Annotated in this window: 100 protein-coding genes; 47 read left to right on the top strand and 53 right to left on the bottom strand. The window is 41.3% G+C overall.

The genetic code is table 11. From position 1 onward, the window contains the following. Positions 1 to 119: 119 nt before the first annotated feature. The 9 genes from ACK4HU_RS13135 to ACK4HU_RS13095 all read right to left on the bottom strand — a co-directional run bounded on the left by ACK4HU_RS13135 (position 120) and on the right by ACK4HU_RS13095 (position 11,434). The gene (locus ACK4HU_RS13135; RefSeq protein WP_409807443.1) at positions 120 to 1,166 is read right to left on the bottom strand and encodes a DUF4249 domain-containing protein; all 1,047 of its coding nucleotides are present in this window, start codon (positions 1,164 to 1,166) and stop codon (positions 120 to 122) included. 4 nt (positions 1,167 to 1,170) lie between these two features. After that, positions 1,171 to 3,573 carry a TonB-dependent receptor gene (locus ACK4HU_RS13130; protein ID WP_409807441.1) on the bottom strand — a complete coding sequence of 801 codons (2,403 nt, stop codon included), beginning with the start codon at positions 3,571 to 3,573 and terminating at the stop codon, positions 1,171 to 1,173. 10 nt (positions 3,574 to 3,583) lie between these two features. Next, positions 3,584 to 5,047, bottom strand: coding sequence for an IPT/TIG domain-containing protein (locus tag ACK4HU_RS13125; protein WP_409807439.1), 1,464 nt, complete (start codon positions 5,045 to 5,047; stop codon positions 3,584 to 3,586). A 114-nt stretch (positions 5,048 to 5,161) separates the two neighbouring features. Further along, positions 5,162 to 5,869 carry a tRNA1(Val) (adenine(37)-N6)-methyltransferase gene (locus ACK4HU_RS13120; RefSeq protein WP_409807438.1) on the bottom strand — a complete coding sequence of 236 codons (708 nt, stop codon included), beginning with the start codon at positions 5,867 to 5,869 and terminating at the stop codon, positions 5,162 to 5,164. Further along, positions 5,869 to 6,471: a DUF2179 domain-containing protein gene (locus tag ACK4HU_RS13115; RefSeq protein WP_409807436.1), complete on the bottom strand. Its 603-nt coding sequence runs from the start codon at positions 6,469 to 6,471 to the stop codon at positions 5,869 to 5,871. The genes ACK4HU_RS13120 and ACK4HU_RS13115 overlap by 1 nt, the downstream gene beginning before the upstream one ends. A gap of 74 nt (positions 6,472 to 6,545) precedes the next feature. Then, complete coding sequence (locus ACK4HU_RS13110) at positions 6,546 to 7,709, bottom strand: CynX/NimT family MFS transporter (RefSeq protein ID WP_409807434.1); 1,164 nt, start codon at positions 7,707 to 7,709, stop codon at positions 6,546 to 6,548. A 498-nt stretch (positions 7,710 to 8,207) separates the two neighbouring features. Further along, positions 8,208 to 9,239 carry a ferrochelatase gene (gene hemH, locus ACK4HU_RS13105; protein WP_409807432.1) on the bottom strand — a complete coding sequence of 344 codons (1,032 nt, stop codon included), beginning with the start codon at positions 9,237 to 9,239 and terminating at the stop codon, positions 8,208 to 8,210. Between the two features lie 125 nt (positions 9,240 to 9,364). Then, a complete protein-coding gene (locus ACK4HU_RS13100) occupies positions 9,365 to 10,603 on the bottom strand; it encodes a cation:proton antiporter (protein WP_409807430.1) in 1,239 nt (412 codons plus the stop codon). A gap of 3 nt (positions 10,604 to 10,606) precedes the next feature. After that, positions 10,607 to 11,434 (bottom strand): universal stress protein, encoded by an 828-nt coding sequence (locus ACK4HU_RS13095; RefSeq protein ID WP_409807428.1) that lies wholly within the window; start codon positions 11,432 to 11,434, stop codon positions 10,607 to 10,609. Positions 11,435 to 11,742: 308 nt separating this feature from the next. Between ACK4HU_RS13095 and ACK4HU_RS13090 the strand changes: the two genes are divergently transcribed. The 9 genes from ACK4HU_RS13090 to ACK4HU_RS13050 all read left to right on the top strand — a co-directional run bounded on the left by ACK4HU_RS13090 (position 11,743) and on the right by ACK4HU_RS13050 (position 21,530). Further along, positions 11,743 to 13,329 (top strand): M14 family metallopeptidase, encoded by a 1,587-nt coding sequence (locus tag ACK4HU_RS13090; protein WP_409807426.1) that lies wholly within the window; start codon positions 11,743 to 11,745, stop codon positions 13,327 to 13,329. Positions 13,330 to 13,332: 3 nt separating this feature from the next. Beyond that, positions 13,333 to 15,078, top strand: a complete 1,746-nt coding sequence (locus tag ACK4HU_RS13085; protein ID WP_409807424.1) for a M14 family metallopeptidase — start codon at positions 13,333 to 13,335, stop codon at positions 15,076 to 15,078. A gap of 406 nt (positions 15,079 to 15,484) precedes the next feature. Continuing rightward, the gene (locus ACK4HU_RS13080; protein WP_409807423.1) at positions 15,485 to 16,912 is read left to right on the top strand and encodes an AAA family ATPase; all 1,428 of its coding nucleotides are present in this window, start codon (positions 15,485 to 15,487) and stop codon (positions 16,910 to 16,912) included. A gap of 216 nt (positions 16,913 to 17,128) precedes the next feature. Further along, positions 17,129 to 17,920 (top strand): SDR family NAD(P)-dependent oxidoreductase, encoded by a 792-nt coding sequence (locus ACK4HU_RS13075; RefSeq protein WP_409807421.1) that lies wholly within the window; start codon positions 17,129 to 17,131, stop codon positions 17,918 to 17,920. A gap of 81 nt (positions 17,921 to 18,001) precedes the next feature. Beyond that, entirely contained in the window at positions 18,002 to 18,502 is a 501-nt protein-coding gene (locus ACK4HU_RS13070; RefSeq protein WP_409807420.1) for a flavodoxin family protein, read from the top strand. 175 nt (positions 18,503 to 18,677) lie between these two features. After that, complete coding sequence (locus ACK4HU_RS13065) at positions 18,678 to 19,304, top strand: hypothetical protein (protein ID WP_409807418.1); 627 nt, start codon at positions 18,678 to 18,680, stop codon at positions 19,302 to 19,304. Beyond that, on the top strand, positions 19,289 to 19,645 hold the full coding sequence (locus ACK4HU_RS13060; RefSeq protein WP_409807416.1) for a YceI family protein: 357 nt from the start codon (positions 19,289 to 19,291) through the stop codon (positions 19,643 to 19,645). The genes ACK4HU_RS13065 and ACK4HU_RS13060 overlap by 16 nt, the downstream gene beginning before the upstream one ends. A gap of 53 nt (positions 19,646 to 19,698) precedes the next feature. Then, positions 19,699 to 20,412 (top strand): hypothetical protein, encoded by a 714-nt coding sequence (locus ACK4HU_RS13055; protein ID WP_409807414.1) that lies wholly within the window; start codon positions 19,699 to 19,701, stop codon positions 20,410 to 20,412. Positions 20,413 to 20,543: 131 nt separating this feature from the next. Then, a complete protein-coding gene (locus ACK4HU_RS13050) occupies positions 20,544 to 21,530 on the top strand; it encodes an SAM-dependent methyltransferase (RefSeq protein ID WP_409807412.1) in 987 nt (328 codons plus the stop codon). A 114-nt stretch (positions 21,531 to 21,644) separates the two neighbouring features. Here ACK4HU_RS13050 and ACK4HU_RS13045 read toward each other — a convergent pair whose 3' ends face one another. From ACK4HU_RS13045 to gltX, 7 genes are all read right to left on the bottom strand, one after another. Next, complete coding sequence (locus ACK4HU_RS13045; protein WP_409807410.1) at positions 21,645 to 22,700, bottom strand: aminotransferase class V-fold PLP-dependent enzyme; 1,056 nt, start codon at positions 22,698 to 22,700, stop codon at positions 21,645 to 21,647. Further along, the gene (gene aroQ, locus ACK4HU_RS13040; protein WP_409807408.1) at positions 22,697 to 23,125 is read right to left on the bottom strand and encodes a type II 3-dehydroquinate dehydratase; all 429 of its coding nucleotides are present in this window, start codon (positions 23,123 to 23,125) and stop codon (positions 22,697 to 22,699) included. Before aroQ ends, ACK4HU_RS13045 begins: the two co-directional genes overlap by 4 nt. Before the next feature lie 59 nt (positions 23,126 to 23,184). Beyond that, positions 23,185 to 23,835 (bottom strand): outer membrane beta-barrel protein, encoded by a 651-nt coding sequence (locus ACK4HU_RS13035; protein ID WP_409807406.1) that lies wholly within the window; start codon positions 23,833 to 23,835, stop codon positions 23,185 to 23,187. A 32-nt stretch (positions 23,836 to 23,867) separates the two neighbouring features. Further along, entirely contained in the window at positions 23,868 to 26,633 is a 2,766-nt protein-coding gene (locus ACK4HU_RS13030) for a carboxypeptidase-like regulatory domain-containing protein (protein WP_409807404.1), read from the bottom strand. Between the two features lie 45 nt (positions 26,634 to 26,678). Beyond that, positions 26,679 to 29,315 carry a carboxypeptidase-like regulatory domain-containing protein gene (locus ACK4HU_RS13025; RefSeq protein WP_409807402.1) on the bottom strand — a complete coding sequence of 879 codons (2,637 nt, stop codon included), beginning with the start codon at positions 29,313 to 29,315 and terminating at the stop codon, positions 26,679 to 26,681. Between the two features lie 87 nt (positions 29,316 to 29,402). Further along, a complete protein-coding gene (locus tag ACK4HU_RS13020) occupies positions 29,403 to 29,591 on the bottom strand; it encodes a hypothetical protein (protein ID WP_304902226.1) in 189 nt (62 codons plus the stop codon). A 1-nt stretch (position 29,592) separates the two neighbouring features. Continuing rightward, positions 29,593 to 31,131, bottom strand: a complete 1,539-nt coding sequence (gene gltX / locus ACK4HU_RS13015) for a glutamate--tRNA ligase (protein WP_409807400.1) — start codon at positions 31,129 to 31,131, stop codon at positions 29,593 to 29,595. 657 nt (positions 31,132 to 31,788) lie between these two features. Here gltX and ACK4HU_RS13010 point away from each other — a divergent pair. Continuing rightward, complete coding sequence (locus ACK4HU_RS13010) at positions 31,789 to 32,154, top strand: type II toxin-antitoxin system VapC family toxin (RefSeq protein WP_409807398.1); 366 nt, start codon at positions 31,789 to 31,791, stop codon at positions 32,152 to 32,154. Positions 32,155 to 32,174: 20 nt separating this feature from the next. Here the strand turns inward: ACK4HU_RS13010 and ACK4HU_RS13005 are convergent, their stop codons facing one another. After that, on the bottom strand, positions 32,175 to 33,302 hold the full coding sequence (locus ACK4HU_RS13005) for an App1 family protein (RefSeq protein ID WP_409807396.1): 1,128 nt from the start codon (positions 33,300 to 33,302) through the stop codon (positions 32,175 to 32,177). 69 nt (positions 33,303 to 33,371) lie between these two features. Then, positions 33,372 to 34,316, bottom strand: a complete 945-nt coding sequence (locus tag ACK4HU_RS13000) for a pyridoxal-phosphate dependent enzyme (RefSeq protein WP_409807394.1) — start codon at positions 34,314 to 34,316, stop codon at positions 33,372 to 33,374. A 503-nt stretch (positions 34,317 to 34,819) separates the two neighbouring features. Between ACK4HU_RS13000 and ACK4HU_RS12995 the strand changes: the two genes are divergently transcribed. Continuing rightward, the gene (locus ACK4HU_RS12995) at positions 34,820 to 35,854 is read left to right on the top strand and encodes a Fic family protein (RefSeq protein WP_409807392.1); all 1,035 of its coding nucleotides are present in this window, start codon (positions 34,820 to 34,822) and stop codon (positions 35,852 to 35,854) included. A gap of 334 nt (positions 35,855 to 36,188) precedes the next feature. Here ACK4HU_RS12995 and ACK4HU_RS12990 read toward each other — a convergent pair whose 3' ends face one another. Further along, entirely contained in the window at positions 36,189 to 36,674 is a 486-nt protein-coding gene (locus ACK4HU_RS12990) for a peptide deformylase (RefSeq protein WP_409807391.1), read from the bottom strand. Positions 36,675 to 37,110: 436 nt separating this feature from the next. Here ACK4HU_RS12990 and ACK4HU_RS12985 point away from each other — a divergent pair, with 436 nt between their 5' ends. From ACK4HU_RS12985 to ACK4HU_RS12975, 3 genes are read left to right on the top strand one after another with little or no spacing between them, the layout of a single operon-like run. After that, positions 37,111 to 38,277: a DUF4221 family protein gene (locus ACK4HU_RS12985; RefSeq protein ID WP_409807389.1), complete on the top strand. Its 1,167-nt coding sequence runs from the start codon at positions 37,111 to 37,113 to the stop codon at positions 38,275 to 38,277. After that, complete coding sequence (locus ACK4HU_RS12980; protein WP_409807388.1) at positions 38,270 to 38,668, top strand: hypothetical protein; 399 nt, start codon at positions 38,270 to 38,272, stop codon at positions 38,666 to 38,668. Before ACK4HU_RS12985 ends, ACK4HU_RS12980 begins: the two co-directional genes overlap by 8 nt. Next, a complete protein-coding gene (locus tag ACK4HU_RS12975; protein ID WP_409807386.1) occupies positions 38,646 to 39,683 on the top strand; it encodes a hypothetical protein in 1,038 nt (345 codons plus the stop codon). Before ACK4HU_RS12980 ends, ACK4HU_RS12975 begins: the two co-directional genes overlap by 23 nt. Before the next feature lie 227 nt (positions 39,684 to 39,910). Here ACK4HU_RS12975 and ACK4HU_RS12970 read toward each other — a convergent pair whose 3' ends face one another. Beyond that, positions 39,911 to 40,396 (bottom strand): peptide deformylase, encoded by a 486-nt coding sequence (locus ACK4HU_RS12970; protein ID WP_409807384.1) that lies wholly within the window; start codon positions 40,394 to 40,396, stop codon positions 39,911 to 39,913. Between the two features lie 268 nt (positions 40,397 to 40,664). Here ACK4HU_RS12970 and ACK4HU_RS12965 point away from each other — a divergent pair, with 268 nt between their 5' ends. Continuing rightward, entirely contained in the window at positions 40,665 to 40,853 is a 189-nt protein-coding gene (locus ACK4HU_RS12965) for a hypothetical protein (RefSeq protein ID WP_409807383.1), read from the top strand. A gap of 81 nt (positions 40,854 to 40,934) precedes the next feature. Further along, positions 40,935 to 42,107, top strand: coding sequence for a 6-bladed beta-propeller (locus ACK4HU_RS12960; protein WP_409807381.1), 1,173 nt, complete (start codon positions 40,935 to 40,937; stop codon positions 42,105 to 42,107). A 76-nt stretch (positions 42,108 to 42,183) separates the two neighbouring features. Here ACK4HU_RS12960 and ACK4HU_RS12955 read toward each other — a convergent pair whose 3' ends face one another. Further along, entirely contained in the window at positions 42,184 to 42,669 is a 486-nt protein-coding gene (locus ACK4HU_RS12955) for a peptide deformylase (RefSeq protein WP_409807451.1), read from the bottom strand. 172 nt (positions 42,670 to 42,841) lie between these two features. On the opposite strand from ACK4HU_RS12955, the gene ACK4HU_RS12950 reads away from it, so the two are divergent. Together ACK4HU_RS12950 and ACK4HU_RS12945 are read left to right on the top strand one after the other, a co-directional pair. Continuing rightward, a complete protein-coding gene (locus tag ACK4HU_RS12950) occupies positions 42,842 to 43,051 on the top strand; it encodes a hypothetical protein (protein WP_409807380.1) in 210 nt (69 codons plus the stop codon). Between the two features lie 44 nt (positions 43,052 to 43,095). Continuing rightward, positions 43,096 to 44,277 carry a 6-bladed beta-propeller gene (locus ACK4HU_RS12945; RefSeq protein ID WP_409807379.1) on the top strand — a complete coding sequence of 394 codons (1,182 nt, stop codon included), beginning with the start codon at positions 43,096 to 43,098 and terminating at the stop codon, positions 44,275 to 44,277. Between the two features lie 77 nt (positions 44,278 to 44,354). Here ACK4HU_RS12945 and ACK4HU_RS12940 read toward each other — a convergent pair whose 3' ends face one another. Next, on the bottom strand, positions 44,355 to 44,840 hold the full coding sequence (locus tag ACK4HU_RS12940; RefSeq protein ID WP_409807377.1) for a peptide deformylase: 486 nt from the start codon (positions 44,838 to 44,840) through the stop codon (positions 44,355 to 44,357). Between the two features lie 610 nt (positions 44,841 to 45,450). Here ACK4HU_RS12940 and ACK4HU_RS12935 point away from each other — a divergent pair. Together ACK4HU_RS12935 and ACK4HU_RS12930 are read left to right on the top strand one after the other, a co-directional pair. Continuing rightward, positions 45,451 to 46,584 carry a DUF4221 family protein gene (locus ACK4HU_RS12935; RefSeq protein WP_304902234.1) on the top strand — a complete coding sequence of 378 codons (1,134 nt, stop codon included), beginning with the start codon at positions 45,451 to 45,453 and terminating at the stop codon, positions 46,582 to 46,584. Positions 46,585 to 46,729: 145 nt separating this feature from the next. Beyond that, on the top strand, positions 46,730 to 48,649 hold the full coding sequence (locus ACK4HU_RS12930; protein ID WP_409807374.1) for an ABC-F family ATP-binding cassette domain-containing protein: 1,920 nt from the start codon (positions 46,730 to 46,732) through the stop codon (positions 48,647 to 48,649). A gap of 297 nt (positions 48,650 to 48,946) precedes the next feature. Here ACK4HU_RS12930 and ACK4HU_RS12925 read toward each other — a convergent pair whose 3' ends face one another. Beyond that, positions 48,947 to 49,321 carry a GxxExxY protein gene (locus ACK4HU_RS12925; protein WP_409807373.1) on the bottom strand — a complete coding sequence of 125 codons (375 nt, stop codon included), beginning with the start codon at positions 49,319 to 49,321 and terminating at the stop codon, positions 48,947 to 48,949. Between the two features lie 89 nt (positions 49,322 to 49,410). After that, positions 49,411 to 50,127, bottom strand: coding sequence for a DNA alkylation repair protein (locus ACK4HU_RS12920; protein ID WP_409807371.1), 717 nt, complete (start codon positions 50,125 to 50,127; stop codon positions 49,411 to 49,413). Between the two features lie 97 nt (positions 50,128 to 50,224). Here ACK4HU_RS12920 and ACK4HU_RS12915 point away from each other — a divergent pair, with 97 nt between their 5' ends. After that, a complete protein-coding gene (locus ACK4HU_RS12915; RefSeq protein WP_409807370.1) occupies positions 50,225 to 52,243 on the top strand; it encodes an ATP-binding protein in 2,019 nt (672 codons plus the stop codon). Further along, complete coding sequence (locus tag ACK4HU_RS12910; protein ID WP_409807368.1) at positions 52,236 to 52,868, top strand: response regulator; 633 nt, start codon at positions 52,236 to 52,238, stop codon at positions 52,866 to 52,868. Before ACK4HU_RS12915 ends, ACK4HU_RS12910 begins: the two co-directional genes overlap by 8 nt. Positions 52,869 to 53,594: 726 nt before the next feature. Here ACK4HU_RS12910 and ACK4HU_RS12905 read toward each other — a convergent pair. The 4 genes from ACK4HU_RS12905 to ACK4HU_RS12890 all read right to left on the bottom strand — a co-directional run bounded on the left by ACK4HU_RS12905 (position 53,595) and on the right by ACK4HU_RS12890 (position 57,790). Next, positions 53,595 to 54,458 (bottom strand): nucleoside phosphorylase, encoded by an 864-nt coding sequence (locus ACK4HU_RS12905; protein ID WP_409807367.1) that lies wholly within the window; start codon positions 54,456 to 54,458, stop codon positions 53,595 to 53,597. Next, positions 54,436 to 55,440: a rhodanese-related sulfurtransferase gene (locus ACK4HU_RS12900; protein ID WP_409807365.1), complete on the bottom strand. Its 1,005-nt coding sequence runs from the start codon at positions 55,438 to 55,440 to the stop codon at positions 54,436 to 54,438. Before ACK4HU_RS12900 ends, ACK4HU_RS12905 begins: the two co-directional genes overlap by 23 nt. A gap of 361 nt (positions 55,441 to 55,801) precedes the next feature. Further along, positions 55,802 to 56,437: a NeuD/PglB/VioB family sugar acetyltransferase gene (locus ACK4HU_RS12895; RefSeq protein ID WP_409807363.1), complete on the bottom strand. Its 636-nt coding sequence runs from the start codon at positions 56,435 to 56,437 to the stop codon at positions 55,802 to 55,804. A gap of 57 nt (positions 56,438 to 56,494) precedes the next feature. Further along, on the bottom strand, positions 56,495 to 57,790 hold the full coding sequence (locus tag ACK4HU_RS12890) for a DUF2851 family protein (protein WP_409807361.1): 1,296 nt from the start codon (positions 57,788 to 57,790) through the stop codon (positions 56,495 to 56,497). A gap of 65 nt (positions 57,791 to 57,855) precedes the next feature. Between ACK4HU_RS12890 and ACK4HU_RS12885 the strand changes: the two genes are divergently transcribed. Beyond that, positions 57,856 to 58,074 (top strand): hypothetical protein, encoded by a 219-nt coding sequence (locus ACK4HU_RS12885; RefSeq protein ID WP_409807359.1) that lies wholly within the window; start codon positions 57,856 to 57,858, stop codon positions 58,072 to 58,074. Positions 58,075 to 58,135: 61 nt separating this feature from the next. On the opposite strand, the gene pyrF is transcribed toward ACK4HU_RS12885, so the two are convergent. The 4 genes from pyrF to ACK4HU_RS12865 all read right to left on the bottom strand — a co-directional run bounded on the left by pyrF (position 58,136) and on the right by ACK4HU_RS12865 (position 62,396). Beyond that, positions 58,136 to 58,951, bottom strand: a complete 816-nt coding sequence (pyrF, locus tag ACK4HU_RS12880) for an orotidine-5'-phosphate decarboxylase (RefSeq protein WP_409807357.1) — start codon at positions 58,949 to 58,951, stop codon at positions 58,136 to 58,138. A 39-nt stretch (positions 58,952 to 58,990) separates the two neighbouring features. Then, the gene (locus ACK4HU_RS12875; RefSeq protein ID WP_409807355.1) at positions 58,991 to 60,175 is read right to left on the bottom strand and encodes an ATP-binding protein; all 1,185 of its coding nucleotides are present in this window, start codon (positions 60,173 to 60,175) and stop codon (positions 58,991 to 58,993) included. A 71-nt stretch (positions 60,176 to 60,246) separates the two neighbouring features. Beyond that, a complete protein-coding gene (locus ACK4HU_RS12870) occupies positions 60,247 to 61,119 on the bottom strand; it encodes a YbhN family protein (protein ID WP_409807354.1) in 873 nt (290 codons plus the stop codon). A gap of 302 nt (positions 61,120 to 61,421) precedes the next feature. After that, entirely contained in the window at positions 61,422 to 62,396 is a 975-nt protein-coding gene (locus ACK4HU_RS12865) for a glycosyltransferase family 2 protein (RefSeq protein WP_409807352.1), read from the bottom strand. Positions 62,397 to 62,554: 158 nt separating this feature from the next. Between ACK4HU_RS12865 and ACK4HU_RS12860 the strand changes: the two genes are divergently transcribed. Beyond that, a complete protein-coding gene (locus ACK4HU_RS12860) occupies positions 62,555 to 64,177 on the top strand; it encodes an ArnT family glycosyltransferase (protein ID WP_409807350.1) in 1,623 nt (540 codons plus the stop codon). A 57-nt stretch (positions 64,178 to 64,234) separates the two neighbouring features. Here the strand turns inward: ACK4HU_RS12860 and hpf are convergent, their stop codons facing one another. The 3 genes from hpf to rpsU form a co-directional block, all read right to left on the bottom strand. Next, positions 64,235 to 64,540, bottom strand: coding sequence for a ribosome hibernation-promoting factor, HPF/YfiA family (gene hpf, locus ACK4HU_RS12855; protein WP_409807449.1), 306 nt, complete (start codon positions 64,538 to 64,540; stop codon positions 64,235 to 64,237). 37 nt (positions 64,541 to 64,577) lie between these two features. Next, on the bottom strand, positions 64,578 to 65,462 hold the full coding sequence (locus tag ACK4HU_RS12850) for a tyrosine-type recombinase/integrase (protein ID WP_409807348.1): 885 nt from the start codon (positions 65,460 to 65,462) through the stop codon (positions 64,578 to 64,580). 113 nt (positions 65,463 to 65,575) lie between these two features. Further along, positions 65,576 to 65,770, bottom strand: coding sequence for a 30S ribosomal protein S21 (gene rpsU, locus ACK4HU_RS12845; RefSeq protein WP_409807447.1), 195 nt, complete (start codon positions 65,768 to 65,770; stop codon positions 65,576 to 65,578). A gap of 527 nt (positions 65,771 to 66,297) precedes the next feature. On the opposite strand from rpsU, the gene ACK4HU_RS12840 reads away from it, so the two are divergent. Next, on the top strand, positions 66,298 to 67,413 hold the full coding sequence (locus ACK4HU_RS12840; RefSeq protein ID WP_409807346.1) for a hypothetical protein: 1,116 nt from the start codon (positions 66,298 to 66,300) through the stop codon (positions 67,411 to 67,413). Between the two features lie 109 nt (positions 67,414 to 67,522). On the opposite strand, the gene atpC is transcribed toward ACK4HU_RS12840, so the two are convergent. From atpC to ACK4HU_RS12825, 3 genes are all read right to left on the bottom strand, one after another. After that, a complete protein-coding gene (gene atpC / locus ACK4HU_RS12835; RefSeq protein WP_409807345.1) occupies positions 67,523 to 67,768 on the bottom strand; it encodes an ATP synthase F1 subunit epsilon in 246 nt (81 codons plus the stop codon). An 85-nt stretch (positions 67,769 to 67,853) separates the two neighbouring features. Beyond that, complete coding sequence (gene atpD / locus ACK4HU_RS12830) at positions 67,854 to 69,356, bottom strand: F0F1 ATP synthase subunit beta (protein ID WP_409807343.1); 1,503 nt, start codon at positions 69,354 to 69,356, stop codon at positions 67,854 to 67,856. A gap of 155 nt (positions 69,357 to 69,511) precedes the next feature. Then, positions 69,512 to 70,021, bottom strand: coding sequence for a C40 family peptidase (locus ACK4HU_RS12825; RefSeq protein ID WP_409807341.1), 510 nt, complete (start codon positions 70,019 to 70,021; stop codon positions 69,512 to 69,514). A 169-nt stretch (positions 70,022 to 70,190) separates the two neighbouring features. On the opposite strand from ACK4HU_RS12825, the gene ACK4HU_RS12820 reads away from it, so the two are divergent. The 4 genes from ACK4HU_RS12820 to ACK4HU_RS12805 all read left to right on the top strand — a co-directional run bounded on the left by ACK4HU_RS12820 (position 70,191) and on the right by ACK4HU_RS12805 (position 72,736). Beyond that, a complete protein-coding gene (locus ACK4HU_RS12820) occupies positions 70,191 to 71,537 on the top strand; it encodes an MBL fold metallo-hydrolase (protein WP_409807339.1) in 1,347 nt (448 codons plus the stop codon). Positions 71,538 to 71,751: 214 nt separating this feature from the next. Continuing rightward, positions 71,752 to 71,988, top strand: a complete 237-nt coding sequence (locus ACK4HU_RS12815; protein WP_409807338.1) for a hypothetical protein — start codon at positions 71,752 to 71,754, stop codon at positions 71,986 to 71,988. A 167-nt stretch (positions 71,989 to 72,155) separates the two neighbouring features. Next, positions 72,156 to 72,356, top strand: a complete 201-nt coding sequence (locus ACK4HU_RS12810) for a hypothetical protein (protein WP_409807336.1) — start codon at positions 72,156 to 72,158, stop codon at positions 72,354 to 72,356. After that, positions 72,353 to 72,736 (top strand): type II toxin-antitoxin system VapC family toxin, encoded by a 384-nt coding sequence (locus ACK4HU_RS12805; RefSeq protein WP_409807334.1) that lies wholly within the window; start codon positions 72,353 to 72,355, stop codon positions 72,734 to 72,736. The genes ACK4HU_RS12810 and ACK4HU_RS12805 overlap by 4 nt, the downstream gene beginning before the upstream one ends. Positions 72,737 to 72,782: 46 nt before the next feature. Here the strand turns inward: ACK4HU_RS12805 and ACK4HU_RS12800 are convergent, their stop codons facing one another. Continuing rightward, positions 72,783 to 73,490 (bottom strand): hypothetical protein, encoded by a 708-nt coding sequence (locus tag ACK4HU_RS12800; RefSeq protein ID WP_409807333.1) that lies wholly within the window; start codon positions 73,488 to 73,490, stop codon positions 72,783 to 72,785. Between the two features lie 115 nt (positions 73,491 to 73,605). Next, entirely contained in the window at positions 73,606 to 75,792 is a 2,187-nt protein-coding gene (locus ACK4HU_RS12795) for a S9 family peptidase (RefSeq protein ID WP_409807331.1), read from the bottom strand. Positions 75,793 to 75,918: 126 nt separating this feature from the next. Here ACK4HU_RS12795 and ACK4HU_RS12790 point away from each other — a divergent pair, with 126 nt between their 5' ends. Beyond that, positions 75,919 to 76,905: a D-alanine--D-alanine ligase gene (locus ACK4HU_RS12790; RefSeq protein ID WP_409807329.1), complete on the top strand. Its 987-nt coding sequence runs from the start codon at positions 75,919 to 75,921 to the stop codon at positions 76,903 to 76,905. Positions 76,906 to 76,975: 70 nt separating this feature from the next. Here ACK4HU_RS12790 and ACK4HU_RS12785 read toward each other — a convergent pair whose 3' ends face one another. From ACK4HU_RS12785 to ACK4HU_RS12765, 5 genes are all read right to left on the bottom strand, one after another. Then, entirely contained in the window at positions 76,976 to 78,118 is a 1,143-nt protein-coding gene (locus ACK4HU_RS12785; protein ID WP_409807328.1) for an ATP-binding protein, read from the bottom strand. A gap of 459 nt (positions 78,119 to 78,577) precedes the next feature. Then, positions 78,578 to 78,790, bottom strand: a complete 213-nt coding sequence (locus ACK4HU_RS12780; protein WP_409807327.1) for a hypothetical protein — start codon at positions 78,788 to 78,790, stop codon at positions 78,578 to 78,580. Positions 78,791 to 78,816: 26 nt separating this feature from the next. Next, complete coding sequence (locus ACK4HU_RS12775) at positions 78,817 to 79,551, bottom strand: MIP/aquaporin family protein (RefSeq protein WP_409807325.1); 735 nt, start codon at positions 79,549 to 79,551, stop codon at positions 78,817 to 78,819. A gap of 1 nt (position 79,552) precedes the next feature. Continuing rightward, positions 79,553 to 81,052: a glycerol kinase GlpK gene (glpK, locus tag ACK4HU_RS12770; protein ID WP_409807323.1), complete on the bottom strand. Its 1,500-nt coding sequence runs from the start codon at positions 81,050 to 81,052 to the stop codon at positions 79,553 to 79,555. Between the two features lie 42 nt (positions 81,053 to 81,094). Further along, the gene (locus ACK4HU_RS12765) at positions 81,095 to 82,660 is read right to left on the bottom strand and encodes a glycerol-3-phosphate dehydrogenase/oxidase (protein WP_409807321.1); all 1,566 of its coding nucleotides are present in this window, start codon (positions 82,658 to 82,660) and stop codon (positions 81,095 to 81,097) included. Between the two features lie 540 nt (positions 82,661 to 83,200). Here ACK4HU_RS12765 and ACK4HU_RS12760 point away from each other — a divergent pair. After that, positions 83,201 to 84,238: a BF3164 family lipoprotein gene (locus ACK4HU_RS12760; RefSeq protein WP_409807320.1), complete on the top strand. Its 1,038-nt coding sequence runs from the start codon at positions 83,201 to 83,203 to the stop codon at positions 84,236 to 84,238. A 108-nt stretch (positions 84,239 to 84,346) separates the two neighbouring features. Here ACK4HU_RS12760 and ACK4HU_RS12755 read toward each other — a convergent pair whose 3' ends face one another. Both ACK4HU_RS12755 and ACK4HU_RS12750 read right to left on the bottom strand, forming a co-directional pair. Beyond that, the gene (locus tag ACK4HU_RS12755; RefSeq protein ID WP_409807318.1) at positions 84,347 to 84,844 is read right to left on the bottom strand and encodes a SixA phosphatase family protein; all 498 of its coding nucleotides are present in this window, start codon (positions 84,842 to 84,844) and stop codon (positions 84,347 to 84,349) included. A gap of 170 nt (positions 84,845 to 85,014) precedes the next feature. Beyond that, positions 85,015 to 85,749: an RluA family pseudouridine synthase gene (locus ACK4HU_RS12750; RefSeq protein WP_409807316.1), complete on the bottom strand. Its 735-nt coding sequence runs from the start codon at positions 85,747 to 85,749 to the stop codon at positions 85,015 to 85,017. Between the two features lie 109 nt (positions 85,750 to 85,858). Between ACK4HU_RS12750 and ACK4HU_RS12745 the strand changes: the two genes are divergently transcribed. Beyond that, a complete protein-coding gene (locus ACK4HU_RS12745; protein ID WP_409807314.1) occupies positions 85,859 to 87,046 on the top strand; it encodes a hypothetical protein in 1,188 nt (395 codons plus the stop codon). A gap of 62 nt (positions 87,047 to 87,108) precedes the next feature. Here ACK4HU_RS12745 and ACK4HU_RS12740 read toward each other — a convergent pair whose 3' ends face one another. Further along, positions 87,109 to 87,588, bottom strand: a complete 480-nt coding sequence (locus ACK4HU_RS12740) for an N-acetyltransferase family protein (RefSeq protein WP_409807312.1) — start codon at positions 87,586 to 87,588, stop codon at positions 87,109 to 87,111. 71 nt (positions 87,589 to 87,659) lie between these two features. On the opposite strand from ACK4HU_RS12740, the gene ACK4HU_RS12735 reads away from it, so the two are divergent. The 4 genes from ACK4HU_RS12735 (at position 87,660) to ACK4HU_RS12720 (ending at position 92,798) form a co-directional block, all read left to right on the top strand. Beyond that, positions 87,660 to 88,430: a type III pantothenate kinase gene (locus ACK4HU_RS12735; protein ID WP_409807310.1), complete on the top strand. Its 771-nt coding sequence runs from the start codon at positions 87,660 to 87,662 to the stop codon at positions 88,428 to 88,430. 82 nt (positions 88,431 to 88,512) lie between these two features. Then, positions 88,513 to 89,553 carry a quinone-dependent dihydroorotate dehydrogenase gene (locus ACK4HU_RS12730; RefSeq protein ID WP_409807445.1) on the top strand — a complete coding sequence of 347 codons (1,041 nt, stop codon included), beginning with the start codon at positions 88,513 to 88,515 and terminating at the stop codon, positions 89,551 to 89,553. A 53-nt stretch (positions 89,554 to 89,606) separates the two neighbouring features. Then, entirely contained in the window at positions 89,607 to 92,111 is a 2,505-nt protein-coding gene (locus ACK4HU_RS12725; RefSeq protein ID WP_409807308.1) for a DNA translocase FtsK 4TM domain-containing protein, read from the top strand. 33 nt (positions 92,112 to 92,144) lie between these two features. Further along, positions 92,145 to 92,798 (top strand): LolA family protein, encoded by a 654-nt coding sequence (locus ACK4HU_RS12720; RefSeq protein ID WP_409807306.1) that lies wholly within the window; start codon positions 92,145 to 92,147, stop codon positions 92,796 to 92,798. A 197-nt stretch (positions 92,799 to 92,995) separates the two neighbouring features. On the opposite strand, the gene ACK4HU_RS12715 is transcribed toward ACK4HU_RS12720, so the two are convergent. From ACK4HU_RS12715 to ACK4HU_RS12705, 3 genes are read right to left on the bottom strand one after another with little or no spacing between them, the layout of a single operon-like run. After that, complete coding sequence (locus ACK4HU_RS12715; RefSeq protein ID WP_409807304.1) at positions 92,996 to 93,571, bottom strand: anthranilate synthase component II; 576 nt, start codon at positions 93,569 to 93,571, stop codon at positions 92,996 to 92,998. After that, a complete protein-coding gene (locus ACK4HU_RS12710) occupies positions 93,555 to 94,100 on the bottom strand; it encodes a CvpA family protein (protein WP_409807303.1) in 546 nt (181 codons plus the stop codon). Before ACK4HU_RS12710 ends, ACK4HU_RS12715 begins: the two co-directional genes overlap by 17 nt. A 1-nt stretch (position 94,101) precedes the next feature. Beyond that, positions 94,102 to 94,554, bottom strand: coding sequence for a GatB/YqeY domain-containing protein (locus tag ACK4HU_RS12705; protein ID WP_409807301.1), 453 nt, complete (start codon positions 94,552 to 94,554; stop codon positions 94,102 to 94,104). Positions 94,555 to 94,614: 60 nt separating this feature from the next. Between ACK4HU_RS12705 and ACK4HU_RS12700 the strand changes: the two genes are divergently transcribed. Both ACK4HU_RS12700 and ACK4HU_RS12695 read left to right on the top strand, forming a co-directional pair. Further along, positions 94,615 to 95,331 (top strand): pyridoxine 5'-phosphate synthase, encoded by a 717-nt coding sequence (locus tag ACK4HU_RS12700; RefSeq protein WP_409807299.1) that lies wholly within the window; start codon positions 94,615 to 94,617, stop codon positions 95,329 to 95,331. A gap of 418 nt (positions 95,332 to 95,749) precedes the next feature. Next, complete coding sequence (locus tag ACK4HU_RS12695) at positions 95,750 to 96,508, top strand: alpha/beta fold hydrolase (protein ID WP_409807297.1); 759 nt, start codon at positions 95,750 to 95,752, stop codon at positions 96,506 to 96,508. A 75-nt stretch (positions 96,509 to 96,583) separates the two neighbouring features. Here the strand turns inward: ACK4HU_RS12695 and ACK4HU_RS12690 are convergent, their stop codons facing one another. After that, on the bottom strand, positions 96,584 to 97,921 hold the full coding sequence (locus tag ACK4HU_RS12690; protein ID WP_409807296.1) for an amidohydrolase family protein: 1,338 nt from the start codon (positions 97,919 to 97,921) through the stop codon (positions 96,584 to 96,586). Between the two features lie 86 nt (positions 97,922 to 98,007). Here ACK4HU_RS12690 and ACK4HU_RS12685 point away from each other — a divergent pair, with 86 nt between their 5' ends. The 4 genes from ACK4HU_RS12685 to ACK4HU_RS12670 all read left to right on the top strand — a co-directional run bounded on the left by ACK4HU_RS12685 (position 98,008) and on the right by ACK4HU_RS12670 (position 103,626). Then, on the top strand, positions 98,008 to 98,718 hold the full coding sequence (locus ACK4HU_RS12685; RefSeq protein WP_409807295.1) for an SAM-dependent methyltransferase: 711 nt from the start codon (positions 98,008 to 98,010) through the stop codon (positions 98,716 to 98,718). Positions 98,719 to 98,721: 3 nt separating this feature from the next. Then, the gene (locus ACK4HU_RS12680; RefSeq protein ID WP_409807293.1) at positions 98,722 to 99,792 is read left to right on the top strand and encodes a dipeptidase; all 1,071 of its coding nucleotides are present in this window, start codon (positions 98,722 to 98,724) and stop codon (positions 99,790 to 99,792) included. A gap of 302 nt (positions 99,793 to 100,094) precedes the next feature. Next, complete coding sequence (locus tag ACK4HU_RS12675; protein WP_409807291.1) at positions 100,095 to 101,573, top strand: MFS transporter; 1,479 nt, start codon at positions 100,095 to 100,097, stop codon at positions 101,571 to 101,573. A 97-nt stretch (positions 101,574 to 101,670) separates the two neighbouring features. Continuing rightward, complete coding sequence (locus ACK4HU_RS12670) at positions 101,671 to 103,626, top strand: alpha-amylase family glycosyl hydrolase (RefSeq protein ID WP_409807289.1); 1,956 nt, start codon at positions 101,671 to 101,673, stop codon at positions 103,624 to 103,626. A gap of 23 nt (positions 103,627 to 103,649) precedes the next feature. Here ACK4HU_RS12670 and ACK4HU_RS12665 read toward each other — a convergent pair whose 3' ends face one another. Beyond that, positions 103,650 to 104,672, bottom strand: a complete 1,023-nt coding sequence (locus tag ACK4HU_RS12665) for a LacI family DNA-binding transcriptional regulator (protein WP_409807287.1) — start codon at positions 104,670 to 104,672, stop codon at positions 103,650 to 103,652. 182 nt (positions 104,673 to 104,854) lie between these two features. On the opposite strand from ACK4HU_RS12665, the gene ACK4HU_RS12660 reads away from it, so the two are divergent. The 5 genes from ACK4HU_RS12660 (at position 104,855) to ACK4HU_RS12640 (ending at position 109,487) form a co-directional block, all read left to right on the top strand. After that, the gene (locus tag ACK4HU_RS12660; RefSeq protein WP_409807286.1) at positions 104,855 to 105,562 is read left to right on the top strand and encodes an orotidine 5'-phosphate decarboxylase / HUMPS family protein; all 708 of its coding nucleotides are present in this window, start codon (positions 104,855 to 104,857) and stop codon (positions 105,560 to 105,562) included. Positions 105,563 to 105,565: 3 nt separating this feature from the next. Further along, positions 105,566 to 106,609, top strand: coding sequence for a zinc-binding dehydrogenase (locus tag ACK4HU_RS12655; protein ID WP_409807285.1), 1,044 nt, complete (start codon positions 105,566 to 105,568; stop codon positions 106,607 to 106,609). 1 nt (position 106,610) lies between these two features. Next, positions 106,611 to 107,402, top strand: a complete 792-nt coding sequence (locus tag ACK4HU_RS12650; RefSeq protein ID WP_409807283.1) for an SDR family NAD(P)-dependent oxidoreductase — start codon at positions 106,611 to 106,613, stop codon at positions 107,400 to 107,402. 180 nt (positions 107,403 to 107,582) lie between these two features. After that, positions 107,583 to 108,470: a sugar phosphate isomerase/epimerase family protein gene (locus ACK4HU_RS12645; protein WP_409807281.1), complete on the top strand. Its 888-nt coding sequence runs from the start codon at positions 107,583 to 107,585 to the stop codon at positions 108,468 to 108,470. 138 nt (positions 108,471 to 108,608) lie between these two features. Then, on the top strand, positions 108,609 to 109,487 hold the full coding sequence (locus ACK4HU_RS12640; protein WP_409807279.1) for an SMP-30/gluconolactonase/LRE family protein: 879 nt from the start codon (positions 108,609 to 108,611) through the stop codon (positions 109,485 to 109,487). Positions 109,488 to 109,598: the final 111 nt, after the last annotated feature.

Here is a 109,598-nt window from a genome sequence, read left to right as displayed (position 1 = left end):
AAACTAACGGACACCGAGCGAAGCCGAGGTGAAACTAAATAGAATTTGGCTACTGGCAGAATTGCGTATATCCATATTAACTTTTACCCAGAATGACAATGATGGGAATTTAAATCAAATCAAAAATTCCAATCGAATGGCGGATCAATTCTAGCACCAAAGACAGTTCGGCAATCATCGGGTATTACTCCCGGCACTTGCCTGAAATTCAGGTCGGATTTATTGATATAGATCCTCCTTGAAGATTCACCTGCTGCCATGAAATACCCCAAAACGACTTCGTCCGGATCATCCAAACTGATCATATTTCCCCGGATAGTAGCAGGAGGTGGGTCAAAGATAGATCCGCTGATATCTGCCTGCTGCTTGACAAGACGAAGAAACCGATAGGCATCTTGAGAAATTGCATATTGCTTTAGGTCAGTTCTGAACCTATTTACAAATCGAAGCCCATTGTCTTCTATAAATGCAGCAGGAATACGTGTTGTAAGGCCATTGAAATTATCATCCTGAGCAATAAATAGACTTTGATTTCCTGTTACCTCTGTCTTGTAGCAAATGGCACAGCAATCTTTTGGTGCCAGAGTTCTGGTCTCTCTGATGAAAAAGAGTTCAGGACTTGTCTCCAGGACATGGACACTTGTTCCGAGCCTCCAGAAGTAAAAGTTATTTTGATCGGCTGGATCTTTGATTTCACTTATTAACTGTACTCCAGACCTTGGGTTAGTTTCACCTTCAACAGGGATGGTGACTGTTTTTACCTCGATATTTTCAATCCTCGGAACAGATTCTACACGTTCGGGCAAGGAAGTATAAACTTTTCCCTCTACAGTCTGAATTTGTAAAGTATACGACTTCCCAATTTCGGCCCTAAAACCAGCCGGCGTGAAATAACTTCCCCTTGAGTCTACTCCTTCTGTCAAAAAAGTAATCCGTCCTTCGTTGTCACGAACCACTACAGTGGCACCGGTGATCGGCCGGATTAACCCTTCAAACATACTTCCATAAGTAGCACTTCTGCTGAGGGTAATTGCATGTGGTCCAGGACCGGAATGAATAAGTCCTTCCACTGTCAACAATTGCTGACCCTCCGGCACCTCCACTTTGTATGGATCAATACATGCCGTCATCAAAAGAAGGATGATATAAAACAGTCTCTTTAGCATCCTATTAAAATTTAATTGCATAACTCAAGCTTGGAAGTGGCACACCTAAGATTGCCAAACGAAGTGCTTGAGGTGGAGCACCTTCGGCATCATCAAAGAAGATGGAGAAAGGATTCTTTCTTCCATAGACATTCAAGACAGAAAAGGTCCAATCCCCATCGAAGAATCGACCTTTCCCTTTTAATTTAAAATTTACTGCAAGATCCAAGCGATGAAAATCCGGGATTCTTTGCTGATTTCTCGAATCAAAGTAGGCCAGATTTATTCCTGAATAATCAAATTTCGCCTCTGGGAAAGTCACCGGACGCCCTGTGCTATAAGCGAAAGTGGCAGAAAAAGAGGTGTTGGTACTTACCTTATAATTTCCTATCAGTGTTAGATCATGTGGCTTGTCAAAGTTAGATGCATACCACTCGCCGTTATTGATGTTTTCCTCTTCGAAGGCAGTAATTACTCTTCGAAGTGATCGGGAGTAAGTGTAAGAAATCCAGCCAGTCAATCTTCCCAGATTCTTTTTCACATACAACTCCACACCGTATGCCTTTCCTTCTGCTGGAATGAGCTCAGTTTCCAAGTGGTTTTGCATGATCAAAGTCGCCCCATCCTTATATTCTACCACATTTTGGAGGTCTTTGTAGTAAACTTCAATAGATGTTTCGAAGATATTTCCTTTGAAATTATTGTAAAATCCGAGCGAATACTGATCTGCAATCTGTGGTTTCAGGAAGTTATCACTCAACTTCCAGACATCCGTCGGAGCAATTGTCGCCGTGTTGGATATTAAATGGATAAACTGGTACATTTTATTGTAACCGACTTTGATCGAGCTCGCTTTATTTAATGAGTAGCGAAAAGATGCCCTTGGTCCGAGTCCGTCATAAGTTTGGATGGTTTCCCCATCCCCGTAATTGGTCTCACTGATTGCACTTCCATCGGAGATGGGTTTATTTTCCCTGTATTGTCGGACTACACGAGGGCCGAGGTATCGGTAGGTGTCATAGCGGAGACCATAGGAAAAACCGAATTTTTCTCCCAACTCAAACTCGTGTTGAAAGTGAATGGCGGCCTCTTGGCCAAGTTCATCCTGAACTTTCTGAGGCAGAATCTCTTGCTGCACTCCTGTGGGTGTGAGCTCACCGGGTTGGATTTTAACTTGCTTAAATTCTCCCCCGAAAATGACTTTGTTGTTCTCGCTGAAATTATAACCAAGAAATAATTTTCCGCCTAAATCCTGTATACCGGAATTGATTTCAAAATCATTGAGCCCGCTTTGGTTGAAAATTCCATAATCGTAAATAGAATAATACCCCAGCGCTTCAAGGCTTAATTTGGAGCTTAGCCTACTTTTCCACTGAAGAGAATGTGCGGTATTGTTCCAGGAAATTGTCGTATCCGAAGCAAAAGCAAAATCATCATAGCTGGTATAATAGCTATAGGTAAACTCATTGTTTTCGGAAATTGGAGCACTGATGATCAAATTACCATCATAAAAATTGGCCTGGGAACTATTCACCGTTGGATTACTCAGTGAATTGAGAAACCAATTGATATAGGAGATTCTGAATCCACCTAAAATGGACACTTTATCCTTTATCAGAGGCCCATTTAGGGAGAGTTTCCCTGAATAATTACTTAGCATCAAGTCCCCGCCCCATTTATTCACACTGCCAACTTTAGGCAGAATATCTAATATCGCTGAACTTCTTCCCCCATATCTTGCAGGCACTACCGCTTTGTATAGGGTGACGTCATTGACCACATCGGCATTGAAGGCTGTGAACAAACCAAACATGTGAGAAGGATTGTAAATCGGTGCTCCTGCAAATTGGATGAGGTTTTGGTCCACCCCTCCACCTCGGACATTGAGTCCTGAGGATGCTTCACCCACTTGACTTACACCCGGAAGTGTGGCTAAAGATCGTACTATGTCTATTTCTCCCAGAAATGGAGGCAGCTCCCGAATCGTATTCATATTCAAGGTAATCGCTCCCATATCGGTGGATCGGATGTTTTTTTCAGGGTCTCTCCCGAAAATCACCACATCATCCAACTGAAAATCTTCCTGAATCATCCGAATGGACATTCTGCCGTCACCTACCGCTGTGATAGGATAATCGATGGTTTCGTAACCCACATACCTGAATTGAATCGTGTATTCAGCTCTGTCTAGCGTAAGTTCAAAACTACCGTTGTTATCCGTGATTTTCGTGATGTCCAGTTCGGGCACTGTCACTGTGGCACCAACTAAAGCATCACCGGTGATCGCATCTATAATCCGTCCCGAAACTTTGATCCCTTTCAGTTGGCCAATATCTCTGCCAACGACTTCTCGCTTGGAGGGAGCCGTAGTCTGTGACCAAGCTGCCTGACCTATCAAAAAAAGAGACAAGAGTAAAAATTTTTTCATAGGCTTAGAATTAAATTCCATTGGGATCAAATCTGTAAAATTCCATAGGTAGTGTTCCAGCTATGGGTTCTTCTGGTGCACGGAGAATGTAGATCTGGCCATTGAAGGTAAAATGGGCAGAATTGATACTTTGTGGAAAGCCCGGAATAAAATTCTTTGCCTTCCAGGTGCGGGTAGTCATGTCAAGTTCCCATAGTTGCTCAACACGTCTGTATAAACCGACGTAAACTTTATTATTTATTACTTGAGCCATTCCATAGCCTTCTCCTAATGATCCGGGATAAGGGATAAAAATTTTCCATTCGTCTTTGTTAGGATCGAATTCCCAGATTCTATTGTCGGCTGCCACAAAGTAAGCCTTGTTTTGAAAAACAAACCAAGCAAGATTATTGGTGAGATTGATTGGTGCAGAGCCTCTGGAAGCCCAAGATTGAGTGGATGGATTGTATGCGCTGACCTCTCGTGCACCTATTCCAGTACCTCCGGCAAGAAATAGCAAACCATTTACTTCAAATGCCAATGAATTAAAGCTGATTGTCGGCAAGTCGGGCAGCCTACTGAAGGTGCTCCCCTCAATTTGCCAAAAGTCCCTCTTATACTCAAAAACATCGCGTGTTACCTCAACAGCCCCACCTCCTAGGAAATTAGAAGTTGCAAATGCTCCTTCCCTACCTTCTCCCGGAAAATCTACTTGTGCCCAAGTGTTGGTATTTGGATCATACCGCTGAAATCCTTGGTAATATCCTGCCCCGAGTCTTAATGCGCCCAAACCTACATGAAAACCTGATTGGTTTTGAAAAAATACATTATCGTAGATTCTTAGCCCTCCTGGAAACTGTCCAAGTAGGGTGTATTTTCCTGATTGGTATTCAAAGGACTGGGGGAATTCAAATACCGTATCTTGAATTTGCACCCTAATTTTCACAATTGGCTCCCCCTTGGGTTCCGGTATTCGGACTCTCAAGCGGGATTCAAATGAATTTTGTAAAACCGTTGCTTCCTGAGTTCCAAAAAACACTCGAGTCCCTACAGGGAAGTTCCTGCCTGTAATTAAAATTTCCTGGCCAACATTAGCAAAGGTTGGGCTATAAGTTTCGAAAATTGGGTTGAGCGTTTTGATTGTGATGGCATCGCCAACCAAATCTGTACCTCCCACCGTAGCAAATGCCCTAAGGAAATAGGGTTGATTTATTTTGAGACCTTCAGTTTCCCCTATGAACCTTCCCGGCCCTTCTTTCCCTCCCAAAGAAATAATGATAGGGGCGCTGAAATTTTCGCTTGTGGAAATTTGAAATCCGTGATCTGAGGCCGAAATAGGCTGGTTGGTGATCAGTCTTCCTAAAACACGAACCTTATCCCCGCTTAAAAAAATAACTTCTTCGGTGGCGACCACTGTAGTACCTTCTTCTTCCTGGGTACAGGACCATAAGGCCATTAGTAATAAAAATACGCCCAGTGACAATAAACTTCGCATGAAAATAGAATAACAGTTTCGGTCAAAAATATAAAAAAGCAAGTGGAATTCAATTGGGTAAAAAAAATGAACTGATTTTTTATTAAAAATCTCTGTGACAGATCAGGCAATTGGTCAATATCCTATCAAAAACCCTGAAAGAAGGTTCTTATATGAACCCGAATAATCGAAATTTTCATCTTTCAATGCTATTTGGATTTCATTTTTAGCCCCCTTTCCAAAAGTAAACTCACAAACTTCTCTATGGATGGGCTTTTTTTCAGAATCTCTAATTCCAATAGTCTGACGGAGGCATAATCCCGATTTTTCGGCAATGACTTCTACAAATTTCATTTGTCGGGGTGGAAGAATAACCCAAAAAGCCCCTGATTCTGCTAATAACTCTCTGCATTTTTTGATTAGCTCTTCGAAAGACAATTCATCTGTATGAAGCGCTTTATTTCTTTTCGGGTCTTGAGACTTTAGATGGTCGGGGAAAAACGGGGGGTTACTGACTATCAGATCATATTTTTCAGATTCAGGGAAATCTTGAAGCTTCCCATGAATCAGTAGAAGTCTTGAAGCAAATTGACTCTCCCTGAAGTTTTCATCAGCTTGGCTGGCAGCATCTTCATCAATTTCGATGGCTGTGACTTTAGCCTTAGGAAACCGTTGTGCCAGCATTAAGGCAATCACTCCGGTACCTGTCCCGATGTCTAGAATATGTGTCGGATTTTCAGCATTTATTAAAGCCCCAAGCATTACTGCGTCAGTGCTTATCTTCATTGCACAGCGATCTTGGTATACCCGGAATTGCTGAAATTGAAACCAGGAATTCCCCATCAATTTCGGGCTTTACTAAAGAATTTACTACGAAATCTCCCTCGGTCTTCCATTGGATTGAGTTCATCTTCAGAGACTCGCTTGACACTCTCTATCGTATAGAATGCTTTTTCATCCACTTCTTTTACCTTAGAAATGAATTCTTGAAGTATATCTCGCTTCATGACAGTGAAAAGGAGATTTACTTTTCCAAAACGGCCCTCTCCACCAACATTCGTAAATCTGTAATTTCTATTTTTCATGAATTCCAGCAATTCCGGAAGTGGTTCGGGTGTAATCACACGAACCAGAACTCTCCCAATTGCCAACTTTTCTTCGAGCGTCATTCCCACATAGGTACCTGTGGCAAACCCACCCGCATAGGCAATGTAAGAGAGGGGATTATCGACATTTTGAAAAATCTGCCCAATAGCAAGCAACCAAATCATTGCTTCAAAAAAGCCCAGAATTGGCACGATATTCTTCTTCCCATTCATCATAAACATGATTCGAAGGGTATTGATCGACACATCTCCAATTCGCGCTACAAAGATCAAAAGAGGCATCAGAACGTAATTGAGCAGGTTTTCGGAGATACCGAAGGAATGAAGCAGGTCTTGCATAATAGGGTAAATTCTTGCGCAAAAGTACCGCTTTTCTTTGGCTTGGAATGTGAAAAAAACTGAAATGGGCTTGATCAGATCTTTCGATTCCTCCCCGCAGGCAATCCAAAAACGATAAACTGGACTGTCATCAGCAAAAGAAACCAGATCAGAAAATTCCAGTTGTCAAACAAATCCAGTGAGATACCAAAAATCAATGGCCCCAAAGCCGCCAAAATATATCCAGCGGATTGGACCATTCCGGAAAGTTTTGCGGTGGTCAAATCCTCCGCAGTTCTAAGAGAGATCAGCGTATAGGCAATACTCAAACTTGCCCCACTGCCTATTCCTATGACGGTCAAAGCAGCAAAAGCAATCCCTTCATTATGGATAAATAGTGCGCTATAGCCGACGAGATATGCGATGCCAACGATCAGAATGACATTGGATTGCTCCTTCAGCTTGATCAAGATATTCGGCACAAAGAACGTCCCGATCAGCGAAATCAGCTGCATATAAGACAAGGCAATTCCAGCTTTGACAGGACTCATTCCTCTAGCTATCAGCATATCAGGAAGCCAAGTCACCATGGTAAAATACATCACCGACTGGGCACCCATAAAGAGCGTGATTTGCCAGGCTAATTTAGATTTCCAGACGGTTTTTGCCGCGAGCAAATCGCCCTGATGACCGACATTCCGACTGCTCATCTGAGGAATCCACACGACCAGAGCTAAGGCCATCAAAACCACCCAAGAAGCCAGCGAACCTCTCCATCCCAGTCCCAAATCGACCGCAAGTGGCACACTGATACCCGATGCCACTGCTGCGAAAAGTGACATTCCTGTGGATAGAATAGCAGTCATCAATCCGATTTTGGTTGGTAATCTTGCTTTGAAGAAAGGGATCATCAAAACATTCGCAATCACGATTCCAATACCAGTCAGGGCAGTTCCCAAATAAAGGAGTTCGATCCCTCCCAAAACCCTCACCACTACACCGATGGCCAAGAGCAGAATTCCCAGAAAGATCGCTTTTCCATGCCCAAGTCTTTTTCCGATGCTTGGTGCAAAAAGAGAAAACACCGCAAAAGTCAAGAGTGAAAGTGTGGTGAGGAATCCTGCAAGCCCATTTGAAATCTCCAGATCTTCCCGAATAAAAGGAATGAGCGGACCAACGGAAGCGATGGAAGTCCTCAGGTTGATCGAAATCAGGATGATTCCAAGAATTAAAAATCCTTGGCTATTGGATTTGGACATTAAAGAATTACGATTTTTGGTTTACGATTTACGTCGCCAAAGTTATGCTGCTTCTCCAGAAGCTTCATAGTTGGAAATTAATTTTTTAGCAGCCGCCGATAAGTGCCCAGATAATCTTTGTAAAACCAAAACCGCATGATCCTGCTTTCGGAAAAGCAGACATTAAAGAATTACGATTTTTGATTTACGATTTACGGCATTTTTTCGAACCGCAATCGCATTTACGAATTACGATTTTTGATTTACGCCATTTTTTCTAACATCATTCTCTTATTTTAAAAAGTTAAAGCTTAGGATTTGGCCTCAAAAGTTCAATAATCCCTCGTAAATCGTAATTCGTAGATCGCAATTAACCTTAGGCCTGGAAACCATTCCAAATCTTCTAGGATTCCAGCTAAAATTGATGTTTGAATTAGACGCAATGTCGTATATCGTATATCTTAAATCAAAATTATCATGCCGACAACTTTTATAAATAGGAGCTAACCTCATTTCAAGTTAACTTCTACTCTCCACCAAATCCTTCACACATTCCACCCAGGTATCGTTTGAATTTAAGCTGGGAACCAAATCCCAATGCTCTCCACCCAATTCTTCGAATTGTTCTTTGTATTCTTCGCCCACTTCCACTGTCGTCTCTAGGCAATCAGCTACGAATGCCGGCGAGAAAACGAGTACTTTTTTTACTCCTTCCTGTGCCAATTCTTTGATCGTATCTTCAGTGTAGGGCTTAATCCAAGGATCTTTGCCAAGCCTGGATTGGAAGCAGGTCATTACCTTATCTTCCGGTAAACCAAGCTTCGCAGCAACTAATCGAGTGGTCTGAAAACACTGCGCTCGATAGCAGAATTGATTTTTTAGACCATATTTATTACAGCAGGCGCCAAGCTGACAGTAGCTTTCGACACTTCCCTTTCGAATTTGCCGTTCAGGAAGTCCATGATAGGAGAATAGAAATTTATCATAGTCATGCTTCTTCATCGCTTCTTTGCCGAGCTCCGTCCAAGCCTCTAGAAAAAGTGGGTGATCGATGTAATTACTCACAAAGGTGATCTCCGGAATAATCTGCCAAGTTCGGGCGATTTCCATGACTCGATCGATGACAGAGCCATTTGTAGCAGAAGCGTATTGAGGGAAGAGTGGAAGCACAATGATTTTTTTGACTTTTGCTTTCATCAGTTCTGCCAGGCCCTTTTCAATACTGGGATTCTGATAGCGCATGGCCATAGCAACGAGGTATTTCTCAGGGTCCAGCTTCTTGATCAGCTTTTCTTTGAGATCTTGGGTGTGAAAAAGCAAAGGTGAACCGCGGTCAGTCCATAGTTTACGGTATTCACCTGCCGACTTTGGTGCTCGAAAAGGTGCAATGATCAGATTGACAAGCATCCAGCGAGGAATAAAAGGGAAATCTATCACCCGTCCGTCCATCAAAAATTCCCGAAGGTACTTCCTCACATCTCCCGTTTTGGTGCTATCCGGAGTTCCTAAGTTGACTAGAAGGACGCCAACTTTAGCTGCATTTTTCAACATTAATCAGGTGTTTTTTGCATTGAGAAGCGTAAAATTAGCCCCTTTGTTTGATTATTGATGATTGAAGTTTTCTAAGTCCAATAATCAAATCAAGAAAAAACCGCCTATTCTGGCGGTTTAGATCTTTAAGTTGCGCCCTTTTTTCGAAGAGCCCATTTCATCAATGGACCGGAAGTCATCGAGGTGACGAGTGCCATCACGACTAAAGCAACAAAAAGCTTTTCATCGATCAGCCCATTTTCCAAAGCTATCAAGCCCAGAATAATTTCCATTGCACCTCGGGCATTCATCCCAAAACCAACAGCCATAGCTTCTCTCATTGGATAGCCTGATCTTAAAGCACCATATCCGCTTCCCACGATTTTACCGGCAAAGGAAATGATGATGATTACCAGAACCAGCCAGATATCGAAGTTGGTGAAGAAGTTGATTTTCAAACCAATGGAGACAAAGAAAAGCGGGGCAAAAATATTGTTGATAAACTGATGGATGATTTCTTTGGCTTTCTCCGAAAGGTGATCCGAATCGCCAAGAGCAACACCAAAAAGGAATGCTCCAAAAATCGCATGAATACCGAGCCATTCAGTGAATGCAGCCAAAAGAAAGCAAAAAGAAATGGAAAGGGATAACAAACCACCTGGCCAGGCTAATTTTTTATTGATCCAAGGAAGAACTCGATTCAATAGTCCTTTGCCTAAAGTCAGCATGAATATGGTGAAAAGCAGGGTGATTCCAATTGTGCTCATTAGGGAGAGGTTTCCGCTTTTTCCCATAAAAGATAAAATCACGGAGAAAATCAACCAACCAATAATATCATTGACCATCGCTCCTGCCACGATGACCATCCCCATTTTTGTCTTGAACAGGTCCATGTCCATCAATATCCGTACGACCACGGGCAAAGCTGTAATTGACATTGCCGTACCCATAAAGAGGGAGAACAATAGCTTGGTCCCCTCTGCCAGTCCAAAAAAGGAAGGGAAGAAATAAGGAATGACAAAACCCAAAACAAACGGAACAAAAAGCCCGAGTAAACTGATGTTAAGTGCTGATTTTCCCTGAGAAAACACCAAGTGAAGTTCCACTTCCAGACCAGCAATGAATAGCAAAAGGATCACTGCCATTTGCACGATCCCATCAAGCGCCAAATTTGCCGAGGGATTACTTTGGAATAAATATTCGAAAAAATCGGGGGTGATCATTCCCAAGATCGTAGGACCAAGGACGATCCCTGCTATAATTTCCCCTACTACGGCAGGTTGTTTAAATTTCTGGGCTATTTCCGCAAAAATTCGTGCAGAAAGCAGCATGGCGGCTAGTTGCAGAAGTAGGTTGATAACTTCTTTATGTGCTAAGCTTTCCATTTCCTACTTTACAATTAAAAGATTGCAGGGAAGCTCAGAAAGGATTTCTTCCAAATCATGTGGGAATATGCGATCAATAAAACTATGACCATTTTCATTTCCCATGATCAACAGATCAGCATTGATTGATTCGCAGTATCGAGCAAGTTCAACCGCCCATTTTCCAGCAGTTACTTTGATGTTAATCTTGAGCCCACTTTGATCTAATCCATCCAAAATATCCTGTACATATTTAATTTCTTCCTGGACTAATTTTTTCCGGGTAGTAGAGACTTCATCTTCAGAGCCTTCCCCTGCTGTTGCCATTTGAAGCCCATAGAGCTTAATTTCATTCAAAATATGAATTTGGGATGCCTCTTCCACTTGACAGAATTTCAATCCTTTTTCTATTACTGTAGGAGTGACTTCTAGTTGGGTTCCATTAATGACAACTTTGGAAAAACGGGTGGTTTCAATTTTAGGATCTATCAAAGTCAACACAGAACAGGGCGATTTTCGGATCACTTTTCTTGCTATGGAACCGAGATAGTAGGTAAATAGTCCTTCTTTTTTAAGTGCCCCTAATACCAACAAGTTTACGTTCTCTTCCTCGCAGGTTTTTAAAATTATTTTTGCAGGCTTCCCCTCTTTCCAGATAGTTTTAATTCTTTCTAGATCTGAACAATGCCGCTCGAGGATTTCAGCGAGTTTGGATTCCAATTCAGGTGTCTTTACCCCCACATGAATGAGCACTAGCTCTCCCTGAAATATTCCAATAAGTCTACGTGCTTCAGCAATAAGAGCCTCCATCCTTGGGGAAAATGCAATGGCGAGCGCAACTTTAGAGTACATAGTAGTTTGATTAGTTTTTCTGAAATCGAGCTTGCTTTAGGCAGATAGGCATGCACCAAAGGAATGGTTGGAAGCCATGCATGATTCCAATTGACAATTAAAGAACAATTATATTCTGATGAAATAAGACAATTTTAATCACAACACAAACCATTATTTGAACATGCGCCACTTATCCTTGGCCATATCCGCTTGAGGCTGATTTCTTTTTTCTGAAAAATCCCTGCCTGATTTGTTGCCATTTTTGCCTAAACTTCCATTGAATTATTGATTCTTGTATTCAGAAATAACCCGAAACTAATTTCCCTATGAGAAAATTATTACTCACCGGTCTGTTGCTGGGGAGCTTGATATGCGGCGACACCTTCGCTCAGTCAGACTACCCCACACTCAGTCAGGTCACCCAAAGACTCCAAAAACTCGGAAGCAATGCTTCTGTGGAGTTAAAATCACTCACAAAAACCGACGGAGGCAAAGATATCTATGTCCTCAAAGTCGGAACAGGCAAAAAAGATGAAAAACCGGCAATTGCAGTGGTCGGAGGAGTCGAAGGCTTTCACGTACTCAGCGTGGAGCTCGCGCTTCAGTTTGCTGAAAAGTTAGTATCTGAAAACAGTGAAGTGCTGGAAAAAACGACCTTTTACATTTTTCCAAACATGTCTCCGGATGCTTATGAGCAGTATCATGCAGCGCTAAAGTATGAGCGAAGAGGAAATGCCGTTCCCATGGATCACGATCGGGATGGTAAGATGGGCGAAAGTGGATACTCAGATCTCAATGGGGATGGAATGATCACGTGGATGCGAGTAGAAGATCAGATGGGGGACTGGATGGTATCCAAAGACGATGAACGTGTGCTGGTAAAAGCGGATCGCTCAAAGGGAGAATCCGGAAAATACCGAGTTTACAAAGAAAGCAAAGACGATGATAAGGACGGGAAATTTGCTGAGGATCTGAAAGAAGGAATCGCCTTCAATAGATCATTGACATACAAATTTCCGGTATTTGAGCCTTTGGCAGGAGATATTGCAGTTTCTCAAAAGGAGAGCAGAGCATTGCTTGACTATCTCTTTGAGCAATGGAACATCTTCGCTTTTGTAACTTTCTCTCCTGCAAATAATCTCAGCACTCCGCTGAAATACAATGCCGGCGATGCCAAAAAGCGAGTTGTTACTTCCATTTTGGAAAAAGATCAGGCGATAAACGCCATGGTTTCCGGTATCTATAATGAGACTGTAAGCCAAAAAGCTTTTCAGCAAACCAATCAGGGAACTGACGGTGATTTCTTTCAGTGGGCCTATTTCCACTTTGCAAGATTGAGCTTCAGTACTCCGGGTTACTGGACTCCTGAGTTTAAGGGCCAAACCAACGCAGAAGCAAACTATCTGGCTTGGGCAGACTCCTTGGGTTGGGATTCATTCGTCCCTTGGACTGAGGTGAAGCATCCTGATTTTCCAAATCAAAAAGTTGAAGTCGGTGGAATCAAGCCATTCGTAATGGTCAATCCTCCTTTCGAAAAAGTGGGTGAAATCGCTGCTGAGCATACTGCTTTTATCTTGAAATTAGCAGAAATGCAACCCAAGCTGGAATTCCACAACCTGAAAACAGAATCTTTAGGAAATGGATTGATCAGAGTTACCGTGGACTTATTCAATAATTCCCCGCTTCCTACTCATTCTGAAATGGGGGCAAGATCACGCTGGCTGAGAAAAATCAGGATAGATATGGATGCAACTTCTGACAAGCTTGTTTCGGGAGACAAAATCAAACTAGTGGATTCGATGGATGCCTTTGGGAAATCGACCCTGAGCTGGATCGTCCGTGGTTCCGGGAATGTTACAATCAAGGCCGGTGCTGCTCACACTGGATTTGCTACTCAAACCATTAAACTCTAAGCCATGTATACTCTAAAAACAACAAAACTAATCGTTGCCTTGGCTTTGAGTGCAATATGTCTGAGCTCATTCAATGTCACAGCACAACAGGAAAATTATTTCCGTGCCATCGGATCACCTCATAAGCCAAAGGTAGAAATTGCCTGGAATCGGTATTACAGTGCAGAGGGACTTTGGGACTGGATGAAAAAAATTGCCGCGGCGCATCCAAACCTTGCCAAAATTGAATCAATCGGAAAATCCTACGAAGGGAGAGATATTCTGACGCTGACAATCACTGACTTTTCTACAGGAAAAGATACTGACAAACCGGCCATGTGGATTGATGGAAATATCCACTCCAATGAGATTCAGGGGGGCGAGTTTTCACTCTATGTTGCTTGGTATCTAACTGAAATGCATGTGGATACGAAGTTTATCCAGGAATTGCTTCGGGATAAAACGTTCTACATCACGCCAACAATTAATCCAGACGCTAGAAATAATTTCTTCAAGGAGCCAAACACGGCCAATTCACCAAGATCAGGTATGATCGTGTTGGATAATGACGGCGACGGAGTGGCTGGAGAAGATATGATGAATGATCTGGATGGGGATGGTCATATTACCATGATGATCCGCAAATCTCCAACTGGACGATTTATCAAAGATCCTCTGGATCCGAGAAAATTGATGGCAGTAGGCCCTGATCAGGTTGGTACCTACGAAATGCTGGGGCAAGAAGGCATGGACAATGATGGGGACGGAGAAGTCAATGAGGATGGTGTTGGATATTATGATCCAAACCGTGATTGGGGCTGGAACTGGCAGCCGGATTACATTCAGCGAGGCGCAATGCGCTATCCGTTTACTCTGCCCGAGAATCGTGCCGTGATGGAGTTCGTGATGAAGCATCCAAACATCGCCGGAGCACAAAGCTTCCATAATTCAGGAGGGATGATTCTTCGTGGACCTGGAGCTGAGGAAGACTTGAATACCTACAATAGAGAGGACATCCGAATCTATGATGCGATCGGAAAAAAAGGCGAAGAAATGATCCCTGGCTATCGCTATTTGACTGTTTATAAAGATTTGTATTCAGTATTCGGAGGCGAATTGGATTGGTTCTATGGTAATCGAGGGATCTTCACTTACACTAATGAACTGATGGTTTCCTACCTCTATTTTAACAAAGAAGCCGGTCGAGGCAATCAGGACGAGCAACTCAAAGTAGATCACTTGTTGACTTTCGGGGATGCATTTGTACCATTCAAGGAATATAACCATCCGCAATTTGGCATTGTAGAGATCGGTGGATTCAAGAAGAACTTTGGGCGTGCACATCCGGGATTCTTGCTGGAGCAGGATGCACATCGTAACTCAGCTTTCACAATCTACCATGCGTATCACACTCCAAAACTATCCGTGATGGATGTGAAAGAAGAAGATATCGGAGGAGGATTGAAAGCGATCACGGCGACCATTTTCAATGAGCGAATGATGCCAACTCACGCCAGTCAGGACTTGAAATACAAAATCGAGCGACCTGACTATGTTACTATCACGGGAGCGAAAGTGGTTGCAGGCTTTGTCGTAGAAGATGAAGACATGAAGAAATTCAAAGAGCAAAAATCCTCACCTGAAAAAATGGCAGTGGAAAATATCCCGGGAATGGGCGCTGTGAAAGTGAAATGGATCGTGTCTTCTGCTTCCAATTATAGCATCACCGTTGATTCTGCCAAAGGCGGAAAAGCGAGCTGGAAGAAGTAATTAGATTTCCTCGATATGAGCAATTCTGGGGTTAAACGAATAATTATTTGAAAAAAGGTTGGAAGACAGGAGACGGGAGACAGAAGAGATCCTGAACATTAATTTTAGTCCAATTTCCTAAATTGGTTTTCATTTAATTGAAAAGAGCAAGTTTAAAACTTCCCTCAAAATTTCCAGAATCCCGCTGAATCAAAACGGCGGGATTTTTTTTGGTTTTTGAGGTGTTTAGACATGCTACAATTCATTCAATTACAGCCAGAACCGAATTTTAAAAGGCAATTATGGCTGCGATTAAATTTATTTACAGCCAATTTTTGATATTTTGCTATAATTTTGGCTCAAAAATATTTATTTTACAGCCAGTTTTAATGATTAATTATTATTTTTGGCTGCAATTAAAAAAATTATGGATAATCTGACTATAATAGGGAGAAAAAGAGAGCGAATAAGACTTCAGAAATTGCTGACAAGCAGAAAGTCTGAATTCCTCGCAGTTTTCGGCCGAAGGCGCATTGGTAAGACTTACCTGATCAAGAAATATTTCAATTATCAGTTTGACTTTTTCATTACCGGAATGGCCAATGCTACCACCGTACAGCAGCTTTTTAACTTTGATACAGAATTAAGTCGGCAGTCCCACTTGGTATTCGATACTCCATCAGAAAACTGGCTTCAGGCTTTCCAAAGACTTCGGCAACATTTTGAGGAGAGAAAGTCAGAAGAAAAATTGGTCATTTTTATCGATGAATTACCTTGGATGGATACGCATGGATCTGATTTCATTATTGCATTGGAACATTTTTGGAACGCATGGGCCACTCATCGTGAGGATATTTTCCTGATCGTATGTGGATCGGCTGCGTCCTGGATGCTTGAGGAAGTAATCAATAGCACCGGAGGACTCCATAACCGTGTGACGGCACAAATGAAAATTGAGCCATTTACATTGGCAGAAACAGAGGAGCTGCTAAAATCCAAAAACTGCGAACTTGATCGGTATCAGCTTATTCAGTTATACATGTGTTTGGGTGGAATTCCATATTACTTAGACGCCATCGAACCAGGGAAGAGTGCGGCACAGAATATTCAGGATTTATTTTTTGAAAAAGGAGGATTGCTTCGACAGGAATTTCACAACCTGTACAGAGCACTCTTTAAGCGTCATGAGATCTATGAAAAAGTGGTCGAGGTACTTTCCTCCAAAACCTATGGCATGGCGAGAAATGAAATTATCCAAAATTCGAAAATTCAATCGGGAGGGACATTGAGCAAAGTCCTGATTGATTTGGAGGAAAGCGGATTCATAGCGTCCTATTCTTCCTTGGATGGGAAGCAGAAAAACACCATTTATCGTCTCTCCGATTACTTTTCTGCTTTTTATTTCCGCTTTCTACAGCATCCTCAATCCAACAATTGGCTGCAATTGATCGATCAGCCAACACATCGGGCTTGGCAGGGTTTTACCTTTGAACAAGTGTGTTTAGATCATATTTTGCAAGTTAAAAAAGCCTTGGGAATCAGCGGAATTCAAGCGGAGCATGCGGCTTGGAGGGGCATATTAGAAGACAAAGGAGCCCAAATTGATATACTGATCGACCGCCGTGACCATGTAATTAATCTATGTGAATGCAAATTTCATTTGGACACATTTACTATCAATAAGTCTTACGCAGATTCACTTAGGTCAAAAATCACAGTTTTCAAAGAGGTTTCTAAAACGAAAAAAGCGGTCCATCTAACCTTTGTCAGCACTTATGGCCTACACCGAAATCAATACAGCGATATGCTGGTGAATAACGAAGTGACGATGGATGCCTTTTTTGAAACTGTTTGATATTTAAATTATCTGTTTATCCGGTTTGTTAAAATTTGGCGAATTTTATCCTTGTTGCGGGTCGGAAGCCTGCCTACCGGCAAAGGCAGGTCCGATGTCCGATGTCCGATGAATCCAAAGTCAAGTGCTTCTAAGGATTTTCTATTGGTAATTTAATCTAGTAGTAAGATTGCGGATAATTAGATTAATTTCAATGGTTTACAACTAAAGTCGGACATGGAACAAAGCAATCAAGTAGTCTGGATTACAGGTGCCTCCTCAGGACTAGGACGAGGTATGGCGCTGGAATATGCCTCCCAAAGTGCAACAGTAGCTGTTTCAGCTCGGAGAATGGACTTGTTGGAGGAAGTTGTTGAAGAAATCGAAGCAAAAGGAGGAAAAGCCAAAGCTTATCATTGCGATGTAATGAGCAGTCAAAGTATCGAAGATTGTGTAGATAAAATCATCCAAGATTTTGGCAAGTTAGATGTAGCAATTGCCAATGCTGGAAATGGTGTTATGGGAAAAATAGAGGAGTTGACAGAAGCGGACTGGAAACGTCAGTTTGCAGTGAACGTGACAGGATTGGCATTAACCTGCAAATTTGCTTTGCCACACCTCCGCAAAACAAAAGGGAGACTAGCCCTAATAGGAAGTGTTGCCGCCTATATTCCAAACCCGGGAACTAGCCCTTACGGAGCCTCAAAATCGGCTGTTCATAACATCGGAGAGTCCCTGCAAATGGAATTGAAAGGAAGTGGGGTTTCCTGTACGATAATTCATCCAGGAATGGTTGAAAGTAACATCACCAGAGTTGATAATGAAGGGAATTTCCATCCTGGCAGACAGGATCCTCGCCCGGCAAAATTGATGTGGACTACAAAAAAAGCTTCGGAAGTGATGGTAAAGGCTATTGAGAGAAGAAAAAAGGTATTTATCTTCACTGGACACGGAAAATTCATTGTTTTTCTTGCAAAATATTTCCCAAGTCTAGGGAGAATGATAAAAGAAAAAATGTCACCTAGGTAATTGATGATGGTGAGGTATACTTTGTTGTTTTGGTTATTGATTAGTTCAGTTTGCTGTTCTTTTTCTCAAGAAAAACCGCAAGTGCTGATTACCTATTATTCCCAATCCGGCAATACTGAAAAACTTGCTCAAGAAGTTGCTAAAGGAGCAAAATCAATAGAAAATGTTGAAGTCAAACTTTTATCCATTGACCAAGTAAAAGAAAGTGACCTCTTGGATGCTTCTGCCATTATTGTAGGTTCGCCGGTCTATAATGCCAATGTTGCACCAGCCGTTCTGGAGTTTATCAATTCATGGCCGTTTGAGGATAGACCTTTGAAAAATAAGATTGGGGCGGCATTTTCAACGGGTGGAGGAATTTCGATAGGAGAGGAATTGGTCATGCTGAACATTCTCCATTCCATGCTGATTCAGGGGATGATCGTAGTCGGAGGTGAAGAAACTGAAGCTGGATTTGGAGCGTCTGCAGTGACCGGAGAAGGACCTTTTGATGGAGGAGAGATGAATGAATTATTTCTGAAAAAGGGTTTTGGGCTTGGAAGTCGAGTGGCGAAGTTGGTGGCCAAGTTTCCCGCAGATTAAATTAGTTCGGGAATTGTAAGGAGTTTATTAAACCTATTATTTTTCTTAGAATGTTTTTTTTAGGATGTGATACATTGAAGGGAACCAAAAATTAGTAGGTGTTTTGGTGGATTGCGATGTTTTGCTGTTTTTTAATAAATTGGATAATCGTTTGATATTCAACAGGAAATAGGCAATGAATAAACCCTATAAAATTTCTGCAAAATTTTTACCGATATGGCTTTTAGTCCCATTACCAATATTTGTCTTTACTCCTGATAGTGGAGTTTTTTTCAGTTTTATAAAAAATGAAATCCCCAGAATATGGACAGATGAAGCTCTGAAGGATTGGGAACTTCCAAATTCTAACCCGGAGTTTTCGGCCCAGCCAGTTTCAGAAGAGTTTTATTATGCACTTCCTGAGCGGGTGATTTATAAAACTTACCCAGTCTATCACCCGGATTTTGAGCCCGAGGGATATTGGGATTGGTTGCATGAGCAGGAAGCCGAAATTGTCTTTGACCCAAGTAAATTGAAATCTGAGGAGGATTGGATCAAAGCCGGAGAATTGATTTTTGATTATCCCATAGATACTTTGGGTGCGGTCATAGGAACTGAACATGTGAGAGATCGGGAATTTTATTCCTCAACCAATATGCCCACCACTCCTGAGGGTGTAATACCCTTCGCTCAATGGGTAGTAGCTGGCAAGGGCAAAGTTTACCTTGGAAATTTGTCCTGTGCAATGTGTCATACCCGTGTGATGGAGGATGGAAGTTTGATAGCCGATTTGATCCAAAAAATCTCATGGGTTCTTTTTTAAAAGGGAAAGTCCGACCCACCAGCATTGATACCGGAATCAGTCTTCGGGATCGGCATTTGCAGGGACGACAGTACTTCCAGACCGCTTCCTATCCTGAGATCATTTTAGAATCCAAGCGTATTCAATCGAAGGGCAAAAATGCATACGAAGGAGTATTTGACTTGACGATAAAGGACATCCGAAAAGAGATGCTAATTCCGTTTACAGCAATTAAAAATGGAAATGGGTATTTTTTCAAGGGGAGCTTTAGTCTGGATCGTCTTGAATTTGGGATTGGAGAAAAAAGCTTAGTGCTCGGCGACGAAGTGGTGGTTTGGATAGAGTTTCAGGAAATGAAATGACCAGTTCTACAATGAAAGCCAATCAACCTCATAATTCTTCCTTTTTCAAAATCATGTCCTGGATATTTCTAGGCCTGGTTTTCCTTGGTTTTGCGCCAAGCTTTTACTTAAAATTTTTGGTGGAAGATCAGCCTTTTTATCCCAAAGGACTTCCATATCCCTATATTCTTCACGGATTCATCCTCACCTGTTGGTATGTTTTTTTGGTCTTACAGACTACTTTAATCCAAAACAGAAGCCTCAGACTTCACCGGAAATTTGGTATTTTGGGCGCCTTTTGTGCCTTTTTAGTTTTGATTTCTACCTTCTGGGTGATCAGTCTATTTCCAGCTCGAATGGCTGAATTGGCAAATGATCTAGGGAAAACAGTCGAGGAAGTGGAGCCCGGACTTTCAGGGATTCTCTGGCTTGACTTTTTTATGAGTTTGTTATTTGTGGGATTTGTTGGACTTGGGATTTCAGAGCGGAATAAACCGGAGGCTCATAAGCGATTGATGTTTTTTTCGGGATTAGTATTTCTTTTTGCAGCAGTATTCAGAGTCGGTGGGATTGTAGGATTTCTAACTGGTATTAATACCGGTCCAATTTTAGGACTCGTAATACTTTTACTGATTTCTACCTCCATACTTTTTTATGACAAAAGAAGGTTTGGAAAGGTCCATTTACTGACTTGGTTTTGTTTTGGAATCTATTGGCTCGCCATCATTGCCAGTTTTATTTTGGGAGAGTCTGAATCAACAAAAACACTCATTCTTCAATTATTTTGAATGATTTTTATTCATCAATCAACTCCTATCTCAGAAGGGATGATTTTTTTTCTTGAAAAGTTCTAGTAACTTTTAGACTATTGAAAATCGTTTTTTTATATCCCAGTATCAACGCAAACCAAAAAATTCAAATGGAAGAGACAGAAATCAACAAGGAACTTTTGACCAAAACATGGAGTGGATCAAGTGTCAGTGAGCGGGAAGGACAGGCGTGGGACAAGAAAAAGGAAATGGATTTTACCTACACCAACATCGATAAGTTTATCAGATATAGTTTGGGCGAAAATCCAGTATTCAGTAATGCCATGTATCTCGGAGATTTTTCAATTTCTCTGGAAGAAGCGCAACGAAGAAAGCATGAATTTGTCACCAAAGCTTTGGACATAACTCAAGGAAGTCGGGTGTTGGATTTAGGCTGCGGCTGGGGAGGCTGGCTCAAATACCTAAAGGACGTCGTGGGTGCAGAAGGAATCGGAGTAAATCTATCCGATGGACAAGTCAATGCCTGTCGGCAGAATGGATTGACAGCCTACATTAAAGACGCCAGATATGTCAAGCCGGAGGATTATGGAACCTTCGATGCCGTGACTGCTTTTGGGAGCTTCGAGCATGTGGCATCTGTAAAAGACTATCTCGATGGTAGACAGGATGAAGTCTACGAGGACTACTTCCGGCATGTGTACAACTTGCTCAAACCGGGCGGCAAATTTTACATGCAAACCATGACTTTTGAAAAGAATATGATGCCTTTTGATCAAATTGACATCAATGCGCCAAAAGATTCCAACAGCTATTTCATGGCACTTTTGCTGAAGCATAATCCGGATTCATGGATTCCTTATGGATATGAACACGTCGTGCGCACTGCAAGTACATATTTCAAAAACACCTACTACAGTGACGGTAGACTGGATTATGTCAATACCAATAGGGAATGGACAAAGCGCTTCTACAAATTCAGTTTGAAAAAATACCTGTGGTTTGCCTCCTTGGTTCCTAAATTATTCACCGACAAAGAATTTAGACATCAATTAGCTATTTTGAGAGTTCGCCCAAATCGAGTTTGCTTTGAACGAGAGATTATGGGGCATGCTAGATTGGTCTTCGAGAAACTTTAAATTTGACTTTAGCATTAAAAAAACACCCCGGCAGAATCAGATTCAGTCGGGGTGTTTCTGTTTTCAAACCAGTTTGATCCTCGGTCAATTTCAAGGAAGAATCGGATTTTATGCCTAGTAGTTTTTCAAAAACTCAATCAATCGATCAAATTCCTCGTCAGTGATGGCCGGAAAATTTGCAATCCGAAAACTGGTAGGCTTCAAAGGGCCATATCCACCACCTAGTTGCATTCCTTCTTTCTCAGCTGCTTTCTTTACCGCCGAGATCAATTCCTCCGAACCAGCAACAGCCATAACAGTTGTGCTTCTGGTTTGATCATTGTCGACCAACATTCTGAATTTTGCAGATTGAGCGATGGTGTTTTCCAACTTTCGCATCTGCGATCTAAGTCTTGCATCGATATGCTGGATTTCTTCCAAATCCTTCAAAACTCGATTCAAAAGATAAATTCCCAAGACATTTGGCGTGTAGTGTGTCTGGAAGCCTGCAGCGTTTTCCAGCATGAAATTGAGGCTGTTGTATCTACCTTTTTCACCTTTTCTCTGAGTTTTTCCTATCGCTTTAGGAGAAACTATCAATACTCCCAAACCAGCCGGAAGACCAAAACATTTCTGCACGGAAGCATACCAAATATCTGCCAGTTTAAAATCAAGCTCAATTCCTCCCATACTGGAAGTAGTATCGACTGCGATCATTTTTTCCGGAAATTTCTTTCCGATGACTTCGATGACAGACATCGGAACTTGAGAGGCATTTGCTGTTTCATTTTGGGTAATCGCAATGAGATCAAACTCCTCATTGATCTCCAAACTTGACACATCAATGGCCTGATTTGCTTCAAGCTTCAGAGCAGTAGTTCCCGGATTGATATGCTTGGCGTAGTCTAGCCACTTTTTTCCAAAAGAACCTGAATAAATATGAAAACTTGCCTGCTCGACGATCGACTGAGAGATGATTTCCCAACTCTCGGTCGCAGATGAGGTAAAAAGCAACTTGTAATCATCCGGCATGTGCAGCTTCTCACGCATGAGCTGCCCAGTCTCCTGATAGAGCTGCATGAATGCACCGCTGCGGTGATTTGCACTGAGGATCCCTTGATTGTAGGCGTCTTGCAAATATTGAGGGAGTGCGTCATAGACTTTGGACGGTCCCGGAGCAAATGTGATCATAGGTCTGGAGAATTGAGAAAATATAGGACACCAAGTTCGTAGCCTTTCAGGCCGAGGCCTGAAATCATTCCCACACAAGATTTGGAAATGATGCTTTTGTGACGAAACTCCTCGCGCTTGTAAATGTTGGAAATATGAACCTCAAGTGCAGGGGTGGTGACTCCTGAAATCGCATCCGAAATCGCCACTGATGTGTGCGTATAACCTCCTGCATTAAGCAGAATAGCATCAAAAGTGAATCCAACCTCGTGGATTTTGTTGATCATTTCGCCTTCTACATTGCTCTGAAAATAATGAAGTTCGACTTGAGGAAAGCGCTTTTTCAGATTTTCAAAGTAGTCCTCGAAGGATTCGCTCCCGTAGATTTCGGGTTCCCGCTTTCCGAGTAGATTCAGATTTGGGCCGTTGATGATTTGAATTTTCAAAATTGAGAGGTTTAAGGGCTTTGATTCAAAGTTAATTAGTCCCGCTGAGTAAGAAAAATTTAAAATTTCGCTTCTCTAATTCTGAATAGATATGCCAATGTAAATTCCAAATTGGTGGAGTTCATGTCGAATATTCTATCCTGAGACTCCGGATTGGTAAAATCATAAGCAAATCTGACTTCGCCGGCAATCGTACTTTTCCCAAAAAGCTTTGAAATCCCCGCCCCCGCAGTCATGCCATACATCAACTTATTTGGTCTATCACCTGCCGCACCATAGGTTGGGAGCTCGCGTGGATTTACTCCCGAAAATTGTCTGCTGACATCTTTAGCCTGAAGCAAATACCCTAGGTGCGGTCCGAATTTAATCTGAAAACGTCCAGACCTTCCGGCAAAAAAACTAGCCAATAAGGGAGTTTTGAGATATGTAAATTCGGTCTGATTCAGCTCCACATCTTCATTAAACTGCCGGAAACCAATGGTAAGCTGTTGGATATTGAGTTCGATTCCTGCATTTTTTGAATTGAAATACTCCGCGACAAAGGAAAATGTCGGTGAGCCGATCCCATCTACAGATCTGCTGCGATTTGAAGATGTAGCCTGATAACTATAGGTGGAAGTGGCATATCCTCCTCTGATTCCCACACTGAGCTGAGCGAATGCTCCAAGAGGTAAAGTGAGTAAGAACAGGAAGATTAAGTTTTTTCGCATGCTCAAAATTAAAGGAATTCAGTCCAAATGACCTATTTCTGATTGAGGATAAAGGTTCCGACTATGATTTCTCCATCAATTCCAAGCCCTCTGACTTCAACTACTACAGGTCCCTCCGAATCATTGGTATAAAAGGAAAAGGTTAAGGTTCCTTTTTCATCAGCAATCAAAAACGGATTCCAGTACAATGTTTGGCGGTCATCCTTCTCGACGGGTTCGGTGATTTGTTCGTAATCCACCGGAATGAAATTCCCGGAAGGCTGATATCCCTCAACCAGATATTCTTTAAGTCCAGGCCCACTCATCAATGCATCCAAGCCTTGATAAAGATTATCCTTAAGATAAACTGCTATGATTCCATTTCTTCCCTGATCGCCTAGCATTGGAGCTATACGGGTCACTACTTCTACCCGATCGATATCGAATGGATTGATACTTCTCAAGTTGTCCGCCGCAGTCGCCCCACCTGCTGCTCCCATGATTGCACCATTCACCATTACAAGAGGTTCCATACTTCCACCAGCGGAAACAGCTCCTCCCCGAATTCGGATTGATTGCTGCCCTGTCGCACCGACCAAAGTCACTCGCATACTGGGAACATTTCCCACCAGACTATTCACCAGATCGGTATTACTTCCTGTTTTGGTCAGATCTGCTCCAGTCACCACAAAGTCCGGATTGCCATAAATAGCTTGTCTGCCATTAGCATTTTTCGCTTTGGTCTCTTCTGCTTTTTGGGGCACTGCTTCTTCCAGTTCTCTAATTCGGATGGGATTAGCAAGTGTGATCAATTTTGGAAAATATGCCTCGGCTGGTAGTGCAACAGGTGCTTTTAACGGTTTAGAGATGTCGATTTTCAAGGGTTTACCTTTTTTATCCGAAGCGGAAAAAGCCAATTTCATCGGACCATAGTATTCCAATTCGTCTAGAACGAAGGTTCCGTCATTACCGGATTCCATATCAATCATTCCCTGGAAATCATTTACAAAAGCAGTAACTGAAGCAGAAGTTCCTTTGCCTTTTTCATCGGTAACTGAACCAGCGAGATTCAAACTTTTCTCAATCGGATAGGAAAAACGATCCAATCCCAATGTTTCGGAAACTCCTTTAAGATCGAGGACCTTTTCCATTTCCAAAGTTCTCTTGACAGGAACCAATTGCCTTGCATCCCAAACCCCAACCGAAAGATTAGCTGGTATGGCTTGCCCTTTGAGATCGCTTACATTAAGAGTAACGGTCACTTTCTCTCTCGGTCCAAATTGCGATTTATCAGCTCGAATCACAACTCCCTGATTTTTCCAAGAGCTAACAGCCTCCTCAGGAGCAATCCTTTTGTATGGATCAAGAATACTTAATGGCTGAAGAAAATATTGATTGGGACCATAATTTCGCATCCAGTTGGTGTAGGCTCGGATATAATATTTTTCTCCTGATAGGGAATCCGGTAAATAAAAATCTCCGACCACTACCCCGTCCCGAATCTGGAATTTTTTCTCAATCACAATGTCCCGCTCTCCACTGATCAATTCGACATGCAGCACTTTGCTTAGCTCATCACGCAAATATTGATTCCCGTAAGCAAAATACCCTTTGAAATAGACTTGGTCCCCTGCGTAATAATAGGGTTTGTCGGTATGCAAGTAGACTTTTTCCTGGTAATTTTTGGCGGTTTTGGCCAGATCCTGTAGCTGAATGGCCTTGGTGGCATTGTAATCCAAGGGCAGCAAATTGGAGATTCGCTTTCTGTCCATGTCTCCGGAGAATACCAAATCCTGAGGATTTAGGACCATTCCATTTTCACGAACTCGGACCTTTCCACCATTTACTTCCAACCAAGAAATAGGATAAGGTGCATCCTTATAAGTATTTGCTTGCGCAAAGCCTTTTTGATAGTGGATTTCTATCCGGCCTTTGAGATTGATGAAATATTGACCCGCAGGACTGGTCGGAGTTACAAGTGGATCAGCTTTGTACACTACAACAGAATTTCCCAATTCATTGGCGAAAATATCGCTTCGCATATTTTTACTGGCGGACCCTCCTGCCTTGTCGCCATAGAGGTAAAATCCTTCCCGTTCCTGAGTTCCACTGAGAATCGCCCGAAACATATTCATTGGAGACTTGCGATAGACATCGGCTCGATTTTTATCCCATGTTGATTTTTGAGTCACGGAATTCGGAGTCAATTCCTCAAACCTCGCTGCACCGACAATTCGATAATTTGTGGGTGAGTCAAAAAACTCATTCAGGTTAAAGGTGATTTTGTAACCCAAATACTGATTTTCAATTTCAATTGGAAGATCAGCTTTTGCGATAAATGCCCCTTTCTCTGATCCAGTGGGAAAATCTATAACCCAAGGATTCAGAATCTGAGTTTTCGCTGCTGCATCATCGGTTCCAATGAAGAGGTTCTGGAATTTCCGCAGGTCTCGTTCCCATGTTTTGTCCCTAGAGGCTTTTATTTCCACATCACTCAATTCAGTGGCAAATGGCTTCATCGAAAGATTCACCGTCAGATTACCTCCTGCATTAAGAGTTACTTTTCGTGTCTCTGCCACGTAGCCCATAAAGGAAAAACCAAGCTCCAAAGGTCCGGGCTCGAGATTCGACAGGACGAATTTCCCATCCATATCGGTGACGGTAGAAATCGTTGTGTTATTGATGAAAACATTGCAAAATGGAAGGGTTTCACCAGTATCGGCATCTTTGACAAGGCCAGAAATTGATCCTGTCTGAGCTAAAACCAGATCGGCAAAACCAAAAAAGATAAAGACTACAAAAAGGGCCTTTTTACACATAACAGTCAGAGTTGGCTTAGTTAACACAAATAATCATTTTTTCAGTCAATTTCCACTTTGAGATGGATCATTGAGCAGGAATGTCCCAAAGATTGGCTCCCCGAGATCTGTAATACCTCTAATTTCAATCCAAATTGGTCCAGTCTTCTCATTTAATTGAAATTCAATCTGCCGGGACATTCGGGATTCCTCTGCTACAAGTATTGGATTCCAATAAAGTGTAGGCTTGTGCTCGGTAAGAAAAGGAAATTCAGCCCTTGATTTTTCAAGCTCTTCAAAAGTTTGAATTTGAGGAAAGCCATTCAATTTGAAAATCGTATAGTTGTTCATATTGGCTTCCATAGCTTTACTTCGATCCAACCCGGTTTTTAGAATGATAGAAATAATTCCGTTTCTTCCTAAGTCGCCATATTGAGGAACCAGTCTTCGGATGATTTCTACCCGTTTTATGGAGAAAACGTCAAGATTGCTTATCGCATCAAATGCAGTCTGCCCACCACCTCCTGCGAATGTCGTCCCTCCACTAGGAGAATTGACTGGCGCACCATTGATCAAAACCAATGGCTCTCCACCTCTGAATCGAATAGCGGGAGGAGTACCATAGATCGTCATTCCAGGAACTTGACCTGACAAAGCATATAGAAATTGAATCGTTGTCCCATTTAGAAAAAGATCTTCTGTGTTCACTACATTATCCGGCTGACCATAAATCATCGGCCCGATAGAAGTCTCTCGTCTATCCTCAATTACTGCTTCCTCCATCAAGATCTCTCCCATCTCCAAATCTCGAAGTGGCTGAATAGTTGGTGATGGTTTAATCCCTCTGGGAACAATTGCCGGAAAATCAAAAGATTCGGTAACCAGTTGAGCTGGATAGTTTTTGATTTCCAAACTAACATTTCTCAATGGCCGAGCATCTCGATCAGTGGCTTGAAGGGCGATTTCGAAAGTGCCATCAAAATTGGAGGAAGGTAGTTCAAAACTACCGGATTTGTCTGTTCCCAGCGATCTGACATCGGTATAACCATCAATGAAAGCTTTTAAATTTCCATTCACCGGCTCTCCTCCACCATTCAGCAACTGCCCTTGAAGTGAAAACCCATTTTCAGGTTTCCATTTAAAATCTTTTATTGAAGACTTTGCACTTTTTGGCTGAAAACTCTCCTTCATGCTTTTCACCTCTGAAATAGCTACAGCTTGATTCAGGTCCAAAACCGTCACGGATAAGTTTGCATTCACAGGATTGCCAGCAGCATTACTTGCCATGATATTGAGCTTAACTTTTTCCCCTCCTTTATAAACTTGCTTATCTGAAAACACACCGACCCCAACGGCTTTCTGCTGAATTTCGGAAGCTTCAGGCTGAAACTGATGACCCAGAATTTGAATGGGTTGATAAAAATCTGCATCGGAATAATTCTGCCCCCAAGCGGTGTAGGCGCGAAGAATGAAATTGCCAGGATCTTGACTATCCGGAAGCTCCAAATGTCCAAAAGAAACTCCTCCATCAATTTTAAAAATTCGATGCATCCATAAATAACCCGTACTGTCCAAGAGCTCCACGTGCAGCACCTTGCTCAAGTCCTCCGCCATCAGCGGATTTCCATAGTTTAGGTAGGCTTTGAAATAAAGATTTTCACCCGGCCAATAGTGCTTCCGATCCGTATGGATGAAAATTCGTTCCTGCATCGTCTCTGCAGTCTTTTCCAGATTAGCCAGTTTGATCAGCTTTTCTGCGTTGAAATTTGCAGGCAATCCAAAGATCGGATTCATCTCCAAAAATGCCCCACCTAACACCAAATCTTCAGAGCTTACCGGCGCCCCATTAAATTTGACTTCGAGCTTTTCCCCTTTATAATTCAATTCTCCTTTCTTTCCTTCTGGAAGATTTACTGACAAGGGCTTCGTAAAGCTCAAAAGATAATCTCCCGAATTATTTGCAAAAGACACTTCAGGATTAGGATCTGTGTCAAAATTCTCCGCAGCACCTGTCATCAATTCAGAGATATACTTTTGCGGGGATCGGGCATAGATTTTCATTCGTTCCTGACGCCAAAGTGGCAATTGTCCACCGTCGCTTGGCAATTCAAAATAGCTGTAGGTTGCCTGAATTTTATCCGATGATCCTAAAATGAACGGCTTGAAATAAGTTGAAACCAAATAGCCGGATTCATTATTGGAAAAGAAAATCGGACCGACGGAGTGAACTCGAAGGTTTTTGTCTTTTAACCTTTCGAAAATTAATTTGTCCGGATTAAGCAGAGCTATTTCCCGCTTTTTGAAATCAGATCCGACAAAGGCTTCCATCACTTGATCCATGACTTTGGTCTGTTGTCCTTTGGAGAGTTTTTCTCCACTTGGATCCAGTTCATTAGTCTGAGCAAGCTTGACTTCGACATTCTTTTGAATACCTGTTTTTAGCAAAATAGTCTCGCGATGTGATTTCCAACCAAATCCCCAAACTTGGACTTCCCATTTGCCATCCGGAATACTTGAAATCAAGAAGTTGCCAAGCGAATCCGAAAACGCCTGAAACGTGGTGTTTGGGATGAAAATATGCACATCCTCCAGCGGTTGCCCGGTGATTTGGTCTGTGACTTTCCCAGCAATTCGGGAAGTTTGTCCAAATAGAAATATTGTATGAAAAAAGAATAGGAGTGAAAAAGTTAGTCTTGATCTCATTTTTTTAAGGTTATAGAATACTTCCTCAAGTATATAAAAAAAGCTCCAATCTGGAGCTCTTAGTTTTATTTTTTAACATTCGGACGACTATTCCTCTTTCTTCAAATCGTCCCGATCCTTTAGTTTTTTGTCCTCCACATTTTTATTGAGAAACTCATTGATCTTATCAATGGGAAAACTGGAAGAAATTTCCCCGAAAGAATTGATTTCCATTTTGAAACCTTTCAGTTCGTCATGAACTCGAGGCTCCTCTTCTTTTTTCTTTTTCTTTGCCATGTTATGCTACGACTATCAATGTGCTTAACGCAAATCGGATTCTTTTGGCCACTTCGGCACTTCCCAAGATAGCAAAAACCACCATCAAATCGGGTCCCGCCCCCGAACCGGTGACAGCCAAGCGAACCGCCTGCATCACTTTTCCAAGTTTAATTCCTTCCGCTTCCGCTGTGCTTTCCAACAAGATTTTTGCAGAAATTGCATCAAATTCACCATTAAAGCTATCCAAGGCTGTTGCATAAGCACTTAGTACTTTTGCAGCATCGGAGTTCCACTTTTTAGAAGCTATTTCCTGATCAAAATCGGAAGGGGCTGTAATGATAAATTTACTTTCCTTCCACAGGTCTGCCGGGAAAGTCACACGCTCTTTCATCAAATTGACGATCGCTTCTGCCTTATCTGTCGAAACATCGGCTCCATCTGCTTTTGCATTAGCGATAAAATAGTTCATCAATTCGGCTGTGGACTTTGTTTTCAAATATTGCTCATTGTACCACTTGGCCTTGGCGATATCGAATTTCGTCCCCGACTTTCCGATTCGATCCACGGAGAAAGCTTCCACCAATTCTTCGAGTGTGAAAAGCTCTCGTTCGTCTCCGGGATTCCAACCTAGGAATACCAGGAAATTCAAGAAAGCATCCGGCAAATAGCCTTGCTCACGGAATCCAGATGACTTTTCTCCTGTAAATGGATCTGTCCAATTCAAAGGAAAAACAGGAAATCCCAACTTATCACCGTCTCGCTTGGAGAGCTTTCCATTTCCGTCAGGCTTCAGCAAAAGCGGCAAATGCGCAAACTGAGGCATGGTATCTTCCCATCCAAAATATCTATATAGCAATACGTGAAGCGGTGCGGATGGAAGCCACTCTTCGCCACGGATCACGTGGGTAATTTTCATCAAATAATCGTCCACAATATTGGCCAAGTGATACGTCGGCATCCCATCGGACTTCATCAAGACCTTATCATCCAGCGTACTGGAATTCACCATCACCCAGCCTCGGATCATGTCGTTCAGACGAACGTCCTCATTGCGAGGGATTTTAATACGGATTACATAAGGTTCACCGGAAATCAATCGAGTCTTCACCTCATCTTCAGAAAGCGTGAGGGAGTTTTTCATCTGAGTTCGGGTGATGCTGTTGTATTGCGGCTGCACAACACGAGCGGCAGTCAGTCGCTCACGCATCGCTTCAAGCTCTTCAGAAGTATCGAAGGCATAATAAGCGTGGCCTTTTTTGACCAAGTCGAGCGCATACTGCATATACATAGGCTTTCGCTCAGACTGACGATAAGGACCGCAGTCACCGGGATTCCATGGACTTTCCACCGGAGAAATTCCAAGCCATTCCAAGGATTCTTTGATGTAATCTTCTGCTCCAGGTACGAAGCGCGTCTGATCGGTATCTTCGATGCGGAGGAGAAACTTTCCTCCCATTTTTTTGGCAAAAAGGTAATTGTAAAGGGCGGTGCGTACGCCGCCGATATGCAATGCTCCGGTAGGAGATGGAGCAAATCGTACGCGAACTTCTCTGTTCATGGATGTCGTTTTCTCTGCTAAAAACCCGCAAATCCGGGTTTTGGTTTGGCAAAATCAAGGGGCAAAGATAGGGAAATGTTCCTGAAAGGGGGATGGAATGGGTGATATAGAAAAGTAGATGTCCTGAACTTTTGAGAAAATGAATTGCTAAAGTCGAAAGTACGCAGTGATTTTTTCAAGCCTCCAGCTTCAGTTATAGGGAATTTATAGGTAAAACTACGAAATCCCCTCTTCATGAATAGGAATGCGGCTTTAGCCCATTCCTTCGAAAATTATAAGTTGAGTCGGGCTTTAGCCAAATTACATTTTCAAAGAAGCGGAAATTTGCTTTTACAGATTCAAGATAGATTTGAGGATCTTTCTGACCACTATCGCCAATCAGGCTAAATCCAAAAAGTGAAATCCTTCCAAGATTATTCCTTGAGTTTGCAACCCTAAATGAGTAAACCTCTTAAAAAATACAGTTGATCAACGGCTCAATTTTTGTATTTTTGATTACTATGACTGTTATAATAGACAAATCCAACTCCAAAGACACCTCTAAAATACTTAAAGAGAAATTGAAGAAATCTCCAAAAGGGGGAAATCTCACTAAGCATTTCGGGAAATTGAAACGAAAAATTGATGGACTAAAATATCAACTTTCAGTCAGAGAAAATGAAGATTGACTTTATCGCCGATACAAACTTTCTAATTTATCTTCATGAAGGGAATAGCATAATAGAGCCATTTTTAGAATACAATTTCGGTGTTTCCTTTATTTCAGAAATCGAGTTGCTTGGACATCAGGGCATTTCAAAACAAGAGGAAACAAAGCTTAAATCACTTTTAAATGACTGTTTCCAAATTGAATGGAGCTCAAAAATAAAAGACAAGACCATTCAACTGAAAAGGAAGTATAAAATTAAACTGCCAGATGCTATTATTGCTTCCACAAGTTTGATATATGAGATTCCTTTAGTTACTGCCGATAAAGGTTTTTCAAAAATAACCGAGCTCGATTTAGTACTCATCGAAGTGTAAGCCAACAATAGAAAGGAATTTCACGTCCCCTTCTCATCCTCCACCTTCTGATCTTTAATTTTTTCCGTATCACTTGGCAATATCCAACCTTTAGAAAGTGCATGTGCAGCCGCTTCTGTAGTGTCTTTCACCAAAATCAGCTCGACTCCCTCGATTAAATATTCTGAAGCTAACTCAGGAAGGTCAGACCCAGAAACATCCCGAATATAGACTGCTAAGATTCGTGTAGGGTGGGTTTTTACCGATTCAAGATAAATCTGAGGATCCTTCTGACCGCTATCCCCAATTAGGATGAAAGACAAGTCCTGAAACACGTCCAAAATATGATTGATTTGCTTGAGCTTGTGGTCCTCATGACTTCCGGCGATAAACTGATCTCTTGACAATCCAATATCCCGAAGCATCAGAGGACCTTTTGGGATGTCATGCGCATCCAAAAACTCCATGAGAAAATCATATATGTTCCATGGACTACTGGAGACATAAAAAATCGGGTTGCTCAATATTTCATCACGCCCCTTTCGCAGTGCTTCGTAGAATTCGGATACTCCTGCAAAAGGAATCCGAGTGTGTGCATTTTGAGTAAAAGTCACTTTCAGCATTTCCCACATTCGCATCGCACCGGTGATCAAGATCGTGTCATCGATGTCTGAGATAATCCCATAATCTGGATTAGCGACTGGAAAGTAAACTTCCCCAATAGCATTTACCTCGGTAGCTCGTCCAAGAAGATCGTGAAGTAATCGCAGCCGGATGGGTTGCCAACCTTCAATCAATTCTATATCTTCCAATGAAAGTATGATCTCAAAATACCCCTCTTCGTCAGTGGTGACTTTGATAGTTTTCCCTTCAAATTCTGCCTCCACTTCCACTCCGGGAAAGACGATCGTGAGAAAGCGTTTTCTCATTTTCTGGAAGTTCCTCCAAAATCGATCCTCGGCAGCCGAAGGCTGAATGGCTCTATCCGCTAAAACTCTTCCTGCCATGTACAGCTCCTTTCCGTTGCCATACCCTGCATAAGGTTGGATCAGCACTTTTTTCACAAATCCAACTTTCACCCAAACCCAAAGTTTGAGCTTGGAAACTTGCCTCTTGGCAAAGTAAAGGATAGGAAGGATTCGAAATCTTGAAAAGATGGGAGATGGCATGCGGTAAAGATTTGAAATTTTTGGGCAATTAATAAGCTAAATCTTTATCAAAGCCTGTGTTTATGGGTATTAAAACGGCAACTTCCCCAAATCCACATTTCCGCCGGAAAGGATAACTCCGACTTTTTTCCCAGCGAATCGATCTTTATTCGCTAACAAAGCTGCCAAAGGAACCGCACAGGAAGGCTCAATCACTATCTTCATTCGCTCATAGATCAATCGCATGGCTTCAATGGTTTGCGGATCAGTTGCGAGCAGAATGTCATCCACATACTTTCTAATCAATTCAAAATTGAGTTTCCCCAGCGAAGTAAGCAATCCATCAGCAATCGTATTTGGACCTGTTTGAGGGATTATTTCTCCTGCATGAAATGATCTATAAGCATCATCAGCACCAGCTGGTTCTCCTGCGATTACTTTTATTTCAGGATTCAAATAATGTGCTGTCAACGCTGTTCCTCCAAGAAGCCCCCCACCGCCAACAGGAGCCATAATTATTTCTAGATCGGGTTGATCTTCCAATAATTCTAGGGCGCAAGTGGCTTGACCTTCGATTACATCCATAAAATCATAAGGAGGGATAAACGTAGCGCCGGTTCGCTCCACGACCGCTTCAAGTGTTGTTTCACGAGCTTTGAGATTGGGTTCGCACTCGATGATTTCTCCACCATAACCTTTGACCGCTTTCTTTTTGATCTCGGGGGCATTTGAAGGCATGACAATGTAAGAGGGAATTCCCGCCACACTTGCAGCACGTGCGAGGGCTGCGGCATGATTACCCGAACTGTGAGTCGCTACTCCTTTGGCACGCTGCTCAGGGGTGAGTTTCATGACGGCATTGGCAGCTCCACGGGCTTTGAAAGCTCCTACTTTCTGAAAGTTTTCGCATTTGAAAAAGATCTCACAACCTGCGATCTCATTGATTGCAGTAGAGGTGAGAATCGGTGTTTGGTGGATAAAAGGCTGAATGCGGTCATGGGCCGCTTGGATGTCGGAGAGAGTAGGGAAATTCATGATTCAAAGATAGGCTGCGAGAAATACAATAGAAATATACCTCCCTACGGTCGGTGAAATAAATTGAGATAGGCTGCGCGAAATACTATGGAAATAAACTACGCGAGATATACTTCGTGAGATAGGCTTCGCGAGATAATTATTTCCCGCTGATTTGCGCTGATTCAAATCGCTGAATTGCGCAGATTTATTAGGCTTTGAAAAATCTGTGAGAATCTGCGTCTTTTTCTGTGTAGAACTTGCCTGACGGCAGTCAGGTCTGCGGGAAACCAAAATTATATATGTCAAAATATTACTCAATTCCAATCGTCCAAATAGAAAGGAAATATACTGCCTGAATTTTCTTACCCGCTTCTACCATCAAAGTTTTTTGATTTCTGAAAAACTCCCTTCGTGATTCGGCTCAAAAAGAATTGAAAATCGATAAAATACGGCTCATTTTTGTTTTGATTTGAGCCGTATTTCTATGTAAATTGAGCCGATTCTGCGGTAAGCAATCGAGTATGAAAGAAACACAAAGAGAAATATTATCCATCATTCAGGACTCAAAAAAAGTCTCACGGCAGGAAATAAGTAATAAGGTTTCCTTTGATTCAAGTCCTGCCACCCTCAAAAGGTTAATTCAAGGCCTTTTGGATGAAGATTGGATTATTACTGAGGGAAAAGGAAAAGCAACCGTTTATCTTTCTTCTCCAAAGTTGGAAATCAATTTTCCAATTGACCTGGAACCATACTTTCAAAAAGAACAGGATGATCGGATTATCAAAAAGCAATTCGATTTTGAGGTGTTTGAGAAGTTGGCCAAAATTCAAATTTTTAATCAAGCTGAAGTTAGTACTCTGGAGGAAATCCATGAATCGTTCAAGAAAAGTGTTGCTGATTTGTCTCCGACTGAATACCAAAAAGAAATGGAGCGTTTGGCGATTGACTTGAGCTGGAAATCCTCCCAAATTGAGGGTAACACTTATTCTTTACTAGAGACGGAGATTCTCTTAAAAGAAAAGAAAACAGCTTCTGGCAAGACTAAGGATGAAGCAACTATGCTACTCAATCACAAGGAAGCGATTGACTTCTTGGTTTTGCAAAAGGACTATTCCGAGCAAGTTTCCGTCAGGGTTATAGAAGATTTGCATAGCATTTTGGTCAAAGAACTCGGAATCGGAAAAAATATCCGAAGAAGGCGAGTCGGAATTACAGGAACAAATTACCAGCCTTTGGATAATGAATTTCAGATCCGCGAGGCTTTAGAAGAAACCTGTCAGCTTATCAATTCATCTAAATCCGGATACGAAAAAGCTTTTCTTGGACTTTTATTAATCTCCTATATTCAGCCATTTGCGGATGGAAATAAGCGGACAGCTAGGATTCTCTCGAATGCAATTCTTTTGGCAAATGATTTTTGCCCTATATCCTTTAGAACGGTCGATCCACTTGACTACAAGAAGGCCATGCTTGTATTTTATGAACAGACCAACTTAAGTCCAATGAAAAAGATATTTATTGAACAAGCTGAGTTTGCTGTGAAGACTTATTTTTGATAAAGGGCTTCTATTACCTGGTGAGGGTTGTTGGTGGTTATTGAAAAGCTTCGGGAAATACAATTGAAATATACTTCGTGAGATACGTTGTGCGAAATACAATAGAAATATGCTGCTCGAAATAAAGTTGAAATACACTTCGCTGCGCTCCGTGAAATAGGGCCAAATTAAAGATTCAGAGCTTGAATCAGTTCAAAAACCCTGAAAAAATAGGCAAATACGGCTCATTTTTACTTTGATTTGAGCCGTTTTCTGCACCAATGTGAGCCGAGTGCTTACTATTTCACCCGACGAAGTCGGGTTTATTTCTAATGTATTTCAACAGTATTTCATTTTAATCTTTCCACCGAAAACTCTTCTCATCTATCGCCCGCATGGTACACAGAATCCCATCTAGATGATCATACTCATGCTGAATCAATTCTGAAATCGCACCTTCCACGGTCCAAGTCTGCTTTTCCCAGTTTTCATCCCGGTATTCCAAAGTCAGGGATTGGTGACGCTTCACATTGACCAATAGGTTTGGAAAGCTCATGCAGTCATCCCAAAGCTCGAATTTTTCATCGCTCAGATTCTTCAATTCGGGATTCAAAATGATGTATGGCCGATCCAAATTCAGGTAAAACATCCGCTTCATGATCCCCAACTGAGGAGCGGCGATTCCCCTTCCAAACCCGTAAACTAGTCGGATATCTTCCATGGCTTCATGAAGTTGTTGGGTCCATTCTGGTACAAGCTGAAGATCTGTTTTAAGTACAGGTTCGCAGACTTCATAGAGTCTTGGGTCTCCTAGTTTGAGGATATCGTGTATGGTCTTCATTTCACCTAATTAGTTAGCAATCCATACCCTACATAAGGTATTTTTCGAGGTTTTCGTATTTTTTTTGAGCAATTAGTTGGATAATAATAATAATAATAATAATATGTTCGAGACAGTTAGTCAAGTGACTTACCGCTCTTCTCAAGAGCTTATGTTTTCTTTTATTTCAAAAAAATCATGAAAAAATTAATTTTAGGGATCGGGTTACTCGCTTTGACCCTTGCAAGCACAGTGCCCGCAAGTGCCATTTGTCGAAACCCAGATGGGACTATCCATGTGGAAAATGGAATGGTATTCTCAGCAAACAATTTTGATGGATCTTGCTCGAATTGTGATTATACTTGTTCGATGCCTATTTTGTCAGGAGGATTTTAAATTTATTGGTTCTGCTAATTAAGAATGGCAGAACCTTTTTTTCTATTTATAAAATTATTAAATGAAAATCTTCAAAATAAAAATTAGTATTTATCTTTTATTTTTTGTGTTACTAGCAGCTTGTAAAGAAAGTAAAACTACTTTACTGGAGCAAATTAAACCCTTTAAGATTGGAGAGAGTAATCTAGTTCTTGACGATACTACATCCATCGATTTTATGAGAATTTCTTATGTTGAACAAGGTGAGAATGAATACCTACTTCATCAAAATGAATTCAAAAAAGTAATTCAAGTTTTTGATTTAAATACAGGTTTTGTAAACCATGAAATCCAATATCCATTTGAACAGCCATTGGGAATTAAAGTGGTACAAGGAATCACTGCTATCAGTTTAGATTCAATTTTTATTTTCATGCCCATGTCTATCAGAGGAAGCATTTTGATAAACAGACAGGGAGAAATAATCAATCGATACATGCCCTCAAAAGAAGAGAATCTGGAAAAATCATTAATCAATCATGTTTCTTTCGGTGCCATGTCTACAATGCTAGAAAAGGGAAATTTACGATTTATCCAGCTGCCATTATTTGAAGTTACAAATCCTGCAAATATTAATGAGGATTTCAAATTTGAGGTTTTGTACAATCTTGAATCTAATGAGATTTTTAAAGAATCTAGTTCTGGTTTTCCAGAGTTTTATCAAAACAAAATTTGGCCAAGTCAAGACATATCCATTGCAAGAACAATTGATAAATATGGAAGGGTCGTTTATTCTTGGCGATTTTTACATTCTCTCATAGTAGAAAAAGATGGTATTGTGGAGGAAAAACTTGCAAAAAGTGATTTTATTGATGAGGAATTTACCCCGTTTAGTATGATTCCTGATAAGGATCAGAATATGGAAAAAATAATTCAAACCGCAAAATATTATGGTGTTTACTATGATAAATATCGAGATCTATTTTATCGAACAGTACAACATTCAGGAATCTATAACAAGAATGAGATTCCTAAGGAAATGGATGGAGTAAGAAATTTTTCAGTAATTGTTTTAGACAGTGACTTCAATAAAATTAAAGAAATAACCTTTCCCGGTGGTATTTATAATATTTACAGAGCATTCGTAGGTAAGCGAGGATTTTATCTTCCTAAGAACAATGTGATGAATCCTGACTTAGTAGAAAATATACTATCCATAGATATATTTGATTTTACAGCAAATGATTAAATTCATTATATTTTTCTTTTTGATTTTGGCATCATTTACTGGCTCAAAAAGTAAACTTGAATTATATAGTCAAGAGATCGGTTTTGATGCCAGCAAAGCTACTTTACTCATAAGTTTCGAGAATTGTAGTTACTGTTTTAATGAATATCAAGAGACAGTCAAAGAAATAAACAAGAAAATATTTAATGTGGTGATCATATCATCTCAGCTCAAAAAAGCCTCACTTTTTGCAACCTTGAACCAACAATCAATATTTGTGGATAGGGAGAAGTTGGCAATCAAAATGGAATTAATCGAATCTCTACCAATTATTCTCCTTCCCAACGGTGAACGTATTGAAGTATTTTCACCAAACCAATTGTCAAGCTATGCCAAAACTTATATGCCTTAAATTATATTTGAACTATTCAGCTTTTTGCCTGCTATTGCTATCTTGTTCAAAGTCAGAAATTGAAATCAAAAAATTAAATTTAGGATTTGAAGTCTCTTTATCTCCCTATGCGACGGTTACAGACATGGAGATTGGAAATGACAATATTTTTCTGTTGACCAATAAACATGAAATTTTGATATACGATCATGAGGGGGGTTTATTATTTGACACGCTTTTCGCCTCCCCACGACTTTATCCCAATGGGGCTGTAGAGGTTTATTTGAACAACTCCTTTAACTCAATTTTCTATTTTGAAAATGCTTTATATTCACTAGGAGTAAACCCAAGTGATATGTATCGTTTTGATCTGAAGACTAAAAAGTTTTCGAAAAAACAAATTGAGCTCTCCGAAAGTGGAATGCACACTATCATGAGTACAAATTACAACGAACTAATTGTCAGTTTTAGGAATCCGCAAAAAGGCATTTTTCAAATATTTAAAATTGATTTTCCCGAAATGAAATCTAGCCTTCTTTCAGAGGTGACTCAAACTACCGGATCTAAGACCACTTTTTCTTCTTTTACTTATCAGGATGAGCTATATCTGATTGATGGAAGGGGCGAAGGCCTTTTACAATTTGAACATGACCGTTTTTCAAAGGTTCGAGGAAATTTCTTTTTAGATTCGATTTTATTCAAGGGAGAATTGAAAGGAATTCAAAATCTAACTGAGTATGCTAGTTTGGAACCCTGGGAGCAAAATCAATATCAACCTGACAGAATTTTGTCTGGACTGAAGGTTAATGAAAAGGAATTCTTTTTTCTTGTCAAAATCCTTAATCGAACAGATCCCGATACTCGAGAGTCTGAAATGATTTTATTCAAGCAAACCGGAGATGAATTATCGAGAAAAACCTTGGTTGAATTTCAATTCGCCAAACTTGATCAAGAAACCAAATCTTTTTTAGGATTCAATGAAGCAAATCGTGCCATTGTAATATCAAATCTGGATAGTTTGGTAAATTCCGACTAATGGAATTTCGGCGTTTTTTTCTCTTAATCGATCTAATTAAAATTGCCCAAATCATTAGTTGCGTATGATTCGGCTCAAAGCATCCAAAATACTTCCAAATACGGCTCAATTCCTCTCGAATATGAGCCTATTTTCTGAGAAATTCATCCGAATGTAAATCGATCCTCGTATTTCATTTCACCAGACGAAGTCGAGTTTATTTCTATGTATTTCTACTGTATTTCCTTTTAATCTTTCCACCGAAAACTCTTCTCATCTATCGGCCGCATCGTACACAGAATCCCATCAAGATGATCATATTCATGCTGAATCAATTCCGAAATCGGGCCTTCCACGGTCCAAGTCTCCTTTTTCCAGTTTTCATCCCGGTATTCCAAAGTCAGCGATTGGTGACGTTTTATATTGACTAGGAGATTTGGAAAACTCATGCAGTCATCCCACAGCTCGAATTTTTCATCGCTTAAGTTTTTCAACTCTGGGTTTAGAATGATGTAAGGCTGATCCAAATTCAAGTAAAACATCCGCTTCATGATCCCCAACTGAGGAGCGGCAATCCCCCTTCCAAACCCATAAACTTTTCGGATATCTTCCATGGCTTCATGAAGTTGTTGGGTCCATTCTGGTACAAGCTGAAGATCTGTTTCAAGTATAGGTTCGCAGACTTCGTATAGTCTTGGATCTCCGAGTTTGAGGATATCGTGTATGGTTTTCATTTCACCTAATTAGTTAGCAATTCATACCCTACATAGGGTATTTTTCGAGGTTTTCGTATTTTTTTTGAGCAATTAGTTGGATAATAATAATAATAATAATATGTTCGAGACAGTTAGTCGGGTGACTAACTGCTCTTGGCCAAGAGGTATTCCGTTATTTTCAAAAAAATAAAACTATGAAATCGAGCATGACGAGAGCGTCACACACTGGGATGATTATCCACCATGCGAGATTCCATGTGACAATTCAAAATCAAATTATAAACACATGAAAAAGTTAATTTTAAGTGGTGCTGTCTTTATGATTTCTATTGCCTGCTTCGCCATTGAGGGTTATGAAATGAAAGATGAGACTTGCTCTAATGGAAATAGTGTTAAAATGTGCCGATATGTACCAGATGCAGATTGCTCTATCATGGAGCAGACATTATGCGATGATCCTGGAGTTGGAGGCTGATCATTAATTCACTTTTACCTGACCAAACTAAGCTCTAATGAAAAAAGGGGCCATTTGGTCAGGTGTTATGCATCCGTATTTATGAAAAAAATTTTACTTGTAAGTCTCGCTGTGACATCCATGGGATGTTCAGATTTGGAAACCGAAAAACTTAAAATTTCTGTCAACTTAGAAAATTCAGAAACAGGTAAATTTTCGGATCTATTTTCCTCTATTGATTACTTGCTTCTGGACATGGGGGAAAATGAAGTTTTAGTCAGACCGTATCATATCGACTTTTCATCTGATAAAATAATCGTCGAAGATAGAGACCTTGCTAATATTCACATTTTTGACCGGACTGGTAAGCTCCAATCTTCTATAAAGTCATCTGACTCTGGGGGTCCCAATTCAATCAAGCAAACGGAATATATCCAAGTAGTAGAAGATAAAATTTATGTCAGTGATATTCCTCTAAAGAAGATTATAACCTTCAATTTATATGGAAATTTTATTGAAGAGAAAAAAGAACAAACATTTTTTGACGCATTTCATTATTTCGGAAAAGAGCGAGTATTATTTCTGGGCTTGAAAAATAACCCTAATCAAAAACTGTTTATCCGCGAAACACTTGCCGATAATGACACTTCGGCTCTCTATAAATTTCCAATAGCCTACGATTGGATGGGGATCGGTTCAAAGGATGGTTTTATGAAAGATGAGTTCAGCAAGAGTGTATTTTTCAATATTCCTTATAGCTACGAAATCGTGGAATTTAATGAGAAAGGGGAAATCTCAAATAACTTTGAATTTGACTTTGGCCGTTTTGGTTTAGGCCATAATGATAGATATCGCCAAGCAGAGGCTAGAAATCTTGATAAATATCTCGGTGAGAATGGACTCATTAATAACATCAGTTCTTTTTTCCCGATGAAGGATAGTTTTTTTATGTATTTGTATCAAAATAGCGCTGAGGGTAAACCAACTCATCATTTCTTACTTTTTGATCGTGATCTGAAGCTAAGATATCAATCCATCAATCCTAAAAATGACTTTGATGGTATGGTAATGGGTATTCCATGGACGTTTCATGACAATAAAATTTATGTGATCTTGAATTCAGTCAGTTTTTACAACAAGTACATTGAACTGTACGCAGGTCAGAAAATTTCAATTACCCCTGGAAGCATCCATGAGTTTTTTCAAAAAAATAAAGAAAAGTTAAAGGACGATCAAACTGTTTTAGTGTCTTTGACACTAAAGGATTCGCTATAGTCTTTAAAAAATATTCCACACGAAATACCTTGGCTTTAGCCATATCTCCAAAATATCTGCGCAGCTATCTTGAATTTTATCCTTTCCACCGAAAACTCTTCTCATCTATCGCCCTCATGGTACACAGAATCCCATCTAGATGATCATACTCATGCTGAATCAATTCCGAAATCGGGCCTTCCACGGTCCAAGTCTGCTTTTTCCAGTTTTCATCCCGGTATTGCAAAGTCAGCGATTGGTGACGTTTTACATTGACTAGGAGATTTGGAAAACTCATGCAGTCATCCCAAAGCCCGAATTTTTCATCGCTCAGATTCTTCAATTCGGGATTCAAAATGATGTAAGGCCGATCCAGATTCAGGTAAAACATTCGCTTCATAATCCCCAACTGAGGTGCGGCGATTCCCCTTCCAAACCCGTAAACTCGTCGGATATCTTCCATGGCTTCATGGAGTTGTTGGGTCCATTCTGGAACCTGAGAAAGATCAGTTTCAAGAACTGATTCACAGACTTCGTATAGTCTTGGGTCTCCCAGTTTGAGGATGTCGTGGATGGTTTTCATTTGACCTAATAAGTTAGCAATCCATACCCTATATAGGGTATTTTTGGGCATTTTAGTGTTTTTTTGCTCAAAAATTTGGCAAATAATAATAATAATAATATGTTCGGAACAATTAGTCGGGTGACTAATCGCTCTTGGACAAGAGGTAACCATTATTTTAAATTACAAAATCATGAAAAGGTTAATCTTAGGAGTTTCAGCATTGGGGACCATGTTCCTTTTCTTTGCTTCAACTTCAAGCGTTAAAGCTAGTGAAACCTATAGAATTGAAACTATCGATTGTGAAGGAGGAGGTTCTGTATATAGATGCAGATTTGATGGAACTGAAGCTTGTGATGTATCCGGTCAAAAATTTTGTGATGAAGTTGGAGGAATTGGATAAAAAAAGCGGCCTTAAATAGGCCGCTAACTAATTTTTATATCAAAATGTCGAAAATTAAAGTACTCACTTATATTGTATTTCTCTTTCTCTTATCTTGTAAAAACTCTTCGGAAAAACAAAATCATTTTAAGAACGCAAACATCATAATTGATCTTGATAATTCTTCAGATGGTAAATTATCCGAATTTTTCAGCCGAATAAATTATACACTAATCGATAGTGAGGAATCAAATCCTTTGGTAGAATCCTATAAAACTGTAGTGACTAAAAATTCGATTTTTATTCAAGACTTTTTCAATAGCTATGTACACCAATTTGATAGAGATGGAAATCCTCGAAATATAATCAAATCAACCGGAGAAGGTCCAAAAGAATATCAACAGCTTGATCATTTCCAAGTTGTAGACGACACACTATATATTTTGGATAGAAGTCTAAGAAAAATATTAACTTATAATTCCGAGATGCAGGTAGTCAATGAAAAACCCATACCTGTTAATGCGTCGATTTTTCATAAACATGATAATCGAATGTTGTTTTTTATGAATAATGAAAATGATAATTCAAATCATAACTTCTTACTATTCCAAGAAGATGACTTAATAGAAAAATCTATTGAAATTAGGCCTGGGTTTGAAAAATTTAAGCATGGTTCTAAAAATGGACTGAGCCCAGATTTCAATTCAGGTTATATTTTCCCTATTCCTTTTAGTCAAGATGTGGCCTTTTTTCACAAAGATTTAAGTTTTCACAAGAAAGTAACATTTGATTTCGGACGCTATTCAGTTAAGGAATCAGATTTTATTCGCCTACATAATTCCGGAAGGTCGGATTACTATGATTTTATAAAAGAAAATAACCTTGTTGAAAATATTTCCATCTTTACTAAACTTGGAAATTATTACTTTATGTCTATTTACCAAACAAATAAAAAATTGCACTTTATTTTTCTAGATAAGAATATGGAAATCATAAGTCAAGTTAATAATTTTGACAATGATATTGATTTAATGAAAATTAGAAATGTCCCATGGACTGTATTTGAAAAAAACTTGACTTTTAAAATAAATTCAATAGACTTTTATAATGACTATTTAGCGAAATTTTCTGGCAAGAATGTGACTATTGAAACAGGAAGTATCCATGAGTTTTTTCAAAAAAATCAAGGAAAATTAAAAGACGATCAAACTGTTTTAGTGTCTTTGACACTAAAGGATTCGCTATAGTCTTTAAAAAAATATTCCACACGAAATACCTTGGCTTTAGCCATATCTCCAAAATATCTGCGCAGCTATCTTGAATTTTATCCTTTCCACCGAAAACTCTTCTCATCAATCGCCCGCATGGTACACAGAATCCCGTCCAAATGATCATACTCATGCTGAATCAATTCCGAAATCGGGCCTTCCACGGTCCAAGTCTGCTTTTTCCAGTTTTCATCCCGGTATTGCAAAGTCAGCGATTGGTGACGTTTTATATTGACTAGGAGATTTGGAAAACTCATGCAATCATCCCACAGCTCGAATTTTTCAGAGCTCAAGTTTTTCAACTCTGGGTTCAAAATGATGTACGGCCGATCCAAATTCAGGTAAAACATCCGCTTCATGATCCCCAACTGAGGAGCGGCGATTCCCCTTCCAAACCCGTAAACCCGTCGGATATCTTCCATGGCTTCATGAAGTTGTTGGGTCCATTCTGGTACAAGCTGAAGATCTGTTTTAAGTACAGGTTCGCAGACTTCATAGAGTCTTGGGTCTCCTAGTTTGAGGATATCGTGTATGGTCTTCATTTCACCTAATTAGTTAGCAATCCATACCCTATATAGGGTATTTTTCGAGGTTTTCGTATTTTTTTTGAGTAATTAGTTGGATAATAATAATAATAATAATATGTTCGATACAGTTAGTTAGGTGACTAACTGCTCTTGGCCAAGAGGTATTCCGTTATTTTCAAAATTTTAAAACTATGAAAAAGTTAATTTTAGGTTTTTCTTAATTTAGCCTGATGTTTGGGGCTATATCCATCTCCAGCGCTAATGCAGCTTGCTTTGAGGCTTACTACCCGACAGCGATATGTGAGACGCAAGGGTGGGAAAATTGTGTTAATCAAACATGTCCGCCACCGCCTTGTGAGGCGGATGATTCTTGCGAACCAGAGGTTGGCGATTAATTTAAAAAAGGGGTAAAAGAATCTTACCCCTTTTCATTTAATTTTACCATTAGTTTAGTGGAACATATAAATAAGCGCTGCTAAAATTGAAAATATGCACATTTTAAGTAGAAATTTTTCTTTGATTTCCAAAGTCTTATGAAGCATAAATCACATGTGTTAAAACCTAAGCATTATGTTCTTCATTTTAATTCTTGGTAGAGCCTTTAATTATATCTAATATATTAATTATGAAAACGTTTAATTTCCTTGTTTTGATCTTCCTCCTATCTGTATCTTGTAACATTGCAGATAGAAAAAATAATTCCTTCACGCTAATCCCCAGTCAATCAATTCTTTCATTCCCTATTGACTCCACTACCTCAAATATCAGCACGGGACTTGTCAGCTTTGAAAATTATCTCATTAATGTAAATTGGAAGGTTAACTCTCTTCAGTTTTATGGAATACAGTCTCAGAAACTTGAAAAAGAAATATTTTTTCCTTACGAAGGACCACAGGGAGTAGGCGCCCTATTCGGTATTCAAGTCAAAAGCCTTGACAGTATTTTTTTATATCCTCAAATTTCTAATTTAATTACTTTGACAGATTTTAATGGCAAAATTAACAACCGAATTGAGTATAAAAATCCATATATATATACTAATGCATTTGTCCACAACACATATTTTTTAAGTCCTCCTTTGATAAGGAATAATAAATTGTTGGTCAAAACTCATATACAAGGAAACTATAAGGCAATGACTGAGGAAAAATTGAAAATTTCTAAGATGGCATATAGCATAGATTTAACTAATGGAAACATTGAGCTTGGTAAATTAAATTACCCTGAAGGATATCTGAGTAAAGGCTTAAAGCATTTTGAGCCTAGTTTGGTATTTCAGCCCGATTTCACCGTCTTTTCACTTTTTGGAGATCACCGAGTATTCAAGCAAAACCAAGATGGGACTTTAGAGATCTTTGATGGACAAAGCCAATTTTTAGATGAGTCTCTTCCTTTATTCCCGGTAGCTGGAGAGCGCCTTGACACACAAAAGTATCTTACAGCCTCCTCGCGATATGAATCGTTAGTTTATGATCCTTTCAGAGAAGTATATTATCGATTTGCCTATCCAACTTTGGCTATCAAGACGGAAGAAGACCTTAGCCTACTTCGAGAAAACCCAGGCCCTTTTGTAATTCAGGTATTTGACAATGAATTAAAAATGTTGACCGAAAGCTATTTTGAAGGTGGGATCTATTTCCCAAACAATTCTTTCATAACCAAAGAAGGTTTGTATATCTCCATCAATAATCCCGAAAACCGCAATGCCCATGAAGATTTATTCCAATTTGAGAGAATAGATTTAGCAGAGTTAGATTAATATCTAGGCTCAAACAAGAAAAAAACAAAAGCACGTCTAGAAAAAAAGTAAGATTTGAGCCGTTTAAATATGTAATCTAAGCCGGACAAGGCAAGAATATTGAATTACACATTTTTGCCTGCTTTCTTTCCCTTACTTTTGCGCCATGAATTACCTTTCAGTTGAGAATCTCAGTAAGGCTTTCGGGGAACGGAAGCTTTTTTCAAATATATCCTTCGGCATCTCCCAAGGTCAAAAAATTGCTCTCGTCGGCATCAACGGCGCAGGAAAGTCCACCCTGATGAAAATCATCATGGGTCAGGAGATCGCTGACACCGGTGAAGTAGGTAAAAATCAGTCTGTAAAAATCGCTTACGTCCATCAAAACCCGGTTTTTGAAGGTTCGCTTACTATCTACCAAACCATCTTTGACCAAAGTAACAGTGAAATCCTGAAGGTAATTGAGGACTATCACAAGGCGTTATTGGATTCAGAGCGTGGGATTGACAACTCGGATAAGATGTCTGATCTTTTTGAGAAAATGGATGCGTTTCAGGCTTGGGATTTTGAATATCAGGTGAAGGAAGTGCTCGGAAAACTCGGATTGCATGACACGGATTTACCTGTTGGCACCCTGTCAGGAGGACAGCGAAAGCGAGTGGCTTTGGCGAAAGCTATCCTCGAGAAACCTGATTTGCTTTTGCTTGACGAACCAACCAACCACTTGGATTTGGAGACGATCGAGTGGTTGGAGGATTATTTGGCAAAAGCCAACCTTTCACTTTTCATGGTGACACACGACCGTTACTTTCTGGAGAAAGTGACCAATGAAATCCTCGAACTCGATCAGGGCAAAATGCACCGATATCAAGGTAACTACGGTTACTTTTTGGACAAGAAAGCCGACCGGATGCAAAACGAAGACATCGAACTCGAAAAAGCCAAGAGCCTTTACAAAAAGGAATTGGACTGGATTCGTCGTCAACCCAAAGCCCGTGGCACCAAGGCCAAATACCGTGTGGAAGCATTTGAGGAAACCAAAGAAAAAGCCTTCAACAAGCGAGAAGAGCGGGATATTGAGCTTACAGTCTCCACACAAAGACTTGGAAATAAGATTTTGGAAATCGACAAAATTTCAAAAGCTTACGGAGAAAAGACCCTTGTCAAGGACTTTTCATACGTCTTCAGAAAGAAAGATCGAGTTGGAATCGTTGGGCCAAACGGTGCGGGAAAGACGACTTTTCTCCAAATGATCACTGGTTTGAATCAACCTGATTCAGGTAAAATCTCCGTGGGTCAAACGACGGCTTATGGCTATTACCGTCAGGAAGAAGATCGATTTGATGAGGAAAAGCGACTGATTGATGTGGTAAAAGAAGTGGCAGAAATTGTGACTTTGGACAAAGGTCAGACGATCACCGTGAGCCAGTTCTTGACTCAGTTTGGATTTCCACCAAAGCAGCAATTCACTCCAATCGCCAAAATGAGCGGTGGGGAGCGTAGACGTCTCCAGCTACTAATGGTTCTAATCAAGAATCCTAATTTCCTGATCCTCGATGAACCTACGAATGATCTGGATTTGATGACTTTAAATATCCTGGAGGAATTCTTGGATACTTTCCCCGGCTGTCTGATCATCGTGTCTCACGACAGATATTTTATGGATCGCTTGGTTGAGCATTTATTTGTGTTTGAGGGTGAAGGGGTAATTCGGGATTTCCCGGGGAATTATACTGATTTCAGGGAATGGGAGAAAGAGACTGAAAATAGTATCAAGAATCAAGACACAAGTATCAAGATTCCTCTAACCAAAAGCGAGATAAACGAGACAAGAATTGAGAAGTCCGAAAGTGCATCAAAGGTAAAAGCGAGCTATAAACAAAAGCAGGAATTCAAGGCTGTGACGGAGACCATGGCAAAACTGGAAGCTGAAAAGTCCAAATTGTCAGATGAAATATCGGCCGGAATTTCTGATGTCAATCAGTTGATGACCAAATCCAACCGCCTTCAAGCCATCGACAAAGAACTCGAAGAATTGGAATTGGCGTGGTTGGAATTGAGTGAATTGGAGGGGGTAGAGGATTGACTTCTTTCTCGCAAAGGCGCTGAAGCCGCAAAGAACAAAAAAAGCTTTGCTTCTTCCCGGCTTTGCGAGATTTTATTGAAACGATATTGGAATTGAAGAAGATAACTTTTTGATCTCTTTCGCGCTAAGGTGCTGAGGTGCTAAGAATAGAAAAAGCTTTGCGTCTTCCCGTCTTTGCGAGATTGTAAAGTGATCCGGGAGAGATCGCCCAGTGATTTCCTTCTCGCTAAGGCGCTGAGCATTAAAGAACAAAGAAGGCTTTGCGTCTTCCCGTCTTTGCGAGATTTTTTTAAGGTTTTACAGATTGTTTACAACTCTGGTAATCCCATCTTTTATTAATGCTTCATTGAAATTAATTAGTAGACCTAATTTTAGATCAGTCAGTTTTATATAAGTCAGGACTTGTTTTTTGTGGACAGGCTCTATTTTTGAGACAGATTTTATTTCAATTAAAACAGAATCTTCCACGATTAGGTCTGCTCTAAAACCTTGTTTCATTTCGATATCTTCCCAAATTATAGGAATTGGATATTGGCGTTTCACGTTGTAGCCCTGTTGACACAATTCATAATATAGAACTTCTTCATACACTGATTCAAGTAATCCGGGCCCTAATTTAACATGAATGTGAAAACAGGTATCAACAATGATTTTGGAGAGGTAATTTTCCATGATTTAAAAAATAATGGTGTTAAAAAACTGATTATGATTATCAAATAAATTTTAATCACTATTCAAATTAGAAATTCCTATCCCTTTTTTCAAACTCTTCCCTTTAAAAAATCCTGCCTCAATTCCTCCGGAAACTTCTCTATCGCATACCTCAATGCCGTTCGGGGCATGGTCTTGTAATGAGTTTTTAGGAATTGTAATTCGACTTCAAAATTACGTTTTCCAATCTCTCTCAACATCCAACCAACGGCTTTGTGCATTAGGTCATGAGGATGATTTTTGAGTTTTGCAGCCAATTTTAAAGTATCGGCAAAATTGTCTTTTTTGATCCAATACAGGCTGCTAATCATCGCAACTCGCTGCGTCCAAAGATTTCCTGAGGTGGCCAATTCATAGAAAAGGGATTTGTCTTTCTCATGATAAAAGGCTCCCAAAATCTGATAACAGGAGCTGTCCACCAAGTCCCAATTATTTATAAAATGGAGATGATCGAGGTAAAAATCGACGATTTCCTTTTGTTCTGATTCGGATTCCAATTTTTCAAAACTATAAACCAGGATCATCAAAGCGGTCAATCGAACTTCGTGAAAGGGGTAGTTGAGCAGTTCCGAAACTTCATCCAGGGATATTTCCCGGTAATATGTTTTTGCGATTTTTCGCTGCTCGGGCACAATTACTCCCAAAAACTGATCTCCTTCCCCGTAGCCACCTGGAAAAGCTTTGAAGAAACCAAGGCAGAAGGTGGCTCTTTTGGAGGATGCCGATTTTTTTAATTTTTGAAAAATTAGATTAGTAGTACCAGACATAGCCAAAAATAAAAATCAATTCAATCATTCGACAGACTTTTCAGTTCATTTCCAGTATTGACACTATATAAATATCCGTTTATTAATATCTTTAAGCATGAGTAAGTGGAGTACCATTCCTTTTTTTCTAATCTTTTTAGTCGCTGTTTTTGTCGAGGGATTTTCGCAAAAAAGAGATAGCCTCGAAATCATTCTCAAGCGTGACAATCTTTCAAATACAGATGAATTAAAAACCTTGGAAGCACTTTATGGTGAGATTCCTGGGGAAGATTCCATTTCTGGCGTGTACTTAAGAAGAGTTTTAGAGATAGTTAGAGCTCAGAAAGACCCAGAAAAATTCACAAAATGGGCAATTGCGTTTTATGGTTCCTATGCTCCAGGGACAAATTCCTATCGTGAGAAAATCCAAGTTCTTTTGGATGCGGCTCAATACGAATCTCAAATCACAGACGCTCGCCTCCGGGGAAATTTATACCTTAAATTAGGAGGGGCTTATTTCAATCAGTACGCCTATGATTCTGCTATTTATTATTACACTCAGTCGATCAAAAGATTTGGAGAAAAAGATTCCATTTACATAGCTGATGCAAAGTTCTTCACCGGACAAGCCCATGATTATCAAGGCAATTTACTCCAAGCTATGGAGAGCTATCAGCAAGCTAGGAATATCTATGAAAGCCTCGGAGACCAAGAATATGTAAATTTTGTGCTTGGAGGAATGGCGATTTTATTTAGTCGATATGGGATTCATTTAGAGGCTTTTGAGATTAGACAAAAGCTAATCACATACCATCTGGAAAATGGACAAAAATATGAAGCGGCTATTCAACTGTATAATCAGGCAGAGGATTATAGGAAGCAAGGCAAAATTGAAGAACAGTATGAGTTGTTTCAGAAAATTGAAGAAATGTTGCCATTTGGTCCAGAACGCAACTATTTTAAGGCGATGTTTTTCCTTTCCTTGTCCAATTATTTTGGTACAATTGGCAATTTGAAAGATCAGCTAGAATACTTTAATAAAGCCAAGCCATTTTTTGCGGATTTACCGGTATTCCAAATAAGAAACCCAAACATTCTCTATTCAGAAGCTTTAATTCAAAAAAATCTGAATAATCTCGGCGAAGCAACAAAACTTGCTGAACAACTTTTAGACTTCGCTATCGAATCTCAGGATTTGGATCATATCCTGCGTGGCTATGAGCTTTTAGCTATTACTTATTCAGGGCTGGGACGCGATAGAGAAGGTTTTCAAGTTCTTCAGAATTTAAACCAATTCAAGGATTCGATAAATTCGGCTAACCAATCCACCACTTTTGCATATTATCAGACCCTCTACGAGACGGAGAAAAAAGAACGGGAAATCCTTAATAAAACACAAGAACTCGAGGAAAGTAAGGCAAAATCAGCCGCAAAAACGCGCTGGTTTTTGGCCATAATCGTATTTTTAATTGCGGCAACAGTTGGAGCCTTTCTTTGGAAAAGCCTGAGGCAAACCAAAAAAGAAAAATCACTGCAGGAAACCTATTCCCGACAATTGCTCACAAGTCAAGAGGAAGAGCGGCTAAGGATTTCAAAGGATCTGCATGACGGACTGGGGCAAAGTCTGCTTCTGATCAAAAACCGGGTTGCCCTCCGACAGGATGAGAGCACCGGACAACTGCTCGATTCAGCGATATCGGAACTCAGAGCGATCGCCCGTTCCCTGCACCCCATGCAACTGGAGAAACTTGGGCTTGCTAAAGCCACCGAACAATTACTTGAGCAGATAGACAGAGAAACCGACTTATTTGTGAGTTCTGAAATTGAGGATATCAAAGGCAAATTCAATAAAGAACAGGAACTACATCTTTACCGTATCCTTCAGGAATGCTTAAACAATGTCTTAAAACATGCGGAAGCTTCAGCGATACGTGTAAATCTTAACGAAACCGACAATAAAATCAAACTGACCATCGAAGATAATGGCAAAGGTTTTGATTTTTCGGAGCGCTATCAGGACTTCCACAGTCTTGGTCTCAAGACCCTGAAAGAACGTACAGCAGCCATTCAGGGAGTTATGAAAGTAAGCAGTGAAAAAGGAAAAGGAAGTCAATTTAAATTCACAATTCATGTCTGATTCACCGACTGTTATTATCGCCGATGATCATCCCATTTTACTCAAGGGGCTTAGTGATTTTTTGGAAGACTTGGGTATTAAAGTCCTTGAAACTGCATCCAACGGTAAATTTCTTCTGGATTTGGTAAAAAAACTTCAACCGGATATTGTTCTGATGGACTTAGAAATGCCTGAAATGACAGGTTTGGAAGTGGCAGAAGAAATGAATATTCTAGGATTGAATTCAAAGAAAATTTTGCTTACGCTTCATAAAGAACTATATATCCTTCAAAAAGCAAAAGACCTTCAGTTCTCTGGCTATATCCTCAAGGAATTTGCTCTAACTGAACTTTCAACAGCGATAGAATTGATCAAAAAAGGAGGCAGTTATTTCAGTGAAAAAATCTGGGAAGCCGGGAAAAATCAAAATAGCTACCCAAGTTTTGAGCCCCTCACTCCTTCGGAAATTAAAATCCTTAGATTGGTTGCTGATGGGCTTTCAACGAGAGACATTGCGGAAAAACTATTTATCTCAGAGCGAACTGTTGATAAGCACCGGAGTAATATGATTTCGAAGCTAGATCTGGAAAAAAAGCATAATTCGCTCCTTCTTTGGGCTCAACGAAATCGTGAAATAATAAGTTAAACTTCATTTTTTATATTTTGAAGTTTAAAAATACGTATTTCTACGTATAGAGAGCTTCTCGTTAAAGACCTAACTTTAAACTGTTATTCAACCAATTTTTAAAAATGAAGATTTCGTCGCTTAGTGGTTCCTTTAAAATTATACAAACTGTAAAAAATCAAGATGAGCTTCTAGTAATAGGCACATGGACTGATTTAGTTAAAATTTTCGACAGCAGAAGGACATTCTGCATAGACAAAAAAGAGGGTACCTTTGGGATTTACCTTTGCAAACAAGAATGCCTTGAGCTTATGACCTATCTTGTTCAACATATCGATTACAGTGAATGGGAAGACTTTAAGCTGGAAAGCCCAAACTATCCGATGAAATATCAGCCGAGGTTTTTAGTTTAAAAAAGTTACTGAATAAGTCCAACCGCCTTTAAGCTATCTAACTCGAGGAATTGAAATTTCCTTGGTTAGAATTAAATGAATTGGATGGGATTGAATAAAAGTGAAATACAGTGAAAATTCTGTAGAAATAAGCCTTCCTTCGTCAGGCGAAAAAATAATTAGGGTTTCACAGGTGATTGGAGGTTTGTCCATTTTGGTGAGCCAAATCTTTGAGTAAACATTACCCGCAACCCAAGAACCTATATTTCAACAATTTTTCACGGAGCGAAGCGGAGTTTATTTCAACTGTGTATCTAAATTTCCTACTTTTCAAAATTCTGCTCAGTCAACAAACTCATTTTGTGAATGTGTCAAGCGCAAGTTGAATCAATCGATCTACGGTTTTTTCAGCCTCAGAATCAAACTTTTTCAAAGGTCTGTTCGCCACAATGGCATTCAAACTCAGCATTTGATGCCCAAGCAATTCACCCATTGCATAATATCCTGATGTCTCCATTTCGAAGTTGGTCAGTCTTTTTCCTTCAAAACGTAAAGCTGAAAGACGCTCGATCATTTGATCAAATCGAGGCTTTAATCGTACCTCTCGACCCTGAGGAGCATAGAAACCAGGGCAAGTCAAGGTTACTCCTTTGATAAAATCTTTATCCAATTTTCCCAGGAGTTGGGATGATGCAGCTGCTTGATAGGGTATAAATGAGAGTCCTAACTCTGACTGAACAGCTTTAGCTAGACTTTGATCTCCCCTCAATTCCGGATAGTAAACCATCAAGGTATCCATTCCAATTCCAATCTCAGATGCAAGCAAAGTCCCCACAGGTAAATCCTCCTGCATACTTCCCGAGGTTCCGATTCGGATGATTTGAAGGCTGGTTTTCTCGGCTTTTATTTCATGACTTTCCAAATCTACATTGACGAGCGCATCAAGCTCGGTCATCAGGATCTCAATATTGTCCGTCCCCATACCGGTACTCATGACTGTAACTCGCTGCCCATTTTTCCAACCTGTGTGTGTGACAAATTCCCGCTTATTTGTCTTGAAATCGATCTGATCAAAGAATTTGGAAACTAAAGGCACCCGATCCGGATCGCCCACAGTAAAAACAGTTGAAGCCAGATGTTCTGGCTTCAAGTGCAGGTGGTAAATGCTCCCGTCAGGGTTGATGATCAGTTCGGACTCAGGAATTCTTCGATTCTCCATGGATTTTTTGGGTTAGCTCTTTACTTGGCTTTCGCTGAAGTCCTTTGTAAGGATTATAGCCATTGGTGTTTTTTTGATAGTAGCCGGAGCCGTCGTAAGGACGTTTCTCCGGATTTTCCTTGCACTCAACAGAACAGGCGCCATCCAATTCCCAACCGCATTTTTCGCAGATCGCAAGATGCTCATTGCAAGTTGGGTTGGCGCAATTGACCATGCGGTCAGAGGCTGTACCGCAGACGTGACAGGCAGAAATAATCGTTGGGTTGACTTTGTTAACTTCGACAGCGATTCGATTGTCAAAGACGTAGCATTTCCCTTCGAAATCCTCGCCTCCGGCTTCCATTCCATATTTGATGATACCACCGTGAAGCTGATAAACGTCTTCGAAACCTTGTTCCAAAAGAAATGCAGAGGCTTTTTCGCACTTGATTCCACCCGTGCAATAGGTGAGCACTTTCTTATTTTTCAAGTGCTCCAGCTCTTTTACTTTCTCAGGGAAATCCCGGAAGTTGTCGATATCGAGCGTGATGGCATTTTTGAATCGACCTAATTCGTGCTCGTAATTGGAGCGAACATCGAGGATTACAACATCTTCCTGATCTTTTAGGGCTTTGAATTCCTCAGGAGCGAGATGCTTCCCAGTTTTCACATTTGGATCGAGGTGGCGAAGCGCAGAATGTACGATTTCAGGCTTGTACCGCACATGGATCTTGGTGAAAGCATGTTTCTCATGGTAATCGATCTTGAACTCGGTTTTTGCAAATCGCGGATCAGCCTGAATATAGGCCATGTACTTTTCGCAATCTTCAACCAATCCTGAGACGGTTCCATTCAATCCCTCATCAGAAATGATGATTCGGCCTCGGATATTGTTCTCGACGCAAAACAGGTGATGTTCTTCCCGATATTCTTCGGGATTATCAATTTTTGCGTAGCAATAGTACAGCAGGATGCTGTAGGGTTTGTTGTTTGTGTTTTCCATAACTAGTGCCCTGTTTCGGCAGGGTGTTTTTCGGGTTTATGATTTTTGATTTCAGATTTACGATGCAAATGACCGATGTTTTACTTCAGCATTCGATATTCATCATTCGATATTCATCATTCGGTGTTCATCATTCGGTGTTCGTTATTCGGTGTTCGTTATTAATTATTCTTTAAATATTAGCAGAAGAAGGAGGATCGAAGAAGCCTGATCAAATTTCTCTATTTCAAACTTTCTTCGCTTTCTGATTTCTCACTACTCACTTCTCAAACCTTCGAGGAGATTTCTCCTTCGTTCCTCATGCGAAATGACACCTCAAAGGTTACTCTGCCCCTCGTAAATCGTAAATCTAAAATCGTACTTATTTTATCTTCGCTGCCGGATTCCCAAAAACCGTTTCATTTTTTCCTACCGAGCCAATCACAACCGACCCGGCACCAACTCGGGCACCTTTACCGACAGTCACACCCGCCACAATCGTTACTCCCGAACCGATAAAAGCCCCTTCTTCGATCGTTGCCTCTGAATTGATAATCGATCCTGCCCCTATCTGCACAAAGTCGCCAATTACAGCCTTGTGATCGATGATCGCGGCCGTGTGGAAAATACAATGACTCCCCACTTTTGCGCCAGCACCAATCGTCACATTAGCATTGATGAAATTTCCGTGGCCTAAAGCGGCATCAGTTGAAATATAGGCTCGTTCGTGGATTGCGTTTACCGGTTGAACTTTCCGGTTTTCGATCAGCATTTCCACCAGAAACTTGCGGTATTTCACATCGTCAACTGCGACAAATGCCTCAGTTTTCTTTCCGATCAGTTTCAAGAAACCTTCATCTTCAGGATTTCCTAATATTGGAATATTGTTGATTTCCGTGCCATATAGACTCTGATCTTCGTCCAGCAAACCATACACGATGACTTGATTGCTATTGAAGATTTCGAGCGCGGGATGAGCGATTCCTTTTGCTCCCAGAATGATCACTGGTTTGTCCATGAATTCTATTGGTTTTGGCTTGCAAAAGTACGGGAATTGACTCGCTTGCGCAAAGCTTCATTTGGATTGGCCTTTGAGTAGGCTTTGTCCGATTTTGCAGCTCAGGCATTTTTGGGGTTGGCAGTATGTCCTGAAAAGCCCGATCATTCCTTGAGAATCGAAGGCATTTTCTGCTTTCCAACCTTTATCTCCATACTTACGGATGATGAAATTATTCTCCGCCGGAATCGTCTGCATCAGATCAAAGCAGCGCTCCTGCCACTCCTGCTGCTCGAAGTAGCGACCGTATGCAAACCATAGCGGAATCACAAAATTGATGATCAAAAGCTCCAAAGAGCTGCCTGACACACCTTTTGAAGCCACTTTTTCGGTTGGCTTACCAAAAGAATAATGATACTTCCAGTAGTCAGAAGCCGGTACCTGAAGTAGTATTTTGAAACCGGAAAACTCCCGACTGTCTTCCATCACTGCCTGCAAAAGGTTTGGTGCTTTTGAAAGGATCGCCGCCAACTGTGCTATTCGAAGTGTCGGGAAATTAGTTGGCCGAGCACCCATGAAAGTCCAATGCTGCCGAAGCATGGTCGATGTGAACCCAAATTTTTTCTGATAAAAATCATACTCGCTCTTCAGGTGAAGGACATAAGGTTCATCGGTTTTTTCGGGCAATAGACCTGCCTGACCTAGGAGCATCGCTTCCAAAGCAGAGACTTGGGTTCGGTGTTTTTGGAGGATTTTGTAGGGAACCAAAGCCGCCAATTCGCCCATCGGCTGACTGTTGATCTTGAACCCAAAACAGGTGAAAAGCCAACGGTAAGCCGTCTCCTCCCAATCTCCTTTGGTTTGCTCAAGAATGGTTAGAATCAATTGTGACTTTTCTAGCAGTCGCTCCACAAGTGCTTTTTCAAGTGAGGAAAACCGAATGATTTCAGGCACTGTGCCCAAGGCATGGGCACAGGGAAGGTCGGATTTGAAATCGAGCATTTGCTCATAATTTCTCCAGATTTCCAAATAGATTTTGCCTTTGAGCTCAATGGTTGGCAGCGGTGTTCCATCATTTCGGAGGACTTCCCGGTCATTTTCCCAAACTACATGAAGGATCACGGAATTGTAAGCCGGATCACCTCCATGGGCATGCTGCTTCCACTCTGAGGCCATCCGATGAACCTCAACATGTCCATGCAAGGAAACGCCATCCAAGACAACTGTAGCATCTCTGAAGTCCGGGCCTTCGCTTTGGTTGTGAAATCCAACCTGCATGATTTGGATTTTCTGACCATCTGTAGTCAGAAGCGATTTTTTGTCGAAGTATTGATACTTCCAGACAAGCTGTAAAAAATCTTCTTTGAAGTTCATAATTCCCAAAGACTAAAAGTTTATTGAAAATACTAACTTCAGACTGAAAATCAAGCGATTCAGTTATGAAAAAACCAACTAGGCAAATACAATTGCACAAAAAACCTCAAAAATTGGAAGTTCCGGTTCAAAAGGTCGATTCCAAAATTCCACTTTCAAAAAACGATAAGTTTTTCAAAAACCCTCAAGTAATTGCACAAGTGAAGGAAGGTATGGAAGACATCAAAGCTGGGAGAATTATTAAAGTGGAAATGCAAAATCTCGATAAATTTCTTGGTTTATGAGTGATTTACTCCTAATTACAAGAAGAAGGTTGAAATTCTTATCGAGAGCATCTCTCGAATTTTACAAGAATTCCTCCAACAACTCTTTCATCTCCACCTGAAGCTTTTGAGCTTCTTTTCTCGCCACTTTGGCAAAGTCCTTTTCGCTTGAGGCATAGATAATCCCACGACTGGAATTGACTAAAAGTCCGCAGGTTGAGTTCATTCCATATTTTGCGACCTCAGCCAAGCTTCCTCCTTGGGCACCCACTCCGGGAACTAAGAAAAAGTGATCGGGAGCAGCTTTCCGCACTTCTCCTATCAGTTCGCCACGGGTAGCGCCCACTACATACATCAGGTTTTCCGGGCTTCCCCAATCCTGACTTTTTTCCAGCACAGACTGATAAAGGGGTTTGCCTGCTTTGTCTTCGATCAGCTGAAAATCCAACGAACCCACATTTGAAGTCAGAGCCAACAGAATTACCCATTTGTTCTCAAATTCCAAAAATGGAGTCACCGAATCCTTTCCCATGTACGGTGCCACTGTGATCGAGTCGAAATTCATGGACTCAAAAAACGCCTTCGCGTAGAGTTTGGATGTATTTCCGATATCACCTCGCTTCGCGTCTGCGATGGTGAAAATATCCTTTGGGATGAGTTCAGCTACTTTTGCCAACGTCTCCCATCCTTTCGCTCCCAAGGCTTCAAAGAACGCAATATTGGGTTTATAAGCCACTGCAAAGTCTGCCGTTTCTTCAATGATTTGCTTGCAAAAGGAAAAAATCGGATCGGGCTCAGACAGTAGATGAGCTGGAATTTTCTCCAAATCCGGGTCTAAACCCACACATAAAAAGGATGATTTTTTCTGAATTTGGGAAAATAGCTCGGCTCGGGTCATGAGTTTTATTGATTTTGGCAAAGGTAGGGAAAATGGCATTTAACCATTTCCCCCTATTGATCTTATCTTTTGCAAAATCCTCACCAGCCCAATCGCATTGGCATTTTCCGACAGCGGGAATTCTTCTCTACCCGCGTAAACCAAGAATCGATGGGTAGCTTCCACATCTTCTGCAGCGATTGAAAAGCCCTTGGACAGCTTTGGACTAAGCGTTCGCTTGATCTCAATCGCCCAAAGCTGAGATCCCATCTGAACCACCAAATCTAACTCCGCCCCTGCAGAAGTTCGGTAAAAACCATAATCCGCATTCTTTGGCAAAACTGAAAGTATATGTTCAATCACCAATCCTTCCCAGCTAAATCCTGCTACTGGATGGGCAAGAAGATTATCGAGAGACCCGATTTGCAAAAGCGTGTGCACGATTCCGGAATCGCGGATATAGACTTTCGGACTTTTCACCAATCGCTTACCGACATTGCTCATCCAAGGCCGTATGGAACGGATCAATAAAAGGTCTTCCAATAACTCCACGTAGGATTTGACCGTCGGTGAACTCAGATCCAGACTCGCCCCAAACTTGGAAAAGTTGATCATTTGCCCCTGCTCATGTGCTAGCATCGTCCAGAGTCTTCTCAGGCGATTGGCTGGTACAAACTGCACAATCTGAGGAATGTCTCTTTCCAGATAAGTCGTGATGAAGTTTTGCCGCCAAGTCATGCTTGCCTTATCTGAACTCGCAAGAAAGGAATCCGGGAATCCTCCTCTCAGCCATAGCTTTTCCAGATTTTTCCCCTCGTCTCCCACTTCCAAAATGGTGAAACCAGGAAGTTCTTCGTATGCAATTCGACCCGCAAGTGATTCCGAGGATTGGCGTATCAACTCCAGAGACGCCGAACCCAAAATCAGGAATTGACAAGCTCGAAAGCCTTTTTTCCTTCTTCTGTCAATCACTCCCCGCAAGACAGGAAACATATCAGGCATCCGTTGGATTTCGTCCAAGATGATTAGTTTTCCTTCGTTAAGGTCAAAGTACTGCTCAGCTTCAGCGAGTTTAGAACGGTCGGATGGGCTTTCCAGATCCAAGTAAATGTACTCTTGATCAAAATGTTCTGCCAAGCTCTGCACAAGCGTAGTTTTCCCCACTTGCCTAGAACCTAGGATAGCAATAGCCGGAAAATCCGGCATCAGTTCTTCGAGCTTATGGAATAGTAATCGCTTAATCATCCTTGCAAATTTAAAATTTGATTTTAAATTTGCAAGGATGATTAATTAAAAAAGTATTGAATAACAGGTATTTATGATTTTTTAGTCAAATCAACTTTCACAAAGGCTCCTCCCAAGGAAACAGCCGCTGAAATCAAGAAAAATAGCAAGCTGAAAGCCACCGCAGCGGTCTCCTCAATCCCTGCATAAGTGTGGGCATAGACAAAAACCAATTCACGAGCACCAACTCCTCCAATCGTCAACGGAAGCACTGCCACGATAGACGACAGAAGAAACACCAATTGGTAGGCGAGGATATTCTCGGTTATGCCAAGAGACCTTAAAATAAACCAAGCGCAGACTAGCTGGGCAATTTGCCCGGCAAATGACCAAGCATTAGCAGGCCAGAATGAAGGCAAGAAGTCACGAAAGAAAAACTTTTGTACCAGCCAAAAAGCAGGAATTGTCAAAACCAATCCAGCTATCATCAATCCGTTCCAAAGCTGACTTTCCAGAAAATCCAATTGAATGTCAACAATTAAAAACAAACCAAAAAGCAGGAAAACGATCGCAACTAATCCTCCCAATCGATCCAACAAAGCAGATTTAATTAGCTTTTTCATCGGAGTTTTGAAGTGCTTGTTTAGTAAATAAACTTTATATCCATCGCCTCCGATACCTCCAGGAAGGAACAGGTTGTAAAACATACCGATCAGGTAAAGTCGCCAGTTTTGGCTTTCCGATAGCTTAATCCCAATGTTCTTGAAATACAGATTGAGGCGAAAAGCAGTGAACACTTTGCTCAACACAAAAAATAGAATGGCAGGAATCAGCCAAAGCCAATGAATGGATTTTGTAAGTTGGAGGAGTTGATTGGTGTCGATTTTTCGAAAAACCAGATACAACGCCAATCCTGTCAGCAGAAGCTTAAGGGCTGTTTTGAGTTGGTTTTTGAATCGGGTCAAGGGGGGTGAAGAGAGTTAAGGGTTAATAGTAAATAGTTAATTGTTAACTGTTAATTGTTAAGCGTTACCGGTTCTCGGTGCTGCTTCCGGAGAAGCAGCACAACTGGAATGTTCAATTTTCAATGAGCGACCTACTTTCAACTGCCACTGCCTACTTTTTTCAGCTTTCTGATTTTATACTTTTGATTTCCAGCCTCGCCTTCGACTCTAGTCATCCTGAGCACCTGACCAACGAGAGTTGGGAAGTACGAAGGATCAGGCTGACACTAATGCCTACTGCTAACTGTCACTGCCTACTTTTTTCAGACTTCTGATTTTACACTTTTTACTTCTTCTATTTTCCCTTGATAAATCGCCTTCACCGAGTACGTCTTTTTGTTCTGAGACTCAAAGTAAGTTCGAACGATGATCTCCGCGATGATACCTGTGGTAATCAACTGGATTCCTCCCAGAAGCAAAATGAACCCAACAATCATAATCGGACGACCCCAGATATCCTCACCCATGATTTTGATCACCAACAAATAGAAATTGATCAAAAAACCCAAGACAAGCGACATCAAGCCTAATCCTCCAAACAAGTGGATTGGTCGCTGAAAGTACTTTTGGAAAAAAAGCATCAGAATCAGATCCGCCATGACCTTGAAGGTCCTGCTTAATCCATATTTCGAAGTGCCGTGAATTCGTGGATGATGCTTTACATCTACCTCGGTCATTTTTGCACCTTGCTGCTTGGCTAAAACCGGGATAAACCGATGCAATTCACCGTAAAGTCCCATATTCTGAGCGATCTCAGCCTTATACACTCGAAGTGTACAGCCATAGTCATTGAGATAAACCTTGGTCGTATTTCGAATTACCCAGTTGGCGATTTTGCTTGGAATTTTGCGAAGGACAAAACCGTCTTTCCGCTTGGCACGACGACCAGCCACCACATCCCACTCTTCATCAATCGCCTTATTTAGCATGAAAGGAAGATCTGTCGGATCGTTTTGCAGATCGCCATCCATTGTTGCGATATATTCCCCGTTAGCCATGTCAATCCCTGCCGCCAATGCGGTCGTTTGACCAAAGTTCCGGTTGAAAATAATCAGCTTGGTTCGCTCATTTGCGTACTTTTTCACCTCTGCCACGGTACGATCCGTTGAGCCATCCTCAATTAAAATTACCTCATAATCGATCTCCGAAAGTGCAGCATAAGTAGCGTCCAAAAGCGGTTTGATATTTTCTTCTTCGTTGTAAACGGTGATAACAACGGACAAAAGTGGCTTTCTCATGGAGTAAAATTTGGTCAAAAATACCGAATAAACCTTCCTGCAGCAAAAATCAGCGAATTTGGTTTTCTGAGCAGAAGGAAATTTGGTTTGGAAAAGGGCAATAAACCTATCTTTGCGGCATGCTTGCCCAAGAGTTGCGAATCAATCCCTGGATCCTTATGATCGCCTTTGCCGTACTGGTGGGGCCATTTGCATTGAATTTTCACATGCATTATCCGGATGAGATCTATTATCGGGATGCGGCTGTCAAAATGCTGCAAAACGGTGATTACCTGACCACCTATTTGGGAAGTGGTGAGCTGCGATTTAAGAAGCCGATCTTGACATATTGGGCGGTTTTGGGCGGTTTCCAGCTCTTTGGAGTCAATGAATTTGGATCTCGAATTTTCTTTTTGCTCTCTGGAGCCATGACTGTGGGATTGACTTTTTGGTTAGGTAAAACCCTGTTTCAGAATGAAAAAATAGCGGGAATTTCAGCTTTGATTATGGCTGCAAATCCTGTTTTGATCCTTGCCTCGGGTAGATCCATTCCTGATGTTTTGCTGGTGATGACTATGACCTTGAGTGCTGTTGGTTTTGCAGGATTACTTCGGTATGGGAACGAAGCGCCAAAAAAATATTCTTGGATCATGTATTTGGGGTTGGCCTTAGCTTTTGAAGTAAAAGGCCTTCCCGCAGCCGCATTGGGAGTTTTGGGCTTGCTGTATCTATTGATGAATCCTTGGAAAAGAATTTCCTGGAAAACATTATTGAATTTTCCAGCTTTAGCGGTCAGTCTATTTATTGCGCTGTTTTGGTTTGTAGCGATGTGGAAAATTCACGGTCCAACTTACTTGGACAGCTTTCTGGAGGATCAAGTGGGAATTCGGGTTGCGTCAAGGCTTCTTCTGATTTTCCAAAATGGACTTCTTGCCTTAGTGCTGTTGATCGCCATGTTTATTCCTTGGGTGCTCTTGGTAATTCCTGCATCTAAGAATATCATTGTCAAATGCTGGAAAGAAAACGCAGCATTCTTTGGATTCGCCATTCTTTGGGGATTGGCGATTTTGGCGATGGGTGCAATGACGAGCAAGTTCTATGAACGCTATTTACTTCCTGTCGCACCTGTGCTTGCTGTTTTGTTGGCGTGGATACTGGTAAGGGGAGAATTTGAGTTGAGAAAAAATGGTTTAAAACTAGCCTCCATCCTATTTCTGTTCATTGCAGGACTTATTCTGACTGTTGGAATTTGGCTGGGGATAAAAGGAGAAACTCACTGGTCCATTTGGATTCAAATGGTCATTGCAATCATGATTTTTGGCTATTTGATTTTTTTGATCAAGAAAGAAGCAAAACTCCCCAAAGTGATTGCCTATACTTTTTTGCTGATCTTCTTTTCACTTTCCACGATCACCTATTATATTTCATTGCCACATCAAGGAACCCAAGTCAAGACTATGATCGATAATTTCGGAATCGATTCTGATTTGCCAATCGCATTTGTGGGTCATTTACACGCCGGCAGCAAAATCCGAATGAGTCTCGGCCCTGAATTCAATCTAATCGATCTACCTAATTCCGGTTGGGAAAATGAGATTAGCCAATTTCAAAATCTAATCATCGAGGACAGATTGCTCGACTCCTTAGATACTTCAGGATTTGAGGTAAGTCAGGCTTCGGTCAATTGGGATTCCAAGCAAATCCCTGAACTTTTGAAATTGTATGGGAAGTCTGAATTTAATTCCCTGCTGAATTCTAGCGGAAGAAAATATTACTTTCTAAGTCGAAAAAGTAGTATGTAATAGGATAAAAAATAAAACCCCCAGTTTCCTGAGGGTTTTGGTTAATTGCTTAAGGGTTTATTGTTTGACCAAAACTACTTTCTCTTTATATTTTTTTATTTGTCGTCTCAGACCTTCAATGGCTTCGTCTGCAGCAGCCTCAAATGAATCATCTTGATTCTTGGCAAAGAATTGCTTTCCTGGAACATTCAATTTGATTTCGACTATTTTGTTTTCATTCTTTTCGTTTTTATCGATTCTCATAAAAACCTCCCCATCAATGATTCGGTCATAGAAGGTGTCAAGTTTGTCAGCCTTTTTCTGAATGAAGTCGATCAATTTGCGATCCGCATCAAAGTGGATGGAGTGCATCTGCAGTTTCATAATGATTTGCATTTAAGTGGTTGAACAATTGATTTATTTACGCTTTGGGATGTGCCTGTTCAAACACATCCTTCAGTTTTTCCATAGAATTGTGAGTGTAAACTTGGGTTGCGGCAAGATTTGCATGCCCAAGAAGATCTTTAACGGCATTGAGGTCAGCCCCTTTATTAAGTAGGTGAGTGGCAAAGGTGTGCCGGAGCAAATGCGGGCTTCTTCGCGTATTTTGCGCAAAAAGATCCAAATAATGTCTAACGATCCGATAAATCAACATAGAATAGCCTTGCTCTCCCTTATTACTCACTATAAAGTAGGCATTCCCATCTATTTTTGAAAACCTTTCCTCAAATACTTTTTGGTACAAAATGATATTCTGTTTTAGTGATTTTGTAATCGGAATTATTCGTTCTTTTTTTCTTTTTCCTAAAACTTTTACCTGATCCTCTATCAAATTTATATCCACCCATTTAAGTCCGGTAAGCTCGGAAAGACGAACACCTGTCAGGTAGAGAAATTCCATTACCATTCGATCGCGTTGCCCTTCAAATGTAGGTTCGTAAACTCTCTCTTCCAGAACGGCCTCAATGGTCAGTTCTTGTACAAACTCAGGGAGTTTTTTCGGGTTTTTAAGTGATTTTAACTTATAAGTAGGGTCTGATGAAATAAGCCGAGATCGAAGCAAAAACTTGTAATAGGATCTCAATGTGGCGATTTTTCGATTGACGGAAGTAGTACTTAGCCCCTGTTCTACCAGGTCGATAACCCATGCACGAAGCTCAGCGTGAGTGCATTGACTTAGGTCTTTGATTTCAAAAGAAATACTGACAAAATCCTGCGCCTGCTCCAAATCAAAGCGATAGGCTATCACGGTATGCGGGCTGCTACGCTTTTCGTACTCGAGGTAATTGATAAATGAGTCAATCATCAATCAAAAGATAGCAGAAAAGCGGGAAGGTAGTTGTGAATTTATCAAAGTTTAAAAAACAAAAACGCACTTGTCTGAGGGACAAGTGCGTCTGTATTTGGAATCAAGTCTGATTACTTGGTCTCTTCGTCTCGAAGTTGTTGCTTGTAAGCAGCTTTGATGACTTGTGCTCTTCTTACGATAGAAGGCTTTGTAAATGCCTGACGGGCTCTGAGTTCGCGAACCGCACCGGTTTTATCAAACTTCTTTTTAAAACGCTTCAGCGCTTTTTCGATGGATTCGTTCTCTTTTACGTTTACAATGATCATAGTGTACACCCCCTTTCGTGGCTGCAAAGGTAAGAGAATAAATTAGAAATTGGAAGATTGTAAAATATAAAAATTAAGACGCTTCACGAGGAATATGAAAAGTAATTGTACCGTTTTTCCTTCACAAGCACACCCATTCAAACTAATAATTTACCCCCCCCTATTCATTTGACCAATCATCAGATTTTAAGCAAATTTCTTAGGTGATTTTTTGGACTTCAACTTCTGCATTCCTATTTTTAACTAAGCTAGCTTTTTAATCAATCTTTTAACTAAACAAAAAAAATGAAATGAAAAAAACGATGTTTTTAGCCTTGGCCGTACTGGGTATGGTCTTGGGTACTATCGCAGAAGCACGTGCAGCGCCATGCAATTATGTTGCATCTGATGGTTTTGGATGTCATGTTTATAATTGTCCGAGCGGATGTATTGTTTGGGTTTGTCCGAATCCAACAAATCCCGCAGGACCTCCAGGTGTTGGTGAATTTTGTGACGAATAATTAAATATGATACAGCGCTGTATTTCCATGATTCTAACAGTTCTACTGTTAGAATCATGTAACTCTGGTTTCGATCAGAAAAATGAATATGTACAATTAGAAGAATTAATTTTAATTGATTCAGTATTAATTGAAGAAAAGAAAGGGTTTTTGGCAAGACCTTCGAAAAGCACTCTATTGAATGACACCTTAATCGCTATTGAAAGTATGCAAGCTAAAGGTATATGGATAATCAATAGAAAAAATGGCAAAGAAGAAACAAGTTTATTAGATAAATCGATAATGGGCGTAAGTTTCTTTATCAGTAATTCGGATTGGTCCAATTACCCCGAGGTATATATTTTAGATGGGTTATCTTCAAATGTATATCATCTTAATCTTGAAAAAGGAAAAAATGAAACAGAGATTATAATAAATAAAATTCCTATCCAATTACCACAAGGTTTTAGTTTTAGGGTTTTTGCCGATTTATTTTGGTTTAGGGGAAACGAATTCTATATAGAACTGTCTCCGGATGGCACCCGCCAAACTTCCATTGATTTTTACAAAAAAGCAGGGAAATTTATTGGTGTGTTCGACCTAAATGGAAATTTCAAATATAGGTTTCTTGATTACCCACCCTCACTTACCAATTTGAAAGGATTTATAGAGCCTACATCTGTTTATAGTTTTGGTCGATTAAATCAAACAGAATTTGCTTTATCATTTCCGAGTGAGAGGCATTTGTTACTTATGGATAGCCAAGATACTACAGCAATAGAAAAAATCTCATTCCCAAAAAGTCAGTATTTTGAATTTGAATGGCCGTATCTTGAAGAAGAAGTAAGCCATGATATGGCTGCACCTAAATTATATCCTACTCCGCACCGTTTTGGAGAAATGATCTTTGATAAAGAGAATCTTTACCTCCAATCATTTATGAAGGACAATGTTAATTTTTCAACATTTACTCTTATGTCTCATATCATGAAGTATAATTTTGAAACCAAAACTTGGATAGAAAGTAGGAATCCGAAAAATTTCCTTGATCTAGGAAGATTTGCTGGGGTTTTAAATGACACGCTATATTTTGTAGAGGCTTCAGTTATGAATAGAAATGAAAAATACATCAAACGGGCAGTCCTCAAACCTATTGATGATTAACTCATTTTCAACTTTTCCAAAGTTTAGAACTTGGTAAAGTTCAACTGCTAAACTAAAAAAAGTCCAACCCTTGCGAGTTGGACCTTTCTTTATATAGTGGAATTGAAGTTTAGCCGATTACTTTCTCAGCCAAGACTACAATTACATTATCTTTTACTTCGACTACTCCGCCATCTACTAGGATAGACAGCTTGCCTTCTGCTGTGGTAAATGATACTGCACCTTTTGCCAAAGCAGATACGATCGGAGCGTGATTATTCAATACCTGAAATGAACCGTCAGCGCCAGGGAAACTGGCTTCGGACACTTCTCCTTGGAAAACTCGCTTCTCCGGTGTGACGATTTCTAACTTCATAGATGTTTGGTTATTGAGTTATTAGATTAGGAGTTATTGGTTTCCAAATACTTGTATCGACCAATAAGTAATAACCATTAACTAATTATCTTACTTCGGCAAGCATTTTCTCACCCTTGACAATGGCATCATCGATGCTACCTACTAGGTTGAACGCTCCTTCAGGAAGGTGATCCAACTCACCGTCCATGATCATGGTGAAGCCTTTGATGGTATCTTTGATATCAACCAATACTCCCTTCAAACCTGTAAACTGCTCCGCCACGTGGAAAGGCTGAGAAAGGAATCGCTGCACACGTCTTGCACGGTGTACGATTTGCTTATCCTCATCAGAAAGTTCCTCCATACCAAGGATAGCAATGATATCCTGAAGTTCTTTGTAACGCTGAAGGATCTCTTTCACTCGCTGTGCACATCCGTAATGCTCTTCTCCAAGGATATCAGGAGAAAGAATTCGGGATGTAGAATCCAAAGGATCCACCGCAGGATAAATTCCCAATTCGGCAATCTTACGGGAAAGTACAGTAGTTGCATCCAAGTGAGCGAAAGTCGTCGCTGGAGCCGGGTCAGTCAAATCATCCGCAGGTACATAAACTGCCTGCACAGATGTGATCGAACCGTTCTTTGTAGAAGTGATTCGCTCCTGCATGGTACCCATTTCGGTGGCCAAAGTAGGCTGGTAACCTACCGCAGATGGCATACGCCCAAGAAGTGCGGACACTTCAGAACCTGCTTGAGTAAATCGGAAGATATTGTCAATAAAGAATAGAATGTCTTTTCCCTGACCTGTGCCATCACCATCTCGGTAATATTCAGCAAGTGTCAATCCTGTCAAAGCCACTCGAGCACGCGCTCCAGGAGGCTCATTCATCTGACCGAAAACGAAGGTTGCTTTGGAGTTTTCAAGCTCCTTCAGATCAACTTTAGAAAGATCCCATCCGCCTTCAGTCTCTAAGGAGTGAACGAAGTCCTCACCGTAAGTCACGATACCAGATTCGATCATTTCCCGAAGAAGGTCATTTCCTTCACGGGTTCTTTCACCTACACCTGCAAATACGGATAGACCGGAATATGCTTTAGCGATGTTGTTGATCAATTCCTGAATTAAAACTGTTTTACCAACACCAGCACCTCCGAAAAGACCAATTTTACCACCTTTTGCATAAGGCTCGATCAAGTCAATTACTTTGATACCTGTGTAAAGTACTTCTGTAGAAGTAGAAAGGTCCTCAAATCTTGGTGCGGATCTGTGAATTGGAAGTCTTTTGCCGGCAGGAACTTGAGGAAGGCCGTCGATTGCCTCTCCTACCACGTTAAAAAGTCTTCCTTTGATAGCTTCGCCAGTGGGTACAGAGATCGGTTGACCCAAATCTCTTACCTCCATGCCACGTACCATCCCTTCGGATGCGTCCATTGCGATGGTTCTTACTCTGTCTTCGCCAAGGTGCTGCTGCACTTCCATTACGACTACCTGACCATCTTCTTTGGTCACTTCCAGTGCGTCAAGGATGTTTGGCAGTTTACCGCCTTCAAAGGAAACGTCCACCACGGGGCCGATTACCTGAGTTATCTTTCCAATATTTGCCATTTTTTGCTTGAAATGTAAAAGGGATCCGCTTTTTTAATTCGAGCGCAAAATTAAGCAGAAAAGCCTAATCCCAAAGGATATTTGGAAAATTAATCCAATATGGTTCAGCCAAATCTTAATGAGAACCGATACAAGACCCTAGGACTAATTTTCTCTCATTCTAATAATCGCTTCGCAAAAAGAAAAGCATTTGACCAATACTTGCTGCTGAGATAGTCCTCAGTCACGCCAAGTGAGGTCGATGCATGAATAAAACGGACTTCACCTCTGTTCACTTCCGTTACTATTCCTGAGTGAGTGACTTGATTTTTCCGTTTGCCGGTGGCAAAAAATAAAACGTCCCCGGTCTTTACCTGATTGACATTGACTTTTTGACCCAGTTTACTTTGGTCGGCCGATATTCGTGGAAGGTTAATGCCAATTGAATAAAAGGAATGAAAAACCAAAGCCGAGCAATCCATTCCTGCTCGGGTGGTTCCTCCATACCTATATGGCGTACCTCGATAGCTTTTGGCAGTTTCAATAACCGTAAATGCAGGATTATCTTTTGCTAGTTTCTTGGATTTACAACTTTGGGTGAAGGTAACACCCAAAATGAGAAAAATTGGAAAGAGTTTTAAAAATGCTTTTTGAATGCTCAATGGAATACTTTTATGGTTTTCCAAGTTTAAGTGGTACGATTGGTTTTATCAAGGTATAATCTCGCAATGGTGATAATAATCCTAACATGTGAGATTTGGTACTGCTCGATTTCTAAAGTGATTATCGTCACCGAAATCGCAGCCTTTCTCATTTTACCTTTGTATCATAATTCAGAAACAATAAATAGTAACTATGAATATTCAACAATTTTATGACGAAGGGTTAGCTCACGCAAGCTATGCCATTTTGAGCGAAGGGAAAGTTGCGTTGGTTGATCCAGGGCGAAATCCTCAACAATATTCAGATTTTGCGCAAGCAAATAATGCCAAAATCGTAGCGGTAATCGAAACTCACCCGCATGCTGACTTTGTGAGCTCACATTTGGAGTTTCACAAAAATGAGGATGCCACCATCTATGTGTCTAAATTGGTCGGAGCAGAATATCCACATGTAGGATTTGATGAGGGAAGTTCATTTCAATTGGGAAAAATATCCCTTCATGCTTTACACACTCCCGGTCACTCGCCGGATTCAATCAGTATTTTGCTGAAAGATGAAAATGGAAAAGACCATGCGCTATTCTCCGGTGACACGCTCTTCATCGGCGATGTAGGTCGTCCTGATTTAAGAGAAAAAGCTGGAAACATGAAAGCTCAGCGGGAGGATCTCGCTAAAATGATGTACCACACGGTTCAGGATAAATTGAAGCCTTTGGCCGATGATGTTTTGGTATTCCCGGCCCATGGTGCGGGTTCGCTTTGCGGTAAAAACCTGAGTGATGCACGTCAATCTACCATTGGGGAACAACGAGCTACCAACTGGGCTTTTAATGATTTAGAAGAAAAAACCTTCATAGACTCTTTACTTCAAGGTCAGCCTTACATTCCAAAATACTTCGGCTATGATGTCGATATGAACAAGAAAGGTGCGCCATCTTATCAGCGATCGATTTCTCAGGTGAGCATTTGGCCGGAGGGTTCCACTTTACCAGCCGATGCTTTAATAATTGATACCAGAAACAATTTAGATTTCGCAGCAGGACATATAGCCGGCGCAATCAATATTATGAATGGTGGAAAATTTGAAACCTGGCTTGGCTCGATCGTCGGCCCGGATGAGAAATTCTTCTTAGTGGCGGAATCAGCTGTAGAGTTGGAGATTTTGATTTCCAAGGCCGCAAAAATCGGCTACGAGCAATTGATCAAAGGCGCAGTAGTAAATCCAGCTGGAATGACCGAAAAGGGGAATTCATTTGATTTGGAAGCGTTCAAAGCCAATAAAGAACAGTTTACAATCATTGATATTCGGAGTAGAGATGAACATGCAACCGCACCGATTTTCGATGAAGCAATCAATATTCCGCTTCAGGAATTACGGGAAAGAGCAAAAGAGATCCCTACTTCAAAACCTGTTGTTGTGCATTGTGCCGGTGGCTACAGATCTGCCGCAGGATCAAGTATTGTTGCAGGAGAATTGAAAGAAACTGAGGTATTAGACTTCAGTGAGGCGATCAAAGAATTTCAACTGGTCGCTCATTAATAAGGGAATTAAGAAAAGTTGTAACACCCCAACCTCCGGCCAAAACCGGAGGTTTTTTGTTTTAGGTTTTCGATGAATGGTGATTTAAAGAAAATGCACAAAAAACAAAGATTCATCGATGAGCATCAAACCATTGGCTATTTTATGAATTTTATGATAAAAAAGACGAACCAATTTGTCTAAATTGAAGTCATTGTGAAGTAAAAGGAAGTGTATGAGTCGGGAAGAGTTTAGCAGTTTACCAATCCATCAAAAAATTAGAACCCTCTTTATTGAGGGTACTTTTGTGGTGGGTATCCGCTATTACAGACATAAGATTAATCTTTATTTACTTGAAGACGAATACGTCGAAGTTTTCTATAATCACAAGTTAGACAGAATCGACCGCATCGAATATTTGCAACGTGACCACAGTCGGATGAAGTTCTATCTGGATCAGATTAAATTGTAATATGGATACGCTTTTTGCCAATAGTCGAATTTTCCACAGCTTAGGGGCTGGAAGACCGGAGACGGAAGACGGAAGTTGGCCTAAATTTCAGCGTTTGAACCTATATCCACTTATCGTTTTTGATCAAATGGCAAAGTAGCGTATACACATAAATTGTAAATTGAATCATGGAAAAGCTGACCATTAATATTCTCGACAAAAAAGCCTTAAAAAAGCTTCAAGAATTAGTTAATAAGAAACTGATCGAAATCCATCGTGAACCTTCATCTCACGCTGTGGATTGGGAAAAATACAGCGGTGCCCTCCCTAAAGCACCTATCGCTGAAATAGAAAAAGAGATTGCTGAATTAAGAAATTGGGAGCAGTGATTTGGGATACCAATGCAATCATTTTTTTCCTTAGAGGTTTGCTTCCTGAGGCATCAAAAAGCTTTTTGATCAAGGAACTGAATCAAAATAAGCCTCATTTTTCAATTATCTCAGAAATTGAACTTTTGTCATGGCAACATCTTCCCGAAACAGAGTTGAAGATCATTTCTAGTTTTTTAACCAATTTTGAACGCGTAGAATTGACTGAAAAAGTCAAGATAGAAACTATAAAAATTAGGAAATCAACTGGAATAAAAGTCCCCGACGCCATAATTGCTGCATCAGCAATAAGTTTAAGAGCACCTCTGCTAACTCACAATTTAAAAGATTTTAAAAAGGTGAAAGGATTAGAATTAATTAATCCGATGGAAATCGCTTAAGGAAAAGTAGTCACTTTCCTTCCAAATTAGGATCTACTCAGATCAATTAATCAAACTTTTCAAACTCTCCCTGATAGAAATCCTCCCGATATCTAAACCGACCTACACCTTTCAAATTACCTTCCTGGACTTCAACGCTCGCATCAGAGGCTTTCATCGGCAAATCAAATTCGATCGTGACATCGATCTTACGAATGTCGTTTCCGCCCAGATCTTTAATCATTCCTTCATTAACTGCAAGAACTCGGACTTTGCCACCGCGTAGTGGGGAAAAGGCCTCTGGCAAGTATGCGAAGAATTTTTTCTGATTGGCCAGTTGGACCCTAATCTGCTCATAACTAGTGTAGCTAACATCTGAATCGGCCTTAGACTTTTCATTCAAAAAAGCAGTTAAAACTTCCTCGTAAGGATAATTAGCATTGAAGTAATCAATTACTTCTTGTCTTGGTACATTTTCTCCCAACTTAGGAGTGTTTGGGAAATTTTTTCGAGGTGATTCAATGCTTAGGCTCCATTCGAGATTTGATGTCCGAATCCCCAAACTATGGTAACCTTGATAAACCCCATTTATTCCTATTGACCCACTTCCATTTCCGGACCGAATATCAGTAATTCCAAAATTGCTTCCATCAGGCAAAGTCCCTTCAAATCCCACCTGATTAAGGAAGTTTTCTGGGTCCTCATTTTCCTGACAGGAGAAGGAAAAAATAATTAAAAGCAAAGCTGAGAGAATCTTAAATACGTTTTTCATCATAAGCGTTTTTGGTTGATAAAAGTGTTTGATTTCGAGACGGTTTGTAGATCGGTTACGCTACAAAAAAAACCGCAGAATTTTCATCCTGCGGTTTTTTTTTGATTACTTCTAGTTTTTATAGCTTTCGCTTCAAGAAATCTGTCATTTGAGTGTACAAGTGCCAAGTGGTATTTCCACCATAAATTCCATGATTTCTATTTGGGTAATAGAAAGTTTCAAACTGCTTGTCGGCGGAGATTAGGGCATTAACCAAGTCGACGGAGTTTTGGAAGTGAACATTGTCATCACCCGTGCCATGAATAAGCAGGAAATTTCCTTTGAGCATATTCACGTGTGTGATTGGACTATTGTCGTCGTATCCTGCTGCATTGAGTTGCGGAGTCTGTAGATATCGCTCGGTGTAGATCGTGTCGTAGTATCTCCAGGTAGTCACAGGCGCTACGGCAATGGCAGTTTTGAATACATCATTTCCTTTCATCAATGCAAGCGAAGACATGTATCCACCATACGACCAACCCCAAATTCCGATTCTAGCCGGATCAACGAAGGGCATTTTTGCAAAATACTTGGCTCCTTCGATCTGATCGATAGTTTCCAATTTTCCTAGATTGGCGTAGGTAGAATGCTTGAAATCACGTCCTCTTGCGCCCGTCCCTCTATTGTCAATACATGCCACAATAATACCCTCAGCTGCCAATTGCTGATGCCAAAAGTCACGAGTTCCTCCCCAAGAGTTCAACACATTCTGAGAGCCCGGACCTCCATAGACGTACATCAGCACTGGATATTTCTTATTCGGATCAAAATCTGCAGGCTTAATGATGTAGCCATTAAGCGCAGTTCCATCTACTGTCGGGAAAGTGAAGAATTCCTTTTTACCCAAAGCAAAACCTGCCAACTGATCTCTCAAAGCTTGATTGTCTTCCAAAACTGTGATCTCTTTTCCTGAAACATCATTCAGCGTGACTTTCACTGGATTGGCAGTCGTTGAATAATAATCAATGAAGAATTTATGATCCGAACTCATATTAATCGTATGAGTGCCTTTGGCTGGAGTAAGGAGCTTTTTGCCTTTTCCATCCAGATTGATCACATAGAAATTGCGCTCCAAAGGTGAAGCCTCAGTCGAGATGAAATAGAGTTTCTTCGCTTTTTCATCTATCCCAACCATGGAACTTACTTCCCATTTACCAGAAGTGATTTGACGAATCAGACTTCCGTCCAGATTGTGGTGATAGATGTGCTTGAAACCATCCTGCTCTGAGGTTCGGATAAAAGTTTTACCATCACTCAGGTATTGCAAATCATCGTTATAGTCCAAATCCACATAGGTTTTGGAAGTCTCGGAAATGATCAGCTTGCTTTCACCAGTTGTCGCATTTGCATGAAAAATATCCAATTGATTTTGCAGGCGATTCATTCGGATAAAAGCCAATTGATTTGCGTCTTTGGTCCAATAGATTCTTGGCAAATAAATATCTGTTTCTGTCCCGGAATCAACTTTTTGAATTTTTCCTGAAGGCAAATCATACACATGAATGCTCACTAGAGCGTTTTTCTCTCCGGCTTTTGGGTATTTGAATTTGTAATCCTGAGGATAAAGTGGCCCCCAAGTTTGCATGTTGAATTCAGGAACCTGTGTTTCGTCAAAGCGGATAAATGCGATTTTCTTTCCGTCAGGAGACCATTTGAAAGCCTGCGCCATGGAAAATTCTTCCTCATAAACCCAATCAGCTGCACCATTGATGACCTTGTTCCACTCTCCGTCCGTTGTGATTTGAGTTAACTTATTGTTTTTCAATTCGACCATGTACAGGTTATTCTCTTTAACAAAAGCCACTTTGTCATTGTCAGGAGAAAGGGTAGCATAGGAGATTTTCTCTCCGTTCATCAATTGCTGCTTTTGGCCGGAGGTCATATCCACAACATAAAAAACTCCCTTCGATGAACGTCGATAAATTGATTCCACATCAGTTGCGATCAAGGCTTTTGATTCGTCGGCGTTGAAGCTGTAGGAGGAAAAATTGACTCCCAATGCACGTCCATCCAACAAAACTCCGGCTTCTTGACCCGTTGCTAGGTTGATTTTAACCACAGCAGCAGCTCCGGATCTTTGCACCAAGGAGCTGTAAAACTGCCCGTCTTTCATCCAATTGATGCCATAGACGGACTTTTGGGAGAAGGTGCCTTTTTTGAAGACATCCTCCATCGTTACTTTTTTAAGACTTTGGGCTTGTAAGCCCAGAATTAGGCCTAGTGTAAAAACCAGAGTAAAGCCCTGTATTTTCCAACTTTTAATCATGCTATCATTTATTTGGGTAAAACGATTGAATTTCAGGAAGCGAATATAAATAAAGCCTTCATCGGTTCGCAACTCTTGGAGGGTTAAGAGAAAATAAGCTACTTCGTATCGTAAACTTCCCCAGCTATGAAGAAAACAATTGCCCTAGTAACCGGAGGGTTCACCGGAGAGTCAGTCATCTCACTGAAAAGTGCCGCAGTCGTCGAAAAAACCATTGACCGCCAGAAATACGATGTGTACAAAATCCTAATCTATCCGGGTGATTGGCATTATTTGAATGCAACAGGAGAAAAAATTCCGGTTGACCTAAATGACTTTAGCATAAGCTTGGGCGATGAAAAAATCACTTTTGACGGGGTGTTCAACATCCTCCATGGTTCACCGGGAGAGGACGGGAAATTGGCTGGATATTTTGACATGCTTGGGATTCCTTATACTACATGCGATCAGCTGACTTCTGCGATCACGATGAATAAGGGCTACACCAAGGCAATTGTGCAGGATATTCCTGAATTGAATGTGGCTAGATCGATTCAACTTTTTGAGAATTTGCCTGAAAATGCTTCGAAAATAGCTGCAGAATTGACTTTACCTCTTTTTATTAAACCTAATAATGGTGGAAGCTCAATTGGGATGAGCAAGGTGAAAACATGGAAGGAGCTTCCGGAAGCACTTGAAAAAGCTTTTGCTGAAGACAAGCAAGTCCTTGTAGAGGAATTCGTTTCTGGACGTGAATTTTCTATTGGAGTCTTCAAAGGCAAAGGACAAATTACCGTTTTGCCAACAACCGAAATCGTGAGCAGCAAGGAGTTTTTTGACTACGAAGCCAAATATGTCCCGGGAGTTTGTGAGGAAATTACTCCGGGTCGAATGAGCGAAGAAGAAATAAGTAGAGTTGGAAAAATCGTCACCAAAGTCTATGAAAAACTCAATTGCAAGGGAGCAGTCCGAATCGATTACTTTCTTCAAAACGAAACAGGCAAGTTCTATTTTATAGAAATCAATACTGTGCCCGGACAAACGGAGACTAGCCTGATCTCTCAACAAATTAGAGCTATTGGAATGGAGGTTAAAGAGTTTTATTCTCAGCTGATTGAAGAGATGTTTTCCTGAGAAGCGAGACAACAATTTTTGATTTCGGAAGTCGGATTTCGGATTTGCGACGAGACAATGTTTAGTGCTTTTACTTATACGAGTAAGTCTGAAGCCACTCCCAAAAATTCTCGCGGTGTATTACCTGAATAGGTTCTGGAGAATAATTTTCGATAAATGCTGAAGGTAGTTTCACCTTGGCTTTGGGATTCCACTTGAATTCATACGGATAAATTTTTCCATCAATTTCTTCTATATAGTCAATTTCTTGACCCCTTACATTTCTCCAAAAATAGACTCTGCCATAAAATCCATGATAGCTGAGCAACTTTTGGCGCTCGGAGATAAGATAATTTTCCCAAAGACTTCCAATGTCATTTCTACCTGAGATAGGAGAAAAATTCCCGATAATACTGTTGCGAATTCCATTATCAATGAAATACACTTTTCTGCTGGTGCTGATTTCTCCTCTTAGATTTCTTGAAAAAGGAGCAAGTCTTTGAATGATAAAAGCTTTTTCGAGGAGGTCCATGTAGTGCTGGACGGTTTGTTTATCTGCTTGAACCGTTTGACTCAATTCATTGTAGCTAACCTCTGAACCGACTTGCCAAGCCAAAGCTTGAAGGATTTTATTTAAAAGTTCCGGTTTTCGAATACCTTGAAAACTGAGCAAATCTTTATATAAATAGCTGCTTGCAAGATTTGTAAGTACAGGAATTTCTCTTCCCTCCGATTTAATTATTTCTGGATAGGTCCCAAAAATCAAATAATTTTCAAGAGAAGCGTGACATTTTGGAAACCCTAAGGAATTCACCAATTCAGACCAGGATAGCGGAAAAAGTTGATACTCCCATTTTCTTCCCGTCAAAGGTTCATTTATTGAATTTGCCAACTCCAAAGCGGATGAACCTGTGACCAATAACTGAACTCCTTCAAAATTATCAATTAGCAGCTTTAGCGTTAATCCAATATCCTGAATTCTCTGAGCCTCATCGATGACTACCACTTTATTATCACCCAGATAGCTCCTTAAAAAGGCAAGACTTGGGGAAACTAGTGCGTTTTGAACAGCTAGCTCGTCCCCGTTTAAGTATAAATAAGTCGATTGGAGTTGTTCCGCCAACTTTTTAATCAAAGTTGTTTTACCGACTTGTCTAGGACCTAAAAGAATAATAGCTTTTTTAAAATCAATTCTCTGATTTAAAATATCGAATAACTCTCTTCTGATATGCATATTCAGTGATCGTAACCCCCAAATATACGTCTTTTTGGGGATTATGATCACTGATAATGCATTATTCAAGACTTTTTAGCTTTTCATTTAATCTTTTCGGATTCTGCCGATTATCCCAAATCAGAAGAATCTTTATTCGGGGCGATTGAAAAATATAAAACAAGGAAATGTTAGGATGCACTAGGATCCTTCTGATTTCGGATTTTTTGATCTTAAATCCAATGTTGGGATGATCCTGTATTATTTCAATCTTTTGATCGACCAATTCAAAAAAATTATCAACGACCTCATTATTCCAAATATTTGTCAGGAAGTCAACTGTTTCATATGATTACAATTTGATTTTTAAAGGCCATATGGAATGCCCAAAATAATCGTCCCCCTGTGTGTGAAATTTTCTCGTGGGCATTTCTTGTAAAGACTGTCTTGCAAGAGGAGTCCAAAAAATCTCAATTCTATTCATTTTTCCCCAAATACATTTCTTGTTTTTGTATGACGAATTAAGTTTTCATCTGGGGTTTGATTAGAAAGATCCAATAATTCAGATATTTCAGCAGGAAGAGCATCACCCTCTAGTTGCTTTTTCAGCTCTTCTAAACTCCCAAGCAGTTGCTCACTTTCAATTTGAACGATCCATTTTATAAGATCCTCTTTCCTTTTTTCCAGTTCCATTCCCCTAATTTAAAGATGTTTATCCATTAACTTCCTACTAACAAATATAACATCGCAGCCAAAGCACAGCCGATAATCGGACCTACGATCGGAACCCAAGAATATCCCCAGTCGGAACTCCCTTTTCCAGTGATTGGTAAAATCTGATGCATTATTCTAGGCCCCAAGTCTCGGGCAGGGTTGATCGCATAGCCTGTCGTGCCTCCAAGAGACAAGCCAATCACCCATACCAAAAGAGCAACTGGTAAGGCACCAATAGAGCCCAAGCCAATGGGAGTGCCAGTTGGGTCTTCCAGCTTTGCGCCAGCTATATAAAGAATCACCAAAATCAGGACAAATGTGCCGATAACTTCGGAAGTCAAGCTGGTACTGAAATTTCGAATCGCAGGATCAGTGCAGAAAGGTGCACGCTTGAGTAAAGGATCTTTTTCTAAATTAAAATGATCCCGGTACATCGACCAAGTCAAAAACGAACCCATCATGGCTCCTCCAAGTTGGGCCAGCATATATCCAGGAGCCAAAGCCCAGTCAAATTTTCCTACGATCCCTAGACTAATCGTAACTGCGGGATTTAAATGTGCCCCACTGTATGGTCCTGCGACTACTACTCCACAAAACACACCCAAAGCCCAAGCAGTGGTAATTGCCATCAATCCCCCTGCATGACCTTTGGTGCCAGGTAAAAGCACATTCGCTACGACTCCTGAACCCATCAATAGCAGGATTGCAGTTCCAATAAATTCCGCGATAAGTGGATGCATATTATTCTACCCAGTTTTTAGATCGTTCTACTGCTTTATGCCAAAAGTGAATCAACTTCTCCTTCTTTTCTTTAGCCATTTCCGGTTCAAAACTTCGGTCCGCTGCCCACAGCGCTTGGAGTTCATCCCGATCTTTCCAAAATCCAACTGCTAATCCTGCGAGAAATGCCGCCCCAATTGCTGTAGTTTCGATAATTTTCGGGCGTTTGATTTCACATCCCAACAAATCGGCCTGAAACTGCATCAAGAAGTTATTGGCAGTCGCACCTCCGTCAACTCGAAGTTCTTGGGTCGGTTTGCCGCTGTCTTTTTCCATGGCTTTTAAGACATCGTAGACTTGATACGCTATTGCTTCCAAAGCCGCCCGGGTCATATGAGCAATCGTTGTTCCTCGGGTAATCCCAAAAAATGCACCTCTTGCATTCTGATCCCAATGAGGTGCTCCCAAACCCGAAAGTGCAGGAACAAAATAAACCCCGTCATTATCGTCTAAACTCATGGCTAACTTTTCTGTTTCGGAGGCTTTTTTGAAAAGCTCCAATCCATCACGCAGCCACTGAACCGCAGCTCCACCAATGAAAACAGAACCTTCAAGCGCATAGTTGATTTCATCACCAATCTTCCAAGCGACAGTTGTCAACAATTGATTTTTTGACCGAACGGCTTCCTTTCCGGTGTTCATCACCAGAAAGCAACCCGTGCCATAAGTCGTTTTTGCCATACCGGGCTTTATGCACAGTTGCCCGAAAAGCGCTGCCTGTTGATCCCCGGCAACTCCTGCGATTGGAATTTTCACTCGCAAAACATCACCAGCCGTCTCACAAAACACCTCACTACAAGTCTTGACTTCCGGAAGCATGGATTTTGGAATATCGAAAAGATCCAAAAGCTTCTGATCCCATTGCTGCGAATGAATATTGAAAAGCATCGTGCGACTGGCATTGGTGATGTCAGTCAGATGAGATTGACCTTTAGTAAGTTTCCAAATCAGCCAAGAATCCACCGTTCCAAAAGCCAATTCTCCCGCTTCAGCTCGGTCACGAGCCCCTTTCACATTTTCGAGTATCCATCGAATTTTGGTTGCGGAAAAGTAGGCATCGATGATCAAACCGGTCTTTTCTGCGATCATTTCTGCATGACCTTTTTCCTTTAATTGATCACAAAAAGCCGCAGTCCTCCGATCCTGCCAGACGATCGCTTTGTGAATCGGTTTGCCTGTCTTTCGATCCCACACAATCGTTGTTTCACGTTGATTGGTGATCCCGATGGCTGCTATTTGATCCGCTCGAATATCCTTGTCGACTAAAGCCTCGATCATTACAGCCGATTGACTTGTCCAGATTTCATTTGCATCATGTTCAACCCAACCTTGGTGAGGGAAGTACTGCTTGAATTCTTTTTGGGCCACTGAGACGATTTGGCCCTGCTTATCAAAAACAATGGCTCTGGAACTGGTCGTCCCCTGATCCAAAGCCATGAGGTAGGGTTTATTTTGGGTCATGTTTTGGGTTAATGGGTTAATGGTAATTCAAGATTTATAAAATCAGCTCTTAATCAAATACTTCTCCCCCACTTTTCTAAAATCGCTCAACTCTTTTTCAATCCAGACCTCTTCTTTTCCAAGTTCGGAAGCCATCAAGTTCACCACTTTTTCCGCTGAATCCAAAGCTGCCTGAGCATCCAAAATCAGCATGCGAATTCTCCTTGAAAGCACATCTTCAATCTTCAGGGCCATCTCATTTCGTACCGCCCAAGCTACCTCAGCCATAATATTCGGAAAGTCAGGATGAACCAGTTCAGATAGACTAGGGTCTGCTTTTGCCAATTCCTGTATTAATCTGGCATCTGATCCATAAACTGCCCAGTGGCCTTTTGGAATGGACTTGGTAAATCCATGGAGCAAAATATCTTTGGACCGAGACACTTCCATAGTCAATCCTGTAATTTTTGGAAAATACTCCACGGTATCTTCTCCCATCTTGCGAAAGGTGGTCCATTTTCCTCCAGTCAGCGTCACGAGGCCACTTTCTGAAACAATGACTTTATGGGAGCGGGAGATTTCTTTGGTTTTAGTGCTGCCTTCTTTTGGTCGCGCCAATGGTCGAAGTCCCGCAAAAACCGACTTAACATCAGCCCGTGTAGGCTTCCTTGTCAAATATCCCGCTGCGGTTTCCAAAACAAAATCAATCTCCGTTTGCAAAGCCTCGGGCTCAAGTTTGGCCTTTTCCCGAAGGGTATCAGTCGTCCCAACTACCAGCTTTCCCTGCCAAGGGACTGCAAAAAGCACCCGCCCGTCTCGAGTTTTAGGAATCATTAGTGCATCTTTTCCCCCTAAAAAATCCAAATCCAAAACCAGATGAATTCCTTGACTTGGCTGAATAGTTTTTGCTGCATCAGGATTATCCATTTGAAGAACTTTGTCTGCAAAAACGCCAGTTGCATTCACTATCATTCGGGCGTTGATTGGATATTTTTTCTTGGAAATCATATCCTGGACAATCAAACCTTTCAATTTCTCTGAAGAATCTTTTTCAAGAGAAACCACTTTGGCATAATTTAAAACACAAGCCCCGGCATGGTCTGCAGTCTGAGCAATCGAAAGCGCCAAACGTGCATCATCAAACTGCCCGTCATGGTACACAATCCCTCCAAAAAGTCCTTTGGGATTGATTCCGGGCATTCGACTTATCGTTTCATCCTTTGAAATATAGCGTGAGGAACCCAAACTGAGATTGGCGGACATGTAATCATACATCTTGAGTCCGGCGCTGTATTGTATCCGCTCCCAACGGTTGTAAACTGGGATGATGAACGCTTGATTTTGGGTTAAATGAGGAGCGTTTTTGATCAACCGTCCTCGCTCTCTAAGTGCCTCCAGTACCAAAAAAACATCTCCTTGGGCGAGGTATCGGACGCCTCCATGCAGGAGTTTGGTGCTGCGGCTTGAAGTGCCTTTGGCAAAATCCGCCTTTTCAAAAAGTGCGACTGAAAGTCCTCTGGAAACTGCATCAAGGGCCACTCCAAGCCCGGAAGATCCACCGCCGATAACGGCAATGTCCCAGATTTTTTCAGTGTTTTGGAGCTGTTTTAGGTTTTCGTCTCGATTCATGGATTCCTTCACTTATGTTTTCAAGATAAAGGAATTGATTTGCGAATGAAAAAATCAGGTTAAAAATCCTTGAATTTTATTAACCTTAGGATTATAAAAAATATTTCGGAAAAAAACTTAAATTTATTTTGATATTACAAAAAAAAACAAGCTTGCCGATAAATTAAGTTTTAAACCGGTTAATATCTTTTTTCGCAGCTAAAAGCCAAGCTGCTAATTGGCTAAAATCTAATTTTATAAACATGAAATCGAGCATGACTCTGAGCGACACACAGAGGAATGATTATAATCGATGCGAGATTCCATATGACCGCTTAAAAACAATTATAATCATATGAAAACTATTAGAGTATTATTGATTGCATTTTTGACAATTGGGTCAATTTCATTTGCAAAATCTGGTCAAGTGAATTGCTATTCTGAATCTAGGGCGAAGGCTGGCGCAACATATTATGATTGCGGAGATTGTACCTCTAAGTTCAATTCTAGAGGGTTTGGAACAGCGAGTTTTTGTGAAACAGCTCCAGAAATAGGAGGTTAATGAAGAGGGTGTCAAAATGGTTTCTGATTGTTGTTTCAATAATCCTGATCGAATCCTGCACTAATCCTGAACAGGTTCGAAAAGTAAAAATTTCGGGAGAACGTGAGCAAATTCTTCAAAATGAAGTCGCAGAATTAGATGTCACCATTTTTGACACCCTAATCTTTATTCACAAATATTCAGCTGAAAGTTTTTTTTCTGTCTATTCAAAAAAGGATAATCGATTTTTAAAGGATTGGTTAAAAAATGGAAATGGCCCAGAAGAATTTTCAGCCCCGAAACTTTTCAAACAGATTAATACCAATAATTTATTTGTTTATGATGTTTTTAAAGGAGGAGTATTTAAGGTGAATAATTTCTCTAATTCTTTTTTGGAGATAGATTACTTATATGAGCTTGATCCGGCATTTGGACTAACTCAAGATATGGTACTTCAAAATGATAGTTTAATTATAGGTAATCTTGGTTATTTAAGTCCTAAACCCTTCCTCATAAAGGGCTTTGATATAAAAAATAAAAAGGAATTATTTTCTGTTCCAATCTTGGATCTCAACGAGTATGTGTCAGAAAGTGTAGCGGATTTTTATACTACTTTTTATAATTTTTTCCGCTTGAAGCCCGATGGCTCTAAATCAGTAATTGCTTTTAATTATTTTGATCGTCTATTAATTTTTGGTGAAGATTATAGTAAGGCAAAGAAGGTAGATGGTGAATTAGGGGTTAAAAAAGTAAAAATGTCAGGAGGGAAACCCCTCGACCTAGTTAATTATTATTTTGATTTAGAGGTAACAAACGATTACATTTTTGCTCTTTATTACGACCAGCCTGAATCAGAATATGGCGAGTTGATGAAACCTAGCCAAATTAAAATTTTCGACTGGGATGGTGTTTTGGTGCAAGTAATTGAGACGCCTGATTATTTGATGGGAATAAGTTATGATCAAGAGGATCAGATTTTATATGGAGTTGATCATTTTCAAGAAAAAATCCTCCAGTATGATATTTCCAACATATTAGAACTCAATGAGAATCAATAATCTTAAAACAGAATACCAATTGATTTAAAATTTAATATATACTTTCGTTTCTAGCTAAAAGTAGAGAAACACATTTTTAATAGGCAGTTTGAGTCAGCGATTAGTTGCTTAAAAATCCTTGTAAACTTTTCGCTCCACAGAGGAAGAATTGGATTCCATCTTCACTACATAAATAAACTCATATTCCAGATCTGTGAGATCGGCATACTTTTCAGACTTGCCTACAAAATTATTAGCCAATTGGCTTACCGTGTTGCTGTGGCCTACTACCAGAATATTTCCTTCCAAACTTCTGAGTTGCTTTACCAGCTCATCATGATTTGCCGGATCATAGGATTTAATCTGTATTCCCGCGTCTTCTGCAGTTGGCAAAGCAGTATTTCGAGTTCGAATGTAGTCTGTGGAAAATATATGCTTGATGTCCTGGTCTTCTAAGATTTGTGATAGTTTTTGCGCTCTGAGTCCACCGGCATAAAGTAACTCCGGATCATTACCAACAAGTTGCTTTTCTGCATGTCGGACAATGTAGATCGTTTTGGGTTGATTCGAGGAGGTACAGGCTCCCAGGATTAGGATGAAGCTGAGTAGTAGGAGAAGGTTTTTCATGATTTTTTGGAAATATGCTGCGCGAAATACAGTCGAAATATGTCCGCGAAAGCGGACGAAATAAGAGACCTGCCTTAGTGGTTAATCTTTATTTAAACCTTTAAAACGAAAGTATTTCTACAGTATTTCTACAGTATTTCTACAGTATTTCTACAGTATTTCTTTTAAAATTACCCCGAAAACGTATTATCCAAGTGCTGATCCTTCACTTTGACCTCCTCTAATTCAAGGAACTGCTCCCAAAATTCTGACTCAGGAAGTGCTGCTCGCATGTAGAGTTTTTCTTTTCTTGTAGGATGTACAAAGATCAGGTGAAAAGCATGCAGGTTAATGCTCCCATCTGGATTGGGTTTAGCAAAACCGTACTTCACATCCCCTCGGATTGGGCAACCCATCGATGCCAATTGTACTCGGATCTGATGTGGACGGCCAGAAATCGGACGAACTTCAAGAAGCCAGTGGTCATTCATAAACCCAAGAGTTTTGTAATTCAACTCGGCTTTTTGTGATCCCGGAACTTCCTTATCATGTGCCGTGACGACGTTTTTGAACTCATCTTTAGTCAGGTAATGCGTCAGTTTGCCTTGTTCCTCCCTTGGCCTTCTTTTTACAATAGCCCAATAAACTTTGTGGATATCCCGCTTGCGGAAAAGCTCCATCATTCGTTCGAGGGCTTTGGAAGTACGGGCAAAAGCGACCAATCCACTTACCGGCCTATCCAGTCGATGTACGGGGTGAAGGAACACGTCACCCGGTTTTTTATATTTTTCTGCGATGTAATCTTTGCAATAATCCGTCAAGGTTTTATCTCCGGTTTTGTCACCCTGAACCAGGATGCCGGCAGCTTTATTGACGATCAGGAGGTGGTTGTCCTCATAGACAACGGTAAATGGCTTCTTCTTCATAACAGCCCGCAATTTAGCTATTTACTTTGAAGTGAGTTGGAGAAAAAAACGGAGGCGAATGGTTTCTAACTAAGATTTAGTATAATAGCGATATATTATTCATATGCCGATGAGACCACTTTTGATTTTTATAGCGTCATTTCTGATACTTAGCTGCGAAAATTCTTCAACCAGTTCAAACGAAGAACATTCCAATTCCCAGTCCTATTATTTGGAAAAACTGGATTCTATCATTTTAAAGGATGTCATTGCGCGTGTGTTCATATTTCAGGGATTTCATGAGGGACAATATTTTTTCAGGGATATGGCTTCTTCCGATGTGTATGTATATGATGAAGAGGGAGAACTTCTGGACAAATGGAATAAAGAAGGCGATGTACCGGGGAAATTCTCAATGACTGCTTCCAATTTTTCTTTTGACAAAAAGGGGAATCTTGTGCTGTTGGACATTATGAACGGCATCAAAGTTTTAAAGAAAAATTCGGAGGTGGTTCAAGATTTTAGGATTTATCAAAATCAAGTGAGCCTTGGGGCAGCATTTTCACTATTTAATACTGAGCAATTAATTCAAAAAAATGGAAATCAATATTTGATTTATTCCTTGGATATCATCGAGGAATACGACCAAAAATACGATCCTGAATTCTTGGCTCGGCGAAAAAATCTATTGATGACAGATTTGGAAACAAATGAAACAAAAGAATACATTCAGTTTCCGGAAGGATCACATTTTCTCAACGGTAAAGTTTACTTCTTCAGAGATTTAAGACCAATTTTTCATTATGATGAAATATCAGAGCGCCTATATCTCATGTTCAAAAGCGAACCGATATTATATACTTACGATTGGTCCGGCGATAATCCTGAATTAATCGATCAGAAAAAAATTCCTTTAGAAGGTTTTCAATTATATGAAGGTTTTGAAGTGGGTGCCGTAGATATGGGTCAAATCGGGAATTACCAAATTCGTCCCTATCCCTCCGATATTCTAAATATCTCAAAGTACGGAGAAGATTTATTGATTAGCTATACTCCAACGCCTCAGGATAAATCAGGTATAGCCAGCGTAATTGAGAAACAGGCTACTGATGAGACCAAAAAAAGATTGAGAGATGAGGCTCGGATGAAAACAGTCTTACTCCGACCTAATGGAGATCTGTTAAATGTCGCGCTTCCTGAGTTGTACTATACAAGCTTTAAGGTCGATGGAAATACCATATACTGGATGAAAAAACCAGACCCAAACACAGAATCCGAAGAATTTACTCTCTATTGGGGTGAGTTGAAGGCGAAATGAAGTATAAAAAGTCAGATGACCGATGTCGGATGTCCGGTGGATTCAACATCGGACATCGGACATCAGACACCAAGCAACTGTTTTATTTCATAATCCTGCAAATGCGCATTGAGCCAGCCAGCTTCCAGTGCAGCGCCATATTTTTTGTAGAAATTAATTGCAGGTTCGTTCCAGTCCAGCACCTGCCACATCATTCCGGTACAATTTGCTTCCAGTGATTTAGCCATCACTTGGTCAAAAAGCAACTTCCCTGCCCCATTTCCCCGCTCCGACTCAGTGACCACAATGTCTTCCAGATACAATCTTTTCCCCTTCCAAGTCGAATAGCGGTAATAATAAATGGCGATACCGATGATTTCACCTGTGCTATCTTTTTCGCAGATATAGAATCCATAGACTGGATTTGGCCCAAAACCGTCTTCTTTCATCAATTCAAGCGTGTTGGTGACTTGCTCGGGGGCTTTTTCATAGAGTGCAAGTTCTTTGATCAGTTCGAGGACTCGTGGGAGATCTTCAATTTTGCCTTCGCGGAGAGAATACATAAGCGAAAAAGGGATTTGAATTTGGTAATTTCTTTTATGATAGGCTAAATTAGTCAAAACCTGATAATCCCATGTTTTTAGCCATCGATGCCGGCAACTCAAATGTCGTTTTTGCACTTTTTGATCAAAAAAGCGGAATATGGACCAACCAATTCCGACTTGAAACCAAGACTCCTAGACTGATTTCCCAGCTGAGTAAAAAAGTACCGCTGTATTTTTTGGAGCACGGAATTCATATTTCACAAATAGAAAAAATCGGCTTCAGCTCGGTGGTTCCTGAGTTGAATGCGATAATCGAGCAATTTTGCCAGAATTTTTTGGGCCAAAACCCTTACCTGATTTCTGCTGAAAGCTATCTTAACCTTCCAGTCAGATCACTCAGACCAAATGAAATTGGAAGTGATTTGATGTGTAATGTCATGGCAGCCTTTTCTCGACATCAAAAACCTGTGATTATTGTGGATTTTGGGACAGCGCTGACCTTTACAGCAGTCGATGAAAAAGGTGAAATCTTAGGCGTAAACATCGTCCCGGGGCTCAGAACCGCCATCAAAGCGCTTTTTGCCAATACATCCAAGTTGCCTGAAGTTGAGTTAAAACTTCCTGAATCTATTTTGGGCAAAAATACCATTCATGCCATACAAGCAGGAATTCTGTATGGCTACACGGGCTTAGTCAAAGGAATTATCGAAGCAATCCAAGCGGAAACAGGGTTGAAATTCACGATTATTGCAACAGGTGGTCTTGCTGCGATTTTGACCACATTGGAGAAAACTTTTGATGAAGTCGATCAAAATCTGACTTTGGAAGGACTCAGATTGATCACGATAGAGAACTCTTAGAAATTGACCTATCACTGTATATTTCTGCCTGATTATCTGCTTTCAATCCCTAACTTTGAAGCTTAAATCCACAGAAGTCAACGTGTATAAATCCCTGCTCAAGCCACTGCTTTTCCTCAAAAATCCAGAGGATGCACATCATTTCACCTTCTCGCTGATTAAATTCTTTTTTAATACACCTGTAGCAAATTTTATTGTCAGATCCACTTTTGGATTGAATGATTCAAAGTTAGAACGAGAGGTATTTGGATTGAAATTCAAAAATCCGGTGGGTTTGGCCGCAGGATTTGACAAGGACGCCAAACTCATCGACGAAATGGCAATGCTCGGTTTCGGATTTATCGAAATCGGAACCCTGACCCCAAAACCACAAGAAGGAAACCCACTTCCGCGCCTGTTCAGATTGCCTCAGGATGAAGCCCTCATTAACCGAATGGGCTTTAATAATGGTGGTGTTTTAGCTGCTGTAGAGCGATTGAAGAAAAGAAAATCTGATGTGATTGTCGGTGGAAATATTGGCAAAAACAAAGTCACTCCAAATGAAAATGCGGTGGATGACTATTTGTTTTGCCTAGAAGCTTTACATCCATACGTGGACTATTTCGTAGTGAATGTCAGCTCTCCAAACACCCCAAATCTGCGAGATTTACAGGAAAAGGAACCGCTTAAGCAACTCCTTCAGGCTGTCAAATCCGCCAATGATAAAAAGTCAAATCCTAAACCTATTCTTCTTAAAATTGCACCCGATCTCAGCAATGGACAACTCGATGATATCGTAGAAATCGTCCAGGAAACCGGAATTGACGGAGTCATTGCTACCAATACGACCATTGACCGTTCGAATCTGAGCACTCCTCAAGCTGAAGTGGAATCGATAGGAGCTGGGGGTGTCAGTGGTAAAGTCTTGGCAAAAAGAAGTACTGAGGTCATCCGATACCTGCATCAGAAATCAAATGGCGCTTTTCCTATCGTGGGAGTTGGTGGAATCTATTCCGCAGCTGATGCAATCGAAAAGTTGGAGGCCGGAGCAAGCCTTGTTCAGGTCTACTCAGGCATGGTTTATGAGGGACCGACATTGATTAAAAATATCAAAAAGGGACTTCTGGCATATTTTTCCCGCTAAGTTCTATCTAATTGGCCATTTGGCTAAAATTAAAATTGTACTTTCAAGCTTAAATGGCATCAGAAACTTCAGCTAAAAATACATTTCGCAAGAAAGCAGAAAACACTAAAAAAGCTCCTGAAAAACCAAAGGGGCCAGGTTTTTCATTTGGGAAAATTGAGTTCAAACAGTTACCTCTGACGCTTGGAATATTCCTCATTTCGGTTTCACTCTTCCTTTTTATCGCTTTTGTCAGCTACTTGATTAATGGTCCAGCCGACCAAAGTTTGGTCATGAACAATCCAGATCAAGCAGTCCGTGATGCCGCAAGGGAATCTCAAAATTGGTTGGGCTATCTGGGGGCCCATGCTTCTCATTGGCTTATATTTAGATGGTTTGGGATTGCTGCTTTTTTGATTCCTCCCTTTCTGTTTTTGATCGGCTTCAGATGGACTTTTAAATTTTCCTTGACCTCACTTACCCGATACGCTGTGTTTTCAGTATTTTTTACCGCTTGGTTAGGACTATTGCTGGGCTATATCGTCATTTTGGTAGAGGGATACTCTTATTGGAGTTTTCTATCTGGTGGATTGGGCTATGAATTGGCCAAACTTTCTAGTGAATTTCTAGGGATGGGCACCTTCATTGTCATTATTGGAGCCTTTTTGATTTTCGTGATCCTATTCTTTGGCTTGGAGCAGTTAAACTGGTTTTACATGAAAGAGTCCCTTGAAGATATCGGGGATGGATCTTCGGTTGCTGAGAAAAAAATTACTAAAAATCATCCATTCCTTACAGATGATGAATTAACAGAAGGCCTTGAAGAATTAGAGGAGGAAGAAATTGATGATGACGGTAGTGCTTGGGAAGTGAAAAGCAATTCTCAAACTACACTCGAGCCTGAACTGCCATTCGATGTGAAAGGTGATCTAGCTGAAGAGGAAGAAGATCTCTTTGAAGTTCCTCAGGTCAACCTCTTGGAGGAAGGCAAAGGAGCGAGTATCGTCAAAGAGGGTAATTTTTCCGTGAAGAAAGCCGAGGAAGAAAAGACCGCTCAAGAGGTTGAAAATCTTGATCCATACGATCCTACACTTGATTTACCCCGATACAAGTATCCTACGCTTGATCTGCTGAATGAATACGACATTAAAAAAGTGACGGTATCCATGCAGGAATTGCAGGAAAACAAGGATAAGATCGTCACTACGCTGAAAAACTTCCAGATCGGAATTCAGGGAATTCAAGCTACCATCGGACCGACAGTAACCTTGTATGAAATAGTTCCTGATCCGGGAGTGAAGATTTCAAAAATCAAAAACCTCGAAGATGACATCGCCTTGAGCTTGGCGGCTTTGGGTATTCGAATCATCGCGCCGATTCCGGGAAAAGGAACCATCGGTATTGAGGTTCCTAATAAAAACCGAGAATTAGTACCTGCTCGAGCTGTGCTTGGAACTGAAAAGTTCCTGAAATCAGATAAAGACCTACCGATTGCTTTGGGAAAAACGATCTCCAATGAGGTCTATGTGGCTGATCTTGCCAAGATGCCTCACCTCCTAATGGCTGGAGCCACAGGTCAAGGAAAGTCTGTTGGTTTGAATATGATTTTAGCGTCTTTGATTTACAAAAAGCACCCTTCTCAGTTGAAGTTTGTGCTGGTAGATCCGAAAAAAGTGGAATTAACGCTCTTTAACAAGATTGAACGTCACTTCCTAGCCAAGCTTCCTGGAGCTGAAGAAGCGATTATCACTGATACCAAAAAAGTTATTTATACCCTGAATTCGCTCTGTATCGAAATGGATAATCGGTACAATTTGCTCAAAGATGCGGGCTGCCGAAACCTAAAAGAATACAACGCCAAGTTCATCGCCCGTAAGCTCAATCCGGAAAAAGGGCATTACTTCATGCCTTACATCGTGTTGGTTATTGACGAGTTGGCTGACTTGATGATGACTGCGGGTAAAGAAATCGAAGCACCTATCGCTCGTCTTGCCCAGCTTGCACGAGCTATCGGAATTCACCTAGTAGTGGCTACGCAAAGACCTTCTGTCAACGTCATCACAGGTATCATCAAAGCCAATTTCCCAGCACGTCTTTCCTTCCGTGTTACTTCCAAAATCGACTCCAGAACCATTTTGGACGCAGGTGGAGCCGATCAACTGATTGGTCAGGGTGATATGTTGCTTTCCTTAGGGTCTGAAATGATCCGAATCCAATGCGCCTTCTTAGATACCCCGGAAGTAGATGCGATTTGCGATTGGATAGGTGAGCAAAAAGGTTACTCAGACGCTTATCTCTTGCCTGAATTTGTGGGTGAAGATGGAGATGGATCACTTTCAAGCGTAGACCTTTCAGATCGGGATCCACTTTTTGATGATGCAGCGAGATTGATTGTATTACATCAGCAGGGCAGTACTTCTTTGATTCAGCGAAAGCTAAAACTAGGCTATAACCGAGCCGGTAGAATTGTGGATCAATTGGAAGCTGCGGGAATCGTAGGGTCCTTTGAGGGATCAAAAGCCCGGGAAGTGCTGATTCAGGATGATGCTAGTTTGGAACGGTTATTGAATAGTTTGTAATAGCTGTGTTTCCAGTTCCAGCAGCTCAATTACATGAAATTCCAAACCCCGCTTTTCCTTATATTTTTCCTTCTCATTGGAAGCTTTCAAGCCTCAGCTCAGAAAGATCCCAAAGCCAAAGTCGTGCTCGACGCAATGAGTGCGAAGTATCAAAGCATGAAAGGTTTTACCGCCGGTTTTGATTACACCTATCAGGATGCAGGAGTTCCGGGTGATCGTCAATCAGGTGAGATAGCTGTAAGCGGAGAAAAATACCGTCTCAAACTTTCCGATCAGGAAATCTACAATGATGGGAAAACGGTCTGGACTTACATCCAAACTTCAACTTACAAGGAAGTGACCATCAACGATGCCACTCAAATGGAAGGTGAATTGACTCCCTCCAATATCTACAAAATGTATCAGACAGGCTTCAACTACAGACTTTTAGCAGATAAAACCTATCAAGGAAAGCTTGCAAATGTGGTAGAATTGACTGCACTGAAAGCTAATGCGCCTTTTAAGGAAGTGAAGTTGATGGTGGACAAAACCACCAAAGATCTGCTCGGCTGGGAAATGTCTGACGGACAGGGAGGAGTATTCTCCTATTCCTTCAAAAATCTAAAGGCAGCTCCAACCTTAGCAGCGGATTATTTCACTTTTGATCCTAAAAAGCATTCAGGGATTGAAGTGATTGATTTGAGATAAACTGATTTTTGATTTAAGTTTTACGATTTACGACGTATCAATCTATTTCTAAGATTCGAGAAGGAGTGAGCTTTCTAGTTTTTTTAACTCTATCAATTAATTCAACTAGTGAAATTATCGGATATTTTCACTAGTACACTAGAGTAAATATCAGCTATTTCCCCTATTTGGAAATAATTTATTCGTTTTCGGAAAAACTAGCTTCCGACATTTTTGACCGTTCCTATCCAATTTTTCACCAATTCCAATCCAAATTCCGTCAGATGTGCCTCAGGGTGATATTGGATTCCCAAGATCGGAAGTGTCTTATGTGCCATTCCCATGATTTCTCCAGACTCAGTTTCCAAAATAACCTCCAGGCAATCCGGGAGATTTCGGAGTTGGAGCGAATGATAGCGCGTGACGTTAAATTGATCCGGCAGATTTTGGGTAAAAAAATGAGTTTGGGTTTTTCTGACCAAATGGACTTTCCCATGGGTAGGAACTTGATTTTTCACCAACTCTGCACCAAAAAATTCACCAATCGCCTGATGTCCCAGACAAACACCCAACACGGGCACCTTCTGATGGTATTTCTCGAAAACTGCCATCAAATTTCCTGCATCAACTGGTATTCCCGGTCCCGGTGAGAGTATAAGTCCTTTGAAGTCGATTTTTTCAATCTCCTCCAAACTTGCATCGTTTCTGAAGATTATTAACTCTTCGCCTGTCTGCCGAATAAGATCAGCCAAAATATGACTGAAGGAATCAAAATTATCAATCAGCAGCAGCATCCTTAAACCCCTTCACAATTTCTGCAATCGTCTCTTGTAATTCCTTAATTTTTGGAACCAGAGGCTCCAGCACCCAAATCACACCCGGTGCTAATGGCTCAATGTATTGGAGATACTCGCTCTTAGCGCTCCATTCCTTTGGCATTTTTAGCTCAAATCCCAATGCAAGCCACATAAACAAACTGATGAAAAAAGCTGATTTCACGATCCCCAAAATTGCTCCGGCAATGCTGTCTACACTTCCCAACAGGATCATTTGCATCATTTTCTTGAGAAACCATCCAGCGATGTTAACAATTAGAAGTGTGATGAAAAACACGATCAAAAAAGCAATGACTGGAAATGCAAACGTGAGTTCGTCCAGTCGTTCGGCAAGTATTTTACTCACCGGATCCATAAAATAAACTCCCAAAATAATTGCCAATACAAAACCTATGAGGCCTACAATGGTCATCAATAGACCTTTTTTGTAGCCCTCATAAGCGCCTAACCCAAGTATGATCAGGATGACAATATCAATCGGTGCCAAATCAGCCGTTCAAAAGTGCTTTGACTTTATCCGCAATGGCTTTGCCATCCGCCTTGCCTGCCAGTTGCTTATTGGCCGCACCGATGACTTTACCCATTTCTTTAGCACTCACCGCGCCGGTCACATTGATGATTTCCTGAATTGCTAAAGTAAGCTCATCATCAGTCAATGCCTTTGGCAAAAACTCCTGAATCACTGCAAGTTCGGCCAATTCCACCTCAAGCAAATCAGGTCTGTTCTGCTGCTGATAAATGTCAGCTGAGTCTTTGCGCTGCTTGGCTGCCTTTGTTAAAAGTTTCATTTCATCTTCTTCGCTGAGTTCACCGGAGAATCCTCCTTTAGTTTCCTCAAGAAGAATCATGGATTTGATCGCACGCAAAGCGGTCAATCGTACCTTGTCTTTGGCAATCATGGCGGATTTAATTTCGCCTTCTACTTTCTGCTTTAAAGCCATTAGTCCTAAGTTTGTGTTATATCAATAATACGGGGTAAAAATACCTTTTTCAAAACGGATATGACTCAACTAAGTGTAAATATTAACAAGATTGCCACCCTCCGCAATGCGCGAGGAGCGGATAATCCCAACGTGGTCAAAGTAGCCTTGGACTGTGAGCGATTTGGTGCTCAGGGAATTACGGTTCACCCAAGACCTGATGAGCGCCACATTCGCTATCAGGACGCAATGGATTTAGCAAAAGCTGTGACCACAGAATTCAACATCGAAGGCTATCCTGATCAGCGTTTTATGCAATTGATCCGAGCCGTAAAACCCACTCAAGCCACCCTTGTCCCTGATCCACCGAATGCCATCACCTCCAATTCAGGCTGGGATACGATCACTCACCAAACTATGCTTCGCGAAATAGTCGCTGAATTGCATGAAATCGGAACTCGAGTTTCTATTTTCATCAATCCTGAATCAAAGTATTTTGAGCCAGCAAAACTCACCGGCACAGATCGGGTGGAATTATATACCGAACCTTATGCTGCACATTACCATCAAAATCGGGAGAAAGCCGTAAGACCCTATGTGGAAGTTGCGCACCTTGCAAAAGAATTGGGACTTGGACTGAATGCCGGACATGATCTTGACTTACATAATTTGGCTTATCTAAAGCAGCAGATTCCTTTCCTCGAAGAAGTCTCCATCGGTCACGCCTTGATCTGCGATGCATTGTATTATGGATTGGAAAATACGATTCAGATGTATCGGAGGCAGCTTGAGATTTGATTGGAAGATTGGAAAATAACTTACGGATAAAATGACCACGTAGTGGTCAAACCTCTGAATAGCCCTAGGTGAAACCTAGGGAAAAGTGCATCGGAAAAAGGAAAGGAAAACCCCGAATGGGGTTGAACTTTTTAGAATTGTTGAATTATTGTTCGACCCTTTTCAGGGTCGTGGGGATAATTAAGATATTCCGTGATCCACGGGTTTCACCCGCGGTTATTGACAAGTTCGACCCCATTTGGGGTCAATAAATTTTCCACATGAATCATTGAAAATACATTTTAATTTCCATCAATTGAAGCGGTTTACCCGTTGCGAAAAAAGGGAACAGACTGGCATAAAATAAATGACAATTATTTCTTTAAGTAAAGTCGCTTAAAATTGTGTCATAAATCGTGTTTCGTAAATCATACTTAAAATGAAGTTGAATTATAAAAAATCCGGCTCCGGCCCTCCACTCATCATCCTTCACGGCCTTTTTGGTTCCTTGGACAATTGGTTTTCCATAGCCAAGGAACTGGTGGAACACTATACTCTTTACCTTATCGATCAGCGAAATCATGGAGATTCTCCACATGCTGATGAATGGAATTACGCTGTGATGGCAGAAGACCTGAAGGAACTTTTGGATGCCGAAGGACTGGATAAAGTATTTCTAATGGGTCATTCATTGGGTGGAAAAACTGTGATGAATTTTGCTGTGAAGTATCCTGAGCGAGTGGAAAAATTGATCGTAGCGGACATTGCCCCTCGCTATTATCCGGTTCATCATGAGTCGATTTTGGAAGGATTGAATTCTCTGGACTTGAAAAAAATTCAGTCCAGGAAAGAAGCTGATGATCAGTTGTCGAAATACATTCCCGAACTCGGAGTTCGGCAGTTTTTGCTGAAAAGCTTAACTCGAGACAGTGATGGTTTTGCCTGGAAAATCAACCTTCCGGTAATCACCAAAAACATCGAAAACGTCGGGGAAGCCTTGGCTAAAGATTCAACCTTCGATGGCCCGACTCTTTTCCTCGCAGGAGCCAACTCGAACTATATCCAGCAAAAAGACCTCCCTGATTTAGCCGCCCATTTCCCTAACTATGAATTGGAATTCGTTGCAGACGCTGGCCACTGGCTACACGCCGAGCAGCCACATTCGGTGGTGGAGGAGATGAGGAAGTTTTTGGGATGAATGAAAAGGGCTGAATATCAATTTGATTTCCCCCTTTTTTTCTGCCTACTGCGACTGATCACTGCATACTGAGACTCACTTCACCCTCTTCCCGTGCTTAATCACCATATCCACATTCTGTAATAAGTTGATGTAGCGAATTACATCTCCTCGGACAGCGATGATATCAGCGTATTTCCCTTCGGAAATCGTCCCGTAATCCTTATCCACTTTCATGGCAACTGCCGGCCAATAAGTCGCAGCTTTGATCGTCAAGAGAGGATCCATTCCAAAGTGATTCACCCATACATCGAGTTCGTTCCAAGTGCTTTGACTGTGAAATTTCATCGGTATTCCACTGTCCGTACCCACTAGCATCACCACGCCACTTTCTTTCAATTGGGCAAACTTTCGATCCAAAGTCGGCTTTCTCACCGGGGTGAGTTGGAAGTAAGACATCCTTCCGGGAAAGCGAAGAGAAGCTCGAATATCCCGAATGATGGAATCCGGCAAATCCAAATGCCAAGAAGGATCATCCAGCTTCTCGGGATTGTCACGCACATATTCATAATTAAAAAGCCCCTCTACCGTCGGTGTCCAAAAGAGTGGCCCAAGGTTCATCTTTGCTGCCCGCTCTTTCAACATCAGCATGATGTCCGCTGGGTATTCAGGCGCTGAACTCAAACCCGTATGTTCAAAATTGTCCACTCCGATCTGAAGTCCGATTCGGATTTCGTCAGGTCTGTGCGAGTGGCCCACCACCATTTTTCCATATTTATGGGCTTCATCAACCACAGCTTTTGCTTCTTCCAAAGTCATCTGATCCTGATCGATCAGTTTGATAACATCGACTCCGGCATCGACGAGCTTTTTGACTTTTGCCCGGGCATCGGCTTCCCCATTCACTCCCCATCGGAATTCTTCAGTATTAGGATAGGGTGCCTTTTGGATAAAAGGTCCTGACACATAAATAGTCGGGCCGGGGATTTCACCTTTGTTGATTCGATTACGCACATTGATGCTGGCTTCCAATGGAGCACCCAAATCTCTGGCACTCGTTACTCCAGCCAAAAGCAGTTGATGCGCAGAGGAAGGCATAATCACAGATTCAAACACATTGATATACGTGCTGTCCCAGTGGGTATAGTCGCTGTGACCATTGAGCATCAGGTGCACGTGCATGTCCCAAAGTCCCGGAAGAACACTCATGCCTTCGGTAGAAATGACCTCTGCCCCGGCTGGAATAGCTAAACTTCCCACTTGCCCAATGGATTTGATCCGTTCATTTTCGATGATAATCACTGAATTCCGAATGGGTGTTCCTCCAAATCCATCGATTAATGTTCCGCCAACAAGGGCTTTTAGATTTTGGGGAAAAGAATTGAATCCTACTAAAAGGAATAGAATTAGAAGCAGAGATTTTTTCTGAGACATAGGATTAATAGAAGGGATAAACAGCGAAAAGGTAACGAATTTGGGCTTTAAATTTTAACTTTCGACTTCATTCCAAGTTCACCCAAATGCCCAAAGGAAAACTTTTCTTAATTCCCAATGTACTAGCCGATAACACGGCTCATTGGGTGATTTCGCCACAAGTACAAGATGTCATCGCCCATACCAAGATCTTTTTGGTCGAAAACCCCCGTTCTGCCCGCCGTTATATTTCCAGTTTGAAGTTGGGTGTAAATCTGGAAGAAGTTCACATGGAAGTGCTGGACAAAGGCACACCTCCTGAATCCATCAATCGACTCATGCAGCCGCTGATGAATGGAGCAGATATTGGCGTAATTTCAGAAGCAGGCTGTCCCGGTATTGCCGATCCGGGAGCATTAGCGGTGGCTTATGCGCATCAAAAAGACATCCAAATCGTCCCAATCTCTGGTCCAAGTTCTATGTTTTTGGCGCTGATGGGTTCCGGTTTTTCGGGGCAGTCTTTTGCTTTTCATGGCTATTTACCCATTGATAAAAAAGAACGAGCTGCCGCTTTGAAAAAGCTGGAATCTGAATCCCTTCGGGAGCAGCGAGCCCAGATTTTCATGGAAACTCCCTTCCGAAATAATCAAATGCTGGAAGAAGTGTTGGCTACCCTTTCTGGAAATACCAAGCTATGCATTGCCAAAAATCTGACAGCGGCAGACGAATTTATCCAAACCAAGACCATCTCCGATTGGAAGAAATTTCCGATTGATCTACATAAAATTCCGACAGTATTTATCCTACAAAGTTTCTAAGCCATGTTTACCATTGACGCGCACCTTGATCTGAGTATGAATGCCTTGGAGTGGAATCGGGATCTCACCCGACCGGTCTCAGAAATCAATGCTCGGGAAAAAGGCTTGACTGACAAACCTGATCGTGGCAATGCGACTGTTTCCCTTCCTGAGCTACGCAAAGGAAACATTGGTTTGGTCGTGGCAACACAGATTGCCCGCTTTGTGGCCCCTGATAATCAACTTCCCGGATGGCACTCACCTGAGCAAGCTTGGGCACAGACCCAAGGTCAATTGGCTTGGTATCGAGCTATGATCGAAAAAGGAGAAATGGCCCAAATCCGAAATTCGAAGCAGTTGGAATCACATTTAGCTCTTTGGAATGACGGAAAAGACAATACTGAAAAGCCTGTGGGTTTTATCCTTTCGCTCGAAGGTGCTGATTCGATTGTGAATCTGGATTATTTAGAGCAAGCCTATGAAAGTGGTCTTCGGGCCTTGGGGCCGGCACATTATGGACCTGGCAGATATGCCTTCGGAACGGATTCTTCGGCACCTCTAAGTACTCAGGGGAAGGAGTTGGTTCGGAAAATGGATGAACTCGGGATTATTTTGGATGCGACACACTTGTGTGATTTGGCTTTTTGGGATGCGCTGGAGATTTATCAAGGGCCGGTGTGGGCAAGTCATAACAATTGCCGGGCTTTGGTGGATCATAATCGACAATTTTCCGACGAAATGATCAAAGCATTGGTGGATCGAGGAGCAGTGATTGGAGGGGCATTTGACACCTGGATGCTAAGTCCGGGTTGGGTTCGAGGGAAATCTACTCCGAAAGAACGAAACGTCACCATCTCCACCGTTTTGGATCACATGGATCATATTTGTCAAGTTGCAGGCAATGCAAATCACATTGGAATCGGATCGGATTTGGATGGGGCTTTTGGCACGGAGCAAAGCCCTTCAGATTTGGAAACAATTGCTGATTTACAGAAGATTCCCGAATTATTGCGTCAGCGTGGATATTCTGAATCGGATGTTGAAAAAGTCATGCATGGGAATTGGTTGAACTTTTTGAAGAAGGCTTGGAATTAATTCTTGATTTAAAAAATTCCATTTCTTAATAACATACGATGGCCTGATCCAGGAAATCCAAGGGCTCCTCCAAAATTAAATTTGAGTCTTTGACTCAGAAAACCCCAGAAATCAATTTCTGGGGTTTTTCTTTTTGTTTTTTTCAAAAAAAATAGCTGGAGTATCAATCGATTTCCTCGCAATTTTTGAATCAATTCATGGCTTTAGCGCCTAAGAAGAGCTTTTTTCAAATCGTAAACTTTGTAATTTATCCACCAGAAAGTCTGTTTCAGCTTTTTTTGGATCAACCTCAAAGTAACCCAATGCAAAAACCCAAACTCTCCTTTTCCCAAATCATCAACATGAACGTTGGCTTTTTTGGGATTCAATACAGCTTTGGCCTCCAGCAAAGTGCGGTCAACCCGATCTATGATATGCTGGGTGCTGCGCCGGATGAAATTCCCCTTTTGAACCTTGCCGGACCGATGACTGGATTGCTGATTCAACCTATCATCGGGGCACTGAGTGACAGTACTTGGAGTGATACATACGGGCGACGGAAACCCTACTTTTTCATTGGTGCTTTGATGTGCAGCATCTGTCTGTTTTTCTATCCCTTCAGCAGTACACTTTGGATGGCGGCAGGCTTGCTTTGGGTCTTGGATGCGGCGAATAATACCGCGATGGAACCTTATCGTGCTTTGATCGCAGATTCACTTCCCGAGGAGCAATATGGTCAGGGATTTTTGACCCAAAGCTTCTTCACTGGCCTGGGCATCACCCTTGCAAATCTTTCACTTTTCGTATTCCAGATTTTCTTTAAAGGAACCATTGGATCGCTTCCCATGTGGGTTTACGCTTCTTTTTTCCTTGGGACAATTTGCTCGATTACTTCGGTGTTGTGGAGCATGTCCAAAACTCCGGAATATCCTCCCTCGCCGGAAGAATTGAAATTACTCAAGGAACGGAACAAAGGAATGCCTCATCCGGCTATCCAATTCTTCCTTTCGATATTGACGACTTTAGTGGCTTATTTAGCTTTTTTCATCTTGTTGATTCCATCAATTTTTGATCGAAATCTCATCCGAAAAACCATCCATTGGGCAGAAAATAATTCCACAGCCAAGGTTCTTTTTGCTCAAAACCTCGAAATCATCGAATCCATCATCCAGATGCCATCAGTGATGTGGAAGCTGGCGCTGGTTTATCTTTTTCAGTGGTATGCACTCTTTTGCTACTGGCAAAATGCGGCAAAAAGCATCGCTCTCTCAGTGTGGGATGCCACCCCGGCGAGTGATCCGTCCAAGTATGAAGAAGCCGTGGGTTGGACAGGTTTAGTCAACGGCTGGTACAATATTGTGACCTTCCTTTCAGCTTTTTTTCTCGTGGGTTGGGCGAGGAAAATCGGCCCAAAAAAAGTCCATTTCTTCTGTCTCATTATGGCTGGTGTGGGTTTGATCATTTTCCCGATGATCGAAAATAAGTACCTGCTATTTGCCCCGATGACTGGTTTTGGCGTGGCATGGGCGAGTATGATGGGCATTCCCTATTTACTTGTTGTCAATGAAATTCCAAAGGAGCGCTATGGTGTGTATATGGGAATCATCAACATGATGATTGTGATTCCGATGATTTTGCAGACGTTGAGCTTTGGCTTCATTTCCAAGACCTTCCTTCAAAATGATGCTGGACAGGCGATCACTTTCGCCGGAGTTCTCTTGTTGATCGCCGCTGCCGCTACCCTCAGAATCCAAGAAAAGCAAGTCAATCCTGAAATTGCTTCGATTTCGGGAGGACATTAATCAATAATTCAACTGAGACCTAGCAGGTTTTCAAAACCTGCCAGGTCTAGTTTCAGCAGGACATTAATCAAATACTCAACCCATATCACCTCACGGTATGACCACCGAATCTCTACTTCACCAAAAAACCCAAGAACTCATTTCTGCTGCCGGGCTGGATGAAACGAAAAAAGACAAGGGTTTTGTGGAGCGTCTTTATCCCCGTTTACCTCTGATTCATCGCCTTTTTACAGAAATTTACGCGTCTCACCCGGACGCTGAAAACCAGTTTTTCCAGTTTATTGAAAGCTTGATCATGGGATACAAGGCAAGAGAAAAAGCGCTTAGAATACGTGACGCAGAGAAAGCCAAGAAGGGCATTTGGTTTCTCAGCAACGAACTGGCAGGAATGAGCTTGTACGTGGATCGATTTGCCGGAAATCTAAAATCCATGCCCGAAAAGCTTCCCTATTTGGAGGAGTTAGGAGTAAATTTTCTTCACATCATGCCTATTTTCGAAAGTCCGGAAGGCGAAAGTGACGGTGGATATGCGGTGTCGGATTTCAGAAAAGTGGACGAACGATTCGGGACTTTGGAAGATTTGATTTCCCTTCGGAAAAAAATGCATGCCACAGGCATGTACCTCATGCTGGATATCGTACTCAATCATACCTCGCATCATCACGATTGGGCCAAAAAGGCAAAAGCAGGCAATAAGGGCTACCAAGACTTCTTTTATACCTATGACAATCGCTGGATTCCAAATGAATTTGACGCGACTATGCCTGACATTTTCCCCGAAAGCTCTCCGGGCAATTTCACCTGGAATGAGGAAATGGGAAAATGGGTGATGACCGTTTTTCATTCGTACCAGTGGGACCTCAACTACACTAATCCTGTTGTCTTTCGGGAAATGTTGGAAAATATCCTCTTCTATGGAAATCTTGGAGTGGATTTACTTCGGATCGATGCCCCTGCATTTATATGGAAAAAGACGGGAACTGCCTCACAGAATCTGCCGGAGGCACATGCTTTGCTTCAATTGATCAAGCAATGTGTGCAAGTGGCAACACCGGGCATGGCAATCCTCGGCGAAGCAATCGTCGCTCCCAAAGAGATCATAAAGTATTTCGGAACAGGGGAATTTATCGCTCAGGAATGTGATTTTGCCTACAATGCCACGCAAATGGCGCTTCAGTGGGATATGCTTGCCTCAGGTGAAACCCAAATCATGCTCAATGCCCAGCATGAAATTTTGAAAAAACCATACGGGACATCTTGGATCACCTACACACGATGCCATGATGATATTGGCTTGGGATACGATGATTACATGATCTCGCAGGCAGGAAAGGAGCCTTATCAGCATCGAAAGTTTTTGAAAGAGTATTATTCATTCTCCGACAATCAATGGATGAGTCCGGCTCGGGGTGCACTTTTTTCCTCCAATCCTAAAACTGGAGATGCGCGAATCAGTGGCACGCTTGCTTCACTCTGTGGATTGGAAAAAGCGCTTATTGAAAATGACGAGTTTTCTATCGATCTGAGCATTCGGAAAATTCTGATGATGCAGGCTCATTCCATCTTCTTGGGAGGTTTGCCGATGCTTTTCTATGGGGATGAAATCGGCTACACCAATGACTACAGCTACCAAAATGATCCCAGTAAAAGCTATGACAACCGATGGATGCATCGCCCAATTATTGATTGGGAAAAAGTAGCGCGATCCAAAAAAGAAGGGACCGTAGAAAACCAAATATTTTCAGGGATTAAAAAATTACTATCCATCAGAAAGGAGAAAGCACTTTTCAGCGATTTATCCAACATTTCCTGGCTCAGTCCCCACAATATCCATATAGCCGGCTTGGTGCGAAGGATGGGAAATGACCGAATCTATTGCCTCTATAATTTCAGCGATCAAGCTGCCTACTTGACCTGGTATGCATTCCGTGAGCAAGGGGAAGGATCTGAATTTCTCAAAGATTTATGGTCAGGAGAGGAATTTAAAATTGGTTTAGATCAGGAATATTTGATAATTAAGCCTTATGGGTTTGTGATTTTGGAGCCAAAGTAATATGGTAGAAACTTTTTGGAAATTCACTTTTGTGATGAATCTCTGATTACCAATTCCGTTTTCATTTCTAAAAGTTCCTCCTCCCCGAGTTCATGTTTTTTGATCAATTTGATCAAAATTTCCGCAGCCTCTTGCCCCATTTGAAAGCCATGCTGATCTACCGAACTGAGGCTTGGAGAAATATATTCTGAAAGCATCCAATTGCTAAAGCCCATCAAACCAACTTTCCCCGGCACTTCGTGACCTACTGATTTCAGGTATTTCATTGCTCCCAAAGCAACCAAGTCGGTGATGCAAAAAATTGCATCAGGCTGATTTGGGCTTTCCATCAATTCCTTGGTGAAGTCAAATCCTTCTGCTTCCACGATTTCCCAGCAGTTTTTGACCCATTCCTCTCTAAACTCCAAGCCATGGTCTTCCAGAGCTTTTTTATAACCTAGGAATCTTCCTTCAGCATTTTTTACTTCCAGTCTTCCACTCAGGTGGGCAATTTTTCGATAGCCATTTTGGATTAAATTTTTGACCGCTTGATAAGCTCCATTGAAGTCATCCACCACCACTTTAGGAGAAAGGATATGATCCGTGATTTTATCAAACTGGACTACAGGCTTCCCTTCATCCAAAAAGTCCTGGAGATGATCAGCCTCAAAAGTTTCATTAGAAACAGAAATTAATAATCCATCCACTCCTATTCCAAGCAAAGTTCGGCAAGCGAAAATTTCTCCGCTTTTTAAATCCTCGGACTGTGAAACCAAGACATGATATCCATGTTTTTTGGCAGTCTCTATAACTCCTGAGATGGTTGTAGAAAAAAAATGGTGAACAATGTGAGGAACTACCAAGCCAATCAGCGAGGTGCGATTTTTTCGAAAATTAACTGCTAGGGTATTAGGGACGTAGTTATGCTTCTCTGCATATTCCTTGACCTGCCTTACAGTATCATCAGAAATAGAATGGTAGCCATTAAGCGCTCTGGAAACCGTCGAGGGCGAAATATTAAGTGCTAACGCAATATCTTTTAAAGTAACTCTTCGCTTTTCCGACATGTACAGGATAGTTTGGGTTTTATAAGTTATTTCATTTAAATAGAGTTAGCAATTCCACTGATAAAAAGACTAAGAAAAAAATCAATGAATTCACTGATTTTTAGGTTCTGATCCATTTTTAAAAAAAGTCTATATTTAGCTGTATCTGATTCTAGAGTACAAACCAACAAAAACCCAAACACATGAAACCTATTGTCCAAATCTCACTGGATCTAACCAACATTGATGAAGCACTGGAAACGGCTGCTTTGGCACTCCGTGCTGGGGTGGATTGGCTCGAGGCTGGCACACCACTCATTTTGGCCGAAGGCCTGCATGGCGTGAGAAAACTTCGTGAAGCTTTTCCCGGAATTCCCATCGTTGCCGACCTCAAAACCATGGATGGCGGCTATCTCGAAGCTGAGATGATGGCTAAAGCTGGAGCCACTCACGTCGTGGTCATGGCCCGAGCACATGCCGAGACCATCAAGTGTGTGGTCAAGGCCGGGAAAGATTTCGGAGTGGAAGTCATGGGCGATAATATGATCTGCCCCGACATGGTGGAAGCAGCGAAATTTTTGGAAGATCTGGGTTGCGACTACGTCATTCACCATATCGGATACGATGAGCGAAGGGGAATCGCCGCTGCCGGGCATCGAATGCCAAGTCCACTGGATCAGCTTCGGGAAGTGGTGAAAGCAGTGAATATACCTGTTCAGGCTGTAGGAGGGCTTTCTCTAGAGCAAGCAATCAAATGCCCTCAATACGGTTCGCCACTTGTGGTTTTGGGCGCGCCATTGACTATTGATGCGGATTCCTTCAAAACGGCAGAAGGAAATCTCGAAGAATCACTTCGAATGATCTGTGCGGCTATTCACGCTCAAGAAACTATTTTTCCATCCAAATCCTAAGCCATGTCCAGCACCAAAATACCTGCAGTAGTAAATTACTCAGAGCAAAAGCATTCCGTCGAAATCCGAGAAATTCCAGTTCCCGAAATCGGTGAAGAATACATTTTACTTGAAGTGGAAAATGTCGGCGTCTGCGGAAGTGATCTCCATCAGTGGACTTCAGATCATAGTTGGCCGGTGAATTATCCTGTGGTCTTGGGCCATGAATTTGGCGGAAGAATCGCTGCAATTGGAGATCGAGTTTCTGGTTGGAAAGTTGGTGATCGGGTCGTCTCTGAGACAGCAGCTGTGATTGATACCCAAAATCCCATGAGCAAAGTTGGGCTCTACAATCTTGATCCTACCCGAAAAGGCTTTGGCTATGGGGTAAATGGAGCGATGACACGATTTGTCCGAGTCCCCGCTCGTTGTCTCCATTCCGTTCCGGAGAATCTTTCCTTCGAAGAAGCCTGCCTCACCGAACCTTGTTGTGTCGCTTTCAATGCGCTGGTTGGAAATTCTCATATCAAACCAGGTGATCGGGTCATCGTAATTGGTCCTGGAACCATCGGTATTCTCTGTGCCGCAGTAGCCAGACTTTGCGGAGCTGAAGTAGCAATTTTAGGACTGGAAGGAGACAAAGGAAGATTGGAGATCGCTCGAATAGCTTATGGTTGCGAATCGTTGATTGGAGAAGATGCTGCAGAAGCTTGGGCCAAAAAGCGCGATGGATTAGGCGCAGACTTAGTCGTGGATGCAGCGGGTCACAGTATTACATTGAAAATTGCCATGAAACTGGTTCGTCAAAACGGTCAAATCACAAAGGTGGGTTGGGGACCTCAGCCCTTGAATTTTTCAATCGATCCGATCGTCCAAAAAAATGTGCGACTTCAGGGAAGTTTCAGTCACAACTGGCCAGTTTGGGAACGTGTGATTGCCCTCTTGGCAAGCGGAGCCTTAAATGTCAAACCTATCATCGGAGGCGTTTGGCCCATCACGGAGTGGCATGAAGCATTTGAAAAAATGCATAGTGGGCAAATCGTGAAGGCAGTTCTAAAACCTATCTGATATGCGGCTCAAAGATAAAGTTATCATCGTCACAGGAAGCACGACAGGAATCGGCAAAGCCATCGCCAAGAGCTGTGTAGCCGAAGGAGCAAAAGTAGTCCTTCATGGTTTGGAGCAGGACTTGGGAGAAGAAGTGCTAGCCGAAATCGGAACCGAACATGCGGTATTTCATTGCGAAGATATTACCACCGAAACCTGCCCCGACAATCTGGTGAATCTCGCTGTCAAAACGTTCGGAAAACTTGACGCGGTAGTCAACAATTCCGCCTTGGTTATTGCCTCGGATATTCACAACACGGATCGTGCATTTTTCCAAAAGGTCTTAGATATCAATACGGTTGCGCCATTTCTCCTGATTCAGAAAGCTCTACCAGAACTCATCAAAACCAAAGGCTGCGTCCTCAATATCGGTTCGATTAACGCTTGGAGCGGAGAACCGAACTTATTAGCTTATTCAGTTTCCAAAGGCGCAATCATGACTTTGACAGGAAATCTCGGCGATTCTTTGATGCGGGAATATGGCGTCCGGGTCAACCAAATCAATCCCGGCTGGGTACTTACTGAGCGAGAGACTGAAAGGAAAAAGCTTCATGGGCTTTCTGACAATTGGTACGAGGAACTCCCTTCTATTATCGCTCCTTCCGGTAGAATTCTCTGGCCGGAAGAGATTGCTGCGGCTTGTATATTTTGGCTTTCTGACGAAAGTGGCCCTGTCTCAGGGCAAATCCTGACTTTGGAGCAGCATCCGATGAGTGGGCGAAATCTTCCAAAAGACAATAAAACGTTCAAATAATTAAACCTATTCGTTCCAGTGGAAGAATCCAAGAATGGAAATTAGCCATAAAATCTAAATTGATCCCATCTTCGGTCTTCGGTCTCCGGTCCTGCCTACCGCCAGGCAGGCTTCCAGCCCCTAACCTGTGGATAATTCGCCTACTGGCAGAATAGCGTAAATTCAAAGAAATAATACACCATGCCCAAATTAGCTGCCTTTCCCAAAGCTTTCATGAAGCAACTCTGCAAGGACGGAAGTATGAAAATCGCCGACTGGGTGAAGCTTGCCACTCCACTAAAGATCGATGGACTGGAATGGTATGCCGGTTTCTTGGAAATGGAAAATGAAAAAAACTGGTCCAAATTCCGAAAGATGGTGGAAAATGAAGGCATGGTCATTCCCATGATGTGCTGCTCACCGGATTTCACTCATCGGGACAAGGCATTCCGTGAAAAGGAAATCCAAAAGCAACGACGCTGGATTGATATGACCGATGAACTTGGAGGGAAATATTGCCGGGTTTTGTCGGGTCAATATCGGCCCGAACTATCCATCGATGAAGGAATCAAACTCGCAAAAGACTGCATCGAGGCTTGCCTGCCCTACGCCCAAAGCTTGGATATCACCTTGATTATAGAAAATCACTATAAGGACGATTTTTGGGAATATCCTGAGTTTGCTCAAAAGCGGGCTGTCTTCACCAAACTCGTCAAATCGATTCAGCATCCGAATTTTGGGGTGAATTACGACCCGAGTAATGCCTATCTAGCTGGAGAAGATCCCTTGGACTTATTGTATGACGTGTCGGAACGCGTGGTTACAATGCACGCGAGCGATCGGTTTTTGAAATATGGTACAATAGAAGACCTGAGAAAAGAAGAAGGCGGGGCGGTTGGCTATGCCAAGCGACTCAGCCATGGCGAAGTTGGAAAAGGAATGAATGACTACGATGCCATTTTCACCGAACTCAAGCGGGTTGGTTTCGATAACTGGATTAGCATCGAGGATGGTGTTGACGGCATGGATCAATTGGAACGCAGCGTGGCGTTTTTGAAGAAGAAAATTGCGCAGTATTGGCATAAATGAATTACGAATTCAGATTTACGATTTACGAGATCTAAACTAGAGTTTGCCCTCTTACTAGATATTTGGAGTTGTGTTAATCTTTCAATCCACCTCGGCGGACAAGTTCTTCCAATTTTAAAATCTTTCAATTCAACCAACGTGAATCCAACCATTATTAAATCCATTCCCTCCCAATGCTACCTCGGTGAAGGCCCCCTTTGGATCGCTGAGCTAGGCTGTTTCTTTTGGGTAGATATCGAAAAAGGAAATCTGCACAAATACCATCTAGCTTCTGAAAAGCTGGAAATCCGGCATTTCCCACACTTCCTGGCGGTGGTTCTGAAAGGACAAAACGGGAAATTGATTTTGGGTTTGGATCGGAAACTGGTGCGCTATGATTGGGAGACGGAGGAAATGGAAGAACTCTGTGAAGTGGAATCTGATCAGCCCTTGCATCGCTTTAATGATGGGAAAGTTGATTCACAAGGTCGCATCTGGATAGGGACGCTCAGCACCAAATTCACAGAAGGTGCAGGTTCGCTGTACCGGATTGATTCCAAGCTCAAACCCGGAGCACAACTGAACAACCTGACCATTTCCAATGGAATGGCTTGGACGCAAGATCAAAAGACTTTTTACTTTATTGATACGCCAACTCGGAAAATTCAGGAATTCTCATTCGATGCGGAGACTGGAGAAATCGGATTTCGAAGAATTGCTGCTGAGATTCCCGAAAATCTTGGATTTCCTGACGGGATGTGCATCGACCAAGAAGGCATGCTTTGGGTTGCGCATTATGGAGGTTCGGGAGTCTATCGCTGGAATCCCAAAAACGGCGAGCTTCTAGACAAAATAGATTTACCTGTTCCGAACGTAACTTCCTGCTGTTTTGGAGGGGAAAATCTGAACTTGATGCTGATCACCACTGCGCAGGAAAACATGTCTGAATCGGATTTGAAAAAGTATCCAAAAAGCGGGGATGTGTTTTTGGTGAAATTGGAAGTGGGGGGATTTGAGGCTAATCAGGCTTTATTTTAGGATTTATTTCCCACAGATTTAAACAGATAAAAATCAGTAGAGTAGAGTCGTCAGGGAAGAGAATCCCTGACGTACCCCCTCTTCAATCCGTACGTGCGGTTTTCCCGCATA

Origin of the sequence: Algoriphagus sp., assembly GCF_046296635.1 — a bacterium.
Classification (GTDB): Bacteria; Bacteroidota; Bacteroidia; order Cytophagales; family Cyclobacteriaceae; genus Algoriphagus.
Note: the sequence above shows the minus strand (reverse complement) of the source record. Positions and strands in the feature narration are given on the sequence as shown.

Bases quoted from the DNA above. Each gene is read 5' to 3' on its own strand.
- ACK4HU_RS12820 (WP_409807339.1), top strand. From the start codon at position 70,191: ATGAATATTCAACAATTTTATGACGAAGGGTTAGCTCACGCAAGCTAT.
- ACK4HU_RS12745 (WP_409807314.1), top strand. From the start codon at position 85,859: ATGAGACCACTTTTGATTTTTATAGCGTCATTTCTGATACTTAGCTGC.
- ACK4HU_RS12900 (WP_409807365.1), bottom strand. From the start codon at position 55,440: ATGGAAAACACAAACAACAAACCCTACAGCATCCTGCTGTACTATTGC.
- ACK4HU_RS12850 (WP_409807348.1), bottom strand. From the start codon at position 65,462: ATGATTGACTCATTTATCAATTACCTCGAGTACGAAAAGCGTAGCAGC.
- ACK4HU_RS12700 (WP_409807299.1), top strand. From the start codon at position 94,615: ATGACTCAACTAAGTGTAAATATTAACAAGATTGCCACCCTCCGCAAT.
- ACK4HU_RS12800 (WP_409807333.1), bottom strand. From the start codon at position 73,490: ATGATGAAAAACGTATTTAAGATTCTCTCAGCTTTGCTTTTAATTATT.
- ACK4HU_RS12655 (WP_409807285.1), top strand. From the start codon at position 105,566: ATGTCCAGCACCAAAATACCTGCAGTAGTAAATTACTCAGAGCAAAAG.
- pyrF (WP_409807357.1), bottom strand. From the start codon at position 58,951: ATGACCCGAGCCGAGCTATTTTCCCAAATTCAGAAAAAATCATCCTTT.
- ACK4HU_RS12755 (WP_409807318.1), bottom strand. From the start codon at position 84,844: ATGAAAAACCTTCTCCTACTACTCAGCTTCATCCTAATCCTGGGAGCC.
- ACK4HU_RS12750 (WP_409807316.1), bottom strand. From the start codon at position 85,749: ATGAAGAAGAAGCCATTTACCGTTGTCTATGAGGACAACCACCTCCTG.
- ACK4HU_RS13060 (WP_409807416.1), top strand. From the start codon at position 19,289: ATGGGTTCTTTTTTAAAAGGGAAAGTCCGACCCACCAGCATTGATACC.
- ACK4HU_RS12940 (WP_409807377.1), bottom strand. From the start codon at position 44,840: ATGAAGACCATACACGATATCCTCAAACTAGGAGACCCAAGACTCTAT.
- ACK4HU_RS13135 (WP_409807443.1), bottom strand. From the start codon at position 1,166: ATGCTAAAGAGACTGTTTTATATCATCCTTCTTTTGATGACGGCATGT.
- ACK4HU_RS12930 (WP_409807374.1), top strand. From the start codon at position 46,730: ATGAATTACCTTTCAGTTGAGAATCTCAGTAAGGCTTTCGGGGAACGG.
- ACK4HU_RS13035 (WP_409807406.1), bottom strand. From the start codon at position 23,835: ATGCGAAAAAACTTAATCTTCCTGTTCTTACTCACTTTACCTCTTGGA.
- ACK4HU_RS12665 (WP_409807287.1), bottom strand. From the start codon at position 104,672: ATGTCGGAAAAGCGAAGAGTTACTTTAAAAGATATTGCGTTAGCACTT.
- ACK4HU_RS12975 (WP_409807386.1), top strand. From the start codon at position 38,646: ATGCCAAAACTTATATGCCTTAAATTATATTTGAACTATTCAGCTTTT.
- ACK4HU_RS13120 (WP_409807438.1), bottom strand. From the start codon at position 5,869: ATGGGGAATTCCTGGTTTCAATTTCAGCAATTCCGGGTATACCAAGAT.
- ACK4HU_RS12920 (WP_409807371.1), bottom strand. From the start codon at position 50,127: ATGTCTGGTACTACTAATCTAATTTTTCAAAAATTAAAAAAATCGGCA.
- ACK4HU_RS13000 (WP_409807394.1), bottom strand. From the start codon at position 34,316: ATGAATTTCCCTACTCTCTCCGACATCCAAGCGGCCCATGACCGCATT.
- hpf (WP_409807449.1), bottom strand. From the start codon at position 64,540: ATGAAACTGCAGATGCACTCCATCCACTTTGATGCGGATCGCAAATTG.
- ACK4HU_RS13080 (WP_409807423.1), top strand. From the start codon at position 15,485: ATGGATAATCTGACTATAATAGGGAGAAAAAGAGAGCGAATAAGACTT.
- ACK4HU_RS12660 (WP_409807286.1), top strand. From the start codon at position 104,855: ATGAAACCTATTGTCCAAATCTCACTGGATCTAACCAACATTGATGAA.
- ACK4HU_RS13010 (WP_409807398.1), top strand. From the start codon at position 31,789: ATGAAGATTGACTTTATCGCCGATACAAACTTTCTAATTTATCTTCAT.
- ACK4HU_RS12785 (WP_409807328.1), bottom strand. From the start codon at position 78,118: ATGCATATCAGAAGAGAGTTATTCGATATTTTAAATCAGAGAATTGAT.
- ACK4HU_RS13050 (WP_409807412.1), top strand. From the start codon at position 20,544: ATGGAAGAGACAGAAATCAACAAGGAACTTTTGACCAAAACATGGAGT.
- atpC (WP_409807345.1), bottom strand. From the start codon at position 67,768: ATGAAGTTAGAAATCGTCACACCGGAGAAGCGAGTTTTCCAAGGAGAA.
- ACK4HU_RS12795 (WP_409807331.1), bottom strand. From the start codon at position 75,792: ATGATTAAAAGTTGGAAAATACAGGGCTTTACTCTGGTTTTTACACTA.
- ACK4HU_RS13065 (WP_409807418.1), top strand. From the start codon at position 18,678: ATGAATAAACCCTATAAAATTTCTGCAAAATTTTTACCGATATGGCTT.
- ACK4HU_RS12775 (WP_409807325.1), bottom strand. From the start codon at position 79,551: ATGCATCCACTTATCGCGGAATTTATTGGAACTGCAATCCTGCTATTG.
- ACK4HU_RS12780 (WP_409807327.1), bottom strand. From the start codon at position 78,790: ATGGAACTGGAAAAAAGGAAAGAGGATCTTATAAAATGGATCGTTCAA.
- ACK4HU_RS12965 (WP_409807383.1), top strand. From the start codon at position 40,665: ATGAAAAAGTTAATTTTAAGTGGTGCTGTCTTTATGATTTCTATTGCC.
- ACK4HU_RS12720 (WP_409807306.1), top strand. From the start codon at position 92,145: ATGAAATTCCAAACCCCGCTTTTCCTTATATTTTTCCTTCTCATTGGA.
- ACK4HU_RS12735 (WP_409807310.1), top strand. From the start codon at position 87,660: ATGTTTTTAGCCATCGATGCCGGCAACTCAAATGTCGTTTTTGCACTT.
- ACK4HU_RS12695 (WP_409807297.1), top strand. From the start codon at position 95,750: ATGAAGTTGAATTATAAAAAATCCGGCTCCGGCCCTCCACTCATCATC.
- ACK4HU_RS12680 (WP_409807293.1), top strand. From the start codon at position 98,722: ATGTTTACCATTGACGCGCACCTTGATCTGAGTATGAATGCCTTGGAG.
- ACK4HU_RS12725 (WP_409807308.1), top strand. From the start codon at position 89,607: ATGGCATCAGAAACTTCAGCTAAAAATACATTTCGCAAGAAAGCAGAA.
- ACK4HU_RS12685 (WP_409807295.1), top strand. From the start codon at position 98,008: ATGCCCAAAGGAAAACTTTTCTTAATTCCCAATGTACTAGCCGATAAC.
- ACK4HU_RS13110 (WP_409807434.1), bottom strand. From the start codon at position 7,709: ATGTCCAAATCCAATAGCCAAGGATTTTTAATTCTTGGAATCATCCTG.
- ACK4HU_RS12875 (WP_409807355.1), bottom strand. From the start codon at position 60,175: ATGATTAAGCGATTACTATTCCATAAGCTCGAAGAACTGATGCCGGAT.
- ACK4HU_RS12650 (WP_409807283.1), top strand. From the start codon at position 106,611: ATGCGGCTCAAAGATAAAGTTATCATCGTCACAGGAAGCACGACAGGA.
- ACK4HU_RS12715 (WP_409807304.1), bottom strand. From the start codon at position 93,571: ATGCTGCTGCTGATTGATAATTTTGATTCCTTCAGTCATATTTTGGCT.
- ACK4HU_RS12840 (WP_409807346.1), top strand. From the start codon at position 66,298: ATGATTCTAACAGTTCTACTGTTAGAATCATGTAACTCTGGTTTCGAT.
- ACK4HU_RS12985 (WP_409807389.1), top strand. From the start codon at position 37,111: ATGAAAATCTTCAAAATAAAAATTAGTATTTATCTTTTATTTTTTGTG.
- ACK4HU_RS12740 (WP_409807312.1), bottom strand. From the start codon at position 87,588: ATGTATTCTCTCCGCGAAGGCAAAATTGAAGATCTCCCACGAGTCCTC.
- ACK4HU_RS13075 (WP_409807421.1), top strand. From the start codon at position 17,129: ATGGAACAAAGCAATCAAGTAGTCTGGATTACAGGTGCCTCCTCAGGA.
- ACK4HU_RS13055 (WP_409807414.1), top strand. From the start codon at position 19,699: ATGTCCTGGATATTTCTAGGCCTGGTTTTCCTTGGTTTTGCGCCAAGC.
- ACK4HU_RS12910 (WP_409807368.1), top strand. From the start codon at position 52,236: ATGTCTGATTCACCGACTGTTATTATCGCCGATGATCATCCCATTTTA.
- glpK (WP_409807323.1), bottom strand. From the start codon at position 81,052: ATGACCCAAAATAAACCCTACCTCATGGCTTTGGATCAGGGGACGACC.
- ACK4HU_RS12765 (WP_409807321.1), bottom strand. From the start codon at position 82,660: ATGAATCGAGACGAAAACCTAAAACAGCTCCAAAACACTGAAAAAATC.
- ACK4HU_RS12790 (WP_409807329.1), top strand. From the start codon at position 75,919: ATGAAGAAAACAATTGCCCTAGTAACCGGAGGGTTCACCGGAGAGTCA.
- ACK4HU_RS12995 (WP_409807392.1), top strand. From the start codon at position 34,820: ATGAAAGAAACACAAAGAGAAATATTATCCATCATTCAGGACTCAAAA.
- gltX (WP_409807400.1), bottom strand. From the start codon at position 31,131: ATGAACAGAGAAGTTCGCGTACGATTTGCTCCATCTCCTACCGGAGCA.
- ACK4HU_RS13005 (WP_409807396.1), bottom strand. From the start codon at position 33,302: ATGCCATCTCCCATCTTTTCAAGATTTCGAATCCTTCCTATCCTTTAC.
- ACK4HU_RS13095 (WP_409807428.1), bottom strand. From the start codon at position 11,434: ATGTACTCTAAAGTTGCGCTCGCCATTGCATTTTCCCCAAGGATGGAG.
- ACK4HU_RS12810 (WP_409807336.1), top strand. From the start codon at position 72,156: ATGGAAAAGCTGACCATTAATATTCTCGACAAAAAAGCCTTAAAAAAG.
- ACK4HU_RS12990 (WP_409807391.1), bottom strand. From the start codon at position 36,674: ATGAAGACCATACACGATATCCTCAAACTAGGAGACCCAAGACTCTAT.
- atpD (WP_409807343.1), bottom strand. From the start codon at position 69,356: ATGGCAAATATTGGAAAGATAACTCAGGTAATCGGCCCCGTGGTGGAC.
- ACK4HU_RS13020 (WP_304902226.1), bottom strand. From the start codon at position 29,591: ATGGCAAAGAAAAAGAAAAAAGAAGAGGAGCCTCGAGTTCATGACGAA.
- ACK4HU_RS12925 (WP_409807373.1), bottom strand. From the start codon at position 49,321: ATGGAAAATTACCTCTCCAAAATCATTGTTGATACCTGTTTTCACATT.
- ACK4HU_RS12980 (WP_409807388.1), top strand. From the start codon at position 38,270: ATGATTAAATTCATTATATTTTTCTTTTTGATTTTGGCATCATTTACT.
- ACK4HU_RS12670 (WP_409807289.1), top strand. From the start codon at position 101,671: ATGACCACCGAATCTCTACTTCACCAAAAAACCCAAGAACTCATTTCT.
- ACK4HU_RS12860 (WP_409807350.1), top strand. From the start codon at position 62,555: ATGATCGCCTTTGCCGTACTGGTGGGGCCATTTGCATTGAATTTTCAC.
- ACK4HU_RS12815 (WP_409807338.1), top strand. From the start codon at position 71,752: ATGAGTCGGGAAGAGTTTAGCAGTTTACCAATCCATCAAAAAATTAGA.
- ACK4HU_RS13100 (WP_409807430.1), bottom strand. From the start codon at position 10,603: ATGGAAAGCTTAGCACATAAAGAAGTTATCAACCTACTTCTGCAACTA.
- ACK4HU_RS13030 (WP_409807404.1), bottom strand. From the start codon at position 26,633: ATGTGTAAAAAGGCCCTTTTTGTAGTCTTTATCTTTTTTGGTTTTGCC.
- ACK4HU_RS12890 (WP_409807361.1), bottom strand. From the start codon at position 57,790: ATGAACTTCAAAGAAGATTTTTTACAGCTTGTCTGGAAGTATCAATAC.
- ACK4HU_RS13090 (WP_409807426.1), top strand. From the start codon at position 11,743: ATGAGAAAATTATTACTCACCGGTCTGTTGCTGGGGAGCTTGATATGC.
- ACK4HU_RS12895 (WP_409807363.1), bottom strand. From the start codon at position 56,437: ATGGACAAACCAGTGATCATTCTGGGAGCAAAAGGAATCGCTCATCCC.
- ACK4HU_RS13045 (WP_409807410.1), bottom strand. From the start codon at position 22,700: ATGATCACATTTGCTCCGGGACCGTCCAAAGTCTATGACGCACTCCCT.
- ACK4HU_RS12960 (WP_409807381.1), top strand. From the start codon at position 40,935: ATGAAAAAAATTTTACTTGTAAGTCTCGCTGTGACATCCATGGGATGT.
- ACK4HU_RS12915 (WP_409807370.1), top strand. From the start codon at position 50,225: ATGAGTAAGTGGAGTACCATTCCTTTTTTTCTAATCTTTTTAGTCGCT.
- hemH (WP_409807432.1), bottom strand. From the start codon at position 9,239: ATGTTGAAAAATGCAGCTAAAGTTGGCGTCCTTCTAGTCAACTTAGGA.
- ACK4HU_RS12970 (WP_409807384.1), bottom strand. From the start codon at position 40,396: ATGAAAACCATACACGATATCCTCAAACTCGGAGATCCAAGACTATAC.
- ACK4HU_RS13025 (WP_409807402.1), bottom strand. From the start codon at position 29,315: ATGAGATCAAGACTAACTTTTTCACTCCTATTCTTTTTTCATACAATA.
- ACK4HU_RS13125 (WP_409807439.1), bottom strand. From the start codon at position 5,047: ATGCGAAGTTTATTGTCACTGGGCGTATTTTTATTACTAATGGCCTTA.
- ACK4HU_RS12945 (WP_409807379.1), top strand. From the start codon at position 43,096: ATGTCGAAAATTAAAGTACTCACTTATATTGTATTTCTCTTTCTCTTA.
- ACK4HU_RS12950 (WP_409807380.1), top strand. From the start codon at position 42,842: ATGAAAAGGTTAATCTTAGGAGTTTCAGCATTGGGGACCATGTTCCTT.
- ACK4HU_RS12865 (WP_409807352.1), bottom strand. From the start codon at position 62,396: ATGAGAAAGCCACTTTTGTCCGTTGTTATCACCGTTTACAACGAAGAA.
- ACK4HU_RS12760 (WP_409807320.1), top strand. From the start codon at position 83,201: ATGAAGAGGGTGTCAAAATGGTTTCTGATTGTTGTTTCAATAATCCTG.
- ACK4HU_RS12675 (WP_409807291.1), top strand. From the start codon at position 100,095: ATGCAAAAACCCAAACTCTCCTTTTCCCAAATCATCAACATGAACGTT.
- ACK4HU_RS13130 (WP_409807441.1), bottom strand. From the start codon at position 3,573: ATGAAAAAATTTTTACTCTTGTCTCTTTTTTTGATAGGTCAGGCAGCT.
- rpsU (WP_409807447.1), bottom strand. From the start codon at position 65,770: ATGATCATTGTAAACGTAAAAGAGAACGAATCCATCGAAAAAGCGCTG.
- ACK4HU_RS12690 (WP_409807296.1), bottom strand. From the start codon at position 97,921: ATGTCTCAGAAAAAATCTCTGCTTCTAATTCTATTCCTTTTAGTAGGA.
- ACK4HU_RS12905 (WP_409807367.1), bottom strand. From the start codon at position 54,458: ATGGAGAATCGAAGAATTCCTGAGTCCGAACTGATCATCAACCCTGAC.
- ACK4HU_RS13115 (WP_409807436.1), bottom strand. From the start codon at position 6,471: ATGCAAGACCTGCTTCATTCCTTCGGTATCTCCGAAAACCTGCTCAAT.
- ACK4HU_RS12705 (WP_409807301.1), bottom strand. From the start codon at position 94,554: ATGGCTTTAAAGCAGAAAGTAGAAGGCGAAATTAAATCCGCCATGATT.
- ACK4HU_RS12885 (WP_409807359.1), top strand. From the start codon at position 57,856: ATGAAAAAACCAACTAGGCAAATACAATTGCACAAAAAACCTCAAAAA.
- ACK4HU_RS12935 (WP_304902234.1), top strand. From the start codon at position 45,451: ATGAAAACGTTTAATTTCCTTGTTTTGATCTTCCTCCTATCTGTATCT.
- ACK4HU_RS12645 (WP_409807281.1), top strand. From the start codon at position 107,583: ATGCCCAAATTAGCTGCCTTTCCCAAAGCTTTCATGAAGCAACTCTGC.
- ACK4HU_RS13085 (WP_409807424.1), top strand. From the start codon at position 13,333: ATGTATACTCTAAAAACAACAAAACTAATCGTTGCCTTGGCTTTGAGT.
- ACK4HU_RS12955 (WP_409807451.1), bottom strand. From the start codon at position 42,669: ATGAAAACCATCCACGACATCCTCAAACTGGGAGACCCAAGACTATAC.